This is a genomic window from Flavobacterium sp. W21_SRS_FM6 (assembly GCF_052119645.1).
Classification (GTDB): domain Bacteria; phylum Pseudomonadota; class Gammaproteobacteria; order Enterobacterales; family Alteromonadaceae; genus Paraglaciecola.
Genome location: NZ_JBGQOM010000013.1, coordinates 1 through 115,343, shown reverse-complemented (window position 1 = coordinate 115,343; position 115,343 = coordinate 1). Strand labels below are relative to the sequence as shown.

At 41.8% G+C, this 115,343-nt stretch carries 94 protein-coding genes and 1 pseudogene (1 of these 95 running past the window's edge); 19 read left to right on the top strand and 76 right to left on the bottom strand.

Features of this window, described 5'->3' with window-relative positions; all coding sequences use genetic code 11:
* From hflC to ACEN2L_RS18405, 17 genes are all read right to left on the bottom strand, one after another.
* A protein-coding gene (gene hflC / locus ACEN2L_RS18485) for a protease modulator HflC (protein ID WP_441745574.1) crosses the window boundary here: on the bottom strand, positions 1–509 show its 5' portion. Its footprint begins 451 nt before the window's first position; only the first 509 of its 960 coding nucleotides appear in the window; it begins with the start codon at positions 507–509; the stop codon falls past the left edge of the window.
* Positions 509–1,372, bottom strand: a complete 864-nt coding sequence (gene hflK, locus ACEN2L_RS18480; RefSeq protein WP_441745572.1) for an FtsH protease activity modulator HflK — start codon at positions 1,370–1,372, stop codon at positions 509–511. Before hflK ends, hflC begins: the two co-directional genes overlap by 1 nt.
* 384 nt (positions 1,373–1,756) lie before the next feature.
* A complete protein-coding gene (locus tag ACEN2L_RS18475) occupies positions 1,757–2,401 on the bottom strand; it encodes a methyltransferase family protein (protein WP_441745570.1) in 645 nt (214 codons plus the stop codon).
* Between the two features lies 1 nt (position 2,402).
* Positions 2,403–2,663, bottom strand: coding sequence for a hypothetical protein (locus ACEN2L_RS18470; RefSeq protein ID WP_441745569.1), 261 nt, complete (start codon positions 2,661–2,663; stop codon positions 2,403–2,405).
* On the bottom strand, positions 2,653–2,961 hold the full coding sequence (locus ACEN2L_RS18465; protein ID WP_441745567.1) for a hypothetical protein: 309 nt from the start codon (positions 2,959–2,961) through the stop codon (positions 2,653–2,655). Before ACEN2L_RS18465 ends, ACEN2L_RS18470 begins: the two co-directional genes overlap by 11 nt.
* A gap of 82 nt (positions 2,962–3,043) precedes the next feature.
* The gene (locus tag ACEN2L_RS18460; RefSeq protein WP_441745566.1) at positions 3,044–3,415 is read right to left on the bottom strand and encodes a hypothetical protein; all 372 of its coding nucleotides are present in this window, start codon (positions 3,413–3,415) and stop codon (positions 3,044–3,046) included.
* Between the two features lie 67 nt (positions 3,416–3,482).
* Positions 3,483–3,836: a cupredoxin domain-containing protein gene (locus ACEN2L_RS18455; RefSeq protein WP_441745564.1), complete on the bottom strand. Its 354-nt coding sequence runs from the start codon at positions 3,834–3,836 to the stop codon at positions 3,483–3,485.
* A gap of 12 nt (positions 3,837–3,848) precedes the next feature.
* Positions 3,849–6,209, bottom strand: a complete 2,361-nt coding sequence (locus tag ACEN2L_RS18450) for a heavy metal translocating P-type ATPase (RefSeq protein ID WP_441745562.1) — start codon at positions 6,207–6,209, stop codon at positions 3,849–3,851.
* Between the two features lie 22 nt (positions 6,210–6,231).
* Complete coding sequence (locus tag ACEN2L_RS18445; protein ID WP_441745560.1) at positions 6,232–6,645, bottom strand: MerR family transcriptional regulator; 414 nt, start codon at positions 6,643–6,645, stop codon at positions 6,232–6,234.
* A 366-nt stretch (positions 6,646–7,011) separates the two neighbouring features.
* A complete protein-coding gene (locus ACEN2L_RS18440) occupies positions 7,012–7,371 on the bottom strand; it encodes a hypothetical protein (protein ID WP_441745558.1) in 360 nt (119 codons plus the stop codon).
* 599 nt (positions 7,372–7,970) lie between these two features.
* Positions 7,971–8,456: a YybH family protein gene (locus ACEN2L_RS18435; RefSeq protein WP_441745557.1), complete on the bottom strand. Its 486-nt coding sequence runs from the start codon at positions 8,454–8,456 to the stop codon at positions 7,971–7,973.
* A gap of 55 nt (positions 8,457–8,511) precedes the next feature.
* Positions 8,512–9,072, bottom strand: coding sequence for a c-type cytochrome (locus ACEN2L_RS18430; RefSeq protein ID WP_441745555.1), 561 nt, complete (start codon positions 9,070–9,072; stop codon positions 8,512–8,514).
* Positions 9,073–9,141: 69 nt separating this feature from the next.
* Positions 9,142–9,498, bottom strand: a complete 357-nt coding sequence (locus tag ACEN2L_RS18425) for a hypothetical protein (RefSeq protein WP_441745553.1) — start codon at positions 9,496–9,498, stop codon at positions 9,142–9,144.
* 105 nt (positions 9,499–9,603) lie between these two features.
* On the bottom strand, positions 9,604–12,735 hold the full coding sequence (locus tag ACEN2L_RS18420; protein WP_441745551.1) for an efflux RND transporter permease subunit: 3,132 nt from the start codon (positions 12,733–12,735) through the stop codon (positions 9,604–9,606).
* Positions 12,735–14,285: an efflux RND transporter periplasmic adaptor subunit gene (locus tag ACEN2L_RS18415; protein WP_441745549.1), complete on the bottom strand. Its 1,551-nt coding sequence runs from the start codon at positions 14,283–14,285 to the stop codon at positions 12,735–12,737. Before ACEN2L_RS18415 ends, ACEN2L_RS18420 begins: the two co-directional genes overlap by 1 nt.
* Positions 14,278–15,714 carry a TolC family protein gene (locus ACEN2L_RS18410; RefSeq protein WP_441745547.1) on the bottom strand — a complete coding sequence of 479 codons (1,437 nt, stop codon included), beginning with the start codon at positions 15,712–15,714 and terminating at the stop codon, positions 14,278–14,280. Before ACEN2L_RS18410 ends, ACEN2L_RS18415 begins: the two co-directional genes overlap by 8 nt.
* Positions 15,714–16,232 (bottom strand): DUF411 domain-containing protein, encoded by a 519-nt coding sequence (locus tag ACEN2L_RS18405; RefSeq protein WP_441745545.1) that lies wholly within the window; start codon positions 16,230–16,232, stop codon positions 15,714–15,716. The genes ACEN2L_RS18410 and ACEN2L_RS18405 overlap by 1 nt, the downstream gene beginning before the upstream one ends.
* Before the next feature lie 753 nt (positions 16,233–16,985).
* Between ACEN2L_RS18405 and ACEN2L_RS18400 the strand changes: the two genes are divergently transcribed.
* From ACEN2L_RS18400 to ACEN2L_RS18390, 3 genes are all read left to right on the top strand, one after another.
* Positions 16,986–17,666 (top strand): heavy metal response regulator transcription factor, encoded by a 681-nt coding sequence (locus ACEN2L_RS18400; protein WP_441745543.1) that lies wholly within the window; start codon positions 16,986–16,988, stop codon positions 17,664–17,666.
* A 1-nt stretch (position 17,667) separates the two neighbouring features.
* Positions 17,668–19,107: a heavy metal sensor histidine kinase gene (locus tag ACEN2L_RS18395; RefSeq protein WP_441745542.1), complete on the top strand. Its 1,440-nt coding sequence runs from the start codon at positions 17,668–17,670 to the stop codon at positions 19,105–19,107.
* 522 nt (positions 19,108–19,629) lie between these two features.
* Entirely contained in the window at positions 19,630–19,830 is a 201-nt protein-coding gene (locus tag ACEN2L_RS18390; protein WP_441745541.1) for a heavy-metal-associated domain-containing protein, read from the top strand.
* Between the two features lie 769 nt (positions 19,831–20,599).
* Here the strand turns inward: ACEN2L_RS18390 and ACEN2L_RS18385 are convergent.
* The 4 genes from ACEN2L_RS18385 to ACEN2L_RS18370 all read right to left on the bottom strand — a co-directional run bounded on the left by ACEN2L_RS18385 (position 20,600) and on the right by ACEN2L_RS18370 (position 26,299).
* Positions 20,600–22,522 (bottom strand): cytochrome c/FTR1 family iron permease, encoded by a 1,923-nt coding sequence (locus ACEN2L_RS18385; protein WP_441745539.1) that lies wholly within the window; start codon positions 22,520–22,522, stop codon positions 20,600–20,602.
* 403 nt (positions 22,523–22,925) lie between these two features.
* Positions 22,926–23,066, bottom strand: coding sequence for a hypothetical protein (locus ACEN2L_RS18380; RefSeq protein ID WP_441745537.1), 141 nt, complete (start codon positions 23,064–23,066; stop codon positions 22,926–22,928).
* 186 nt (positions 23,067–23,252) lie between these two features.
* Positions 23,253–24,467 carry a copper resistance protein B gene (locus ACEN2L_RS18375; protein WP_441745535.1) on the bottom strand — a complete coding sequence of 405 codons (1,215 nt, stop codon included), beginning with the start codon at positions 24,465–24,467 and terminating at the stop codon, positions 23,253–23,255.
* Positions 24,464–26,299 (bottom strand): copper resistance system multicopper oxidase, encoded by a 1,836-nt coding sequence (locus ACEN2L_RS18370; protein ID WP_441745533.1) that lies wholly within the window; start codon positions 26,297–26,299, stop codon positions 24,464–24,466. The genes ACEN2L_RS18375 and ACEN2L_RS18370 overlap by 4 nt, the downstream gene beginning before the upstream one ends.
* Before the next feature lie 137 nt (positions 26,300–26,436).
* On the opposite strand from ACEN2L_RS18370, the gene ACEN2L_RS18365 reads away from it, so the two are divergent.
* Positions 26,437–26,658: a response regulator gene (locus tag ACEN2L_RS18365; protein ID WP_441745591.1), complete on the top strand. Its 222-nt coding sequence runs from the start codon at positions 26,437–26,439 to the stop codon at positions 26,656–26,658.
* A gap of 392 nt (positions 26,659–27,050) precedes the next feature.
* Positions 27,051–27,987: pseudogene (locus tag ACEN2L_RS18360) on the top strand (IS30 family transposase).
* A 605-nt stretch (positions 27,988–28,592) separates the two neighbouring features.
* On the opposite strand, the gene ACEN2L_RS18355 reads toward ACEN2L_RS18360, so the two are convergent.
* Positions 28,593–29,030: a hypothetical protein gene (locus ACEN2L_RS18355; protein WP_306023365.1), complete on the bottom strand. Its 438-nt coding sequence runs from the start codon at positions 29,028–29,030 to the stop codon at positions 28,593–28,595.
* A 45-nt stretch (positions 29,031–29,075) separates the two neighbouring features.
* Between ACEN2L_RS18355 and cls the strand changes: the two genes are divergently transcribed.
* From cls to ACEN2L_RS18340, 3 genes are all read left to right on the top strand, one after another.
* Entirely contained in the window at positions 29,076–30,530 is a 1,455-nt protein-coding gene (gene cls / locus ACEN2L_RS18350; RefSeq protein ID WP_441745531.1) for a cardiolipin synthase, read from the top strand.
* Between the two features lie 44 nt (positions 30,531–30,574).
* Positions 30,575–31,345 carry an endonuclease/exonuclease/phosphatase family protein gene (locus ACEN2L_RS18345; RefSeq protein ID WP_441745529.1) on the top strand — a complete coding sequence of 257 codons (771 nt, stop codon included), beginning with the start codon at positions 30,575–30,577 and terminating at the stop codon, positions 31,343–31,345.
* Positions 31,346–31,498: 153 nt separating this feature from the next.
* A complete protein-coding gene (locus ACEN2L_RS18340) occupies positions 31,499–31,969 on the top strand; it encodes an FKBP-type peptidyl-prolyl cis-trans isomerase (protein ID WP_441745527.1) in 471 nt (156 codons plus the stop codon).
* 135 nt (positions 31,970–32,104) lie between these two features.
* Here the strand turns inward: ACEN2L_RS18340 and ACEN2L_RS18335 are convergent, their stop codons facing one another.
* Positions 32,105–32,476 carry a VOC family protein gene (locus tag ACEN2L_RS18335; protein ID WP_441745525.1) on the bottom strand — a complete coding sequence of 124 codons (372 nt, stop codon included), beginning with the start codon at positions 32,474–32,476 and terminating at the stop codon, positions 32,105–32,107.
* Positions 32,477–32,672: 196 nt separating this feature from the next.
* On the opposite strand from ACEN2L_RS18335, the gene ACEN2L_RS18330 reads away from it, so the two are divergent.
* The 6 genes from ACEN2L_RS18330 to ACEN2L_RS18305 all read left to right on the top strand — a co-directional run bounded on the left by ACEN2L_RS18330 (position 32,673) and on the right by ACEN2L_RS18305 (position 38,977).
* Entirely contained in the window at positions 32,673–33,974 is a 1,302-nt protein-coding gene (locus ACEN2L_RS18330; RefSeq protein ID WP_441745523.1) for a serine hydrolase domain-containing protein, read from the top strand.
* Positions 33,975–34,049: 75 nt separating this feature from the next.
* Positions 34,050–34,691 carry a hypothetical protein gene (locus tag ACEN2L_RS18325; protein ID WP_441745521.1) on the top strand — a complete coding sequence of 214 codons (642 nt, stop codon included), beginning with the start codon at positions 34,050–34,052 and terminating at the stop codon, positions 34,689–34,691.
* A 151-nt stretch (positions 34,692–34,842) separates the two neighbouring features.
* The gene (locus tag ACEN2L_RS18320) at positions 34,843–36,267 is read left to right on the top strand and encodes a COG3014 family protein (protein ID WP_441745520.1); all 1,425 of its coding nucleotides are present in this window, start codon (positions 34,843–34,845) and stop codon (positions 36,265–36,267) included.
* Between the two features lie 135 nt (positions 36,268–36,402).
* The gene (gene lpoB / locus ACEN2L_RS18315) at positions 36,403–37,005 is read left to right on the top strand and encodes a penicillin-binding protein activator LpoB (protein ID WP_306023373.1); all 603 of its coding nucleotides are present in this window, start codon (positions 36,403–36,405) and stop codon (positions 37,003–37,005) included.
* A 39-nt stretch (positions 37,006–37,044) separates the two neighbouring features.
* Positions 37,045–37,512, top strand: coding sequence for a glycine zipper 2TM domain-containing protein (locus tag ACEN2L_RS18310; protein ID WP_441745517.1), 468 nt, complete (start codon positions 37,045–37,047; stop codon positions 37,510–37,512).
* A 199-nt stretch (positions 37,513–37,711) separates the two neighbouring features.
* A complete protein-coding gene (locus ACEN2L_RS18305) occupies positions 37,712–38,977 on the top strand; it encodes a diguanylate cyclase (RefSeq protein ID WP_441745515.1) in 1,266 nt (421 codons plus the stop codon).
* An 833-nt stretch (positions 38,978–39,810) separates the two neighbouring features.
* On the opposite strand, the gene ACEN2L_RS18300 is transcribed toward ACEN2L_RS18305, so the two are convergent.
* The 23 genes from ACEN2L_RS18300 to ACEN2L_RS18190 all read right to left on the bottom strand — a co-directional run bounded on the left by ACEN2L_RS18300 (position 39,811) and on the right by ACEN2L_RS18190 (position 73,832).
* The gene (locus tag ACEN2L_RS18300) at positions 39,811–40,224 is read right to left on the bottom strand and encodes a GNAT family N-acetyltransferase (RefSeq protein ID WP_441745513.1); all 414 of its coding nucleotides are present in this window, start codon (positions 40,222–40,224) and stop codon (positions 39,811–39,813) included.
* 277 nt (positions 40,225–40,501) lie between these two features.
* Positions 40,502–40,693: a CsbD family protein gene (locus ACEN2L_RS18295; protein ID WP_306020072.1), complete on the bottom strand. Its 192-nt coding sequence runs from the start codon at positions 40,691–40,693 to the stop codon at positions 40,502–40,504.
* A 261-nt stretch (positions 40,694–40,954) separates the two neighbouring features.
* Positions 40,955–41,653, bottom strand: a complete 699-nt coding sequence (locus ACEN2L_RS18290) for a dienelactone hydrolase family protein (protein WP_441745511.1) — start codon at positions 41,651–41,653, stop codon at positions 40,955–40,957.
* 24 nt (positions 41,654–41,677) lie between these two features.
* A complete protein-coding gene (locus ACEN2L_RS18285; RefSeq protein WP_441745509.1) occupies positions 41,678–42,796 on the bottom strand; it encodes a fatty acid desaturase family protein in 1,119 nt (372 codons plus the stop codon).
* Between the two features lie 10 nt (positions 42,797–42,806).
* On the bottom strand, positions 42,807–43,850 hold the full coding sequence (locus ACEN2L_RS18280) for a flavin reductase family protein (RefSeq protein ID WP_441745507.1): 1,044 nt from the start codon (positions 43,848–43,850) through the stop codon (positions 42,807–42,809).
* 422 nt (positions 43,851–44,272) lie between these two features.
* Positions 44,273–44,680: a DoxX family protein gene (locus ACEN2L_RS18275; RefSeq protein WP_306020066.1), complete on the bottom strand. Its 408-nt coding sequence runs from the start codon at positions 44,678–44,680 to the stop codon at positions 44,273–44,275.
* Positions 44,681–44,779: 99 nt separating this feature from the next.
* Positions 44,780–45,757 (bottom strand): alpha/beta hydrolase fold domain-containing protein, encoded by a 978-nt coding sequence (locus ACEN2L_RS18270; RefSeq protein ID WP_441745505.1) that lies wholly within the window; start codon positions 45,755–45,757, stop codon positions 44,780–44,782.
* A 68-nt stretch (positions 45,758–45,825) separates the two neighbouring features.
* On the bottom strand, positions 45,826–52,470 hold the full coding sequence (locus tag ACEN2L_RS18265; RefSeq protein WP_441745504.1) for a pectinesterase family protein: 6,645 nt from the start codon (positions 52,468–52,470) through the stop codon (positions 45,826–45,828).
* Between the two features lie 96 nt (positions 52,471–52,566).
* Positions 52,567–55,563 (bottom strand): TonB-dependent receptor, encoded by a 2,997-nt coding sequence (locus tag ACEN2L_RS18260; RefSeq protein ID WP_441745502.1) that lies wholly within the window; start codon positions 55,561–55,563, stop codon positions 52,567–52,569.
* A gap of 261 nt (positions 55,564–55,824) precedes the next feature.
* Complete coding sequence (locus ACEN2L_RS18255; protein ID WP_441745500.1) at positions 55,825–57,174, bottom strand: pectate lyase family protein; 1,350 nt, start codon at positions 57,172–57,174, stop codon at positions 55,825–55,827.
* Positions 57,171–58,109: a sugar kinase gene (locus tag ACEN2L_RS18250; protein ID WP_441745498.1), complete on the bottom strand. Its 939-nt coding sequence runs from the start codon at positions 58,107–58,109 to the stop codon at positions 57,171–57,173. The genes ACEN2L_RS18255 and ACEN2L_RS18250 overlap by 4 nt, the downstream gene beginning before the upstream one ends.
* A 69-nt stretch (positions 58,110–58,178) precedes the next feature.
* Positions 58,179–59,642: a mannitol dehydrogenase family protein gene (locus ACEN2L_RS18245; RefSeq protein ID WP_441745496.1), complete on the bottom strand. Its 1,464-nt coding sequence runs from the start codon at positions 59,640–59,642 to the stop codon at positions 58,179–58,181.
* 5 nt (positions 59,643–59,647) lie between these two features.
* A complete protein-coding gene (gene uxaC, locus ACEN2L_RS18240; protein WP_441745494.1) occupies positions 59,648–61,075 on the bottom strand; it encodes a glucuronate isomerase in 1,428 nt (475 codons plus the stop codon).
* Positions 61,076–61,097: 22 nt separating this feature from the next.
* A complete protein-coding gene (locus tag ACEN2L_RS18235; RefSeq protein WP_441745492.1) occupies positions 61,098–62,576 on the bottom strand; it encodes a UxaA family hydrolase in 1,479 nt (492 codons plus the stop codon).
* Positions 62,577–62,586: 10 nt separating this feature from the next.
* The gene (locus ACEN2L_RS18230; RefSeq protein WP_441745490.1) at positions 62,587–64,038 is read right to left on the bottom strand and encodes a glycosyl hydrolase family 28 protein; all 1,452 of its coding nucleotides are present in this window, start codon (positions 64,036–64,038) and stop codon (positions 62,587–62,589) included.
* 310 nt (positions 64,039–64,348) lie between these two features.
* A complete protein-coding gene (locus tag ACEN2L_RS18225; RefSeq protein WP_441745488.1) occupies positions 64,349–65,377 on the bottom strand; it encodes a LacI family DNA-binding transcriptional regulator in 1,029 nt (342 codons plus the stop codon).
* 174 nt (positions 65,378–65,551) lie between these two features.
* Positions 65,552–66,334, bottom strand: a complete 783-nt coding sequence (locus tag ACEN2L_RS18220) for an IclR family transcriptional regulator (RefSeq protein ID WP_441745486.1) — start codon at positions 66,332–66,334, stop codon at positions 65,552–65,554.
* A gap of 3 nt (positions 66,335–66,337) precedes the next feature.
* The gene (locus tag ACEN2L_RS18215; protein ID WP_441745484.1) at positions 66,338–67,627 is read right to left on the bottom strand and encodes a TRAP transporter large permease; all 1,290 of its coding nucleotides are present in this window, start codon (positions 67,625–67,627) and stop codon (positions 66,338–66,340) included.
* Positions 67,628–67,632: 5 nt separating this feature from the next.
* Positions 67,633–68,136, bottom strand: a complete 504-nt coding sequence (locus ACEN2L_RS18210; RefSeq protein ID WP_441745482.1) for a TRAP transporter small permease — start codon at positions 68,134–68,136, stop codon at positions 67,633–67,635.
* An 8-nt stretch (positions 68,137–68,144) separates the two neighbouring features.
* Positions 68,145–69,125, bottom strand: coding sequence for a TRAP transporter substrate-binding protein (locus ACEN2L_RS18205; protein WP_441745480.1), 981 nt, complete (start codon positions 69,123–69,125; stop codon positions 68,145–68,147).
* Positions 69,126–69,145: 20 nt separating this feature from the next.
* Positions 69,146–69,988 (bottom strand): 5-dehydro-4-deoxy-D-glucuronate isomerase, encoded by an 843-nt coding sequence (gene kduI, locus ACEN2L_RS18200; protein ID WP_306022298.1) that lies wholly within the window; start codon positions 69,986–69,988, stop codon positions 69,146–69,148.
* Between the two features lie 13 nt (positions 69,989–70,001).
* Complete coding sequence (gene kduD / locus ACEN2L_RS18195; protein ID WP_306022297.1) at positions 70,002–70,766, bottom strand: 2-dehydro-3-deoxy-D-gluconate 5-dehydrogenase KduD; 765 nt, start codon at positions 70,764–70,766, stop codon at positions 70,002–70,004.
* A 546-nt stretch (positions 70,767–71,312) separates the two neighbouring features.
* Entirely contained in the window at positions 71,313–73,832 is a 2,520-nt protein-coding gene (locus ACEN2L_RS18190; protein WP_441745477.1) for a glycoside hydrolase family 88 protein, read from the bottom strand.
* 690 nt (positions 73,833–74,522) lie between these two features.
* On the opposite strand from ACEN2L_RS18190, the gene ACEN2L_RS18185 reads away from it, so the two are divergent.
* Both ACEN2L_RS18185 and ACEN2L_RS18180 read left to right on the top strand, forming a co-directional pair.
* Positions 74,523–77,225, top strand: a complete 2,703-nt coding sequence (locus tag ACEN2L_RS18185; RefSeq protein WP_441745475.1) for a TonB-dependent receptor — start codon at positions 74,523–74,525, stop codon at positions 77,223–77,225.
* A 135-nt stretch (positions 77,226–77,360) separates the two neighbouring features.
* A complete protein-coding gene (locus ACEN2L_RS18180; RefSeq protein ID WP_441745474.1) occupies positions 77,361–77,915 on the top strand; it encodes a YgjV family protein in 555 nt (184 codons plus the stop codon).
* A 14-nt stretch (positions 77,916–77,929) separates the two neighbouring features.
* On the opposite strand, the gene ACEN2L_RS18175 is transcribed toward ACEN2L_RS18180, so the two are convergent.
* On the bottom strand, positions 77,930–78,652 hold the full coding sequence (locus tag ACEN2L_RS18175; RefSeq protein WP_441745473.1) for a DUF1624 domain-containing protein: 723 nt from the start codon (positions 78,650–78,652) through the stop codon (positions 77,930–77,932).
* Between the two features lies 1 nt (position 78,653).
* On the bottom strand, positions 78,654–78,902 hold the full coding sequence (locus ACEN2L_RS18170) for a hypothetical protein (protein ID WP_306022292.1): 249 nt from the start codon (positions 78,900–78,902) through the stop codon (positions 78,654–78,656).
* Between the two features lie 137 nt (positions 78,903–79,039).
* On the opposite strand from ACEN2L_RS18170, the gene fabA reads away from it, so the two are divergent.
* On the top strand, positions 79,040–79,558 hold the full coding sequence (gene fabA / locus ACEN2L_RS18165) for a 3-hydroxyacyl-[acyl-carrier-protein] dehydratase FabA (protein ID WP_306022291.1): 519 nt from the start codon (positions 79,040–79,042) through the stop codon (positions 79,556–79,558).
* A 41-nt stretch (positions 79,559–79,599) separates the two neighbouring features.
* Here the strand turns inward: fabA and rmf are convergent, their stop codons facing one another.
* The 24 genes from rmf to ACEN2L_RS18045 form a co-directional block, all read right to left on the bottom strand.
* Positions 79,600–79,776 carry a ribosome modulation factor gene (gene rmf / locus ACEN2L_RS18160; RefSeq protein WP_306022290.1) on the bottom strand — a complete coding sequence of 59 codons (177 nt, stop codon included), beginning with the start codon at positions 79,774–79,776 and terminating at the stop codon, positions 79,600–79,602.
* 267 nt (positions 79,777–80,043) lie between these two features.
* Complete coding sequence (locus ACEN2L_RS18155) at positions 80,044–81,717, bottom strand: DUF3466 family protein (protein WP_441745472.1); 1,674 nt, start codon at positions 81,715–81,717, stop codon at positions 80,044–80,046.
* Positions 81,718–81,744: 27 nt separating this feature from the next.
* A complete protein-coding gene (gene uup, locus ACEN2L_RS18150) occupies positions 81,745–83,664 on the bottom strand; it encodes an ATP-binding cassette ATPase Uup (RefSeq protein WP_306022288.1) in 1,920 nt (639 codons plus the stop codon).
* A complete protein-coding gene (locus ACEN2L_RS18145; RefSeq protein WP_306022287.1) occupies positions 83,661–83,894 on the bottom strand; it encodes a glutaredoxin family protein in 234 nt (77 codons plus the stop codon). Before ACEN2L_RS18145 ends, uup begins: the two co-directional genes overlap by 4 nt.
* A gap of 10 nt (positions 83,895–83,904) precedes the next feature.
* Positions 83,905–86,007 (bottom strand): bifunctional 23S rRNA (guanine(2069)-N(7))-methyltransferase RlmK/23S rRNA (guanine(2445)-N(2))-methyltransferase RlmL, encoded by a 2,103-nt coding sequence (gene rlmKL / locus ACEN2L_RS18140; protein ID WP_441745471.1) that lies wholly within the window; start codon positions 86,005–86,007, stop codon positions 83,905–83,907.
* 111 nt (positions 86,008–86,118) lie between these two features.
* Positions 86,119–86,646 (bottom strand): cell division protein ZapC domain-containing protein, encoded by a 528-nt coding sequence (locus ACEN2L_RS18135; RefSeq protein ID WP_441745470.1) that lies wholly within the window; start codon positions 86,644–86,646, stop codon positions 86,119–86,121.
* A gap of 120 nt (positions 86,647–86,766) precedes the next feature.
* Positions 86,767–87,774, bottom strand: a complete 1,008-nt coding sequence (pyrD, locus tag ACEN2L_RS18130) for a quinone-dependent dihydroorotate dehydrogenase (RefSeq protein ID WP_441745469.1) — start codon at positions 87,772–87,774, stop codon at positions 86,767–86,769.
* 62 nt (positions 87,775–87,836) lie between these two features.
* The gene (locus tag ACEN2L_RS18125) at positions 87,837–92,675 is read right to left on the bottom strand and encodes an NAD-glutamate dehydrogenase (RefSeq protein WP_441745468.1); all 4,839 of its coding nucleotides are present in this window, start codon (positions 92,673–92,675) and stop codon (positions 87,837–87,839) included.
* Between the two features lie 259 nt (positions 92,676–92,934).
* Complete coding sequence (locus ACEN2L_RS18120; protein ID WP_306022282.1) at positions 92,935–95,250, bottom strand: efflux RND transporter permease subunit; 2,316 nt, start codon at positions 95,248–95,250, stop codon at positions 92,935–92,937.
* 5 nt (positions 95,251–95,255) lie between these two features.
* Positions 95,256–96,248 carry a YCF48-related protein gene (locus ACEN2L_RS18115; RefSeq protein WP_306022281.1) on the bottom strand — a complete coding sequence of 331 codons (993 nt, stop codon included), beginning with the start codon at positions 96,246–96,248 and terminating at the stop codon, positions 95,256–95,258.
* Positions 96,249–96,307: 59 nt separating this feature from the next.
* Positions 96,308–97,675: a DUF1329 domain-containing protein gene (locus tag ACEN2L_RS18110; RefSeq protein ID WP_441745467.1), complete on the bottom strand. Its 1,368-nt coding sequence runs from the start codon at positions 97,673–97,675 to the stop codon at positions 96,308–96,310.
* An 11-nt stretch (positions 97,676–97,686) separates the two neighbouring features.
* Entirely contained in the window at positions 97,687–99,753 is a 2,067-nt protein-coding gene (locus ACEN2L_RS18105) for a DUF1302 domain-containing protein (RefSeq protein WP_441745466.1), read from the bottom strand.
* 188 nt (positions 99,754–99,941) lie between these two features.
* Complete coding sequence (locus ACEN2L_RS18100) at positions 99,942–100,163, bottom strand: DUF2835 domain-containing protein (RefSeq protein ID WP_306022278.1); 222 nt, start codon at positions 100,161–100,163, stop codon at positions 99,942–99,944.
* A 29-nt stretch (positions 100,164–100,192) separates the two neighbouring features.
* Complete coding sequence (pepN, locus tag ACEN2L_RS18095; RefSeq protein WP_441745465.1) at positions 100,193–102,823, bottom strand: aminopeptidase N; 2,631 nt, start codon at positions 102,821–102,823, stop codon at positions 100,193–100,195.
* A gap of 67 nt (positions 102,824–102,890) precedes the next feature.
* The gene (gene nhaC, locus ACEN2L_RS18090; protein WP_441745464.1) at positions 102,891–104,363 is read right to left on the bottom strand and encodes a Na+/H+ antiporter NhaC; all 1,473 of its coding nucleotides are present in this window, start codon (positions 104,361–104,363) and stop codon (positions 102,891–102,893) included.
* A 19-nt stretch (positions 104,364–104,382) separates the two neighbouring features.
* Positions 104,383–105,735, bottom strand: coding sequence for a sodium-dependent transporter (locus ACEN2L_RS18085; protein WP_441745463.1), 1,353 nt, complete (start codon positions 105,733–105,735; stop codon positions 104,383–104,385).
* Between the two features lie 86 nt (positions 105,736–105,821).
* A complete protein-coding gene (prc, locus tag ACEN2L_RS18080) occupies positions 105,822–107,861 on the bottom strand; it encodes a carboxy terminal-processing peptidase (RefSeq protein ID WP_441745462.1) in 2,040 nt (679 codons plus the stop codon).
* Between the two features lie 5 nt (positions 107,862–107,866).
* A complete protein-coding gene (gene proQ, locus ACEN2L_RS18075; protein ID WP_441745461.1) occupies positions 107,867–108,511 on the bottom strand; it encodes an RNA chaperone ProQ in 645 nt (214 codons plus the stop codon).
* 20 nt (positions 108,512–108,531) lie between these two features.
* On the bottom strand, positions 108,532–108,819 hold the full coding sequence (locus tag ACEN2L_RS18070; protein WP_306022272.1) for a hypothetical protein: 288 nt from the start codon (positions 108,817–108,819) through the stop codon (positions 108,532–108,534).
* Positions 108,816–109,280: a GAF domain-containing protein gene (locus tag ACEN2L_RS18065; protein ID WP_441745460.1), complete on the bottom strand. Its 465-nt coding sequence runs from the start codon at positions 109,278–109,280 to the stop codon at positions 108,816–108,818. The genes ACEN2L_RS18070 and ACEN2L_RS18065 overlap by 4 nt, the downstream gene beginning before the upstream one ends.
* Positions 109,281–109,300: 20 nt before the next feature.
* A complete protein-coding gene (locus ACEN2L_RS18060; protein ID WP_441745459.1) occupies positions 109,301–109,990 on the bottom strand; it encodes an SIMPL domain-containing protein in 690 nt (229 codons plus the stop codon).
* A 175-nt stretch (positions 109,991–110,165) separates the two neighbouring features.
* On the bottom strand, positions 110,166–110,582 hold the full coding sequence (locus ACEN2L_RS18055; RefSeq protein WP_441745458.1) for a GFA family protein: 417 nt from the start codon (positions 110,580–110,582) through the stop codon (positions 110,166–110,168).
* An 86-nt stretch (positions 110,583–110,668) separates the two neighbouring features.
* Entirely contained in the window at positions 110,669–111,034 is a 366-nt protein-coding gene (locus ACEN2L_RS18050; protein WP_441745457.1) for a hypothetical protein, read from the bottom strand.
* A 320-nt stretch (positions 111,035–111,354) separates the two neighbouring features.
* Positions 111,355–111,807 carry a DUF2306 domain-containing protein gene (locus ACEN2L_RS18045; RefSeq protein WP_441745456.1) on the bottom strand — a complete coding sequence of 151 codons (453 nt, stop codon included), beginning with the start codon at positions 111,805–111,807 and terminating at the stop codon, positions 111,355–111,357.
* Between the two features lie 568 nt (positions 111,808–112,375).
* On the opposite strand from ACEN2L_RS18045, the gene ACEN2L_RS18040 reads away from it, so the two are divergent.
* Together ACEN2L_RS18040 and ACEN2L_RS18035 are read left to right on the top strand one after the other, a co-directional pair.
* Entirely contained in the window at positions 112,376–112,621 is a 246-nt protein-coding gene (locus ACEN2L_RS18040) for a transposase (protein WP_441745455.1), read from the top strand.
* Positions 112,622–112,676: 55 nt separating this feature from the next.
* Positions 112,677–113,009 carry a hypothetical protein gene (locus ACEN2L_RS18035; protein WP_441745454.1) on the top strand — a complete coding sequence of 111 codons (333 nt, stop codon included), beginning with the start codon at positions 112,677–112,679 and terminating at the stop codon, positions 113,007–113,009.
* Positions 113,010–113,059: 50 nt separating this feature from the next.
* Here the strand turns inward: ACEN2L_RS18035 and ACEN2L_RS18030 are convergent, their stop codons facing one another.
* The 4 genes from ACEN2L_RS18030 to ACEN2L_RS18015 all read right to left on the bottom strand — a co-directional run bounded on the left by ACEN2L_RS18030 (position 113,060) and on the right by ACEN2L_RS18015 (position 115,207).
* The gene (locus ACEN2L_RS18030; protein WP_441745453.1) at positions 113,060–113,158 is read right to left on the bottom strand and encodes a hypothetical protein; all 99 of its coding nucleotides are present in this window, start codon (positions 113,156–113,158) and stop codon (positions 113,060–113,062) included.
* Positions 113,155–113,838 (bottom strand): transposase, encoded by a 684-nt coding sequence (locus ACEN2L_RS18025; protein WP_441745452.1) that lies wholly within the window; start codon positions 113,836–113,838, stop codon positions 113,155–113,157. The genes ACEN2L_RS18030 and ACEN2L_RS18025 overlap by 4 nt, the downstream gene beginning before the upstream one ends.
* Complete coding sequence (locus tag ACEN2L_RS18020) at positions 113,787–114,518, bottom strand: transposase (RefSeq protein ID WP_441745451.1); 732 nt, start codon at positions 114,516–114,518, stop codon at positions 113,787–113,789. Before ACEN2L_RS18020 ends, ACEN2L_RS18025 begins: the two co-directional genes overlap by 52 nt.
* A gap of 188 nt (positions 114,519–114,706) precedes the next feature.
* Complete coding sequence (locus ACEN2L_RS18015; protein ID WP_441745450.1) at positions 114,707–115,207, bottom strand: hypothetical protein; 501 nt, start codon at positions 115,205–115,207, stop codon at positions 114,707–114,709.
* Positions 115,208–115,343: the final 136 nt, after the last annotated feature.

The following is a 115,343-nucleotide window of genomic DNA, read 5'->3' as shown; positions in this document are numbered from 1 at the left end:
TGTTCGATTTGACGACGGCCTCGAGTAATTGGAAGAAGCGTACTGATGTTTGCATTTTCCAATAAAGGATCTACGGCTGGTTTTCGATCCTTTTTAGTGCGGATGATTTCGATTAGTTCGTGTTTGGCAATGGCGTTGCGAGTCTCACTGCCAAGAATATCTTCTAACCTAGATAGAGCACTACGCTCATCTCGAAGACGTAAAAAATATTGTAACGGATCTTTTATTCTCCATCGTCCGAATGTATCAACAGTAATATAGAGCTTATCTTTAGTCGGCATATCGTTGGCCGCTCCATCCCAAAGTAAGATGCGCTTTTCAATTCGATTGACGGTTTGAATAAACGGTACTTTTAGCTTTAACCCTGCATCTGAAATGACGTTGCCAATAGGCTTACCAAATTGTGTGATGATGACTTGTTCTGTTTCATCGATCTTGTAGAGGGATTGAACTAATACAATTATCCCTAGAAAAATTGACACTGCTAATGTGATCAGTAGCTTTTTCATTATTGGTTTCCTTGTTGACTATTTAGGTTTAGCAATGGCAGTACGTTTCCAGCTTTCACATCCAGAACGATTTTTTGTTCAACCTGTGGTAGCACTTCCGCCATCGTTTCTAAGTACAAGCGGCGTTCGGTCACTTCGGGGGCCTTAACATATTCGGTAAGCAAAGCATTAAATTTGGAAGCATCACCTTGTGCTTGATTCACTCTTTGAATGGCATAACCTTGTGCGGCTTGGATATTTTGATCCGCTTTACCTCTTGCCCGTGGCACGGCTTTGTTGTATTCCCCGTGGGCAACATTGATCATTCTCTCTCGTTCCTGTTGAGCCTCATTCACTTCATCGAAAGATGATTGAACAGGATCGGGGGGATTAACATTTTTAAGTTGCACTTGGTCAATGCGTAATCCCATTTCATATAAATTAACGACCTCCTGCATTTGAATTTGCGCATTCGTTTCTATTTCTTGGCGTCCAACGGTCAGTACTTCGTCCACTGTGCGATCCCCGACAACTTCGCGCATTACCGACTCCGAAATATCCCGTAGTGCTTCTCCTGGGTCTCGCACTTTAAATAAAAAGTCGAAGGCGTTCTCAATTCGAAACTGAATCACCCACTCCACTTGTGCAGTATTCAAATCGCCAGTGACAATCGTAGTTTCTAAATTCCATTGTTGCTTGGATGCCACTTGATTTACAAAGGTAGCTCCGGGTGTACCAAAACCAAACTCTTCTTTCAATTGACGCTTGATCGGCACTTGTATTACTGTGTCTACACCGAAAGGAATTTTCCAATGAAGTCCCGGGTCAACTATCTGGTGATAATGACCAAAACGCTGTAACACGCCAACTGATTCGGCAGACACGGTGTAGTAACTGCTTTACCCCATATAAAGTAGTATTGCGGTGGTAATCCCCAAAGTAATATTTTTAGTTGATACTTTAATATCCGGTAATTTTTGTAGTTCTTGTGCCATGAAAAATCTCCTTTAAATTGTTTCAGTCCTAATTTCAGCGACGTTGCCATTACTATGCCGACGCTCTGGCACAGCTAAATTGATGGGTGCAAGTCACCTGGATGGGCACACCCGTAAAATCGAATTTGCAGCCATTGTCAGCGTAAAATCGGCGACAAATTTTGATAGGTTGAATTTTTATATTACAAAGAAGCGGTCGTCCCCCCCGATAAAACATATCCACCAAAAGTGACTAGTGCTAGTTATATGGCAGTTCAACAACCACTATCGAATTTATCGCGATTGGGCGACAAAAGACTTCCATTGCAATACGCGAGGAATAAACATCGGTACTCGTTTTTGATATTCGATATATTCCTCACCAAATTCTTTTATTACCGCTAATTCCTCGCGTTTGGACAGTCGGTAATAGATAAAGATAATAACCGGTAGTAATCCGACAGAAAAAAGTGTTGGCCAATGCACCACGCCTTCACCAAACAACGCAATAAATAACCCAGTGTATTGTGGATGACGTGCCAAGGCATACAGTCCATCAGTCACCAATTTATTTTCTTGTCTGGCACGATGTACCTGACGCCAGCCTTGAAAAAAGATACCGATGCCAATGAATAGCAAAATGTAGCCCAAAATCATTGAGATCATCATCCCTGTTTCGCCCATTCCCATCAAAGAAGACCACAAATTGGCATTGAGGCCGGTTCGGTCGAGACCACCAAAACGCGCAAGTAAATAAATCGTTAATGGAAATCCATACATTTCTGCATATAGCGCAATTATAAAAGCTTGTACCACCCCTGCCCCTGCCCATTCATGCCAAGACGAAGGGGCCAAATATTTATACATATACCATGAGACAAGCACGATTATGATTAGCGCTATTACCCACATCCCTGAATGTGCTATTTGTTCGTTCATATTATTTCGCCTTACTTCCAAAGAAGTTATATAGAGGCACCCAAATAAGTGCAATAAACCAGCCGTATGCGTAACTTTCTAATGCGCCTAAGAAAAAGCTTTTCCAGCTTATCCATTCAAATCCAGGTAAGAGTGTTAACCAGACTTCATACATAGCTTGCTGAGGAAACAGCAGACCAAACCCGACACAGACACTGAAACTCATAAGTAAAAATAGGCTCGTTGCATGCCCAAAGGCGAAAAGTGATATTTTATGCTTCATGCTGGTGCCCTTCTTTTACTAGTAATGTGTTTGGTTTTTTACTCAATTCAGCTTTGTTTTCATCAAACTCTTCCAAACATGCTTTAGAGCAAAAACGAAACAATTTTTTGTCAACTAACTCTCCATACCCCTCGTCATCAGCGACTTGTTTTCCGCAAACAGGATCAATAAAAATTTCTTTATCTTTAGGTTTTCCATGCCCGTGATGGTGGCCATGGGTCAGATGTGCACCACAACCAAAGCGCATAAAAAGATAAAATAGTCCTGCGTAAAGCAATAGCGTAAATAAACCACCCATGAGTTCTTCCTTTAATTAATATCAATGTTGATTGAATATATTTTTCAATTGGATCTGACAGCTAGTGATGTCATATCCTCGTTTATTTATGTTTCGAGTGATTCACATGAGGGCTGGCATGGCAGCTCCAAGGCTTATGCTTAGCGTTATCTCTGATGTTTTCATCAACAAACTGGTAATAACCTTCTTTTAAGTTTGTCCACCAATCATGTGAAATATCAGCACCATTTATTTTTATTATGTTTTCGAGGCCGTCTAGCTCACAATGCGTGGCGTCATAACCTATGTGCAATGTTTGTTTGGCTTGTTCGAATGAAACCGCATCGACACCAAACGTTGCGTCAATATCTCGAACAATCGCACTAACCTTCGCTTCATCGGTGTTGCTAAGTTTTAGATGACGAAGTACCAAATTTGCCTCCGTCACCCCTACTCTGTGATCTAAATCGCTCATGTTCTTTCTCCAATCTTATGTTTGTATCATGTATAACATCGTTAGTTGAGTAGGCCTTGCGCCTGCATTATTCGACGATTAATTCACCTAAGTACATTTTCATTTGGCAGTGAAACTGATAACGACCAGGTAATGAGGCTGGTATGGTGACACTCACTTTTTTGTTTAACGGTAAGGTGGCAGTAATATCCAAATCAGGGATCAGCAATGTCTCAGAACAAGATGACGCATCTAATCTTGTAAAAGTGATCGCGGTGTCTTTATTAGCAGCTATTTTGATAATTGATGGTTGATATACTCCATCTTTAACGACTATTTCAATCGCTCCATCTTGCATAGCCACATTGGGCGATTTGTACATCCAAAACCACCAGACAATGAGTAATATTAATCCGAAACCCGCTAAGTTAATCCACATCATAATTTCAAACTCCTAATGTTCTTTGGCTTTAAAAAAACGTAAACGATTGGCATTGGTCACTACAGTAAGAGATGAAAAGGCCATTGCTGCACCTGCAATAACCGGACTCAGTAAAAGTCCAAAAAAGGGATACAGGACTCCCGCTGCAAAAGGAACGCCTGCAACGTTGTAAATAAACGCCCCAAACAGGTTTTGCTTAATATTGGTAAGAGTGGCTTTACTGACTGCGATTGCATCGGCTAAACCATGCAAAGAGCCTCGCATGAGCGTGATATCTGCGCTTTCAATGGCCACATCAGTGCCAGTTCCAATGGCAAAGCCTACATTGGCAAGAGCCAGCGCGGGGGCATCATTTATGCCGTCACCTGTCATGCCGACTATTTCGCCATTGGCTTGGTATTCAGCGACTTTCTTGGCTTTATCTTCTGGCATCACTTCAGCCACAAAATCGGTGATCCCTACCATGCTAGCAACCGCTTTGGCGGTCATCCGATTGTCACCGGTTAACATAACAACGCGGATCCCATTATTCTGAAGACGCTTAATGGCTTCAATCGAGTCCGATTTAATCGGATCTGCTACGGCAATGACAGCCGCTAACTCTGCATCAATGGCAAAATACATAGGCGTTTTTGCATCTGCTGCGAGTTGTTGGGCTTTGTCTAAGAACTTGTCTATAGCAATACCCTGTTGTTTCATCAGTTTTTCATTACCAAACAACAGCTTTTTGTTCTGCAACGTCGCTTGTACACCCATGCCCGATAGTGAGGCAAAGTCAGTGACTTTTTTAGGGGAAATACCCTTATCTGTCGCAGATTCAACAATTGCCATGGCCAGGGGATGTTCCGATCCTGCCTCCAGACTGGCAACTAACAGTAAAATGTCATCTTCAGTTTGCGAACCGGCAATAATAATGTCCGTTACCTTAGGTGCACCCTGTGTAATCGTGCCTGTCTTGTCGAGTACCATGGTAGTGATCTTTGACGCTGTTTGTAATGCCTCACCGTTACGGATTAAAACGCCCGCTTCAGCTGCTTTGCCTACACCGACCATCACCGACATCGGCGTAGCCAGTCCTAATGCGCATGGGCAAGCAATAATCAACACAGTCGTCGCCGATACTATGGCATAGGCGATGGCAGGTGAAGGCCCAAAATTCAACCACACCATGGCGCTCATCACCGCGACAATCATCACAACAGGTACAAAGTATGCGGATGTAACGTCAGCCAACCGACCAATTGGAGGTTTGGAATTTTGCGCACGCTTAACCATATTGATGATCTGCGCCAGTGCAGTATCTTTACCTATTCTAGTGGCCTTAAAAACTATAGAACCTGATTTATTGATAGTGCCTGCAACCACCTGCCCACCCTCAGTTTTTTCTACAGGCATCGGTTCACCGGTAAGCATAGATTCGTCGACTGAGGTATGCCCCTCAACCACATCACCATCGACAGATATTTTTTCACCAGGACGAACTCGAATTAGGTCGTTTAAAAGTACGTCTTCAATAGGAATGTCGATGTCTTTATCATCTCGGATAACTCTGGCCGTTTTTGCTTGGAGGCCAATTAAGCGTTTGATGGCCTCAGAGGTTTTTCCACGAGCCTTTACTTCAAGAGCCAGACCTAAATTAATCAAACCAATAATCATGGCAGTCGCTTCAAAATAGACATGGCGAGCCATTAAAGGAACAATTTCTGGAGCAAAAACCACCACCATGGAATATAACCATGCGGTACCGGTGCCTAATGCAATCAATGTGTCCATATTAGCGGAATGATTTTTAAGTGAATTCCAAGCTCCGATGTAAAAATGCTTACCCGCAAACACCATCACACCCAGTGTAAGTAAGCCAACTATCAGCCAGACTAACCTTTCTGTATCAGTATTTACTGTCATTTCACCGACAATCAAACTGTAAATCATTAAAGGCACACCAAGCGCCAAAGCAAGCGTCATATCTCGCATTAGTTTTTTATAATACTGCCAATCGGCTTGCTCTTTTTCATCTAACGCTTCCTCCTCGGACTCGCTAGTTGATACCTTGGCGTTATAGCCAGCCTTTTCTACCGCTTGAATTAATTTGGATACATCCACATTTGTTTTGACTTGCACTGTTCGCTGAGCGAAGTTCATCTCTGCTGAATGCACGCCAGACACTGACAGCAATGCTTTTTCAATTTTACTTACACAACTAGCACAACTGGCCCCGTCAATTATTAACTCATGTTCGATCATTTCGTTTCCGGTGGAACTCGCTTCCAAAGTTCCAGAGCGACTATTTGTTTTAACACTGCGCTGTTCTGATTCGATTTGGCAACATTTGTGGGGACTTCCCGCACCTTCTTTTTGGCTGTCAGTATTCATAAATCCTCATATTTAATAATATTCACTCTGGCGACTTGGTGAATTCATCTATCAAGTGGCAAATAACATTTCCACTTGGTTTTTTATCTGGTTTATCGCCCCAATTTTCGACTGCGGCGTGCATTTTTGCTCTGAGTCTCAATGTGTCTTGGAAACGTTGTTCAGTTTCATGCAGGCGGTTGTCTATCAAGCGCCTAACCGTTGGGCAAGGAGACTCACCCTCATCCGCTTTATGAAAAATCTGTTTAATGTCATCTACTGAAAAACCTAAATCCCTTGCACTCAAAATAAACCGAAGACGATTTTGCTCGTTTGAGCTATAAAATTTGTATCCATTTTCAATCGACTTTTTCGGAACCAACAAGCCAATTCTGGTGTAATACCGCACTGTATCAGGGCTTACACCGAGCATTTTCGCTAATTGTATGACTTGCATCAACTGGACCTCCTCACCTCTCGCTAAACATATAACCGGAGTAATCCTATGAATAAATCTTAGGTATTAACTCAACTTTAAACCTGTGAGTAGGACACAGGTCAAATGCTTTTTAATACTCACATTCATACACTATTAATTAAACCCATAGGCTGTTACGTAGACCAATGAGGACATTCCCTGACTGAGTGATCCGACTACTAGTATTTATTAAGCACTTTGCTTTTTTCAGCTGTGTACCCAATCATTTCCCCCATCATTTTTTTGTCGCTAGTAGGCGCAATTACTGACTAAATACTCTATAAAGTTTGTGATGGAACACCCTAGCCTTATTATTTATTCAAATCTCAAGTGTCTTTAATTTACTTAAATATGACGCTGAGGGGGGTGCACTAATAATGAGGAAATATGATTTTTGACGCTAGAAGTTAAACAGTAACTTTCATCTCCTTTTCTATGCTCAATTGAATATAAAATTAAGTTAGATAGCTCAATGAACAAGTCACTTGGGAATAAAGCGGCGCTACAACAATCACTGCAACTACCTTCTGAATTTTGGTCATGTTTAGAATGAGTAAATACCGGCTCCTCAAAGAAGGAAGTGATAACAGAAAGTGATGTCGCATAATCTTCTTGCAAACTATATTTTGTTGCAGGTTCATCTGCCCTCACTGAATTGTTCAGCAAAGCAATCATACAAAATAGTGCGATAGATGACTTTCTCACTTAAAACTAACCCGCTTCGTCTTGTGTAATTACATACTAGTTTTTTACCTCAAAAGTGTAATTGATCCAGATCAACTTTTCTCGGTAATTGGATTACAGTTTGATTACATTTTTGTAATGTAATCAATTATTTATATATATCGAAGGGACTTGATTTACTGAATGAAACAAGCTTATTTAGAACGTATGTTTTCCCTATTTTTTAATCAACTATGTCTATCAGTATGTTAGATCACACAAGCAGTATAACGTCTCCTTAAATGTTAAAATTCATTACGGGATTTTATGTACATAATTTGTCTATTGTTGAATACCAGCAAAAATATCGAGTTTTAACTGACTATATTTTTTGCAATAATAATGTACGAGTTATTCAAAATATGGACGACACTATAAAAACAGTTTTTTAGCGCTTCCAACTGGCTGACATTTTCCGCGTTAGAAAAACTGGTCAGTAGCTGATTTGCCTAAGTAGAAGCGACATCAACACTCAGGGATATAAGTCGTCCCAAGTTAATTTGGTAGGCATAATGTGTGTGGCAAGTTGTCACCCGCATTATCCATAAAAAAGCCGGTTCCTCGGGCGAGGGTGTATTGAATTAACGTGACCAATGAATATGTGTGATTATCCATTCTCCATTACTTAGGTTTAACACTATGGTCTCCAATCCTTCGTAATCCACTTCTTTATCTTTATAATTTCCTGTGGTTTTGCTGCGGGTGATGGACATAGCCATATTCCCGCTTATATTCACTTGATGCTCGAGGGTTTTTGTCTCTACATCAGCCAGATATTTCATATCGGCCAACATATGGTGGTTGGCGTATTGGTCTGCCGAGCGTTCAACGCCCCCTTCAAAAATTAGCACATCGTCGGCCAGTAATGAACGAGCTTTGGCTTTGTCTCCATTTTCCAATGCCAGATGAAATGCTCTTACTACCTTAGCCGGTGCAGTGTTGGTGTTCACAAAAAATGGTGAGGAATCGGAGTGTTTTGCTTCACCATGTGCCCAAGATAATGATGGAAAACACAGTCCAATTAAGGTAATAAATGCCAAAGTAAAACTATAAGATTTTATTTTCATGATTATTTCCAGTGTTTTAACCATTAAAAGTTGTTTTGGTCTTCAATTAGGCTCATTAATGAGACATTTCCTGATTGTCGCTGGGATCGAGCGCAGTCAATATTTGGTACTGTTCTGGTGTTAACTCGGGTAGTTTTTGTACAAAAGCCACCATTGCCCAAATCCGTTTATCATCATGAGTTTTGCCCCAAGCTGGCATACCAGACGCTTTGATACCATGTTTGATTACCCAAAAGTTTTCACGAGCTTTTTGTGCATCATCCCCATGTTCATGACCTTCATGGTTGTCAGAAGCAATGGTTAAATTGGGCGGTGATGGGTATAGACCCACACTCATATCACTTTCTTTTTGGCCCGGTTTTAAATGGCAGCTTGCACACATAAAGTTATAGTCAACACCCCCACTGAGAAGTAAATCAGGATCGACTAAATCTGGAACATTTATATCCTCTGCCGCCTTTTTTATGGACGTTTCTCTCGTTTCTTCTAAAAGCCAATAAACTAGGTCGCTATGAGGTTCATCGGCAGACACATTAACAATACCTGAGTAAACTACTGTTGCCATGGTTGCTATTCCTAACACTGCCAGTAGCACAAATAATTTAAGTAACTTCATCGCTTTTTCCTTCTTGAGTAAATAGATACGTAGCCCATGATTTTGGGCTACGAGTTATCTCACATTCGATTAGTGATTGTCGTGCTCTTCCTTTTTCACTTCTTTATCATTCATTTTACTGTGATCCATTTTTTCATTCATCATTTTGCTATGATCCATCTTTTCATTCATCATTTTGCTATGATCCATCTTTTCGTCCATTTTGTTACTCGAATCCTTTGTTTGTTTCATGCATTTTTTCATCATAGCCATTGCGACAGTATCGTTCATATCCATCTTACTGTGATCCATTTTGCTGCAATCAGCTTTCTCAGGCTTTTCTGCGTGTAATTTAGGATCATGTGCCGAAGCTGTCATGGATAAAGTAAGTGTTGGTATTAATACCAATGCAATTTTACTGATTGTTTTAATTAAGTCTCTTTTCATGGTTTATTCCTATAGTAGTGATTAAGGTTTTCTTGTTAAATTCGTCCAATGCAATATGTCTGCATCAAAGTTCTTCGTTTTTAAAAATTCAAATATTTGTGCTTTTTACGACCTACTTTTTATTGATGACGAACGCCATAAATAAAATAAGGCAGGTAACACGAGCAACGTCAGAATGACCGCACTTGACATTCCACCTACCATTGGGGCTGCAATTCGACTCATGACCTCAGATCCGGTGCCTTTACCATATAAAATAGGTAATAGGCCAACAATAATAGCTGCAGCTGTCATCATCACGGGACGAACACGCATACCCGCGCCGTGCAAAACTGCCTGGAGTACATCTTCTTTTGTTGTCGAAACATTATTTAATCGGTGTTCACTGAGCATTTCTTTGTAAGCTTGATTTAAATACACCAGCATAATGACGCCAATTTCTACAGCCACTCCTGCTAACGCGATAAAACCCACTCCAACCGCCACAGAGAAGTTATAACCTTCTAGATACATCAACCATATACTACCGACCATGGCTAGAGGCAAAGTACCCATGATCATCGCGACTTCAATCACATTACGAAAGTTAAGATAAAGTAATATAACGATGATAAATAAGGTTAATGGAACGACGTAGGTCAGTTTAGCTTTCGCACGCTGCATATATTCGTATTGCCCAGCCCAAGAGATAGAGTAACCAGCGGGTAAATCTAATTTATCAGCCACCACTTTCTGTGCAGCTTCAACATAGGTCCCTACATCAACGCCGTCGATATCCACAAATGCCCAACCATTTAGACGTGCATTTTCAGATTTAATACCCGGAGGTCCATCTTCTACTATGATGTTAGCAACATCTCCCAATGAAATTCGTTGCCCATTAGGAGTCACTATAGGCAGTAAAGATAGCTGTTCAGGAGAATCACGATAATCTTGTGGATAACGTAAATTCACAGGATAGCGCTCTAAACCTTCAACTGTTTGCGTAACATTCATGCCACCAATAGCGGTAGCCACCACTTGCTGTATTTCAGCGATATTCAATCCATAACGAGCCGCTTTTGCCCTTTGGATATCCACTTTTATGTATCGACCACCGGCAACACGCTCAGAGTAAACTGAGGAGGTGCCAGGAACATCGGCTAAAATTTCTTCTATTTGTTTACCTATTTCTTGAATAACGCCCAGTTTAGGACCGGCAATTTTTATTCCTACAGGCGTCTTAATTCCTGTTGCCAACATATCAATACGCGTTTTAATTGGCATAACCCAGGCGTTAGTTACCCCTGGAAGTTTGACTAATGCATCCAGTTCCTTTTTCAAGCTTTCTGTCGTTACCCCTTCTCGCCACTCATCATGAGGTTTTAACTGTATGAAGGTCTCTATCATTGTAAGCGGTGCTGGATCTGTTGCCGTTTCGGCACGACCGACTTTACCAAACACGGTTTTTACTTCTGGAACAGTTTTAATCAACTTGTCCGTTTGTTGCAGAAGTTGTCGAGCCTGACCTATAGAAATACCGGGGTAAGTCGTGGGCATATACATCAAATCACCCTCATCAAGGGGGGGGATGAACTCACTACCTATTTTATCCAGTGGATATATACCAATGGCAAGAACCGCTAATGCAGCTACTATCGTCACTTTCGGGAAACGTAAAACGGTTTTCAACGCTGGCATATAAATAAAGGTTAAAAATCTATTGACGGGATTTTTATGTTCAGTTAGTACTTTACCGCGAATAAAATACCCCATTAGTATTGGTACTAAGGTAATGGCCAATGCAGCAGAAGCAGCCATGGCATAAGTCTTAGTAAATGCGAGCGGAGCAAACATTCGACCTTCTTGGGCTTCTAAGGTAAAAACAGGAACAAAGCTCACCGTAATAATTAATAAACTAAAGAATAATGCCGGACCAACTTCACTCGCCGACTCAGTGACTATTTGCCAACGATTATCATTAGTTAAGGGCGTTTTTTCCATATGTTTATGCATGTTTTCTATCATAACGATAGCACCATCAATCATCGCGCCAATAGCTATAGCGATACCTCCTAGAGACATGATATTGGCGTTAAGTCCTTGTAAATGCATAATAATAAAAGCAGTTAAAATACCTACTGGCAAACTAATAATCGCGACCAAAGATGAACGTACGTGGAATAAGAAAATGATGCAAACTATCGCTACCACACCAAACTCTTCCAGCAGCTTGTAGGTCAAGTTATCGACTGCTCGTTCAATCAAGGCAGAACGGTCATAAACAGGCACTATCTCTACGCCATCCGGCAGTCCTTTCTTTAGTTTTTCAAGCTTTTCTTTGACATTTTTAATCACTTGTTGAGCGTTTTCGCCAAAACGCATTACGACTATGCCACCGACTGTTTCACCTTCGCCGTTAAGCTCAGCAATGCCACGACGCATCTGCGGGCCAGTTCCAATATCTGCGACATCTTTCAACAATAAAGGCGTACCATTTTCGTTAACTCCCAGAGGAATATTTTCTAAATCATCTACACCTTTAATGTAACCCGTCGCTCTGACCATGTACTCAGCTTCGGCCATCTCAACCACTGATGCGCCTATTTCCTGATTACCTTGTTTAATGGCCATTTGAATATGAGAAAGTGGAATGCCAAAAGCACGTAACTTATCAGGGTCAACTCTTACCTGATATTGCTTGACCATACCGCCAAGCGCAGATACCTCTGAAACGCCAGGTACAGTTTGCAACTCAAATTTTAAAAACCAATCTTGTATACTCCGTAATTGACTTAAATCATGTCGGCCTGTTTTATCTGTAAGTGCATACAAGTAAACCCAGCCAACGCCTGTTGCATCCGGACCCAATTGCGGCCGTGCATCAGCAGGTAGATTGGGAGCAACTTGACTTAAATACTCAAGAACCCGTGAACGTGCCCAATAAAGATCGGTATCTTCATCGAAAATAACGTAAACATAGGAATCGCCGAAGAATGAGTAACCTCGAACAGTAACGGCACCCGGCACCGACAACATGGCAGTGGTCATTGGGTAAGTGACCTGATCCTCGACAACTTGTGGTGCTTGCCCGGGGTAGCTTGTTTTAATAATCACTTGCACATCTGATAAGTCAGGAAGTGCATCAATCCGTGTTTTGTTGACGGAATATAATCCAACGCCAACCAATAAAAATGTCGCTAGTAATACGAAAAATCGATTGCTAACAGACCAATGAATAATCGACGTAATCATCATTATTCTCCTTTGTCGTTAGCAGCATCTTTCATAGCAGGCTCAGTTTTCGGCATATTCATTGCCATCGCGCTGACAATAATAAAATTACTATCTCTAATTTCGAAGGTGAACATCACATAAGCATCTTTAGAAAATAACGCCATATCAACATTTTCTTCGACAATAAAATCAACCCTGTCAGCCTCCCTTCCCCACTTTAAGATAGCTTCTCGGTCAATGGTGACCATTCTATGCTCAACCATTGCCGAAACCACAGTACCGTTCACTGTGGCTGAGGAAACGTTATCATTGCTATTACTCTTATCCTTTTGTGTTGACTCATCTTGGAAAAAATCATGATTCATACGTTTAAAATCAGATGATTTACTTGATTCTGAATCCAGTAAGAATTGCGCCGAACTGACGACTTCTTCCCCTTCGCTTAACCCTTGAAGTATTTCAACGCTTTCGCTGTCATAACGACCCACAGACACCTCAACAGACTTAAAACTACCTTCACCCAGTGCAATTACAACTCTATCTTGGTTACCTGTTCTAATGAGTGCCTCTTTGGGAATAAGTAGCGCTTGTTGATCACCTGTCGTATGAATGGCAATTTGTGCAAACATATTAGGCTTAAATTCACCCTCTTCATTATTAAAGCGCAATCGTACTTTAACAGTACGTGTTTTAGCATCGAGCGTTGGGTAGATATAATCCACTTGACCTTCCCATGTTTTACCGGGTAAATAATCGAGTGTCATAGTAACGGGTGTAGATTTTTTAACTTGGCCGGCCTGTCTTTCGAACACTTCTGCCTCAACCCACACATCTGATAGGTCACCTATAGCCATCAAGGTTGAACCAGGTTTGACGAAGAAGCCTTCTCGTATGTTAAGATTTTCAACAACACCATTTTGTGGAGAATAGAAAGTAATGGTTTGCTGAACTTTTTTGGTTTCTTTTAGTTTTTCAATAGCCGACTTAGGTAACTGTAGTGCTGATAACCTATTTTCAGAAGCCGTGATTAATCGACTGTTTTTTCTATCTAACGCCAATAATAATTCCTCTTGAGCATTAACTAACTCAGGAGAATATATCTCGTATAATGGCTGGTTTTTTTTAACAGGATCACCGGTAGCTTTAACATAGAGCTTCTCGATCCATCCTTGAACACGAGGGTGAATATGAACAAGTTTATCTTCATTGTAAGTCACATAACCTACAGTGCTTATTTGGGTATGTAATGGCTTGTAACGTGCTGTTGTTGTACGTACCCCTAAGTTATTCACTACATCAGGCGAGATACGAATTGTACCGGGACCTTCATCAGGTCCTTTTCCGTCATCGTCATAAACAGCTACTAAATCCATTCCCATTGGCGATTTACCTGGCTTATCTCTCTTATAATTTGCATCCATTGGTGCGACCCAATAAATCGGTTTCTTTTCCTCAGATGCTGCATTAGTGAGTGAGTTACTGTCTGAAGGAGCGATAATATAAGTCGCACCAAAGGTTAAAGTACCACCTAGGATCATGCCAATAATTATCGGTTTAATACTATTACTCATTATTTTTTTTTCCCGAAATAGCAGCATATTGACGGCTGTTAGATAAATTCATATGGGTTTTCATGGTTGAATTATCGAGACTGTCGATAAAAAGGTAATTAAGCTCTAGCCGTGTTTTCTGCTCTTCTACGTTGAGTGCTAGTTCGTCTATTTCGGCATTCAACACGGCAATACGTGAACGAACAACTTCTGAAAAATCGCCGTCATCATTGGTATAAGCAGTCAAAGAGGCTTCTGCTTGGTCATAACTTTGTGGTAATAATTTAGTTTTATATAAATTCTGCCTGTCGATTAGGCGCAATAATCTTCCTTTTGCGCTCGAATAGTTACTAAGAAGTTGCCTAAGTAAGAGTAACTTTTCGGTTTTAACCGCTTCTGTTTCAGATATCGCTGATTGAACCTCTTTATCTTGTCGGTTTTCAGTAAAAAGTGGTAAATCAAAGGTCACACCAAAAGAAAATAAATCAGCCCGGCTTGCACCCATAGGATCATCCCCGCGATAGCCATAACTTGCGTTTACAGCCCATTCAGGTTTGTACTGTTGCTGCGCCAATTTAATGCCTGCTTTAGAGGCGTTTACTTTTTTTTCTATAGCGACAACAGAGGGATGATTTGAAAAATATGGGACCAATTCATCTGGTTTATGCCAATTTTCTTTGTAAACTAAATCACTATTTAGCAACTCTATTTGAGGTAGCTCTTGGGTAAGAACGATATTATGTAAAGTAAAATCAGATTCTAATGGTGCATCATATTCAGTAGAAAATGTGGTAAGCCATTGCGCAAGCATGCCTTCGTAGCGGTTTTTGTGTTGCTCTAGTTGATCCAATCTATCTTCTAATCGAGTTAACTCTAGTTGTGCTCGAACAATATCTTGTTGACGAGTTTTACCTAAAGCTGATGAATAGCTTGCTTGAGCTATATCTGCTAGCTGTTCAAATAACGACCTATTACTTTCAATTAATGCGATACTTTGCTGAACTTGATAAACATCCAACCATAAGCTTCCTACCGTAACGGCCACTTTTGATTCCCTGTCTTTTCGTTGATATGGGAATGCTTCACTTTGAGTTTTTAACTGTTGGCTTTTAATATCTAAGGTATCGCCGCGAGGAAACATTTGTGAAACGCCCACTTTAGCCTGTGTCATGCCTTCCTGACCAAAATCGAAACCGTTAGTGGGCAAGTTTGCCAGACCAATCGTCACCTTAGGATCTGGTAATGTATTTACTGCTATACTCATCGATTCGATGGATCTTTGTTTATGAATATTCCCGCTTAACCAAGGGTCATTTATTTGGGCCACGCTGATAGCCTTTTCGAATGATAAAGGACTATAAGCGTTCATCAATGGCAACTCAGAGGCTCTAGCAGATAAAAGAGTTAAAGCTAAAATTCCTACACTGAATTTTGTGTTGAATTTATTCATTAGAATTGTTCCTCATAAGTCAACACTTCCTTATATACAGTCACAGTGCCGTCTGTGTTAAGAAGTAAGATGTTATAAGGAATAAATCGATCTCCAACCTCCATACCTGGCGTTCCAACTGGCATGCTAGGAACAGAAAGTCCAATTGAACCCTCTGGTATATTGGCTAAATACTGTTTAATAAATTTGGCAGGCACATGCCCTTCAAAAACGTATCCATCATTTGATTCAGCGGTATGGCAAGATCGATAGTTTGCTGGAATACCCTTGCTGTCTTTCAGGTTAGACAAAAACGTAATGTTATTTAATTTAGTATCAAAGCCTTGCTCCTCGACATGTGTTACCCACTTTTGACAGCATGTGCATGAACGACTTTTGTAAACAGTGAGTTCTATGGCCTCATTTATTTTTGGTTCTTCACCTGCTTTTGCATTGGGTTCTAATGTTGATGCATCAGAACAAGCAACAACAAACAAAACAGATAAAATGGACAGTGTTTTTACTGGAAATATATTCATTAATCTCATTTCAATATTCTCTTTCTTTTTTACATTGCGTAACACAACGTCGAAACAAATTGGCTCCAGCTAGTCTGGAAAGTTAAATTTCAAGCAGATCTATCCTGCTTTAAAAGGTGCTTTTTGGGGGGCGTTGCGGGAGAGCGAAGAATAAATTATGGATAGTAGAATGACCCACATTCAATTGAGATGTCTTGTAGTCTATTGGCCAATCTATACTGGGTTCACTTGGAACGGCAACAGACAATAAACCCATTGGACAAGAACAATTTTTTTGACAACAATCTTCATCAGGTGTCACGCTAGATTTATCCATAGGCAAAGAATGTTTAGAATGACCCAAATTATTATCGTTTATCACTATTTTTCCGTCATCGGCGCACGGCATAAATGAAAGAGCAAACGACTCCCCGATTTGAGCTGTGAGCATGATACATATCATAATCATTTTGATGACTTTGTTTGTCACTTGAAACCTTATATTTAAAAAACCAAGCTCAATAAAAAACGTTTAAAGCCTAACTTGGAGTCTGTTGAGTTAGAACACACGTTTATAATACTCACCTAACATGTCACGGCCATTACCCATTGATTACATTTTTGTAATCAATGGGTATTACACTGATTTATAATTTATATTGGTTGTGAGTAACCGATTATTAGGTAAATTGGTTATTATAAATAATGCAGTTAACGTTTCCTGCTTTGTTCAATTGATTATGGAATACCTTTCAATAACTAACGAGGTTAATAATGAAGATCCTTGTCGTAGAAGACGAAGCGAAAACCGGAGACTATATAAAGCAAGGCCTAGTCGAATCAGGCTTTGTAGTGGAATTAGTAAGAACTGGTCTTGATGGTCACCACAAGGCAATGACAGGCATTTTTGAACTAGTGATACTTGACGTAATGCTGCCGGATATTAATGGGTGGAGAATTTTAAGCTCTATGAGGGAGTTTGGTAATCAGACTCCAGTGTTGTTTTTAACTGCTAGAGATAGCGTAAAAGACAGAGTGAAAGGTCTTGAACTCGGAGCAGATGATTATCTAGTCAAACCATTCGCTTTTGCTGAATTACTTGCAAGAGTCAGAACACTGCTAAGAAGAGGCACATCCGTTCCGTCAAATACTATTAACATTGCTGATCTTGAATTAGATATTCCCTCTCGAGTAGCAACAAGGTCAGGCAAACCTATAAGCCTTACGACGAAGGAATTTATGCTACTTGAACTCATGGTTCGAAGACAGGGGGAAGTGTTACCTCGCTCGCTAATAGCATCACAAGTTTGGGACATGAACTTTGATAGTGATACCAATGTTATCGACGTGGCAATTAGGCGACTAAGAGCGAAAATAGACGATGCGTTTACACCAAAACTGATACAAACTGTCCGAGGCATGGGCTATAAGTTGGCTATAGATGAACGAGAGTAACGTGCGAAAGAAACCCAATTCGCTTGCATTTAGAGTCACAGTATTAGTTGGGGTTACAATTTTTATATGTCTAAGCATCATGAACTTGATTGTTATTGAATCCATTGATCAGCATTTTATAGAGCAAGATGCGGACGAGCTAAATGAAGTGTTTAACGCGGTTAAAATTAAGCTCGTTGAAGCCCATGAACAGAATGTTCTTCCATCTAGCATCCTCTTTCAAGCAGTATCTGGCCATCACGGCGTTTACTATCAAGTTGAAGATAAAAATGAGAATACGATATTCACCAGTCAAGATGCTGACCTATTTGCATTTCCGACAAAGTTTAAAGCGCAAAATAAAGTTATTCCCTCGACCTTAATTATATTTAACGATGGGAAGTATATGTTGAGGGGTACGAAAACAAACTTTGAATTGCCAACCAAGTTGGGACCTGAAATGTACACGGTAACCGTCGCGTCCAACATGGAATTCCACATGAATTACATGCAGAAACTCAAGAGAACACTGTGGGGAATTGTATTTTTAGCTGGTGTAATTACCGTGTTTGCGGCACGTTTTGCAGTATACCGCGGACACTCTCCATTAAGGCAATTGAGCAGAGAAATTGAGTCCATCACGGCTGATAAACTTGATATTAGGCTGGACCCTTTAAATGTACCAATCGAACTCACCACATTAGTGGATTCTTTTAATACCATGTTAAAGCGTCTCGAAGACGGCTTTGAAAGGCTTTCTCATTTTTCAGCAGATATCGCACACGAATTACGCACCCCAATAACAAATTTAACAACACAGACTCAAGTTGTGCTCAGTAATCTGAGAGATAGTGAAGCATACATTGAAATTCTATATTCGAATCTTGAAGAATATGAACGTATGACCAAAATGGTTAGTGACATGCTTTTACTTGCTCAAGCCGAACATGGCTTAATTAAACCAAATAAAGATAATGTTGTAGTAAATAAGGAAATAAAGGCTTTGTTTGATTATTTTGAATTGCTCGCTGATGAGAAAAAAATACAGCTTATATTAGAAGGTTCAAATGTAGAGTTAGTTTGTGATAAAACCATGTTGCGACAAGCGCTGAGCAATTTAATTTCTAACGCAATTCGTTACTCACCTAAAAATGACAAGATTATAATTAAAACAAAAGCCTCATCTGATTTAATCACAATTGCTATTATAAATCATGGCGAAATAATTCCTAAAGAGCATTTGACTCGTTTATTTGATCGCTTTTACAGAGCTGACTTCTCACGTAATCGGGATGGTCGCGGAGCTGGTCTCGGGTTGACGATTGCAAAATCTATAGTAAATATAAACGGAGGCGATATCTTTGCTGAATCCTCAGAAACAAATACCTGTTTTACCATTATATTCAAGAAAGACAAGGTATCTATGTTGTCAAACACAGGTTCAACCAAGGACATGAGGTGACTGCGATTTTTTGCCCTTTGGACGAACAACGCGTGTTTTAATCCAGACGGAATAGTTGGTCGCTAGTGTCTTGTCATCAACTAAAAACGATACTATCCGTCCATATCCTTTAAGTTTATAGGGTATAACAGGCTTTTATCACACCGCACGCTTGAAATTGCTATTTTGGCGTATTGACGATGTATTAGTGAGTATCCATCTCATCACGCAGCGTAATTATTGAACATAAAACTTTATAGAGTCATAGTAATAAAGCCATTATTCCTGTTAGGTATTTTGCTCCGTTCAGCGCCAGTGATGGTAATGTCAATAGCGGCTTTATACCGTTTAATCCTACAAGAGGTGGACACAACACTGGCCGTATTGGTAAAGGTTCGCGGTCGTAAGCACAACGACCTAGAATGAGCTATCACTATTAGCAACTGGAGTATACTGATGTACCGCGAAGTTATCCCGACCCACAGTGGTTAGTGTGCTCAACGGCATTTTACTTCATCTTCATTCCACCATCGAGGAGCTATCGTGCAAACTAAAATGATGAACGTAACCGGAATGACTTACGGCGGTTGTGTCAGCAAAATGACAGAAGCACAGACAGTGGTGCCGGCATTTGGACACGTGGATGTGTCTCTGCCCCACAAGGCCACCATCGACTTCGACAAAAAGTTGACTTCAATAGAGTACCTGCAATCGGCCGTAAAGGGAGCTAGCTACGGTGTCTGAAATAGCTCAGACGCAAAACAAAGACGTACCAAGGGCGGATGTTGGGCCCAACTCGGTTCAGGAAAAAAGGACGAAACCCTTGAATTTGTTTTTTTGTGACACTGGGCGGGTTGATGAATAAGGAGCTCACACAGACGGTTTCGATTCGGGAGCTACGACCTTGGCAGTCGTTGGCCTATCCGTTCTCGCCTTGCATCAATCCGACGCATGGATGTATGCTGGGATTAGTTTCACTGCGGTGGGCATCGGATTGGTCGTGCCGGTAATTGCGTACAGAAGTGCGGGTGCCTCGCGCGGCAGGCTCGGTAGCACAATGGGTGGCTTGGCCGCCGCTGCAGGCCTAGGACAGACGCTCGGAGCGGTAGCTGGAGGCTGGTTGTTCGGCGCGGCATCGCAAACTGGTTTCGCGTGGCTGGCTGCTACATTGTTCGCGACATTTGCGATCATCTTGGCTCGGCCAGCATGGGGGGCGACATTTCCCGATCGGTCCGGGTCTCGCGCTAACCCGCCACACTTTAAAAAATAATGACTGTCCGCGTCTGCTGTTCTTTGGACTGAGTGAATTAATCTTCTCTTTTTTTAAACTTTCGCTACCTGTTCTTAGTTTTCTCAATAGCGGTCAATATTGAATACTCTTGCAGAGTTAACTACAGTAATTTTTTCGAAAAAAAACTGCAGCTCACATAATCACCGTGGTCGCTTGTTGCATATTTTCTAAATCAAATTTACCTGGGAATCATCTTCTTTGGGTATTTAGTTAAATACTAAACTAGCTAGTAGTGCTTGTTTTTTTGTCTCTGCAGGCAAGCATGATAACAACAAAAATCATAATCACTCCCTGAGTTAACACACCTTGCCAAGTTGCTGATATGCCTAGCCACCTTACTGTGATATCGAAGGGGAAAGTCGCAATAGGTATCACCGCGGCTTCCTGCAAAGCAGACACCCCTTTCCCTGCTAATACAAAGGCTAAAGCTAGCATAAAGTATGAACTAATCGCAAAGAAGCGCCCAATAGGCAATTTCAAAGAGTATTTAAGCATGCCCCAAGTAATGAGCATTATTATGGCAACTGCTGCAACTAAGCCGTACCAGACGTAACTCGACTGGCTGCCATCTCCTACTGCTTGGGTCAGTAACGATTGATAAAATAAAATCGTTTCAAACACTTCTCGGTAAACAGAAATAAATGCCAGTCCGGTCAATCCCCATAGGGTCCCTGTGCTTAAATGCCTCTCGACGTTATTTTGAATATATTGTTGCCACTGGGTTGCTTTGGTTTTACTGTGCATCCAGTAACCGACGTAAAACAATATACCCGCAGCCAGTAAAGCAGCCCCACCTTCCATCAACTCGCGAGATGAACCACTGATATCAATAATGTTCTCTGCGGCCCACCAAGTAAAACCACCCGCCACTAGTGCGGATATCCAACCCACATGCACATAACGAATGGCATCTTGACGTTTAGTTTTGATAAGTACAGTTATCAGTGCCAAAACAACCAAGAGGGCTTCTAATCCCTCGCGTAGCAAAATAATTAATGACGCAGAAAACATGGCATTGTTAGACAACACCTCACCGGTTAGAGTGTTGTCTACAAGTTCCAACTGTTGCAGAATATGTTGTAACTCTTTAACTACCAGTGCGTCATTTGATGCTACATCAAGTACATTACGAAAATTCAATAATTGATTTTCTACCGATTTACGTAAAACACTATCTCTAGCATCCAAGTTGTTTTCTATCAGTTCAAAACCGTCTAAATAAGCACTAACAGCTAAGGTCTGTGCCTGCGATAAATTGCCATCACGATAAGCAGCTACTGCTGCGATTAAATTGGTTTTTGTGGTAGCTATGGGTGAATCGGCTTGACTAAAAAAAAACTCTGGAATGGCGCGCCACTGTGTTATTTGATCCAAAGTTAACTCACCGTGATCATTGGCAAGTTGCGCTGGGTTATTGTTGATCCAGCTTTGCAAAGCAATTTTAGGTACAGTTTTCTTATCTGTTTGTTTGTGCTGATTTGTGTCTTGAGAAAATGCCAAGCTACCGGCATAAAATGCTAAAGACCAACGTTGCTGATCATTCAGTTCGGTAAACGCACGCATTGCGGTATCCTCTAAACCCGCACTAATGGCATCATATAAACCCAGTAGTGAACGATTCAAAGCCCGTTTTGTTTCGGTAAAATTGGTAGGGCTCGGACTGAATGATTTGGCTAATGGACCATTCCCCTCACCTGTTGAACCGTGGCAAGCAGCACAATTATCTGCGAATAAAGTTTGTACTTGAGACTGCGCTAACAATTGGGTGGGTAACAAAAGCGCCGGTGACAGGGCCAATAATTGTTGGCGTATCTGTTGGGTTAAAACCTGAATTTTTTCAATTGTATATTTTTCTAAAATAGCCTGTTGTAAGGCTCTGGCATTGGCCACAACTGAGGTTTGGCGCAAATCAAAATCAGCTTTATTCGCTGTTTGCAATGTGGCGCTTTTTTGTAAGATCAAGCTGGCGAATTGCTGCATTTCAGCAAATTCATCTTCGTTTGCTATCTCGCCATTTGTTACTGCTTCGGAGTAATCGACCCCTATATACTCAGCCATTTGTAATATTTGGCGACTTTCTTTAACAACGTCGATGCTGCCAGATTGTTGAGCCAATATTGAGGTAGAAAAAAATATGCTAACCATGAGCAAAACACTAATCAAAGGTGTTTTTAACTTCATTGTGCCTTGAAATGACATAAAGGAAGTTAACAAAAATGGTATAAAAGTCATCTAAAATATTGCCTCAGAAGTAATATAGCTCCACAAAATAATTGTCTAATTTATTAAAGTAGAATGATAATGATTATCATTCTAGTTATTATGCGGAGCTTACTCAATATTTTTTGCGATTAAATCCAAATAAAAATATGTAGTAACAGAGAGGTTTTTGGCCTCCTTCCAATAAACGTGTTGCAAATATATCCTGACTTTGACTCTTTAACGCTCAGCATCATCCTTGTAAATTTTACGTACTGTCAATATTGGATACTATTCAGGTGTCAATTCAGGTAACTTTTGGAAAAAAAGAGACGCTAGCCCAACTACGTTAATCATCGTGGGATGGGCACCAATCAGGCATTCCAGAGACTTTCACCCCACGTTTAATGCTCCAAAATTCGCTACTCGTGAATTGCTCTACATCGCTATGTTCATTTTTGTCTACTTTAGCTTGGTTAATATCCTTCATGGACTCACAATTCAGTTTTTTTTCATTTTAATTTTCATTTGCATGCTATTTATGTGATGAACACAAGTATTGACGCTATAGTCTGATAAGGCTAGATATAGCTTTATTGGCTTTAATAGAGTTTCTTAAATTATATAAATGTTAAAAAAAAAAGTGCCAGATTCTAGTCACTGACACTTAGTTGTTTCATTGAAACCAAAGGCGTATGCCAGCAACCCACTGAGTTTGTGTGGTTGTACGTCCATCAAGTTGGCTAAAATCGGCGGTATTGCCATATTGGCCGGTCCACTCGACGCCCACATAAGGAGCAAACTGGCGGCTAAATTCATAACGTAAGCGTAGTCCTGCGGTGAGCGAAGACAAACCTTTACCTACACCATTTTCGGGATCATCTTTACCATAAACAGTCATCACAACGCGTGGCTGTAAAACTAAACGTTGAGTAATCAGTAGCTCATACTCGGCAGCTAAATCGACAACACTTCGTCCTTCTGCTCCGACCGATAAGCTGGCACTGACATCAAACCAATAGGGAGCAAGTCCTTGCAATCCAAAGCTTAACCACTGTCTTGATGGTCCTTCAGAGGTATCAAATCTGACACCAACTTGTGTTTCCCAGAAAGTGCTAATGGCATGCCCCCACAAAATTTGGTTTTCGCTACCTTCTAATTTGTTATCAACTATTTCACCTTCGCTTTTTACCACTAGTTGATCATAACTAGTGCCGTACCAGCCTTGCATATCATATTGAGTTGCATTGCCTAAACCACTAGACAGACCATCTGCATATTCAAGTCGGTCAAACAATATAGCTCCAAAAGCATGTTCGTCAGCCATTTTAAGTTGTCTAGGTCCGGGTAAGGCAAAAGCGCCACTATCCAAAGTTAAACCGTCGGAATAGGCATGTGGATCACGGGCATCAGATGGTGGAGTATTGCTTTGACTCGACATATCCATCCCTTGCATGGCCCCCATATCCCCCATCGAATCTTGTCCCATTGCACTGTTGTTCATTTTGCTATGATCCATAGCATTTTCATCCATTGGTACAGCAGGTTTATCAGCCTTTATAGTGGAATGGTCCATTTTTTCCATAGGTTCGAGCTCTTTAACCGCGTCATGGTTCATAGTACTGTGATCCATTTTGCTATGATCCATTGGCATGGCAGATTTTTCAGCCTGCATGGTAGAAAGGTCCATTGGTAACATATCTTTCATAGCGTCATGGCTCATAGCATTGGTATCCATTTTGCTATGATCCGTTAGCACTTCGTCTGCTTGTTTCGTGATAGTAGTTTGTTGTGTTTCATTACTTTGTTGCTGAGCCGCTACGTTGAGCGAAATCAGGCACACCAGCGCAGTGCTGCTAATCTTTTTGTTGAATATCAATTTATTTCTCATGAAATCACCACTTCGCGAAACATACCTGCATCCATATGGAACAATAAATGACAGTGCCAAGCCCAGCGACCTAATGCATCCGCATTGATCAAAAAGCTGATCCGTTGAGCAGGCTGAACCGGAATGGTGTGACGTCTTGCCAAAAATTCACCCTTATCATTTTCAAGTTCACTCCACACGCCGTGCATGTGCATGGGATGGGTCATCATGGTGTCATTTTGCAGGATCACCCGAACGCGCTCGCCATGGCGAAAATGTATTGGGGTAGATTGACCAAATTCAAGGCCGTCAAACGACCAAGTATACCGTTCCATATTACCGGTTAGATGCAGCTCAACTTCACGCTCAGGTAAACGTGGATCCAGCGGGCCTCCCACAGTACGCAGATCAGCTAAGGTTAATACTCGTCGACCATTGTTACGCAAACCTACGCCTGGATCGTCAAGGTTGGTTCGCGGCATATCTACTCTGGCGTCTACCGACGGGCCATATTCACTACTTGCGTGGTTAACGCTTTGAGAAGGCACAGCCAATGGATTTTTATGCATATTGTGCTGACTATGATCCATCGCCATTGCACCATGTCCCATTGAACTATGATCCATTTGCATACCTGACATATCAGCTGAATGATCCATATCCATACCTGCCATATTATCACCATTGGCCATATTGCCCATCATGTCTTTCATCGCTAACCATTCGGGTTCATCAACCGTGGGTACACGAGCAGCAAGTCCTTGTTTTACCGCCAGAGTCCCACGCGTATAACCAGACCTATCTATCGATTGGGCGAAAATGGTATGAGCATTGTCGGTAGGTTTAACAATAATGTCGTAGGTTTCACCAGGTCCGAATCTAAATTCATCCACACTGACTGGTTCTACATCTTGACCGTCGGCCGATACAACGGTGAGTTTTAAGCCGGGAATACGTACATCAAAAAAAGTATTACTAGAACCGTTAATAAAACGTAGACGTATGGTTTCACCGAGCTTAAAAACACCCGTCCAATTATCATTAGGTGTCTGACCGTTCATCAAAAAGGTAAAGCCATGTGCGGATACATCAGCCAAATCAGTGGGACTCATGCGCATCTCGTTCCACATTTTACGCATAGAGATGGCCTGCCCTAGGCCATAGCGAGACATATCGTCGAAAAAGTCCCGGGCGGTAGGTTGGTTGTAGTTATAGTAGTCGCTTTGTTGTTTTAAATGCGCAAACATCGACATGGGCATTTCGTCAGTCCAATCTGACAATTGCACTACCATATCTTGGTCTGTTCTTATCTTTTCGCCAGCTTTGGGCACAATGATGATACTGCCATACATACCGGTCATTTCCTGAAAACCAGTATGAGAGTGATACCAATACGTACCAGCTTGCTGCACTTCAAACTGGTAAGTAAAAGTCTCTCCGGGGGAGATACCTGTATAGCTGATGCCGGGAACACCATCCATTTGGTAGGGTAAAATTATGCCGTGCCAATGAATTGATGTGGGCACCGACAAATGATTAGTGACACGGATCGTTACCGTTTCCCCTTCTTGCCAAACTAAAGTAGGACCAGGAACACTACCGTTAATAACGGTAGCCATACGTTTTTCGCCAGTGAAATTTACTGGAACCTCTGTCACAGCAAGGTCAAATTCATTTCCAGTTAACCTATCTACCTTTGATTTAGAGATATATTCTTGTTTTTGAGCCGCACTTACCTGCCCAATACCCAACGCGATAGAACCAGCCATCGCACCTTTAACAAAATTTCGTCGAGGCTCGCTAATAGGCTTAGACTGCATGCCAACATTTTGATGCGCCATATTTTTTTGCATAGTCCCTCTCGTATTATTTAACACACTTGATAATTATATACAGTCTACATTACCGGTCCTGACAACAACATGACGGCTACATTACAATAATGTAATGTCAGATTAGAGCCACGTGTAGTGGCAATCAACGAAATTAACTGGATATTATCAAAGCTAACATCTGTTTATTAGTCGTAGAAGATGAACAGAAGGCGGGTGACTACCAGCAAAAAGGTTTGGAAGAAACAGGGTTTGTGATGGAACAGTCACGTAATGGCCTTGATGGTTATCACATGACGGTGTGTGAAGTAATTGACCTGCTGATTTTGGATGAAATGATTCCAGACATTGATGGGTGGCAAATTCTACAGACACTGTAGTTTGCTGGTTGGACTCATACTAGTACTTTCCTTTGTATTAATGGGCACGGCAATCGATCGCTATATCTAACATCACTTTGCCCAACAAGATTTAGGTGAACTGCACGTAGTCACAACATAAGTTAAAAAAAGGCTACAAACTTTGCTACACGACATGTAAATTAACAAAGTCCATACAGTATGAAATTAGCCGTATCAGGGGCATTAAAGGGTTTATTTATAATTATTGATATCTAAAACGACAAAGTCGCTCGGTAATTAGTCCGACACAATCCCTTGGTAATCACACCCGAATTCAGATAATAAGTGCACCACTCTTGATTAAACGGTGAGGAGAGATCAACTGCCTGTTGGTGGTACTCTGTAATCGCCAAAAAACAAGAGTAGTTACCATGAGTTACAAGCAGTTGATCGAGGGACAACGATACCAGATCGAAGCCTACCTACGCGAGGGTTTCAGTTATCGGGAGATTGGAAAGCGTCTGAGAGTGAGTCACAGCACTATCAGCCGGGAAGTAAATCGCAATCGAATTAGAGATAGCCATTACTTGCCGGAAGTGGCTCAGGCAAAGTCTGTAAAACGACGATGTCAGGCCGCAAAGTTTAGGATATCTGAACTGACGGTTACCTTTGTAGAGTTCGGCCTTAACGAAAAGTGGAGTCCTGAGCAAATTGCCGGTGTAGGTAAAATCATCGGTCATCACGTCAGTCACGAATGGATTTATGGCTACGTCCAGCGTGATAAATTAGGCGGTGGTAAATTGTATAAACAGCTACGTCAGAGCCACCGAAGGTACCGTAAAGGTAATCGCGCGAAGCGAGTCATTATACCGAATCGCGTTGGTATAGAGCATCGTCCAGCCATCGTGAACAAGAAGAAGCGGTTCGGCGACTGGGAAGTTGATACGGTTCTGGGCAAGCAAGGAACGGGCGCGATTGTTAGCCTGGTTGAGCGAAAAAGTAAGCTGTATCTGATTCGAAAAGTACCAGCAAAAAGTGCGGCTGATGTGGCCTATGCTGTGGAAATATCGAGGTCATGTTCGTACTATCACGGCGGACAACGGTACCGAATTCTGTGACCATGAGCTGGTCGCAGAGAAGCTGAAAACCGACATCTACTTCGCGAATCCGTATTCATCTTGGGAGCGTGGACTGAATGAAAACTTCAACGGTTTGCTACGTCAATACATACGTAAAGGCACCGATTTACGCACGGTGACAGACAAGCAGATTAGTGAGATTGAACAGGCATTAAATGCCAGGCCAAGAAAGTGCCTCGGCTTCAGGCAACCTGTAGTGGTATTCAATGAATTACGCAAGGCTGCCTAATTTAGCGAGTGGTGCACTTCGGACTTGAATTCGCGAATAAAGTCACATTCTGAATAAAATTCATTTTTGGATTGAAATCCCAAAATAACTAAGAACGAAATAATTTATAAGAAAATCTTTCAATTTTTGCATTCTTTAAAAACATCGTTAAAACGCATGCATTTTTTAAATAAAGAAATATCATGTAACGCTATGTTTTATATGAAATATATTTATATCCTACAAGCCAAATCAGCACTTTATTTAAGAAAACCCTTTATTCAGATATTCATTTAGTGATGGATAAACGTATTTAAACTCAGTGGTTTTAAGTAATTCACGTTGCTGAGTAATTAACTTAAATGAATCTGTGATGGGATGGTAATACATAAAGCCTTGCAAAGAAGATGTGGTGATAATGCAAATAATAAGCAGGCTGAAATATATTGTCAATTCGTAATAACAGTTATTATTACGAATTACATTATAGTAGTGGTATTGGTCTTAATCACCTGCATTTATGGCCTTCATTTGCATAACTAGGGTCATTTAAGCGCGCTGCTACGTAAAATCTGAGAAACTAAACCACTCATTGCCTTGTTTGGTTAAAGCTCGTGCGTGTTTTTTTAGTCAAATATAAAAGGTGCTTTTTTGGCTTTAACCCGGATCCAATTTAAGGACGTTCTGATAGATGGCCGCGCCAGTAAATATTGCTCAAATCTGTCTTTGCCTGGAAACGGTATCAAACTCAAACCCACTAAGATGGTCAATAAACCTTGGCCTGGTAAAACCAACATCAACACACCGCATAGTAATAAAACGATTCCAAATAGTGTTTTGGCTAGGTTGATCACATGGTGCCGTTTTGTTTTATTTGTTTGGGCATCCTTACTGGCGTGTATTCGCACAAAGTATCGCGAGTCCATTTGTGTAATGATGTAACTGAGCACCACAAAATACACCACGGAGACACTGGTGGTAATTAAGAAAATATAGAATATAAAGTGAGTGCCTAAGGTCTCTGTTAAATAATCAGTAATGTTGTTGTAATACGCTATAAGCACTGCTGTTATCCGTGATTGATTTGCTTCATTATATTTAAGGTTTTTATGCAAATATTGGAAATTTTACTTGAGTGGCTTTACACCCATTGGGTCACTATTGTTGTTGTACTGCATGTTAGCTTATCTGTTGTGACATCGTTACATGTACTTTTGTTTAAAGAAAATGAGCGAACATCGCTGGCATGGATTGGCCTAGTTATTCTATCACCGGTGATAGGAAGTTTGTTTTATTGGTTGTTTGGCATTAATCGCATCAAACGTTTGGCCCAAAAAGAGCACCCTCAAACCTTTAAACAAGACTTTCGGCAAGCTGAAAAAGCCATTCATTTTCATGCTCTACCGGCGCATTGGCACTCTTCTATTATTGCTGGATACAAAATCCATCCCATTAATTTACTGGCACAAAACCACGTTGAACCGTTAATAAATGGTGACGCGGCCTACCCGGCTATGATTGAGTCCATTCATCAGGCCCAGCGCTACATTGTGCTCTCTAGCTATATCTTTGATTACGATTCACTCGGCCATCAATTTGTCGACGCCCTAGCTAAAGCCCAGCAGCGCGGCGTAATCGTTAATGTGCTTCTTGACGGCATTGGTGTTGGCTATAGCTGGCATAAATCAGACCGTGTATTAAAAAAGTTAGGGGTGAAAACCGCGCGTTTTTTACCCGCTATTTCTTTAACCAGTATTCGTTTTATTAATCTGAGAAACCACCGAAAAATACTCTGTATTGACGGTACAGTCGCTTATATTGGCGGTATGAATCTTAGTGAAGACAATCTTGTTTGCACAGCAGCACATCCGATAGACGACATTCATTTTAAAGTAAGCGGACCGGTAATTGATCAAATCAGTCAGGTCTTTAGCGAGGATTGGTTTTTTGCCACTGGTGAGCTCATTCAATTTCCATCTTATCAAGCCAAAGCTTCCCAGCAGTGCAATAGTAGCTCGGTTGTAGCGCGTGTTATTCAAGATGGTCCAGATGAAGATCATAATAAAATACGCTGGACCTTAATAAACGCATTAGTATGCGCCCAAACCAGTGTGAAAATTATGACCCCCTACTTCATCCCTGACCAAACGTTAATGACCTCGCTTCATGCGGCTGCCTTACGGGGTGTAGCTATCGAAATTATTGTGCCAAAACGCAGTAATATTGCCTTTATAGACTGGGTATTAGAGGCGAATTTTTTACGGATTTTGGCTCACGGTATTAAGATTTATAAAAATAATCGGCCGTTTGATCACAGTAAAATTGTGCTGATAGATGACCTTTGGTCGTTTATTGGTTCAACTAATTGGGATGCAAGAAGTTTAGAATTCAATTTTGAGATTAATCTTGAATGCTTTGATGCACAGCTTAACGCAAAACTCAGTGCTTTCTTTGCAACGAAAAAACAGCAGTCGACCATGGTGACCGAACAAGAAATGAAGGAACTTGCCACCTACAAAAAGGTTCGAAACAACTTATTTCGTTTGTTCTCGCCCTATTTGTAATACTGGGCTGAATGCCTTCAAAACGATATCTAAAGGTTTCTATTATGTTTAAAAACCGCTACAGCGCAGTAGAATCAATCAAGATTATGGGCACAGCGTCAAAAGAAACCTTGAGCACTGACTTTAGTGTTTTATTGTGGAACGTATTTAAATGTCAAAAGAAAGGCTGGCAGGAAGATTTTAAAACACTTAGTAAAGATAAAGACTTAATTTTATTGCAAGAAGCGATTTTAAACTCCCCTTTTGATAATTATTTCAGTCAATCAACCCAGTATCAATGGATGATGGCACGGAGCTTTAAAAATCTCAAAACCCGTATTGAGACCGGTGTAAAAACCGGCTCAACCGTGCCAGCTAGTGACTATGTGTTTTCAGCTTCAGTGCCAAGCGAGCCGCTTTCACAAACAAAAAAGATGGTCTTGGCTTGTGAGTATCCTCTACCAGAATATGGTCAACGATTGCTGGTAGTCAATTGTCATCTCATCAACTTTGTGTCATTCACAAAATTCAGATCCCACCTTGAGCAAATTTTTCAAACCCTTGAACGTCATAAAGGACCCATTGTATTGGCAGGTGATTTTAATACCTGGAACAATAAAAGATTACGGTTTTTTAATCATCTTGCTAAGTCGTTTTTACTCAGTGAAGTAAAGATGCAACGTAAGCCAAAATTGATGCATTTATTTAAGCATCTTGATCATATTTACTGCCGGGGCATAACGGTGGTGCAAGCACAAGTACATACTGATATTCATTCTTCTGACCACTACCCTATTAGCTTAGCGTTGCGTGTGCAGGCTTCTGGTGAACCCTAACGTTCAGTCAGTAAATAGCGATAAATACTAAAGAAGCGCTTTTAACAGGATTTGTATCAGGCACTTGTCTCTCCCCTTTTTTCGCTATTAGACTGATTGTGTTAAAAAAGTAAGCGATGCTAGAATGCGCGCCACTCATTTATAGGACCCATCATGAAATTTATTGTTATCGGAATTATTATCGCGCTGGCGATATTTTACTTCACCAGAAGCGCCAATAATAAAAAGCTCGCGCTTGAAAATATAGCCATTGGTAACACCTTTTTAACGTCAAATAAGCGAAATGAAGGCGTGCAAGAAACAGCATCTGGATTGCAATATTTGGAACTCAAAAAAGGCGCAGGTAGTTCACACCCAACTGCAAAATCAACAGTCAAAGTGCATTACCACGGCACGTTGTTAGACGGCAGCGTTTTTGATAGCTCAGTTGAGCGAGATAAACCAATTAGTTTTCCGTTAAATCAAGTCATTAGTGGTTGGACTGAAGGACTGCAATTGATGGTGGTTGGTGATAAATTTAGATTTTATATCCCCGCTCATTTGGCCTACGGCAACCGTGCAACGGGCAGCATACAACCTGGATCTTTACTTATTTTTGAAGTCGAATTGTTAGAAATTCAGTAAGGATTTGAATTTTTCATTGTCATTAAGTGAAATAGACTTTTGCCTTAGATTACTACCAGAAGGCACATTGTCCGTCTCATTCTCTAAGCATACAAAACGCAATACAGCAACGAGGCTGTATTGCGTTTTAGCTTCTTAACCGAAATGGTTAAACGCTATTTTATTGCCGTCTACATCTCGGAAATAGGCACCGTAAAAAACGTTCGGGATACGCTGACCAGGCTTACCGTCACAGGTCGCACCTAGTGCAATGGCCTTGTTATATAGTTCATCACACTGCTCTTTTGAGCCAGGTGCAATAGCCACCATGTTGCCATTCCCACAATGCTGCGGCTGAGCATTATAAGGAATGCAAATAGCAAGCATAGGCTCTTGCATACTTTTACCAATAAAAATAATGCGATCCATTTTTATCAACGTTTTTGCGCCGATTGGGGCTAATAGTTCATTATAAAAAGCTTCTGATTTTTCTAAATCACTAACACCGATAGTTGCATAACTAAGCATATTTTTTCCCGTTTTGTATTGAAGCGATTAATAGTAGACAAGACCTAATCAAAGGTCTGTGACTCTTATACTCTACTATTACGTAAAGGTTCTGTGTATGTGCACATAATCTGTAAATACTTTTGAGCTTTGTCTAATTGGCAAGGCTGAATTGAACCGTTACACTGACCATCTCAGCCCACAATAAAAATATATTATGAAAAAAATCCTCTTAGTTGTAGCGAGTTTATCGCTGTCATCCTGTGTGGTATCTGTTAACGAAAGTGCCAGCCATAATCAAGCAACAAGCCACTCCCCTTCATCTATAAGTGATACAGCCCAAGGTTTTTCACAACAACGCTTGCAGCGAATCGACGCTAAAATGCAAGAGTATATCGACGAAGGCAAACTCGCTGGCATTATGACACTGGTGTCGCGCAATAATAAAACCGTACACGTAACGACTCAGGGGATGCAAGACATCGCTGCTGGCAAAGCAATGCAGCGTGACGCTATCTTTCGTATTTATTCAATGACTAAACCTATTACCACTGTCGCTGCACTCACTCTGTGGGAGCAAGGCAAGTTTCATATGAATGATCCTATTTGGTGGTATTTACCCGAACTAAAAGAACTGAAAGTGTATGTAAGAGGTAGCGGCGATAGCATGGTGTTAGAAGACACAAAATCGCCTGTTCGTATTATTGATTTGTTTACCCATACAGCTGGATTCAGCTACGGTTTTACTGGTAGTGAAGTTGACAAACTTTATCGTGCATCACCTATGATGCAAGGTAAAACAAAGCCAGAAGAGACCCTACGAGAGTTGGCAAAATTGCCGCTGAATCACCAACCCGGTACGCAATGGAACTACGGGGTCAATACTGATGTTATTGGCTATTTAGTTGAAAAGTTAAGCGGTATGAAATTGGGTGAATATGTAAAACAAAGTATCCTTGACCCGCTTGATATGCAGGACACCGGTTTTCATGTACCCGCTGAAAAAGCCCATCGCCTCGCTGCGGTGTACAACAGCGATAAAGAAGGCAACACCGTTGAGATGCAAAATGTGCCTTTGGGCGATTTTTTGACGGATCCGGCTATCCATAATGGCGGCGGTGGAATGGTTTCCACCATAGATGACTATCTGACATTTGCTCGCATGTTATTAAATGATGGTGAGGTCAACGGAGTGAGAATTTTGGGACGTAAAACTGTTGAGTATATGCGGGCTAATCATTTACCTGCTAATTTAGTGCCCTTTAGCTCATGGGCCGATGGCGAAGGATACGGATTAGCAATGTCTGTCACCACTGATACTGGTGCGCTCAAATTTATGGGCTCTGAAGGTAACTATGGCTGGGGCGGTATGGCATCGACGTATTTTAGAATCGATCCTGTCGAGAATTTGATCATTATTGGTATGGCGCAATTTATTCCAAGTGGTACTCATCGTTATGCCGATGATTTACGTAACCTAACTTATCAAGCATTGGTTGACGAAAGACCAGCTAAATAGACTGAGCAAAAGGTATCATAGCCAAGATGCCAAGGATGGCATTGTACCGAAGCGTTAATGAGCGATAGAAGCAGCATGACTGAAATGAAATACCCGCCTTGGCGCCAACGATTAGCCAGAAGTTTGCATATCAACCGTAGTCAAATGCAGGCGAAATACTACCAAGTCGCCAGTGTTGGCTCAGATGGTCGTGCAAAAAACAGGACAATGGTTTTCAGGGGATTTTTAAACGCTACCCATAGTTTGCTTTCAGTCACCGATTGTCGAAGTGACAAAATCCCTCAGTGGAACACCGCCTCAGCCCCCTACTTCGAAATTTGTTGGTATTTTAGCGGCTCGAGAGAGCAATTTCGAATTTCCGGCGACGTTGTATTGTTGTCGCCGTCTTTAGCGCTAAGTGTAAATGAATCGCTACTTGGGGGCAGTACAAAAGCAGACATCCTGAAACAACAGTGGTTGAATTTATCCCCAACCGCCAGACAAGCATTTTTTGCAGGCACGCCCAAAGCGCCTTATGATGAAAATAATCATGCTTGGGCAGGCAATACACCAGTAAAAGTCATTAGCCATGATACTCTGTCTACCATCAGCGAACATTTTTGCGTGGTACTTTTCATACCTGAAGCGGTTGATTATCTCAATCTGAAAGCTACCCCACAAGAGCGTTGTCTTTATTCTTTGCAAGAAAACTGGCAAGAAAAGCGCGTGAATGCCTGATGTGCTAAGGTGTAGAAACTTACTTTTTTAAAGACATTATTTTTTCAAGTAAGCGTATCAATATGACCAAATTATCTTTAGTCTAATAGCGAATTATTCAGAGCACTTATTGTCTGAATGTGGTCTGTTAGTTTTATGAATTAAGTCGTACATGCCCTCATTTGTTGTATCTTTTCGTCGATTAGCTCAAGGCTTGATTTTAGGCTGCTTAGTCATAAGTGTGTCAGCTTGCTCAAGTATGGGGTTCAATAATCTTTTCTCAGGTTACGCCGAGCAGTTAAAAACCGTAAGAATGGCCCAGTTAAATGGCGACTTTTCCAAAGCCGCTAATCTAGTCGAAGTGCCTAAAAACAAACAAACTAACTATTCTTTGAGCTTGCTTGAAAAAGCCCGTCTACATTATTTAGCCCAAGATTGGGCACAAAGCCGAGAAGAGTTTACCTTGGTGTCTACTGAACTTGAACAAGAACAAGCGAAAGCTAAACTGAGAGTCAGTGATGGTCTTGCCAACATGACCGCATTAGTGAGTAGCGACAATGCAATTGCCTACGATATTCCAGCGTACGAGCAAACGATGTTGCACAGTTATCAGGCCCTAAACTATGTGTTTTTAGGCCAGCTTGACGGTGCGTTAGTCGAGGTGCGCCGTGCAAACTTAGTGCAAGAAAACGCTTTGAAACAACATCAGCAAAGCATCGATAAAGCCGCTGAGAGTGTTGACAAAAACGCCCTGAAGCAAACTTATCCCTCAATGGCTGCGATGATTGGTGATATCAAAAATGGTTTTCAAAATGCCTACACTTTTTATTTATCTGGTGTTTTATATGAAGCCGCAAAACAGCCAAATGACGCTTATATCGATTACAAACGAGCCTTAGAAATTTACCCTAACAATGTATATCTGCAGCAGGATGTATTGCGTTTAGCCACCCAACTGCAAATGGTCGATGACCTAGCGCTATTCACACCAAAATACGGTGATTATCTCGGCGCTAATAAGACTGAACACGGCGAATTAGTTGTATTGTTAGAACGCGGGGTAATTAACGCCAAACAAGAAGTGGCAATTGATTTACCCCTCTTTACCAGTTCCTATAAAGCGCGGTTTTTTAGTTTTGCCTTACCTGTGTATCAAGGTTCATTGGCCCACTATCCTAAAGTGAGTATTACGGCACAGGAACAACGTTATGATGCTGAGCCGATTGCTCGTCTGCAATCGTTGGCATCCAAACAACTACAAGAACAACTGCCCGCTATTGTGACTCGACAAGCACTGCGAATAATTGCTAAAGAAAAGCTGCGAAGTACCATGAGTAAAGAAGGTGGGGATTTGGGTAATATTTTGGCAACCCTTTATAACATTACGTCTGAACAAGCCGACACCAGGAGTTGGTTAACCTTGCCTGATGAGATGCAAATTATGCGTTTGTCCTTACCCGCTGGGCAACAACAACTCAGTTTAAATATTGGAGGGAAGACCCAAGACATCAGCGTTGCTATTAAAGCGGGCAGAATAAGCTTAATGAACCTAACAACTATCGAAAACGTTACTAGTCAAAAAGTAACGCAATTATAAGCCTGTCGTTAATAAGGCTCTGAGTAAGTAACAAAGTAATGTGTAGCAAATAGGGTAGATGGCCGTGATGCCGATTAACAAAGCGCATACGGCCATTAAATAACAAATGTGTATTTGAATAGATAGGATAAACCAATGAAAAAATTACTCGTCATAAGTGCCATAAGCATGTCTTTAACAGTCGTGGCGGGCTGTGCAAACCAATCCGTAGTGCGGTATGGGGATGCCACAGCCGTTGAAACCACGGATGTCAATTTTGGCTCAACTGATTTACAGAAAATAGCCAATGAAATGACGGATTCACTTTTGCAGTCTCCAGTGGTTGGCACGATGACTATGAACAAACGCCCCATTGTTTTTGTGGATTCAGTGAAAAATAAAACCAGTGAGCATATTGATACTGAATCATTAACTGACTCTGTTTCAACGCAGTTATTAAAGTCTGGCAAATTTCGATTTGTTGATATGGGCAAAGTGAGTGCGGTACGTGAGCAGCTTAATTATCAAAATGAAGGCGGTTTAGTCGATCCTGTTAAAGCGGTGCAATTTGGCAAACAAGTGGGCGCGGAATACATGTTGTACGGAAATTTATCAAGTATTGTCAAAACCAATGCGGATAAGTCTGACGTGTATTACAAGTTCACCATGCGTTTAATGGACTTAGAAAGCGGCTTGGTTGAATGGGCAGATGAAACCGAAATCCGTAAAACACGTACCAAAGAATTGCTTGGCTGGTAATGCTCACCCACTTCAACAAGTCACTATGAGGATAAGTCCATGAAAGCACTGTTTGTTTGTGCCCTATTATTGGTCGGGTATCTCACCCCTGCCCTTGCTGACTATCAGCGCAACGAAGCAGTGCCGGTAGACAAGGTAATATTTGGCAAAGTGACATCTGTGAGAAATGTGACGCAAACTGAATTACTTGAAGATCGGAATCATGGTTGGAAAGTATTTGGTGGCGCACTTATTGGCGGCACTATCGGTAATCAGTTTGGTAGTGGTGGGGGGCGAGCCTTAAGCACCATACTTGGCGCTATGTTGGGTGGTTCTGTCGCCAATACCAACAATCAACGCGTCGAGCAAATCACCATACAGTTGGTTGAACTTATGATCACTATTGAAGACGGTAGTGAATACATGGTGGTACAAGACCGAGATCCTGCTATGATTTTTCAGCCAAGAGATAAAATACGTATGATATATTTGGCTGATGGTTCAGTTCGAATCGATAAACAAATGTAAGTTAACAAAGGCTTGACCAAAATTAGGCCAAGCCTCGGTTTATTAGCGTATATGAAATTTTGTCTGGTAGTGAATAGCCAATGTTTTACTATCATCTTATTCAGCTGCCGTAACTTGGTATTGCTCAATAACACTGTGTTTTTGCATTCAAAACTTGTTAGGAATGTCGAAGATTATTTTAGCTGAATAGAGAAACAGCATGGTTCAAGTTCTATCTTCGCCTTTATTTATTACCGCTAGTATCAGTTTGATTTTAAGCATTTTCTTTATACTGTTGTATTTTCGTCTCAAGTTTCGCTACGAAGAATCGGTTAGGTACTATCTGATTTTCGCGCTGGCAGCACTCACGAGTAGCATTTTTTTTAGCGCCTTTGCGGTGTTGGTAAATTCTGCTGACAACCTAAATTACCTAAATGTAGCAAATCGCCTGACCGTCATTAGTGCGATGTTTACCATTGTGCTGAGCCTGCATTTTTATATCGCATTTTTTCAATACAAAGCCCCGATATTGTTAAAATGGTGCTACGCCATTTGTGCATGTTTTTCAATCTTGGCGGTAGTACCCAATCAATACTTTCTTAGTAAAGCGTTTTACTCAACATCTCAATACTACACGGGCTTAATGTATGGTCCACTGTTTCAAATGTGGGGGGCCTGGATACTAATATTGGCGATGTATTGCATTTTCATTTTGGTAAACGTTTACGTTCGACAACGAAGAAGACACGAAAATGGAGCAACAAGCACGGTTCAGTTACTTTTGTTGGCTAATTTAGTTTGGATGATAACGGGCGTAAGTGATACCTTCACAGGTATTCAAGTTATTGATTTTCCACCTCTTACCTGGATTGGTTCATTTTTAGTCACTTGCAGTATTGCTTGGATATTGGTGCTTCATATCGACAAATTGTACGAAGAAAGACGTCAACTAAATAATCGGTTGATGTACGACCATTTAACTCAAGCATTTTCTCTCAGTTTTTTAGAAATTCGCTTAACAGACGTCATTAACTCAATTTCTCGTAATAAGTTGCATGGACTCTCTGTGTGCGTGTTCGACGTAGATAATTTCAAAAACATAAATGATCAATATGGCCATGCAAACGGCGATGAGTTATTGAGGCAAATAACAACGATAATTAAAGAAAATATCCGCCCATCTGATTGTATCGCACGTTTAGGGGGAGATGAATTTGTGATTTTATTGCCGGATAATCAACAAGAAAACAATGCAGTTATGATAATTGAGAGAATTCGCAAACATATATCTGAAAGCCTCTATGGTATTGGCGACCATAAATTCAATGCATCATGTTCATTTGGCATGGTCAGCGCAACAGCTGAACACTTACATTTCAATGATTTACCCCACCAACTCTTATCATGCGCCGATGAGGCACTGTATAGTGCGAAACACCAAGGTAAAAATGCTATTGGTGTCGCAACCTTAAGCGACTTATCTTAATAAATGGCTGAGCAAAAATAGAATAAATTAAGACAAAGCTGAGTTTAGGGCGTGTTGACATTTGGCTTGAACCCTTCGGGTCCGTAACGGATATTAAGCGTTTGTGCAGCTTCATCACTCGCTCATGTAGAATAACTACACCGCGCTCGTGCTTTATTGAATAACCACCGCACAACACGCTGTAAAAACACACATCAAAGGTCAACACGCCCTAATGTTTTAATCTGTTCCGTAATTGAAGGGGCTTCTGCTTGCATTGCTAATTTATCCAGTATGTTAAGAATTAGTGGGTCAAAGAAGCCAGCCGCAAAAGTCCATAATAAGGCTTTTGCCGCGGCTAAACTTTTTAAGGTTTGGTCATAAATACCGCATTTAAGTCAATGTAGTCGAGTATATTGCCGGTGAAATTGCGGCGCAGAGGCCCTTGCAACCTATCGGTTGAAAAGAAGGCATAAGATATCCACCCAAGCATATAACAATACCTTACGTAAAAATGAAAATGGGTTTTTCTTAAGCATGAGCAATTGCCCTAAAGACGGGTGTCTCATTGGTAGTCAGAGAACGAAGATTCGCGAGGAAAATCTTGAATCATCTTCACTTATCTTCACAAGATGATTCATGCTTTTTGTTGATGGGAAGTGCCTGCTAAGTCCATCAAATGTAAAACATTTACAAAATGTCAGCCTACCCGTTATTTTTTACCATCTTTGTTTTTGCTCATTATTATTGCAGCAATAAAGACAATTAAAATCACAAAACCAGCCTTTAGCGCGATATCGATAATAGTTTCCATCATATTTTCTCCTAGGGTTTTGGGTCAATAAAGCCAGTGATTAGCTCAGTTGTGAAATACTCCGCAGTATCCAGGCACTATCGTGTTGTTCAAAACCGATTTTAGGGTAGTAACCTTCTGCAAGTGGCGCAGCTAACAAGATTACGCTACACAAATCGTTAAGTTGCTCTTTAGTCAGTTTGATAAGATTACGGCCAATGCCTTGTGATTGAATGCCTTCGTGCACCGCTAAGTCTGACAAATAGCAGCAGTAATGAAAGTCAGTGACTGAACGAGCTAGCCCCAACAGTTTGCCTTGTTGCCAAGCGGTCACTACTAAATTTGCATTATCCAACATGCCCTGAATCAGGTCCTTGTTGTGAAGTGGACGCCTTGCACCTAATGACGTATTTGAAAGCAACTCGCAAAATTCCTCAACGCTAATGGGCTGATTGACTTTGTATTCAATTGTCATAGCTAATATCCAAGCTGATCACGAACCGTTCGTCATTAAATCACCTCAGTGAAACAGTAACAACCGTAAGCGCAAATTGAAACTCGCTACTCTATTGCCTTCCCTTCAGGCTGCTCGCGGAGCAAGCCATTTAAGTTCTGGTAGGTAGATAACAAGGGTAAGATAAATGCAGTGCTGTAATTGAACAGGTATGTACGTTCATGAATTTTTACACTGCAGGGTACATAAAAAAGGGCGCTAACATTAAGGGGTGGTTGCTGTTAACGCCCTATTGTGGCTAATTAAAGAATGAGTCGACTTCTTTTTCGGCTTCTTCTTTACTTTTGCCGTATTTTTGCTGAATTTTGCCAACTAATTCAGTACGGCTGCCATTGATTTTATCCATATCATCATTGGTCAATTCACCCCATTTCTTTTGGGTTTTACCTTTTAGCTCTTTCCAATTACCTTTAATTTGATCGCTATTCATTGTTATCTCCTTTATTAATTCAAATGAAGTGCTGTTTGCCAACTGAGATTTGCAACCACCAGGCCAAGTTAAAAAATCATTTAGATTCAATAGCTTATATTTTAAATATAAAAATTTAACTCTCTTATGCATGTTATTCCTACAGAGCCGTTCCGTAAAAATTACACAGCAAGATAAACAGAGGATTGAATTACGCAGAAAACGCATTATGAAGCTCTTTGGCTTACCAATGAGCTCGAACAAGATTGCTAGTTTGTGATGCTAAAGGTGTTCAGATAAAAACGTTAAGGTGCGCCCTAAGGCGAGCGCAGAGGCTTTTTGATTAAACATTGCTGGTCTTCCCCAACAATTAAAACCATGCTCAGTATCGGCATAATCGTAAAAAATGGCCTTGGCTTTGTCCTTAAATGCGGATTTTACTTTACTCACCGCTGCTTGACTAATGTGGCTATCATTTTTGGCATAGTGGAACATAATCGGCAGAGTAAGCTGCTCGCTTAATTCTAAACAGCGATCAATGCCTCCACCGTAATAACACACAGCAGCATCTACTTGACTACCCGCTGCGGTTCTATAAGCCAGTTGTCCACCCATACAATAGCCTACTACTCCCACCTTTGCTGTCACTGCAGGCAAAGAGCGCAGGGTCGCAACTGCATCTTTTATATGCAAAGCGGCATCGGCAAAGTCCATTTTGCTATAGTAATCGAAGGCTTGTTGATTACCTGCATCGTCATAATTGAGTGACACCCGATGCTCGAACTGCCAAAATATATCAGGGGCTAAAACGACGTATCCAGCTAGAGCATACTGGTCGGCTACCGCTTGGATATGTTCATTTACTCCCCATATTTCCTGAAGCAAAATTAAGCCGGGTCCCTTGCCACTTGGGGGTAAAGATAAATAACCAGAATACTCGTTATCACCTTGCTGTTTGATGGTTATCCAATTGCTGTGCATTTTTATCTCCGTGTTGAGTTTTTGCTATAGCATACTTTGAACGCGGTGCTTTGGATTAACTAATCGTGTAGTTTTTGCCCCACCAGGAAACGAATACCGAATTATGCGCCAAAACACGCTCACATACTGGCTAAAAAAGCTACCCGTGTTATAAGCAATACCATATTTAGCAGCAATAGCCTGCACATCAACAGCCATCGCGGGGTAATGGCGTGCGGGGATATCAGGAAATAAATGATGTTCAATTTGGCAGCTCAAATGGCCAGTTAGTATATGTAAATATGTGGGGCCAGTGAAATTTGATGAGCCCAACATTTGACGGTAATACCAATGACCACGGCTTTCATCACTACATTGACTCTCAGTAAAGGTATGAACATCTTTGGTAAAATGCCCGCAAAAAATTACTGTTGATGTCCATAAATTACGGATGAAATTCGCCAGTAAATTACCCGCTATGACCCACAACCACATTGGCCCCGCTACCAAAGGAAAGAATAGATAATCTTTCACTAATTGGCGCGTGCCCTTACTTAAAAATGCTTTTTTTAATGCTTGATCACTGACTTGAGAGTGGCGTCCGACCTTTTTCTTTTTGCTGAAAACTCGCTGACCAGCCAATTCGTGATAGGCAATACCCCACTGAAATAACATACTCAGTAAGAGGTAGGTACCGCCTTGCCATAAATTACGCACACGCCAACGTAAGTCATTGCTTAACCTTAGCAAACCATAGCCAAAGTCACGATCCTTGCCGATAATATTGGTGTAGGTATGGTGTTCATAATTATGGGTTCGCTGCCATGAGCCTGCGTCACACACGATATCCCACTCGTAACGCTTAGAATGTAACAAGGGATGATTCATCCAATCATATTGACCGTGTAATACATTGTGACCAATTTCCATATTGTCGAGAATTTTAGCTAGCGCCAGTAGCAAAACGCCTAAAAGCCAAAGCCAGGGGGTGATAAATCCCAGTACCATAAAAATACGACCACTAATGGCACTTAAACGTTGTACCAATAACACCCGTTTAATATAACGGGCGTCAGACTCGCCTACTTGTTCTTGAACTTTTTGTTTTAGGGCGTCCAAATCGACTTGTAAAGCGTCTAATTGTTGCGCATTAGGCATCATCATGTTCGGTTCCTTACAATTTTACTACTAATTCTGTCACGGGCTGGCTGACACAAAGTTGAATTTGTTCTTCGCCATGCCCACTCAATACACCCGTTCGCATATCTCGTACCTGACCAGTGACTTTTTGACACACACATTGAAAACATACGCCCATACGGCAAGCAAAACGGGGCGATAGACCACTATCCTCTGCCCCTTGCAGTAAACTCACCCCTTTGGCTATATGCGCAACCCTATTGGTACCTGCATGAAAAAAGGTCGCCAGGACGAGATCTTCAGCATTTTTTTCATCAACTCGTATTACACTTAATCCAAATTGCTCTTGAAAAATGCAATCGTCCTGAATGTTGAACATATTGAGTTGATGACGCACGATTTGCATAAACGCAGGTGGACCGCATAGGTAATACTGATCACTTTGAAAATGGGCCAAAGAATCAATAAAACGCTCAGCCGATTCAACGGCACTGTCGCTGATGAATAAAGAAAATTGCTTGTGTTGTTTGGCTAAGGCTTGCAGTTCAGGCAATAACGCAGCGTTTTCCGCCGTTTTTACCCGGTATATCAACGTTACCGGTGCGAGCCAATGTCGTTGACTCAGTAGCATGGCGGCAATGGGGGTAATGCCAGACCCCGCTGCAATAAACGTGGTGCTTTGTTGACTATTTGCCCAAACAAAATCCCCTCTTGCCTTGCTTACATTAAGTCGATCGTTAACAGTGAGACCGGCTAACAAAGGCGTAAAGCTACCATTGTGCTGCACTTTACAGCACAGGTGTATTTCACGGTGGCTTTGCCAACGAGAAACCGGTGAACACAGACTAAAAGTCCGCGTAACTATTCTGCCATTGTTAATTAAGAACAAATCAATATGCTGCCCCCCACTAAATCCAGGCCAACGTTTTGATACCTTGAGTTTAATATAGAGCATTCCCTGTGCTTTTTGCTCAAGGCTAATAACCTTGGCACTGAAAGCATTTGGTAAGTAGTCAGGCCACAACACGTTAATAAGGGGTAAAATGTAGAGTATAAAAGCAGGTTGATTGCCTAGCATAAGGCAAAATGAACACCATAAACGTCGAAAAAAAGCCATCATTACACAAGATTTTACTAAGCTGCCAAATTTGAGCGCACAGTTGTACACTAAACTTACTGGTTTGGCCAGTCATATGATTTAAATAAGTACTAAAATTCAAATAACTTTATGAATTTTATAAACTTAGTTTATTCTTAAAATTATGAAATTTATCGAGCTAAGCGAACAGCTGTTTATATTATGTAAAGAAAAAGAAGGTAAATTAAAACAAACTTAAGAAACTGGGCCTGTATTTATGCGCAGAAGTTGACGGTAGTTTGCCATGTTAAGGGAGGCATGTAGCATAGCGCATTTCAACTTATCACTTAGTGCACACTGCCGCCCTGTCTGCTTTTTTATATTGACTAACAGGGTCACAGTTAATGATTCGCTTGATTTGTTTATCGATGACGATTATCTAAACTAAATGGGCCCGTACCTCTGGCTGCCAGAACAAGTAAACCCGCCATAATGGCCATATTTTTAACAAAGTTCTGGGTTTCATGGGCAACATTTGCGCCTTCTGGTAGGTTCCAAAAGTTATGCATGTACACACTAATAACCAAGGTCAGTCCAGCCAAGATAAAAGCCGCGACTTTGCCCTTATAACCGACGATAATCGCAAAACCTGCACTTAACTGAATAATAATGGTTAAGATCAGCAAAGGGTTAATAAAAGGCACATCGTGTTTTGCCATGTACTGACTCATTCCCTCGAAACTGCTTATTTTTTGTATGCCCGGCAAGATAAAATACAAACCGAGTAATACGCGGCCAGCCATCAAACACAAGCTATCGAATAAATTCATACTGGTTTGCCTTTTACTTGTTCATTTAATGAAGCCTAGGATGCTACTGCCCTTTAATAAGCTTGTCAGCTTTGTTTTACCTAGTCACATGCAAATACCTCAAGGAAGGGCTTGTAAAAAGGTATCGATAGGCTCGACTATGTCACTAAGCCACGGCTCAAATAGCCAAAATGGATGCGGTGCATGCTCTAAAGTAACAAGGCGTGCACGTTTGCCATGTTGTAGTAATCGCCTTTCAACGTCTTTAAACCCTGCTCTAAAACGGCTTTGACCACTGCTAATAAATAATAAAGATGGCGATTGATTGGTAATATATTGTGGAATTGACACCTGTTGCCACAGGGCTGTTTTATCAGCAAAACGCCCTCCTAACCATCGGGCCAGCGCCGAATCTGAATTGCCGTTTTTATCTTCTGCGAGTAAGCCCTCTCCTGAAGCCACGTCAAGCACACCGTCTAGATTTACTACAGCATTAACCTGATAAGCGTTTGAGTTTGGAATAAACACATTATGCTCGGCGCTATAGGCCACCAACGAAGCTAAATGCCCACCTGATGAGCCTCCCAGAAGGCTAATTTGATTTTTATTAAAGTTAAAGGTACTTGACTGTGAACTAAGCCACCGGATCCCCTGGTAGATATCTTCAATCGCTGCAGGAAATGCTGCTTCGGGGGATAAACGATATTCTAAACAAGCACTTACATAGCCTCTTAAGGCCAGTGCTTTTGCAAGTTGATGCATATGAGTTTTATGGCCGGAGCCCCATCCTCCGCCATGAATAAGTAACACGGCGCGCCCATTGCGTTGAGTCGTGGGGCGCATGATGTCCATGGTGAGTTCACGACCTGAGGCATGGCTATAAACGTGATTAGCTGTGATGTGAACTTTATCCTCAACATGTATCTGGGCAATACGCAACTCAGGGTAGGTATTCTGGTACTTCATAAAACTGCTCTGTACTGAGTAGCGTAAATCTTGCGGATAACTCGTGTTGGCTGACAGCGCTTTGTCGCACATAAAACCAGCAAAAAGTAAAATGAATAAGGAGTGATAGTGCGTTGCCATAATTCTTTTCATACTGTTCCCTGAAAAAATAAAGGGTAGCCTCAGGCTACCCTTTACATTTAACTAGACCACACGTGCTATTAATCAGTATATTGAATTCGCAAATTATCCAATACTACTGTCGCGCCAGTTTCGGTTCTGATTTGTAAAAACGAATTGGCGTTTGCCACCAAGCCTGCTACTTCTAAGGTGCCAATAGTTAGGGTATTTGCATCTACTGCAAAAAACTTCGATGCTCCACCATGCTGAGATTGGCTACTACTGGAAGTATTATTGTTCACATAGATTTGAAAATCTTTGCTGGTGTCTGTGCCGCCTACACTGATGATATCCATCACCACTTTATAGGGTTTACTGAGGTCGAATACGCCCGTGCCGGTGGTATCATTTTCAGTTGTACTAACGCCCGGTGTAGTATTGCCAACAGTAAAGCGCGCACTTGCAAGACTGAGTTGCTCGTTCACGATTGACAAACCATCACCGCCACCTGTCACGTAATACATCGCACTGACACCATCACCCGCTAAACTTTTATAGTCTGCACTTAAAAAACGGGTGGCATCTGTGGCGGAAAAATCTTCATTTAAAAGGTCTGCTGCTGGCAGGTATTCAATCCGCAGGTTGTCTATTACCACGCTTGCGCCAGTCTCCGTTCTAAATTGTAAAAACGAATTTGCATTGGCAACTAATCCAGGTATTTCTAAGGTACCCACAGTCAACGTGCTCACATCGACACCATAGAATTTTGATGCACTGCCATGCATAGACTCGCCACTACTAGCGGTGTTGTTATCAACATAAACTTGAAAGTCTTTTGTGGTATCTGAGCCACCAACACTAATGATATCCATCACTACTTTGTAGGGTTTGCTTAAATCAAACACCCCCGAACTGGTGCTAGGCGTATCATTTGAACTTGTGGTGCTTGAAGGGGCGCTATTACCTAGGGTAAAACGGGCACTAATTAAGTGAAGCTGACCATCTATTAACTTGATATTACTGCCTCCCCCAGTTGCCTTATACAAGGCTGCACTACTATCACCGGGGATGTTTTTATAGTCAGCACTAAAGAAAGTAGCGACATCAGGGGCACTGAAGTTTTCACTGTAAGGTAAGCTTACATCAGTGTCGACTGGCGTTTGACCACTGTTATCAATCGCCGGGATATCAAGGTTACTTTGGTCAAGTTTACCTACACCAGAGAGGTTGATAACATTGATTTTTACTACATCAGCTTGCTCTAACTCATAATCATAAGGAACAACATAACTGCTGGTTGATTGACCATCTTGCGCACTAATTTCCCCACTGTCTGGTGTCGTCCATGTCACGCCGTCGCCAAGAATATTGCCAGACAAATTCCAATAGCCAACCACGTCAGTATAGAAAGAGACAATGGGGTTTTGGGTATTTTCAAACACGTTGTTTTCGATCAACAGTTCAGCACCGCGACGCGAATTAATAGCCGTTGAGTGAATATTGTTAAAATAGTTGTTATACAAATGCCCATAACCGTATCTGAATAGAGGCAAACGAGATTCAATATTTTCAAACCGATTGTGATGAAAGGTAATATTGCGTTCGGTATTACTACTTGCCGTGTCAGGCTCGGTATGGCCATGTAATGACGCTTTCCAATGATCATGTAAGTAGTTATATGAAATCGTAATATTTTTGGCACCACTTTTGGTATCAATTAAACCATCGTAGTAGTCTTTATCGACACTCATGGTGCTGTAAAGCTCATTGTGATCAATCCAGATGTTTTCGGTGGTTGAGCCGTCTGTATCACCTTCAATTGAAATTGCGTCTTTGCCACCCGTTAGCACATGATGAATTTTTAAGTTTTGAATAATGATGTTATTAGCGCGACGAATTTGAATACCAATACCGTCAAATTCACCACGGTCTGCGACACCAATAATAGACACGTTATCCATGTCTTTAATGTCGATTGAATTACCGCTTCCGCCGCTGTTGGCATCAGTGATGGTGCCATCAACGAAGATGGTAACAGGCACATTGGTGTTTTTCGCTTCGCTAAGTGCATTGATAAGCGCTACACCATTATCAACGGTTATGACGGTGCCGCCAGCGCCACCGGTGACATCAAAGTTATGACCAGCAAAGCCTTTATCCGCTAAGATTTGCCCCACTACCGCGGCGTTATCAGCCGCAGGATCCCAGCCTTGATTGCTGTTGTAACTAGCAAATATCGACACACGGTCACTTAGATTGGCAACATCACCTGCACTGAGTACATAGCCACCTACACGGGCACTTAAATCCAATAGATTGCCCGCCATGTCCATGCTGCCGTATTCTCTCCAACCACTGGTTGCGGTTGCGGTTGCAGGATTTGGCGCAGGCTGGCTATTAACCCCCAAGACTGCCCAACCAGAGCTCGCAATATGAGTATCAAATTTATTGTTAATCAAGGTAACGTTATCAAAATAAGACGAGTTGCCGCCGCTTCGAGCAATGTAAGTCGAGTTATCTAAGACATCATTACCAATTGGGCCAGGGCCATGGGTAAACTCACTGTTTAAAAATACAAAGCCAGGATCGCTTTCTACCGGCACGCGGGCTTGCAGGATATAACCACCTGAAGTATCCGTATTAGGATCGCCGTTTTTAGAGTCACCAATGGTCCTGATTTCGCTTTCTTCAAACAAGGCAGTTACTGGATAGCCCCAAATAAAGTCAACATTCCCTGCAACCAAGGTATCAAAAAACCAGCTATAGCCTTTTAACAACAAGGTGTCTTGTTCACTGATAAAGTTAGCTTCTTTGGCTATCAAACGATTATTACTATTGAAGTAAATCGTTTCAGCTTGATTTGAAAAGGCGCTGGAACGTATGTGGGCATTTTTTAGCGTGAGTTTAGTCAAGGTCAATAAGTCTGCACCTTCAACTAAAAAGACACTACGTCCACCGTTTGGTGCGCCTGTTCCAGGGGCTTCACTACCACCAGAGCCGGTATTTTTAGTATCGTAGTTAACGAATTGAATAAGCGTGTTGTCGCGACTTTCACCGCTAATTGTCAGATTATTCTTATTTCGTAAATATAAAGGCTCGTTGTACGTGCCATCTTTAACCATGATTGTGGCTGGTGTATCTGCTGTAAGATGCTGCATGGCGTAGTTTAATGCTGCCTGCACAGTTCTAAAGTCTGCAGTACCGTCATCATCTACCGTTACACTCGCAGCACTTGGTGCACTCGTCTTGGTGGTAAAATACCAATTGCTGTTTTCGCCTAAGCCAACGAAATCAACACCGTTTAGCTGAGTGCCACTGACCACACCATTACCTATCACTACATAATAAGTGGTGTTGTAGTCAAGCATGCTGTTGTGCGGTTTAATTATCAATTGATTACCATCAACCCACATCAATTCAGTATTTAAACGACGCACTCGGTCTTGACCCTGATAGCCTAATGAGTCGATTTCGCTACCAACGTTAATGGTATCGACTAAAGCGTCATTGCTGGCATCAAAGATTCTCACTTCGCCGATGCTACCAAGAGTGGGCACACTATCAAAAGTAAGGCTTAAGGTTCCGTCAATGTACTGTGAGGTGGCCGCAATGGCCGGAGATACTTTGCCTGATAAATCGCCATAGCTTTCTGTCGGCATCACAAAACCTGCGGCTACTGATACTCTGATTGTGCGAACAATAGACGGGTCAGAGCCTGATACCACCGTAATATCACTGGTACCTGCGCTAAGAGGCGTTAACGTCAGTTCATTACCAACTAACTCCGCTTTTACAACGTCTGAACTGGAAGAGGCAACCGTAAAGGTATCGACTGTTAGCCCGTCATTTTTCATTGCGGTGATATTGATCACTAAAGGATCAGAGGTGGTAGAGGTATCCCATGCTTGTTCTTTGTAGTCCAAAGTCAATTGAATGGGCTTAACGCGCGGATCCCCAATTTTAAGATCATCAAGCTCGAAAGAACGATTATTGGTAAAAATACCACTGAGGCCCTTTGTGCTAAATGTAGAATCCGACGCACTGCCCATTAATTCACCGTCAAGATAAACGCTGAGCTCGGTATCGATCATTTCAAAACGAACGCTGTACCATATGCCATCGCCTTCACCGTTTTTCTCACCTAAGTAAATTGGCGACTTTGTTTGAACCGGACGTGAAATAGATCCGTTAACACTCACGGCCACTTCTACTTGGGTACTACTAGGTGCATTTTGAACGTTTAAACCTCCACCATACCAGTTGCCCGCACTGTCATAACGGCCTAACAAATAAAGTTGTTTGTTAGCGGTGGTGCTATTTTGTCTTGGACGAATTTTCGCTTCAACAAAGTAGTTGGCATTTTCGGGAACATTGGCCATGGCAGCTTCGGTGAATAGCATTAATTCACCACCGGCACCTCCTGCGTTATAACGCAATACGGTATTACCCTGGTCCACGTAAGTGTCAAAGAAGCCGATGGCGCCTTCGGTATTGGTGTCTTGAGCCAATAAGTCATAGTTGCTGGTAACACCTTGAGTGAAATCATCACAAAAATATAAATCGGGCTCTGACGCGCAGCTAAAACCGGTTGAGAAATATTCAATACGAATATTATCAACCACTACCTTTGCCCCACCCTCTGTACGAATTTGTATAAATGAATTTTTCGTACCAACAGTGCCTGGAATGGTTAATGTGCCGACCGTTACATTGCCCGCTTCTTCGTTATAAATACGTGAGGCGCCGCCATGCACAGAATTGCTGCTGCCGCTGGTATTATTATCAATATAAACCTGTAGCTTTTTGGTCGCGTCGGTGAAGTCCACAGCCACTACATCCATAACAATGTTATAGGGACGACTTAGATCAAACACACCAGTACTTTGCAGATCGGCTGAGCTACTTGTATTGCCGGGTACTGCGTTTCCAATCGTAAAACGTCCGCCGTCAAGTTCAAGACCCGAATCAAGCACAGTAACCGAACCACCAGTTTTGGTGTAGAGCGCAACATCAAGATCATCTGCGTCTTTTACCGCAGCATAAGCTGAGCTAAAAATGTCGTCTGTAACACCTGCAAAACTACCATTAAATGGCAACGTTAAGACGGGGATGTTTTTTGGTGGTGCAGGCGGGCCTTCTGGCTCTTCTGGCTCTTCAATTGGCACGCTATCAGCCACGGTTTCAATTTTCAGATTATCAATGGTGATATTCCCGTTACTGTCGGTGCGCAATTGAAAAAAAGAGTTTTTAATCGCGGGATTTAATATGCGCGCAGCGGGATCACTCGGCTCAAGGCCTGTCACATCACTACCTGGTACATAGGTGTAGGTAAAGCGCTGGCCTACTGGTGTATTGGTTTCGTTGATGTCCATATCGTAGATTTTTGACGCCGCACCTTGCACAGAGTTAACCTGACTCGCGGTGTTGTTATCAACGTACATAGATAATTTGCCAGAGGCAGTATGCGCAATGACGTCAAAGCTAATAGTGAAGCCTTCGCTTAAATTAAAAATACCTGAACCTGCGGTATCATTGGGTGTGGTTGATGCGCTGGGGGTGACATTACCGATACTAAACCGTGTGGCGGCGAGGACTAAATGTCCATTAGTTTCATCAAGAGTGGTACTGCCGCCTGTTTTGGCATACATGCCTACTGATGGATCATAATCTAATAAGGTTTTATATCCACTGCTAAAAAAATCATTGGTTGTCACATTAAAGTCTTCGTCTAATGCTGCAGCGATGGAATTGGCTTGTTCTTCAAGCTTGATTAATTCAGCATCTGCTTGCTCTTGTGATAATGCCAATAAATTGTTTTTTTTGTCTTCTTTTGCATCACAACTGGCCACGGCAGTGGCAACACCGTCAACACCATTTACCGTGCAGAGGCTATAAACTTGGTCGACCGTATTAAAAGATTTGGCAATGATAAACGTCGTTTCTGTTTCGGTGCTGAGTTTGATGGCTCTGCGACCAAAGGTAAATTCATAGCTACCAGTGGTAGCGCTTTCACCCTCTGATATAACAAACGTGCCTTTTGTCGCATCTTCACCTGGGGTAAAAGTAATGGTCTCAAGATTGGTGGTTTTACCAGATAAAAACGGATTATATAAGGTGCCATTAAACTGATTAATATCAAATGTACTACCAATTAAGGTCCCAAATTCGCTCTCTAAATAATTGACAAAATGCGCAAGGGAGCTATCAAATGGGGCTAAGGTTGTCATTGCCCCCCCTGCAGCAGCGAGCCATGGTTCAACATCTGCGGCAAATTCAGAAGCGGGCCGATTGAAAAACTGTTCTACCGTTTGGTCTTGTGCTAACAACATGCTTGCGGCACTTGCTGCACTCGGGCTGATTTCAATACCGTTACTCGGGTCGCCATCTACATCTAAGGCTTGTAACAACCTTAATGTGTTTGCGACTGATTGCTGAAATGGTGTATCGGCACCGAACACTCTAAGTGGGGTAATAATGCTCGACGCCGCCACTGCCGGAAATTCAAATTCACCGATGTGAAATGTGATCACCTCACCGCGAAAGTAGTTGAATTGCCCATCGGCATTAGTGACGCCACTGGGTACCGACTCTGAACGGTACCCTAAACCACTCACGGGGCTATCCACAAACACGCCGGTAAGCGCCGGATCGGGCGCTTCTTTTACGTTAACGGTACTTTCCGCACCACATCCTGCCAATACAATTGCGCTCAATACGCTCATGGCTATTTTATTTTTTAACATCATGATCACCCTCCTAAGGATGAGATATCGTTTACTGTTTGCGCTGTACTTTCTTGAAGCTAACGCGCAAACCCGATGGTTTAACTTGCTGTGAACGAATTAATAAAACTTATAGTTAAGTCCAAGTTGATACGTGCGGCCGTATTCTTCTTTTTGATACAGAATGTTGCCGCCGCTTTTGGTATTACCTTCGAAGTAACGCAAATCAGCTTCGTTGGTCAGATTGATCGCATCGAAATAGATTTGAATTTGTTTGTTCACGTTGTAAATAGCTTTGAAATCTAGACTTTTGATTGCGTCTTGATAACGGTCTGACCACACTTTACATTCGTATGAGTCACTGGTATTTGCTGTCGCTGGGCATGAGCCCACTTCTTCAAGAATTTTTGAGCGATGATTACCGATTAAGCGCACAGAATAGCTATCGCTCTCCCATCCCACCGTTAAGTTAAAGGTGGTATCGGCTTGGTCAGGTAAGGGGACTTTGTCAGCGCGAATAGACTTATCAAGCTGTGCTTCACTGGTGAGCAAGGTCAAATTACTTTGAATAAAGAAACCACTTTCAAAGTATTGGTTATAGCTAAGCTCGGTGCCCATTACCGTGGCTTTATCACCATTGAGGGTAATATTCACATCATTAAGAATAAGATTTTGCGGGATCACAAATTCAGTAATTTGATTAACAGGCAAGGTTAAAGGCAAATCAGGTAAGGACATCGTGATGCCGTTCACATCTACGATAAAATTATCGATATCCTTGTAAAACAGTGAAGCTTCCATAAACAAATCTTTACTTGGATACCAACCAATTGACGCATCGTAGTTAATGGACGTCATGGCCACTAGGTTGGGGTTACCTACATCAAGTGTATTGTTAGAGCCTAAGATATAGTCTTGTAACTGCTGCACATTTGCACCGCCTTGTGCGTCATCACAGTCGTCACTTTGCGGCGGACACAACTCAATGTCTTCGTCAAATTTGGCAAAGGCACGTGCTTGTTTAAATGATGGGCGAGTAAAACTGGTCCAGATTGCACCACGAATAAGTATGTCTTCGTGCGGCTCATAACGCAGATGGACACTGGGGAAATACTCGCTGTACTTAATGGATGCTTCGGGCAGCGGTACGGCAATATCTAGGCTACCTTGGCCAGCACCATTAAACTGAAAATCATCATTTTCTAATGATAAAAAGCCTGTTGAAGAGAATTCTGTTTCAACAAAACGTACGCCACCTGACATAATTAAATCATCGGTAATGGGCAACTCGGCCATGATATACAGGGCTTTGGTGTCTTCCGTTAAGGTGTAATCTTCTTTAGTACTGTCAATAGACACCTCACCGTTGGTGGCTACGTCTCGCGTGATTTTCGATTTATCAACGATGTAATCCACTTGTCCTTGCTCGACAAAGGGGTAAGTGAAGTGATTGCCTGGAGGGATGGAACTGGGATAATCAGTATGCACAGAGTTCACCACTGTGATACAAGTTTCATCGCCACCGCAATCAGCGGCACTTGGGTCATAACTGGAACGGTTTTTATCTCTGATGTATTCGCGCTCAGAAAACGCTGCCCCTACTTTTATATAACTAAGGTGCTTGTAGTAGAAATCTTTAGTCAGGTTGATTTTGCCGCTTTTTATACTGTCATCACGAGTACCATCTTCTAAAAAGAGATTATCAAAATCCCAATTGGCTAGATTACTGGCATCACCTGATTCAGAGGTGCCAAAAGTATCAACACTCAAACCACTGATTTGGGCAGCTTCTTCTGGGCTTAATGCTCGGCCTAAAATATTGTCTTTGCTACCTTGACCATAAACAATATTGTCACGCTCACGAAATTGCACACGCCTGTCATTGTTGGATTCTTCATAAGAGCTTGACGCAGCTAACTCATAATCTAAGGTCCAACTTTCGCCAATTTGATTTTCACCGCCAATGCTAAAAGACTTGGTGGTATTGTCACCGCCTTGGATAAAATATTGGTGAAAAATATCAATGTCACTCGCAATAAATTCTTTTGTGAGATCATTAACATAGAGAATTTCACCACTGCCTATATTGCCCGCATCTTGAAAATCAAAAAACTCTCGAAGCGCCACATCAGAATCAGTGAATTTAGTCAGGTTGCCTCGCACGTAATAATAACTGGTATCCGTTGGTTTAAATTCCACATTCAATGACGCTGCTTTACGCGTGCGACCCGCAATTTCACGGCGTTTTTCTAACTGGCTTGGCCCAAGTATTTCTGGTCCAGAGGCTATTTGCTCTTTCGCTGTTGTAATGACCTCACCTTGATCATCTGTGATGTCACTAAAGCCTTTGTCAGCCTGGTAATAACGCATTTCTGTGGAGCTATGATGCCGAGTTTCATCCACTTGTGATTTACGGTTTTCTTGAGAAACGGCAAAACCAATACCTATGGTTTTATCTAAGAAAAATTGGGTGCCATCAAGGCTAAATTTAGGTGAATGTTCTTCGCGTTTATCGCTGTAAGCATCTTGAACTTTTAATTTAAGGGTATCTTTACCGCGCTCAAACGCTGAAATGGCATTGACGTTGACCGTCCCCCCAATAGAATTAAGATCTTGATCGGGTGTCAGGGTTTTTAATACTTCGATGGAGCCAAGAATGTCACCTGGAATGGCATCTAATCCGACTTTCCGGTCATCACCCACGCCAGACATTTCAGAGCCGTTTATGTTAACCGATACAAAACCCGGTCCAAGGCCACGAACGCTTACAAACTTGCCCTCACCTTCAGAACGTTGCAGGGTAACACCTGGTAAGCGTCTTAGTGATTCTGCAACGTTTTGGTCGACAAAATTACCTAGGTCATCGGTTGCAATAATAGAACTAAAGCTTTTATTTAAGCGTTCTAAATCCCTTGCTTTGATATCGGCTTGCCGTACTCCTGTGACTTCAACAACTTCTATTTCATCGTTAGTGTTTTGTGAGTTATTTGCAGCAGCGTCGCTGTTTTTTTCTACTGCATCTTTTGTTTGTTGAACAACAGGCTGTGCTTGCTGGGCATAAGCAGGAATGGCCATAGACATGGCGATTACTAAAGCCTTCAGTTGAAAACGTTTCATTTCGGATATTCTCCTAAGGTTCCATCATTATTAATTGGGGCGCCAACGCGAGACTGCCACCGGTGGCAAAACAAAGATAAAAAAATTTCTTCTCTGCCACCGGTGGCATGTTACTAATATAAAAATACCCATGTCAACAAAATGTTAAAAAATAAGTGGCTTTGTTAAATATATGAATTTACAGCAGAAGGTAACGATGAGCTAAACGCTATGAGCTCGATAACAGGGCTGTTAACGAGCTAAACAAAACTAAACCAGTGATTAAAATTGACCTAGTTTATCTATCCAGAGCTGGGTTGTATTTGGATCTGTTTCAGGTAACTCTTGAAGTGGCTTTGTGGATTTAAATTCCTTGGCGTAATTTTGCCAATTCCCAATGACTTGCAACTCTGAGTCAATAATACCATTTTGATACGTTGCGCTGCCCTGCTCTACCTCAGTCAAGATTCGCTGGTCAACCGAATCTTGAAAATAGCCTTCTCTAATACGGTTTGCCCCTACTTCTTTATCAATAATAAGTTGTTGGTAACTGTGTGTCGCAGGTACGTTGGGATCATTCAATATAAAAGATTTATCCGTAAATGGCCTGTTCACTAAGATTTCAGATTTTAATTGAATGATCTGCGTTTTTGTCATCGATTTGTCATTTTTAAACTCAACGCCCAAGGTGTTGTCAGTGCTTTTCGCTTGCTCAGAAGGCATCAGGTTGTTGGCAATAAACATCTGTCCCAGATCACTTGAACCATCAGGAAAATTGATTTGAAAGAAACGACTTTCGCCTTTTGCTGGCCCGACTTTATAGGTGTTGTTGACTAAGTTTACTCGCCCGCCCTCATTACCGTAGGTGCTGTTACTCGACCAGTTATAGATAACGTTATTTCGAATTTCCACTAACTCAGCACCAGGCTCATAATTGGGTTTTAGCCGGTAGCCATTGATACGAGGGTTGCGACTAGTATGATGAGCCATTACATTTGCAATAAAACTGGCTCGTTGCCCACCCCAAATCCCACCGTAACCGTGGTCACCTTTTTTGTGTCCTGCGTTATTAAGACTTTCACTGATAATACTGTACTGCAAAGTAAAATTTGTATTGTTATAAAAAGAAGCGACTTCATCGTTGGCCCAACTCATGGAGCAATGGTCAATAATGATGTCACTGCGGCGTTTGCCTGTCACAGCGTCCCCTTGATGGTTAGCTGAGCCCGGGCGAAAGCGCAAATAACGTATAATGACTTGGTCAGCATCTATTTGGGTTTCGGATCCGGAAACCACAATTCCTCGTGGTGAGGTTTGGCCAGCTATGGTGATAAAGTCCTCTTTAATTTCCAGAGGTTTTACTAAATCAATCACACCAGAAACATTGAAAACAACAATGCGTGGGCCTTTTGCTTTGACTGCATAACGCAAGGTACCCGGTTTGGCTTTTTCAGAATCTTCTAAAGAATCAACAACGATGACCCGACCACCTCGCCCACCCACAGTATATTTACCGTAGCCTAATGCTTCAGGAAAGGCTAATTGCGCTTCCCTGCTTGGCGTGGTGGCACTAACACAGGCACTCGCTAACACCAGCAAGACTGCAAATGCACGTCCCTTAATGGCATTCATGAAAAAATGTTCGCAGTAATAAAGCGAGTCATTTGTGCTTTATCAACAATGGCTCCCTTGTGACCGATGACAAAAGCAGCAACTTTTGCGCCAAAACCCGCCGCAAGCTGTTCGCTTTTACCTGCAAGTCGCGCAGCTAAATAGCCTCCATTGAAGGCATCGCCTGCTGCAGTGGTATCAATAACAACATCCACTTGATGTGCAGGCACGATACTGTGTTGCCCATGTGAAAAAATTTGGATGCCATGTTCACCGTTTTTAATGATCATCTCTGCCACGCCCAATTTTTCAACATGCTGGTGCACGGTTTCAATGTTTTGATGGCCATATAAGGAACGATGATCATCACAACCCGGGAACGCAATATCAGCAAGTGCATAGGCTTTATCTGTCCATTCTTGGGCTTCTTGCACTGAGGACCAGAGTTTTGGTCGATAATTAGGGTCAAAGATAATGGTCGTACCGCTGGCTTTTAGTTGCCTTACATATGCTAAAAAATCCGCTCTATCTTGTGCAGGTAAAATAGCTAAACTGATGCCTGAGAAAAACAAGCTGCCTACTTTGCTCAGGTCTGAATGAGCATTGGCTTCACTAAAGAGTGAAAAATACCCTTTAGCTGCGGAGTCACTGCGCCAATAGGCAAAACTGCGCTCGCCCTTGTCATCAGTATCAATCATGTATAAACCGAGAGTTTTTAGGCTCGTACTAAATACCAATGAAGTATCGATATCTTCGGTTTGCAGCTTTTCAATAAACTGTTCGCTGACCTTATCTTGACCAACTGCAGTCCAATAGCTAATGGTTTGTTCTGGGTTACAGCGTTTTAAATACACAGCGGTATTGTATGTATCACCAGCAAAGGTTTGGTAGTAGGTGTTTTCGCCACGGTTAGACATTTCAACCATGCATTCACCTACGATAATATGTTGTGTCATGTGACCCTATTCTCTTAGCATAAACAGAGCAACTGATCGTTATTGCCGTGTTATAAAAGTTGAAAAGGCCTAGTACAAGGCCTTAATTTGTTCGTCGATGTTAGCAGAGTTAAGCGTAGATAGACTCAGATAAGCCTCAGTAACTGACTGACTAAAGACAGAATTATTCACAAGTGAAACCGCAAAGACCTGTTCTATGTTTAGCAGTCGCGTAACATCTTCTTTTTCGTGGCCTGAGCATTGCAACCCTACGCTGATGAGTCGTTCTGCGAGTGGATCGACAATCTTAAATTGCTTGTGGGCTGCACTGACAATAAAGTGCAACCAAGCCGCTACTCCTACACATAATAAGGAGATAGGTTGACCTTGGCTTAGATTGTCTTGAATGCTGCCGAGCAATCTAAAAGGCAGTTTTTGCGAGCCGTCCCACGCAATTTGTGAGAGTAGATGTCGGATATGTTGGTTACTGTATCGCTTTAATATGGCGTCAATGTAGGCATCTACGTCTAATTCAGCAGGCGCAGAAAATGACAGCGCAACTTGTTCTTTTAGTAAAGTATTAATAAGAGTAAAAAGCGCTGGGTGACTGATGGCTTGATTGACCGTTTCAAAGCCACAACGTAGTCCAAGATACGCCAATGTAGAATGACTGCCATTTAACAAACGTAATTTTGCTTTCTCGTAACCACTCACATCTTGCGTAAAGGTCACACCAACTTTATCCCATGCAGGACGCGGTCCACTGAAATTATCTTCGATAACCCACTGAGTAAACGCCTCTCGCTGAATCGGCCAATTGTCTTGTAACTTAATCGCATTGGCTACGCGAGCACGTAATTCGTCATTACTGGCAGGCGTAATACTGTCAACCATGGTGTTTGGAAAACACACATGGTGTGTGATCCATTGGGCCAACTGCATATCAATATTTTCAGCAAAACGGATGATTGCTCGGCCCAGTTTGCTGCCATTATCCGCTAGGTTGTCACAACTCATAATCGTCAAATCAGCAGTGTTATTTTGCATTCTTTGCTGCAAAGCCAAGGTTAATAAACCAATAGCACTGATGGGGCATGTGGGATTTTTTAGGTCGTGCACAACATCATTATTGCCAACATCAAGTTCACCTTCACCGTTTAGGCAATAGCCTTTTTCGGTCACGGTTAAACTGACTATATGAGTACTCGGAGCAACAAGTCGCTGCATGACTTGTTCACGCTGCTCACCTAATACTAACACTTCTTTGATGGCACTGATAACTTGATAGCTTGGCTGCTCATCAATAATTGCCAGCGTATAAATATTATCCTGCTCGGCTAATTCATCTCTTACGCCAGTGCTGCGCATCGATACCGCACAAATTCCCCAATCACCGCCAAACTCCATGGCGTTATCGGTATAAACGGCTTGATGAGCGCGATGAAAGGCGCCAGGCCCTAAATGCACAATACCAATCTGACGTTCAAGGGCGGCTTGATTGAACCGCACTTCTGCTGATAAGTGACCTAAACTGCCTTTGTTTAATTGCTGCATAGGGCTTATTTATCCAACTTGTAGGCTTTTTTAGCCAGGTTGTACGTTAAATCGAAGGCAAGCTCTACACCTTCATCTTCATTAATACGATGTTGTGAAATTAACTCTGCTAAAAAGCGGCAATCGATTCGCCGTGCTACATCATGACGTGCGGGGATGGATAAAAACGCGCGAGTATCGTCGTTAAAACCCACTGTATTATAAAAACCGGCGGTTTCTGTCACTTGATGACGAAAACGCAACATCCCTTCTGGACTATCATGAAACCACCAAGCGGGCCCAAGCTTCAAACAGGGATAATGACCCGCTAAAGGCGCTAATTCACGGGCATAAGTGGTTTCATCCAAGGTAAACAAAATCACGCTTAAACGCGGATCATTACCATATTTATCTAACATGGGCTTAAGTGCCTGCACATATTCGGTTTGTGATGGAATATCTGCCCCTTTATCACGGCCAAAATGGTCAAAAATAATAGGGTTATGGTTTCTAAATGCTCCGGGATGTATTTGCATTACCATGCCATCTTCAGCGCTCATCCCCGCAAGTTCAGTTAGCATTTGCGCTCTAAAAAGCTCTTGTTGTGCTTCGTTAGAGTGGCCACTTAAACACGTAGCAAACAAGCTTTCACACTGACTTACCGACAAATTAGCGGTACGCGCAGTAGGATGGCCATGGTCGGTGGCTGTTGCGCCTAATTTTCTGAAATACTCACGACGTAGTCGAATGGCTTGTAAGTAACCCTGCCAAGATTGAGTATCTTGGCCAGTTAGCGCTGCTAATTTTTTTACGTTGGCAATAAAGTCTTCACGAGAAGCATCTACCACATCATCAGGCCTAAAACTGGTGATCACGCGATGTTGCATCACGCTGCCCTGCATCGCTTGGTGATGCGGCAAAGTATCAAGGGCACCTTCTGTGGTGCAAATAAGCTCAATATTGAAACGGTCCATCAAGGCGCGAGGTCTAAATGCCGCGGAGCTTAATTTTTCAGTGATCTCATCGTAATATTTATCAGCGGTCTTAGCGCTTAATAATTCGCGCATGCCAAATACATCGTGAAAAACGGTGTCTAGCCACATGCGTGAGGGCGTACCGCGAAACAAGTAATAATGTTTGGCCAATATGTGCCAAATTTTTCGAGGATCTTGTTCGACCGCAGCACCATCTTGACGACGAATACCTAAAGATTCTAGTGAGATCCCTTGGCTGTACAACATCCGAAAAACGTAATGGTCAGGACGGATTAATAATTCAGTGGCGTTACCAAAGGCTTCATCTTGGGCAAACCATCGCGGATCAGTATGACCATGGGGACTGATGATGGGCAAATCTTTTATCTGAGCATACAGATTGCGTGCAATCGCTCTGACTTTTTCATCCGCTGGAAATAAGCGGTCAGGATGAAGATGTAATGTTGTTGAGTTAACCATTGAAGGCTCCTTATTAATTTGATTAGAGCGTAACGCCACGCTTCCAGATTGCGATTTCACGACAATCGTTTACTTCATTTTTGGTTGTTTGACCTGAGGCAAACTTGAGAATTTGAGCAAAGAATTGCTCAGCGCAATCATCCATACTCACGCCATCGAGTACGATGCCGGCATTGAAATCAATCCAATGGGGTTTGTGTTGGGCTAGTTCACTGTTTGAGGAAATTTTCACCGTGGGAACCGGAAAACCAAGTGGCGTGCCGCGGCCAGTAGTAAATAACACAAAATGTGCACCACTAGCAGCCAACGCGGTAGATGACACCGCATCGTTACCGGGTGCCTGCAATAAAACTAAGCCTTTACTGCTGGCGGCTTGACCGTAATCAAGCACTTGATTAACAATGGCTTGCCCGCCTTTTTGAATAGCGCCAAGTGATTTTTCTTCCAGTGTAGTAAGGCCCCCGGCTTTATTACCAGGCGATGGGTTTTCATAGATGGGCTGGTTATGATCAATAAAGTACTGCTTGAACTCATTGACTAAATCAACAATTTGCCCAAACACCGCGCTGTTAGTAGCCCGATTCATTAGTATTTGTTCAGCTCCAAACATTTCAGGTGTTTCAGTGAGGATTGCTGTGCCACCTATTTCGGTAATTTTGTCTGCCATGCGGCCAACCAATGGGTTGGCGGTAATGCCACTAAATGCATCTGAACCACCGCACTTCATACCCAGTACCAACTCGCTAGCGGGACAAGGCACCCTTTTGTCTTGTGCTAATAAAGGCAACATTTCTGCAATAGCATTAATACCCTCTTCGATTTCATCACCTACTTGCTGCGAATTATAGAAACGCAGTCGTGCAGGATCGTACTCACCAGCTTGTTCTAACAAAGCCGCCATTTGATTGTTTTCACATCCTAAACCAACTACCAACACTGCACCTGCATTCGGGTGTGTTAACAAAGAGGCTAAAATGGCACGGGTATCTTTTAAATCATCCCCTAATTGCGAACACCCGAAGGGATGAGTAAAGGCAACAAAAGCATCAGCCTGACCAAAAAAACGCTGGCTGCACAATTGTGCAATACGTTGTGCCGTACGATTTACACAGCCTACTGTATTGATGATCCATACTTCATTACGAATACCCACTTTCCCGTTACTACGCCGAAAACCATTAAAGGTATATTGACAATCGTCAATTGAGGGCTGAATTTCGATCGGATTGTATTGATACTGAGTACCATCTTTTAAATTGGTTTTGAGGTTATGACTGTGAACATGGCTTCCCGCTTTGGCGGTTTCAGTCATCCCCCCAATTTCGAAACCGTACTTAATGACTTTGTCATTTACGGCCAAATCGACCAAGGCCACTTTGTGCCCGCGGGGAATATCATTAATTAAATGTAAATTAAATTCTGCAAAGGCCTCGCCTTTACTTAGGTCTCGTGTTGCTACTGCAACATTATCGTTACCATGAATTTTTAATAAGGGCTTCATTTTATCTACCTTAAGCGGTCACTAAATCTTTGGCTAATAGCGGCATATCACCGATGAATACCTCATCTAAAGTGAAGTGTTTGACATGCTCAACTATGTTGGGCAATTTCACATTTTTAAAATGGCAGTCCGAAAGATGGATACCCACAATAGGGGCGCGCTCAAACCCCTTAATAAAAAAGGCATGGGCCGCATTTTCTACAGTAAGTTTATTTATATGAATATTGCGAACTTGTGGGTCAAATTGTCCGGCGTCCCCTTCTTCGTAATAAAAATTAATCACAATGGCATCCCTTACTTCACCAATTTGCACATTATTGATGTAGATATTTTCGATGAGTCCGCCACGCACTGAATTTGTTTTAATACGGATAGCTCTTTCAAGTTCTGGACTACTCATCTCACAATCGTGCATAAAGATATTACGCGCACCTCCAGAGATTTCACTTCCTATTACCATACCGCCGTGACCGTCCTTCATCTTACAATTTCTGACTAACACATTCTGAATGGGTAAATTTAGGCGGCGGCCATCGGCATTGCGCCCTGACTTAAGGGCAATACAGTCATCACCCGTGTCAAAGGTACATCCTTCAATTAATACCCTGTTACACGACTCGGGGTCACAGCCATCATTATTGGGCCCGTGGCTACGACACGTGACATTTCTGACGGTTACATCTTCACACATCACAGGATTGATAAGCCAAAAAGGCGATTGGGTTAAGGTTACCCCCTCTATTAACACTTTTTTGCATGCATAGGTTTGAATCATGGGGGGACGTAAATACGCACCTTGGGCATACATACGCTTTTCAACGGGGACACCGTTTTCGGCATCCTCGAACAATTGATCGCGCCCTGCTTTTTGATGTTTATTGTCTTTTACCGCGCTCCAATGAGACTCTTTATGGGGGCCCTTCCATGGCCACCATGTGTCGTTGTCAGCACCACCATGGATTAAACCGTTGCCAGTTATGGCGATATTCTCTTGTTGGTATGCATAGATAAGTGGCGAATAACCCATTAACTCAACCCCCTCCCAACGCGTCAGCACTGCTGGCAAATAACGCTCTGGCTCTGGTATAAAAAACAAAGTGGAGTTATCCGCTAAGTGCAAATTAACATTGGATTTTAAATGGATTGGACCGGTTAAGTAATCACCAGCGGGCACAACAACGCGACCACCACCGGCAACAAAGCAGGCTTCAATGGCATTCGCAAAGGCTAACGTATTGTCGTGTTGTTTGTCACCCAATGCACCAAAAGCTTGCACATTGAAATCTTTATCTGGAAAAGAGGTTTGAGCGACACTATCCAATACGGCATTACTTAAGGTTTCAAACTGCTGTTGGCTGAATCGTGCTGCTGCAAATGACTTATTCGATTGACTGACACAGCCAGGTAACGCGGCAAGCACACACAGGCTTAGGGTTGATTTCAGAAATTGTCGTCTTAGCATCAGGCTCTACTTCCTCTTGTTTTCAATAAATGTAGCGTCAATTAATCGAATAAAACTTGCATTGTTTACATACATAAATGGCTTATTGTCTCTCTTGCTTGCCACCGGTGGCATTTTATTGTGTTAAAATTCTGTTGTCAATTAACTAATATGAGCAACCCACGAATACTGATAAACCAGCAAAATCAGTCATTTCCCTTGTGTGAAGGGCTCCAATACCAGGTGCAAATTAGCCTAGGCTGAATATTGATATTTAGTTAAATGTTAAATTTAGGTTAGCGGTTTAAGCCCACTCTCCTACTTGTGATTCTTACGCTTTTACTGCGCTCGTAGACTCTCGTATTATTAAATGGGGTTTAACCAAAAAGTCACTTTCTGGGCCTTGATTTTTCACTTTCTCAATAGATTGAATAATTTTATGCGCTGCCAACGAGGCCATTGCGCCCACAGGTCTTTGAATTGTGGTTAAAGAAGGAATAATGCGAGAGGCCAACAAGTTGTCATCAAAGCCGGCTATGGATAATTCTTCTGGTACCTTTATACCTAACTGTACCGCAGCCTTTAATACTCCTGCTGCCATCTCATCGTTATTTGCAAATATGGCAGTGGGACGACGCGGGTGTTGCAACAAGGTCATAGCACAATCGATACCACTTTGGTAGGAGTTTTCACCCTCAATGACAAGTTCATCATTTAAAGCCAGTGTTAACTGGGCAAGAGAGTCACGAAAACCTTCTAGTCGTTCAATGGATGAGTAGTAATGTAAGGGGCCCGTAATAAAACCAATATCTCTGTGACCTAAAGAGTGCATGTAGCGCGCCATTTCACTCATGGCCGCCCGTTCATCTGATACCACGATATTAGTATGGTCGTCTAAATCAACGGAGGCCATACGCACATAACACAAGCCAGCTTCTCGTAAAGCGGCAGCCAAATCTTTAGATTCAGAAACGGGCGGTAGCACGATGACGCCATCAATACTTGAACGGCGGATGAAATTGAGACAATTTTGCACTAAATCAGCACTGTGATATTTACAAGGATGAACAACTAATTCGTAGCCTTTTTTTGAACAAATATCCAACACTCCTCGTTGAACTTGGTCGATATACAACGCATCAGGGTTATCGTAAATCAAGCCTAATAAATAGGAGCGACTCGACGCTAAGCCCCTCGCCTGCTTATCGGGCGAATAGTCTAAGCGTTTTATAACGGCTTGGATGATCTCTAAGGTTTTGGCGCCAACGTTTGTTGAACCATTGATAACACGGGAAACGGTACGTTTCGATACCCCTGCTTCTCTGGCTACGTCATTAATAGTTGGCTTTTTTTCACTCATTAGTGTTCCTTGATTCATGCCAGCACCTTATTGACCCTCAATAGCACAAGCAACTAAAACGCAAAATTTACTTATTGTGAAATAACTTGACACCTTTAAGCAAATTTTTCTTTAAAAACAGACGTTTAATTAAGCATATCCATAATAATTAACTTAAAACGTCTCATTAAATCCTTACCCTGTTTTACTTCTTTGTTCCGCTTCTAGCTGATAAGCATCTTTATATATGGCATTGGCAGCTTCCTTAACCTGCGCAGCAAAATGGGGTATCTGCGCTTTGGTAAACGAGCTAGCGGGTGCAGTAATACCGATTGCGGCGACAACTACTCCACGGTTGTCGCGCACAGGAGCAGCAACACAACGCACGTCGGGATGGTACTCTTGATCATCTACTGCGTAACCCAGAGCCATGACTTTCTGCAACTCTTTGCGTAATCCTTCTACTTCTGTAATGGTATTCGCAGTACATTTCTCCATGGGCTTGTCGGCAAATATTAAGTCCAGATTGTCATAATACAAAAAGGCTAAAAATATTTTACCGGTTGAAGAGCAATGCATGAGTGCGCGCATACCGGGTCGACTCGCCACTTTTAAAGGATGTGGGCTGTCAAATACTTCAACGATCAAAGCACTACCATGATGAGGAACGGCTAAGTGAGCAGTATGGCCCGTTTTTAACGCGAGCCGCTGTACATGAGGGATCGCTATTTGATGTAAACGATCGGCACTTATTACCTGCAAACCAATGTTCATCAAATCAGCACCACAGAAATATTTCTTTTCTTTTTTCTCTAGCATTTGTTGGGCACACAATGTACGTAACAAACGAAACACCGTGGTACGAGGCAAGCCTAAAGCCGTTTCAATTTGTTGAGATGTCATGCCTTTGTCGTGTTTTGCTAATAACCGCATAACTTCACACGCATGTACAACACCAGGTATTAAATAACGTTCCATAAATTACAATCCTAACCAACGAGGAAAAGCTTCACTTACCCATGGTACATAAGTTACCAACATCAAAACAACAAACATGGCAAAGTACAGGGGAATAAGCGGTTTTATAATATTTTCTAATTTAGTTTTAGCGATAGCACAGGTAACAAATAGCACCGCACCTACTGGCGGCGAGCAAAGCCCAATCGATAAATTGAGGACCATCATGATACCAAACTGCAGAGGTGACATGCCTAATTCCATTGCCACCGGTAAAAAGATGGGGGTAAAAATAAGCACGGCCGGCGTCATATCCAAAAACGCACCCACCACAATCAACACTAAATTAATAATGAGTAAAATGATGATGGGGTTGTCGCTAAGTTCGAGTAAAAACTGGCTAAAGGTTTGCGGAATATTTTCAAAAGACAATAACCACGACATCGCTGTCGAAGCACCGATGAGCAATAATACGATGGCAGTGGTTTCCGCTGACTTTAATAACAAGGCCGGAAACTCACTCATTTTTACTTCACGGTAAACGCCCATTGATAGCAACATTGAATACAACACCGCAATGGCACCTGCCTCAGTAGCCGTAAACACTCCACCGATAATGCCCCCAATAACTATAAAGATTAAAAATAAACTGGGTACTGCGGCTAAGGTTTTCTTTACCACGATTGCCATTGGTAGACGGTCGCCCGTGGGGTAACCTTTACGTTTTGCATATATAACGCACACTATCATCAACGCTAAGCCCACTAATATGCCGGGTAAATACCCCGCCATAAATAGAGCCGCAATGGAAACACCTCCACTGGCAATGGCGTAAATAATAAGGATATTGCTGGGTGGAATTAGCATACCAGTGGTTGCAGCGGCAGCAGTGACAGCTGCACTGAAATTGGGGTCGTAGCCTTTTTTCTTCATTTCAGGCAACATAAAACTGCCAATGGCGGATGTTGCAGCAACCGCAGAGCCAGAAATGGCGCCAAATAACATACACGACACCACATTCACTAGGGCTAAGCCGCCAGGTAGAGCGCCGATGAGGGCCATCGCGCATTCGATGAGTCTTTTAGCAATACCGCCGCGGCCCATTATCATGCCAGAGAGCACAAAAAAGGGAATGGCAAGTAAGGCAAAACTGTTCAAGCCCCCTGCCATCCTCTGGGCCATTGTTGTGACCGCAGGCGTAAGGTCCATGCTCATTAGCATGGTCACCAACGTGGCAATCCCAATACTGAAAGAAATCGGCACCGATAAAATCAATAATACAAAAAACACCAAAAGTAGAACAAACGCTGTCATGCCCATTACACAGTATCCTTAGTATTAATTTCGATAATTTTACCCTTGTACAAATCCACTAAATTAGCCAGTGAATAGATAATTAACAGACAGCCTGAGATAGGGACAATAGCGTACACCACCCCCATATTGACGCTTAATGCTGCAGAAATTTGGTTAAGCTCCATAGTCAGTTCAACCAGTTCGCTACCACCAAATACCAATACTAAGGCCGAAAATACAATGACCAAAAGTTGTATGAGAATGAGAGTGAGTTTTTTGGGCTTGTCAGCCATTTTGTCTAATACAATGTTAAGTCCAAGGTGACTGTTGGTGCGATAAGCGTAGACCGCGCCTAATAGACCCACCCATATCAATAAAAAGCGCGCCAATTCTTCGGTCACTGAACTGGGATCTTTTAGCAGGTAACGGGACACAACTTGCCAACTTACTGCCAACAAAATACACAGCATGACCCCAATCAGTGCCCCTGCGAGTGTTTTATCTAAATATTTGAGTATGGAATTCATCACTTAGCCTACATTTTTTCAATTTGTTGCATAATGTCGCCCACAGGGGTGCCAGCAAATGATTGATGAAAATCAACCACCGCATCTCTAAACAGCTGTTTGTTTGGGTAGATGACTTCAACCCCTGCCGCTTTTACTGCCGCAAGTGCTTCATCAGACGCCTCTTGCCACAACTGTTTTTGATACTCAACTGAGTCGGCCATCGCTAGGCTTAACCATTGTTGTTGCTCAGGCGTTAAGCTATTCCAAACGGCTAAACTGGCCAGCATGACATCCGGCACCGAGGTGTGTTCGTCTAAGGTGTAGTAACGCGAAATTTCATAATGACGGGACAAAAAGTAACTGGGAGGATTATTCTCAGCGCCATCTACCACACCTTGTTGCAGTGCGGTATAAAGCTCACCCCATGATACCGGCGTGGCGGCCCCACCTAAGGCTTGCACCGTTTTTACCGCAGTGGGGCTATTTAGCACCCGAATTTTTTTGCCTTTTAAATCGGCTGGGGTATGCACTGGTGTGTCGGTGGTATAAAAGCTTCGACTGCCAGCATCGTAATACCCTAAACCTTTTAATCTAACTTTCTCGGAGCCTTGTAACAGAGACTTACCTAACTCACTGTTTAAGACCGTCCAAAAATGTTGCCGATCCCGAAAAACATAAGGAATGCTAAACAACTGCATTTCGGGCACAAAACCTTCTAACGGGCTAGCTGACACTTTGGTCATGGCTAAACTACCGATTTGTAGTAGTTCAACCATTTCTCGCTCTGAGCCCAGTTGACTGCTGGGATAGATAATCACTTTCATTTTACCTTCTGAGTAAAAATCCAGCCTTTGACCTAAATACACCATGGCTTTGTGCACTGTGTGCTGCGTATCTAGCGAGTGCCCTAGACGTAAAATGACGGTATCGTCGGTTTTACTGCATGCACTTAACATAGAAATTAAGACCACTAGCGCAGTACATGCACCCAGCCTGAAGTACCTCATTTTATTCTCTCCAGTAAATATTAACGTAATTGATCGGCTTGGTATTTATCCATGTCATCGTAATCGAGATTTTCACCCGCCATCCCCCAAATAAAGGCATAGTTTCCTGTTCCTACCCCGCAATGAATTGACCATGGAGGTGATATCACCGCGTTTTCATTGGCCACCCAAATATGACGAGTTTCTTTGGGCTCCCCCATAAAATGGCACACCGCTTGGTGTTCGGCTAAATCAAAATAAAAATACACTTCGTTGCGTCTATCATGTTGATGAGCTGGCATGGTATTCCACACACTGCCCTGTGCCAGTCGGGTTAAGCCCATTTGCAATTGACAGGTTTCAACTACGGTATTAATCAGAAGCTGATTGATATCTCTTTCGTTACAGGTTGCTTGGCTACCTAGATGCAACACATTGGCATCCGATTTACCCACTTTTTTATGAGGAAAAGCGTGATGAGCCGGGGTTGAATTAAGGTAAAAACGGGCTGGATTTTTTGCATCGACCGAGCTAAAACTGACTGACTCTGTGGTTTGCCCAACGTACAAGGCTTCTTCTTTGGCCAACTCAAACGATTCATCGCCCACTTTAATCACACCGGCACCGCCGATATTGATAATGCCCAACTCGCGCCGGGCAAGAAAGTGAGCGGATTTAAGTGGGTCGATTGTTTCTAATACTAGCACTTGCGTAACAGGAACCGCGCCGCCCACCATAAAGCGCTCATAATGACTGTATACCCAATTAATATGATCTGACTGCATACAGTTATCGACTAAGAACTCTTGTCTTAGCTGTTCGGTGTCATACGCTTTAACTTCTCTTTGACCCACTGCATAACGCACTTGATATTGTGTTGTCATTTTCACTAACTCCTTATCTGGCCAACCAACCACCATCAACCGCCATAATATGGCCATTGAGGTAATCACTTGCGCGACTGGCTAAAAATACGGCTGCGCCATTCAAATCTGTTGGTTCACCCCAACGACCAGCAGGAATTCGCTGTGTAATTTCTTTATTACGCACTTCATTATTTTGTAAGGCCGTGGTGTTGTCAGTTTTAAAGTATCCAGGCGCAATAGCATTAACCTGAATATTGAACTGCCCCCATTCGTTGGCTAAGGCTTTTGTTAAACCAGCAATAGCGTGTTTACTTGCCGTGTAAGCAGGTACTGTCATGCCTCCGCTGTAAGACAACATTGAGGCGATATTAATGATTTTGCCGTGCTTTTTCTCAATCATATCTTTACCGACTAACTGGCTTAATATAAAGGCAGAATCAAGGTTTACTTGCATCACACGGCGCCATTCTGCCATGGGATAATCAACAGCGGCTTGGCGAAATATCGTACCGCCGTTATTAATTAAGATATCAATACCGCCGGACAAGGCTTTTGCATCATCGGCTAATTGACGCACCGCTGTTTCATTACTTAAATCTGCCGCAAGTCCCATCGCGGTGCCGCCTGCGCTTTTTATCATCGAAATCGTTTCGTCACAGCCATTCGCCTGCGAGCTGGCACAGATCACTTTGGCCCCTGCTTCTGCAAGCCCGACTGCTATGGCTTGGCCTAAACCTCGACTAGCACCGGTGACTAAAGCCCATTTATGTTCTAAAGAAAAAGCTGACAAATTCATTTATAGATTCCTGTAACTAAAATTGAGCCCATAGTATGTCCTCAACTCAATTCCTTTGGCGACAATTTAGTTCATATACAAATATTAATGTTCAAATGTGAACATAATTTTTCTAATTAACCACAAACCGCTAAGCTATCGATTGCATCACTTTAATTTAACAACTCAATTACAATGAGCGTCATTTTTTGCCACCGGTGGCAATTTGTCAACCACTTTTTTATTTTTGTTTAGAAAGTCTGTCTGCCCAATAGTGACGCAGCCAATAAAAACGTCAGTTAAAAAGCTCTGTTAGAATTTTGGCGGATAAACGCAAGAGTGAAAGTGTTTCATACATATAATTAACAAATTTTGTGTATGAAACGTGACGAAAAAATTGCTGATTTGGGTGTTGCTGATGAGGTCTTATCTGACTAGATTACGAAAACAGATATATCAGATAAGTGGGGCTTGCCTGCTGAGGCTTCGGAAAACCTCAGCAAACCAATACTAAAATAACAGCAAATAACCATTCAATATGGGGGGTATTGATCCGCCGTACACCACTTATTGATTAAGCATTTTAGCTATCTCTATGCCTGTTAAAATAAACACAAAATTACCTTTTAAGTCATTATTGACCATTGGCTCACTCATGTAATAGTCATAGCTACCGTCTCGACCAAAACCCAGGCCTGCAACATAACATTGGTTAGTCATACTCACGCTGCCGTCAGCATGTACCAGTATAAATTCATTGAGTAGGCCTTGATAGGCGTGTTTGGCAACGTCGTTGTATCGTTTGGGTAAATATCCGTTTGAGGTAGCTTTTGCAAAAAAATAGGTAAACATCGCTGAAGCCGACGATTCCCGGTAATTGCCTGGTGCATGGGGCTTATCCATAACCTGCCACCAGGTATACGTTTCCTTATCTTGGTATTCAAGCAGTGTCTCGGCCAATTCGCTGATCATATCCAGTAACACTTGTCTGTGTTCGAGGTTTTCTGCGGGGATATAGTCCAACACGTCGACAAGAGCCAGCGCTAACCAACCTACTCCTCTCCCCCAAAAATTGGGTGACAAGCCATTTTCAGGATTCGCCCACGACTGTTGTTTTGATTCATCCCAACCGTGGTAATACAGGCCAGTATTCGGATCACGCAAATATTTACGAGTAAGTTTGAATTCATTCACTACTTCATCAAAGCTGCTACCGTTTTCAAATAAGGCAGAATATTCTGCTAAAAAAGGCATTCCCATATAAACGCCATCAAGCCATAACTGATTCTCATAGATTTTTTTATGCCAAAACGCCCCCTCAGATGTTTTGGGCTGTAGTTCGAGTTGATGGCGCAATATGTCAGCCGCTTTTTTGTATTTTTCTTCACCCGTTGTTTGATAAAGGCGCAAAACAGCTCTGCCTGGTGCAACAGAATCAATATTAAAATTCTCTAATTTGTATTGATGAATGTTTCCATCTTCCTGAATATAAGAAGCGGTAACCTGGTGCAGAACATCACCATAACGAGGCGCGTTTAATGCAAGCGACAATTCGTCGTAAGCAAGGGGGGTTAAGCCAACAATATCATATTCAAATTTAGGTTTTCGCTGGCGATTAACATCCCAGCCATCGTAGTGGTAACTCAAGGTTTTACGCTCTAATTCTGAATCAGCTAAACGCTGACTCCACACTAACGCTTGCTGCGCGGTCAATTCTACTTTTTGTTCCACAGTGCTCAACTTAGTCTTTAGGCGCTGCCTTTGAGGTAAGGTAAGCTTTTCTGCCTCTTGGATTAGATATTGTTCAAAACTTTGAATATCATCGATTCCACTTTCTGGTGCCCATACTGCAGCAAAATAATAATTTAATTCATGTGCTTGGTTGTTTGCTGCGACGGGCTTGCCTTTTGGATGTAACACCGCAATGTAGTTTTTATCATCTTCGGTAGTCTTGTCTAAATCTTCTTTTCTGAAAAATACCGCCATACCGAGATTTGAATCATCAAGGCTTTGTTTTCCCCAGCTTGCTATGTAGGTATAGGCCTTACCGGTTATATCCATATCTCCTGTAATCAACGTTGTATTGGGATGTTTTACAAGGCCTACAGCAAAGGTTTTAACCGGTTTGGTAAAATCCAGTTGAACATCGGCCAATCGGCTGCCAGCAACCATTGAAAAAGCAGCATTAAAGTCTTGTTTACCGATATCGCTTTGCCAACCGTTATAATGAATTTTAAAGGCGGAGCGCAAGTCACCATTTTCAAGAATTTCAGCACTTAAGCTATCCGTTTTTTGAATCAATGAAATCTGCTCGTTGTGCCATAGTCCAAATCCACCTGCACCAAGCGAGTTCCCAACCTTCAGGATATCCATTCCCCAGTTTTGCTTGTGATGATAAGCTTCATAGTCTTCAGTTCCAACTTGTTGCAATACCGGCTCAGGTATCAACTTTCCGAATATATCAAAGCCATTGCGCCAATCTAAATAGATGCGATAACCCACTTTATTTGACTCAATCCCAGGCCCTTCATAACGGATCCAATTTGAATGGTCCGTGTATTGCGATGGTGGAGTCACCGACTGAACATTTTGAAACGTCCCGCCAACATATTCCTGAAAGTCGCTATCAGGTTGTTTTGAGTGAGCAACCCACTCCCCGCCTGTTTTAATCGATATTTCGGCTTGCGTTAATTTGGTTTGGCCAACAGACATACTTGGGCTACCCAAAGATACGTCATAGCTTTTAACGGCTGTTGCTTCTAAATCTGTCAAAAACAATATGCCATCTGTCGTACCATCTAAATCCCAATCTACTTGCTGAGTGCTCACAGGTTTGCCAGCGTCACTAACAAATAAGCCCGTTTCAGCTTGTTTATCGCTAAGCCCAAGATCGTAATAACTCACATAATTGGCGTGTTGTTCACGGTTAAATTCTGAGGGATTCTGTAGTTCAATGTTGGCGACCACAACCGCCTTATCATTCGCCTCAGCTTGGGTAGCTTGACCCTGAGTAGTGGGTTTGCCGCATGCCGTCAGCGCAAGACATGCTAAGGTTACAGCTGACAATTTTATTTGCCTTTGACTCATCACAAATGTGTCTCCTAAGGGGTAGCTCATTTTGAATACCATAGGTATTAACGTTAATTTTTTAAACCGCCAAGACACATTTTCGGAAGACTATTCTTTCTTGTGTATAAAATGCGCTTGCCACCGGTAGCACATGAAATTATCACTGGGCTATTTCCACTGTCAATCAATACTCGTTTTTTTGTTAAATTTATTAACATAGGAATTAGCAAGCTTGTCACGGTGGTAACTTTCACGAATATAGCAGAACAAATCGCTAAATTGAGTTTTCCACTAAGTCAAACACTGTGTTTACTTGACACAGCGATTCAAATATGAACATTTTGTTAATAAAAATCAGCAAATATAAATCTTAAGATCATCATCCTGTAACAATTATCATCCTTAAAACATCGAAAAACCTTCAATAACCTGCTGTTTTATATCACTTAGTTGCTTTGAGAAAGCGATGTATATCGTGAATTTAAAAAATAATTGCCACCGGTAGCAGGTGGTAGTAGCATCATTAACGCAATATGTGTGCTTTGTTAACAAGTTGCCAACAAACCAAGAAAATAGACTAATTTTTTATTTCTCATGTTGGTTTACCGACTTGATACCTTTGCAGGTAGGGCAAGCATATATTTGCAGTGAATAATGGATCTCAGATTCAGATGAAGACACATTGACTACACACAACAGGACACGAATATGACCACGAACAAATATTTTGCTAAAAGGCCCCTCGCTATCGCCATGAGCAGTCTATTAATGGGGCTAACAACCTTAAGTTTACACGCTCAAGAAACACCAGCGCCGATTGATGAAACAGAAGTCATTGAAGTTAAGGGCTTCAGAGGTTCATTAAACAAATCACTGTTAACAAAAAGAGCAGCTGTTAATAGTGTTGAATCAATTGCTGCTGAGGATATTGGCAAATTTCCAGATCTCAATATTGCAGAATCTATTCAACGTGTACCTGGTGTTGCTATTTCGAGAGAAGGTGGTGAAGGTCGCCAAATTACGTTACGAGGACTGGGCCCGTCTTTTACACGTACAACATTAAATGGCATGGAAGTCCCCTCAAGTACTGACGGCACCGATTCCGGTGGCGGGGTAAACGGAAGCCGTGCTTTTGACTTTAACGTATTTGCTTCAGAATTGTTTAATAGAGTTGATATTCAAAAAAACCCAACAGCGTCAATGGAAGAAGGCGGAATCGCGGGTACGGTTGACTTATATACCGCAAGACCATTCGATAGCCCTGGACTACATTTAACTGCTACCGCACAAGGTGGTTACAATGATGTCACCACTAAAACCGACCCTCGTTTAGCATTTATGGTAAGCAATACATTTGCCGACGATACAGTGGGTGTATTATTTTCAGTAGCACGTTCCGATAGAACGGTCCGTCAAGAAGGTTTTGGTACCGTGCGTTGGACAACGCCAGCACTTGATGGTGGTGGTATATTCGCAGATACATCTAATACTGTGGTTACCGGCACACCTGATGTGGGTGATTGCCAGTCTGGTGGAGAATCAGTCGATCCTGTCAATTGTTTGTGGACACCTCGCCTGCCCCGTCCGGATTTTTTTGGTAACAAACAAGAACGTCTTGGTTTCACAGGTTCATTTCAATACGCACCAAATGATGACCTTTTAATATCGTTTGATACTCTGCATTCAACTCTTGAAAACACACGCACGATGTACAACTTCTTCGAGATGTTTAGAAGTACATTTGATGAAATTACGCCTACAGCGATAACCGTTCACCCCAATGGCCAACAGGTATTAGCAGGCGCATACAGTGGCGTAAAATCACGTATAGAGAGTCGTTTGCAAGCATCCGAAACTGACTTTAGCCAATATGTATTGACCGGTGAATATCAATTAAATGATAGTTTAACAATCAACGCAATGCTGGGTACTGCTGAGTCAGATGCGCGGTCTGAACAATATCGTTATAACATGACGAATTCTACCGCACATACTTTTAGTTTCGATTTTACAGAGAATGAAAATGCTCCGGTAGTCAATTATGGCTACGACGTAAATGATGCTAGTTTCTACGATTTAAGCGATGGCCGGCTCAGAGCAACAGACGTGCTAAGACAAAATGACACCGCTAAAATCGATGTTATTTACGAGGGTGACGAAGTCACTTTAAAAACCGGTTATGCCTATAACGATCGGACCGTGACATACAGTGAAGAACAAATAAATGGCTTCCCTGATCAAAGCTCTGCGGTAGGTTTTAGTGAACCTATGCCTTTTGACGATTTTGGCAGTGGATTTGACGGTCCTCTTTCGAGCTTTATTGTTGCAGATTTTGATGCCATCGATGCTCAATTACTGAATAAAACATGGACCCCGCGCGGCGCTCAAAGCTGGGAAGTTGAAGAACAAACGGATGCTTTCTACTTAGAGCTAAACTCAGTGTACGATCTTGCCGATATGACGCTGCGCACGAACTTTGGTTTCCGTTACGTAGAGACGCAAACCACCTCCAGTGGCTTTATTCAAAATGACGCTATCACCATTGAAAATGAATACAAAAACTTTTTACCTGCAATGAATTTAGCATTAGAGGTTACTAGAGAACTGACCACTCGCTTGAGTGTGACAAAATCGATGACTCGTCCAAGTTTAGGCTCACTTAACCCCGGCAATCCAAGCTTCTCTTATATAAATGGTACAGTTAGTAGCGGTAACCCTTTCCTTGACCCGTTTACTGCCAACAACGTTGACTTCAGTTTAGAATGGTATTTCAATGAAGAATCTCTATTAGCAGCAACGGTTTTCTACAAAGATATTGAGACCTTTATTATTTCCTCCAGTGAAGAAAAGTTAGTTGATACTGCCTATTTGCCATTTATTGATGCTGATCCACAATACGACCCTCTCATCGCCTTAGATCCTCGCACGGTTGAATATACCCACAATACGCCCATAAATGGTGAAGGCACCTCGGTTCACGGATTTGAATTGATATATCAACAACCTTTTAGTTTCTTACCTGAACCCTTTGATGGTTTTGGTACCGTTGCTAACTATACAAGAGTGTCATCTGGTGAAATCACGGGCTTGTCTAAAAACTCGTACAACTTGACCTTTTATTATGAAAAAGACAACTATGGCGCACGGATTTCTGCAAACAAACGTGATGACTATATCACCAGCTACAGTGGCGGAAATGGCAATGCAGAGGAAGGCACTACTGGGCCAACTCATGTTGATTTATCAGCGTTCTATAACTTTAATGACAACTTAACGTTCACCTTCGAAGTTGTTAATTTAACCGATGAGTATGAGCGTTTATATACAACTGGAGATGGTACTTTAAACTTAATGCGTGAATACAATCATACAGGAACGCAATATTTCTTAGGTGCACGTTACACCCTGTAAAAAACTAGGTTAGTATATTACCTAAACAAAAAGTGCCAGATGCAGAACGTCTGGCACTTTTTTTTGTAGTATTTAGCATCAGATTATTTCTATTAAACGTAAATACCATTTGGTACAACAAATACTGAGAAAACATTGCACAGCCCCACAGTTATTTTTGAAAACCTCTATTTATTATTTTTAAGTCATCCTTTGGCACAAACCATTGGGTTGGTGGCCTTGGTTGTTGGTTTGAGTGCCTTTTTGCAAAAAAGCGATTTTTTATTAAAACGCAATCTCACGATTTATACCCTATTAATGGGCATTCAATTTGTAATGCTGGATTTATGGGCCAGTGCCCTAGCCGCTTGGCTTGGGACGTTTAGAACCTATGTATCGATGCGCTCACGCAACACTGCGGTGATGTGGAGTCTTATCGCTATGGTATTACTATTTGCCCTTCCTACTGTAAGAAGTGTGACAGAGGTTCTGCCTATCATAGGCAACATTCTTGGTACATGGGCGATGTTTAAAGAACAAGGTTTGCGCATGAGAGCACTTATGTTTGTTGGCACACTGTGTTGGGTCAGTCACAACTATTTAGTAGGCTCTATAGGCGGTACCGTTATCGAAGCATTGTTCTTAATAGTCAACGCCAACACAATGTACGGCCTAATTCGGCAAGAAATAAAGGCTTCAAATGATGAGTAATCCCAAGCCCGAGACTATTTGAGTATTTCCACCAAGTAAAACCCAGCGAATAAGAGGGGTTGGTGAATCACATAAATAAGCAAGGAATGGCGCCCTAAAAATGCGATTTTTCGGGTGACATCATTCAAGCTAAGCTCAGGGACTAACTTGAAGTGCATGACAACTGTTCCTAGTAGTACTAGGGCAAACCACGGGGTAAAACTGACTAAATCCACTGTATGTTTTGGAATTCCAAGGTGTACTACACTCCATTGCCAAATAACTTGCATGCTTAGCCAATCGCAAAAATAGCCAACTAGCATCATTACGGCAATAAACACAGATAATACCGGACGACCCAGAAACAAAATGGAAAACGGTAGTGCCAAGGCAATAAAGTGAATAATGCCAAAATACACCCAATGTTTGGGATACATAAAATAGCTGCTCAAAGAAATAAGCAATGCAACTATTAATAATTTACTAAACCCCAATAACAGCTTGCGGATATTGACCCCACCTGCGTACGCTAAAAAACTGCTCATCCCCACAGCTAACAAAAAACAACTGACAATAAGGGCTCTAAAAATGCGCCATTCGAGATCGGTATTAGTGTTGTAGTTAGCATAAGCAAATACGGTCAGGTCATAAGCAAAGTGAAAGATTATCATCAAGATAATGGCTATTCCGCGTAATACATCAACAAAAACACTGCGTTGTGATGGGGCACTAATATGGATGTTGCTTAGCTTCTGCATACTACTTGCTATTGTCTTTTAACCATTCATTGAGCAGTTTGATTTGCCCACACTTATAGGCTGCGTAAGTTATGCGTAACGCATTAGATAGCACTTCACTATCGGTCCAGCCCGTTTTCGCACTGATTTCTTGATAACATTCCATGGCTAAAGGGGTGACATAGCCGCGTACTTGTTTTTTACCTAATTCTTTTTGTTTTAAACGAAATCGCTTTTGTTTTTCTGCATTGGCAGTTAATTTTTTATTCATTTTTTAACCTAAAAATACTTAATTTTCAAAATCTTGTTAATTTATCGTAAAAAAACAAAATATATCACTGTTCAGAGTTGTTTAGCTTACAAGTGTTCGCTAAATTACGCGCTGAATTTATTAAGGCAGTTTATACAATGACAATACAACAAAACAGTTTTACTCGTGACGATCTTTTAAGCTGTAGTCGTGGGGAGTTATTTGGCCCTGGCAATAGTCAACTCCCCGCCCCCAATATGTTAATGATGGATCGTATCACCGAGATATATGAAACCGGTGGTGAGCATGACAAAGGCTACATCGTTGCTGAACTGGATATCAGTGAAGACTTGTGGTTTTTTGATTGTCATTTTCCTGGTGACCCTGTCATGCCTGGATGCTTAGGTCTTGATGCCATGTGGCAATTGGTAGGATTTTTTCTAGGTTGGTGCGGTGGCCCCGGTAAAGGTCGTGCCCTAGGCGTGGGTGAAGTGAAATTCACAGGCCAAATATTACCGACAGCGAAAAAAGTAACGTACCGTATAGACATGAAACGCGTTATTAAACGCAAGTTATTTATGGGTATGGCAGATGGTACTGTTGCGGTTGATGGCCGCGTAATATATCAAGCTAAAGACTTAAAAGTCGGTTTATTCCAAGATACCAGTAATTTTTAAGGTAAAACCGCACAAAATAAAGCCCCTTTACGGGGCTTAACTCAACGAATAATCATTCCAAAACTTCGGTCACCAATGGCCTCTCGCCATCCTCCTAACCACTCAGAGCGCGCTACCGACGCCTGAAAAGGGCATATTTCTTTAGACCGACCTGCAATACCTGCTTGATACCCTTTGGCGTGCGCTCTAGAAAGTTTATCGCGTTTTTGTCTCTTCATTGAGTTTCCTCTCTTCATGTTAGATAGGGTGTGATCGAAAAGACCACGGTATACAGATAGAGTAAGAAGAGGCTAGGTTCAATGGACAAAGAGACTCGAAGCGATTGACAAATATTAACTGCTTGAAAAAAGTCTGGATTTTTACATAAACTAATTTCTTATAAAAATAACTTAATTGAGCTATTTTGGAATAAAACTGCAATAAAAAACCCTAGGGTCTTGAGAGCCTAGGGTTAATCACACAAGCTTGGTCTAGTGCGGTGTAATCTACGATTTAAATTTGAATCTACGCAAACCAAAACCGAATATACCTAATAGCAATAACCAAGCTGAGCCTGCGCCTTGCCTTGGCTTATTAAAATCGTCTACTACTTCACATTGTTCCACGCTGCCTCCATCAATGGGGATTAGCTTCACGGCTACCACAACATCGGTTTCTATTTCAGCACCATCGCTATCAAGCACAACTTCACCTTTAATATTGGTGCGCTTGCCTTTTTTAAGTGCTGTAGCCACAATCTCATTATCGTCGTTGATACCGTTAGCAGCCTGAATTAGATACGCCGAATCACAGGCGAGTAAACTACCGATATCCATGAAGGTATCGTTGTTAGTGTCATATAAAAATGCTTCATTACGTCTAGAATTAATTGACGATTCAATCTCACCATAACCGACTACAAGCCCATTATTATTAATGCTCATAGGGACAGTTGATGAGCCTAAAAAGAAACCAGTAGGATAAGAAGTCACATCAGTATTGATATCATGTACAAACATTTTTCTACGAAATACGCCGTTAATTTGCTTTTGCACAAAACCAACCGCGATATCGTCATTATTAATACCAGTGGCTGTACTACTATAATTATCACTGTCGCTATTAATTGTAAGTATCTGATCATCAATATAAAAAGCAGCTTTTGGGTTTAAATAGGTTCTACCCTTAAAAACCGTGTCGGTAGATACTTCACCAACGGCAATACCATTATCGTTAATTGCTACGGCACTCCCACTAAAGGTGCGAACGTCATCATCTGCTGGCGTATCCAACAAACCTAATGTTTTAGTACTAACAACATTGCCTTGTGCATCCAATTGCCAAATTAAACCTCTACGCTGAGCAAATGAGCCAGGATTGGCGGACAATGAAATACTCAAGGCACGCAAACATGATTCAGCTGGTATATCACCTCGCTCATCATCGTCTAAACAATTATCGACACTTGTTTGAAAGGTTGTTGAACTGATTGCTGTAGTGCCTGTTCCGACAACTTGATTGTTATTGTTAATGTCAAAGGCTTCACTTAAGCCTCCAGCAGTAACATCGGGTGGTAACAACGCCACGACATTATCGTTAACTTGTCCAAATGCTCTTCTGTAAAAGTCATTTAGTACGTAGGTTCTTTCACTCTCATCTTCAAAGGTAAAGGGTAATTGATAAAAACCACCTTGCCCTGCTCCAACAGTATAACCAAAGTCATTAATGGCACGCACAATAGTCGTTGTCGCCCCATCATATTCATCATCTGTAATAGTTTTTAAATCAAATGCAGGTAGCAAAGTTGCTTCGCTATCGGAGCTCACATAGCTTTTACGTTGCGCTATTTGTTGAAAGGTTTGATTCTCACGATTTGCTGTAACAAAGGTATATAACAGCAGATAATCTTCGTCATTTAATTGTCCAGCTTTTGCCGCTTCAATATCCGTTAAATTATCAATCAAAGACTGCAGTTCAAAATTGATCAAAGAAACATCAATAACCGGATTGAAGTTATTCTGTACGTTAACGGTGGCATTACCACTGTTGTTAATATCAGTAGGGAATGTACTTTGCCCTAAGCTACTTGTGGGTAACTCAACCACTTTATATTGAGCACTTTGCGCGGCTAGAGTCATCAATGTGCATGACAATAAGACTGCCAGTCTAGTTTTTTTCATTTAAAATCCTGCTTACTGCTAGTTTTATTATTTGAGCATACTCTCTAACTCATCCCACCTTTCAAAACACTGGTTCAAGTCATCTTCAACTTGCGTCAGTTGGGCTAGGGTCTGAGCTGAACTTGCTGCTTCTTGTTTAAAAAATTCGGGGTCATTGACCGTTAGTTGCAAGGTCGCAAGTTGCTTTTCAAGTGAATCAATTTTTGCGGGTAAAGATTCTAATTCAAGTTGCAACTTGTACGACAGCTTTTTGCCGTTAGAATTTGCTTTAGTCGTTTTAGGACTATCACTGTTGTTATTAGTTGCACTTTGCGCCACTTTTTTTACTGACTTTTGGGTTTGGCTTGCTTGCTGTGCATACCATTGATAAATGTCAGTGCAACCGCCTACAAAATCTCTTATCTCGCCATTACCTTCGAAAAACAGGCTACTGGTTGCAACATTATCAACAAATTCCCTATCGTGGCTAACTAAAATAACCGTGCCAGGATAGCTTGATAGTGTATCTTCCAATAACTCCAATGTCTCAACATCTAAATCATTGGTTGGCTCATCCAGTATTAACAGGTTACTGGGTTTGAGCATTAATTTAGCCAATAACAAGCGGTTTTTTTCACCGCCTGACAAAGACTTTACCGGTGAGTTAACCCGTTCAGGAATAAATAAATAATCTTGTAAATAGCTCATCACGTGTTTAGTGCGGCCATTTACCGTCACTTCTCGTTTACCATCAGCAATTGCATCGATAACACGCTGTTCGCCATCAAGTTGCTCACGGTGCTGATCAAAATAAGCAACCTCAATATTAGCCCCTCGTTTCACCTCGCCACTACCGGCGTGCAAGCTGCCAAGCAGTAACTTAATTAAGGTACTTTTACCACACCCATTAGGGCCAACAAGCGCTAACTTTTCACCGCGTAATACAGTGGTGGTTAATGACTTAACAATAAGCTTATCTTCGATTTGATAAAACAATTCATCAGTCTCAAATACAATTTTGCCAGAGCTTTTAGATTCGCTCACACTCACAACCGCTTTACCCTGGCGGTTAGCGCGCTGGGAACGTTCTTCACGTAGAGCCTTTAGCGCCCTTACTCTACCCTCGTTGCGGGTACGTCTGGCCTTAACGCCTTGCCGTATCCAGGTTTCTTCAATACTCAGCTTTTTATCAAACAGCGCATTTTGGCTTTCTTCAACTTCAAGATCATTGGCTTTTTGCACCAGGTAGGCATCATAATCACCAGGATAACTCACTAAACTGCCACGATCTAAATCAATAATACGTGTGGCTACTTTACGGATAAATGCCCTATCGTGACTGACAAAAACCACAGCGCCATTATAACTTTTGACGGCTTCTTCTAACCATTGGATCATAGTAATATCCAAATGGTTAGTAGGTTCGTCTAATAACAAAATATCTGGATCACAGGCCATCGCTTTAGCAAGGGCTGCCTTACGTCGCCAACCACCCGATAAACTGCTTAGCTGCATTGTAGGGTCTAGTTTAAGGCTGGTTAGCACTTGTTGAATACGCTGCTCAAGTTGCCAGGCATTGTGGTGATCTAACTCGTGTTGCAGACGCTCTAACTTGTTTAAATTTGCTTCACTTGGATCGTCGGTAACGACTTCAATTTGATGAAAATACGCTTTTAAATATTCCCCTGCTTCAGCTAAGCCCTCTGCCACATAATCAAACAAACTGCATTCTACACTTTGCGGGGGATCTTGTGGCAAACGAGAGATTTTTACATCTGAATTAACCATACGCTGGCCGTCATCCAATGTAACTTCACCGGCGATGACTTTTAGTAAGGTTGATTTACCGCTGCCGTTGCGGCCCACTAAACATAAGCGCTCACCAGGTTGAATAACTAATTCAATACCATTTAATAAAGGGGGATGGCCAAGAATAATACTGGCATTTTTTAACTGTAATAAACTCAAGATACAAACTCTGTTAATTGTGATAATTCAAAAGGCCATGCTAATTCTTGCTGTGTCGTTGTATCGACTAAAACCGGAATTCTTGCGCCATACAAATGATAAATGTGTGGATCTGATTTAACGTCAATTTTCTTAATTTGGCTGCTTTCGACGTTCGTTTGAGCTAATAAAGCCTGCGCGTCGTCACACAAGCAACATTGCTGCCCAGAATACAATATAAATTTTGCCATAAATCTTTGCTTAACTTTCCTTGGTAAACAACCAGCAATGGTGGATTTTAGGATTACGTTGAAAATCTTCAGGGATCGTTTGCTTAGTGATATCACTCACTTTTAAGCCCAGCGCACTAACAGCCTCTTCGTCCAATTTAAATTGTCGCAGATTATTCGAAAAGAAAATGTTACCGTTTGTATTCAAACAAGTCACCGCATCCTTAATTAAATTCAAGTAATCCCGTTGCACATCCCAAGTGCTTTCCATGCGTTTAGAATTAGAAAACGAAGGTGGGTCAATAAAAATAAGGTCATACTTTTGTTTATGTTGGCTCAACCATGTTAGGCAATCGGCCTGCTCAAATTGGTAGGCTCCTTTTAATTTATTTAGTTGAAAGTTTTCTTTGGCCCACTCAATGTAAGTGTTAGACATATCAACGGTAGTTACCGACTTTGCTCCACCCAGCGCAGCGTGTACAGATACGCTACCCGTATAAGCAAATAAATTAAGTACATCCTTGCCTTTCGACTTTTGTTGCACCAACTGGCGGGTAATACGGTGATCTAAAAACAATCCGGTATCTAAGTAATCTTTTAAGTTGACCTTAAATTGTGCGCCATTTTCATATACATCGATGGTTTGACGAGTTTGCGCGACTTTTTGATATTGATTTTTGCCTTTTTGCTGTTCTCTTACCTTCAACATAATATGGTCAGGCTTTATTTGAGTAACCTGTGGTAGAGCTGCGACGATCTCATGTAAACGGCGTTTAGCCACATGTTCTGGTACATTTTTAGGTGCAGCATACTCTTGCACCACAAGCCAATCTGCGTAGCAATCAATCGCCACATTATATTCTGGTAAGTCGGCATCATATAAACGATAACAATTGGTATTTTGTGACTTAAGCCACTTTTTAGACCGTGCTAAGTTTTTGCCTAGTCGATTAACAAAATCATTTTGAATCAACTTAACTTCGCGCTCTTGGCAATTCTGCTCGTCTAATACATAGTTAACTAATTGGCATTCTAATTTGCCATTCATCAACTGGTATTCTTTTTTAGCGTTGAGCTTCATTTGACGCAATAAATCACGATTCGAAGTGAGCAGTGACATTTGCCAATTCAGGAAATGTGCTTTTAACCATGCGCCCCACTGCTGAAATAAGGGAAACAATTGTGCCGTGTCACCTAAACGCTCGCCGTAAGGTGGATTACTTACAATATAGCCTGGCGCTGCATCCGTTATTTTAAAATGTCTCACGTCTTGATGGCTAAATTGAATAAAATCATATACCTGCGCATTGTGAGCATTTTCTTTTGCTAAGGCCAGCACACCCATATCTATATCGTTTGCATAAATCATATGAGCAGGTGCAATTACCGCTTGCTCTGCAGATATTAACAATGCTTGCCAAATCGACGCTTGGTGTTGTTTCCAATGAGTGAAACCCCACACTTCTCGTTTCAATCCTGGGGCGATGTTAGCCGCCATTAATGCCGCTTCAATGACGATTGTGCCTGCACCGCACATAGGGTCAATCAGCGGAACTTGTTGATTTTTAGTCCATCCACTGCGGATAAGCATGGCACAAGCAATGTGCTCTTTCACAGGGGCAAGGCCTGTTTTGCTGCGGTAATGTCGTTGGTGCAAACTGCGACCAGATAAATCTAAATAAACGGTTAATTTATCTCGCCATAAGCGTGCATGGATACGAATATCAGGTGCAATCTTACTGACCGAAGGACGTTCATCGAAAAAGGTAGCAAACTGATCAACGATAGCGTCTTTAATTTTTAAAGCACCAAATTGGGTATTATTGATTTGCTGATTGGTACCATTAAAGTCAACCACAAAGGTATTGTTAGTCGAAAATTGAGTTGGCCAGTTAACTTGATCGGCTATCTGGTAAAGATCGTCCGCTTGTTTCACGTCACCTTCACTCAACTTAAGCAATACACGATTAGCTAAACGCGACCATAAACAGACTTTGTAAGCGTCTTCGATACCCGCAAACATAAGCACCTGCCCTGGCTTAGATTTTAACTGGCTGTCTGGACAAATCGCTGACAACTCTTCCAATAAAAGCTCATCAAGCCCTTTCGCTGCGGTTATTAAAAACTCAAACATTAATGCTACCTAAGAAATAAATCGGGCGAGATTATACGGTAATTGACGGCTTAACGCATATTTAATAGTAGATAAAAATCGTTTATTTTTGAAAACACAGTGGTTTACTGCTTACGCAGATTGGGAAAAGTGTTTAGTTTGCTCGATATAAGGAATTAACCTATTTTTCATGACTTTAATTAACTCAAATTGCCTAAGTTGTTTATTTGCATGCAACATCAAATGCGGTGATACCACCATGCAAGTGGCTACCTCAAGAGTTTGTTCGAGTATTAATACGGTTCCCTTGCCTGCGTCATTTTCTAAGCTAGCTAACTGACGAATAGAGCCAGCGTTATTCTGATGTGCAAAATACCAACTGCGTAAGGTAATGGGTTTATGAAACGCCAAGGCAGCAGTGGCATTTATTAATATCTGAGTAAGTTGTGCGCCGTTGACTTTAAGATGACTACTTTGTAACTGCTCAGCTAGGCGTACATATCGCTCTGTATCAATCAAGCTAAAGCCTTGCTTGCAATTGGGTGTATTCAACAAGCAGCGCAGGTTAAACGCAGTTTTAAATTGCAAGTTTTTATGCAAAGACAGCATCAAGTGTTGATTGTCACAGTACCAATACCATCGAGTTGTGGGCTGTAACATCAGAGATAAGCTCGCTAAGTTAAAGAAAAGGGATGGCTCAAGCTACCATAGCCGGCATCTTAAAATAACATCCCTGTTAATAATAATTTCGTCTATTTTAATTTGATCTTTTGTCGATCATTATAAGCTATCTACGATCTCTTTGATCACCTTGGGCCCTTGATAGATCAGTGATGAATAAAGTTGGATCAAAGACGATCCGCAGGCTAATCTGGCCTGCGCAGACCTCGCATCATGAATCCCCCCCACACCTATCATTGGAATAGCACCAGCTAATGCGCGGGCTAATTTAGCCGCTACGTCTTGGCTTTTACTGCATAGTACTGCACCACTGAGACCACCTGCTTGTTCAGCATGCTCTTGTCCTGCAACCTCATCTCTATCTAAAGTAGTATTGGTGGCAATGACGCCATCGATCCCTGCGCTGATCAGCGCCTTAGCCATATTCTCAATTTCAGCGTCACTGAGATCGGGTGCGATCTTAACCAGGATCGGGGTGTACTTATTATGCTTTTCTTTTAAGTTATTTTGCTCGGTTTTTAAGCCGCTTAATAAATCATTTAGCGCACTGCCATGTTGCAAGTTACGCAGACCTGGAGTGTTAGGTGAAGAAATATTTATCGTGACATAACTGGCGATGTCATAAACCTTTTGTAAACAATGCACATAATCGCTTAATGCATCTTCTTCAGGCGTATCTTTATTCTTACCTATATTGATACCCAGCACACCGGTGTAACGAGAGGCCTGCACATTCGCCACGAGGTTATCAACCCCTTTATTATTAAAGCCCATACGATTAATGATGGCCTGCCCTTTTGGTAAACGAAACATACGAGGTTTTTCGTTGCCCGCTTGGGCTCTTGGTGTAACCGTACCAATTTCTATATAACCAAAACCCATAGCGGCAAAGGCGTCAATACATTCACCATTCTTATCTAAACCAGCTGCAAGACCTACTGGATTCTTAAAATGTAAACCCAAAAGCTCAACTGGTTTATCTTGAATCTGCTGGCTATAGACTTTTGATAATACGGTATTTTGACTGCGCTTGAGCCACTGAATGGTAAAATCGTGACTCCATTCTGCGTCTTGGGTAAATAAAACCTTTTGAATAAATGAATACATTACTTTCTCTTTACGTAAAAAAAAGCCCCGGCATGACCAGGGCTTTACTTGCTATGTGTAGTTTAACCGTTAGCGTTAATACTGAGCAACATTAGCTCGCGTAAGGCGACGGAAAACTTCGCAAATTCATGGGTGCTACTGGTTTTGAATTCAGACATCATATGATACCAACGATCCAATAATGTTTGATTGTTTTCCATCCATTTTTCCAGAATTTCTTCTGCATTACTGCTAGTCGGTGAAGAATTAAGCAAAACAGTGGTCAAAGCCCGTTGTTGCCAGTCTAGTTCTTCACGATAAGAAGCGCGTGCTAAAGCTTGCCAATGGTTGTTCACTGGCTGATTGTTAATTTGCTCTAAGAACCAATGTACTTCTAATTTTGAACCCAATTTAAAATACAGATTAGCCACTAGTTGAATATCGCGTTTTTCTGCTTCAGCTACCTGCGCAATATCTAAACAAGGGAACATATTACTTAAGCTAGCGACCCGATACGCGATTTTTTCAGGAACACCTGCTTTGCCATAGACTAATAGCGTATTTTCCAGTTGTTTATATTCATCTACCACCAAATAATTTTGAATATTGGCAAACAAGTCTTGGTAAGTCGCTTCATAGCATTTAATTGCCTCTTCGATGCTGAGTGACTTATTACCGTGGCGTAAATACCAGCGAGCCGCTCGGCGTAACGTCCGGCGCATTCCCTCAAGCATAGTGAGCTGTATTTGCGCATCAATACTGGCATCAAGAGTTTCGATGTCTCTCCATAAATTGTCTAAACCAAATATGCCTTTAACGATCACATAAGCATTAGCTATTTCATCAACACTGGCACCGGTTTCTTCTTGAATTCTGAAAACAAAATTCATCCCCATGTCATTAATGATGTTGTTGGTTAACTTAGTGGCAATGATTTCTGCACGCAGCGGATGCTGTTCCATCTGCGATGCAAATTTTTCTTGTAGCACTTTTGGGAAGGCTTCGATAAGTAGCTTACCGTGATACGGATTGTCGGTAATCGACGGGATGTTGAATTTCTCCTTCAACACCATTTTTCCATAAGCTAACATAACTGATAACTCAGGTCGGGTTAATCCCATTGACTTCGCTAAACGGTCAGAGATCTCATCGTCAGAAGGAATAAATTCAAGCTCTCTGTTTAAATAACCTTCTCTCTCTAAGCCATGAATAAAGCGCAATTGTTCTTTTAATTGACTGACTCCACCCAAATGTGAAATTGAAATAGATTGCGTTTGGCGGTAACAGTCTTGAATGACTAATTCGCCCACATCGTCAGTCATTGAGTACAGTAAATTATTGCGTTGCTTGTGAGTTAAATCGCCAGCATTAACTAGGGCGTTTAATAAAATTTTGATGTTAACTTCATTATCAGAGCAATCCACACCACCCACGTTATCTATAAAGTCAGTATTCACGCGCCCACCGTGCATGGCGTACTCGATACGACCTAACTGGGTCATACCTAAATTACCCCCTTCACCGATAATCTTCGCTTTTACATCTTTACCGTTAACACGTAAGTCGTCGTTTGCTCTATCTCCCACATCCGAGCTGGTTTCTTTTGTGCTCTTAACGTAAGTGCCAATTCCACCATTCCAAATTAAATCCACCGGCATTTTGAGAACATTGTGAATGAGCTCATTTGGTGTCATGGTGAGTTGTTTGGTGCCCAACCATTTACGCATTTCAACACTAAGTTTGATTGATTTACTTGAGCGAGAAAACACATCGCCGCCCTTTGAGATAATTGAACGGTCGTAGTCATCCCAACTCAAAGACGGGTTTTCAAATAATCGTTGGCGTTCTTGATAGCTGGCCGCAACATTAGGCTCAGGATCAAAAAAGATATGGAGATGGTTAAACGCACATATCAGTCTGGTGTGTTTGGATAACAACATACCATTACCGAATACGTCACCGGCCATATCACCTATTCCAACTGCACTAAATTCAGTAGTTTGACAATCTACCCCAGTTTCACGGAAGTGACGTTTAACAGATTCCCATGCACCTTTGGCAGTTATACCCATTTTTTTGTGGTCATAGCCAATACTGCCACCAGAGGCAAACGCATCACCTAACCAAAAACCAAATTCTTGCGATATGCCGTTGGCGATATCTGAAAATGTAGCGGTGCCTTTATCGGCGGCCACAACTAAGTAGGGGTCATCTTCATCCAGACGCACGACATCTTTTGGATGCACTACTTTTCCATCAACGATATTGTCAGTGATGTCTAATAAACTGCGGATAAAAATCTTATAACAAGCTTGTCCTTCAGCAATAAATGCAGCGCGGCCTTGATTAACAGGTAGGTTTTTACATACAAAACCCCCTTTAGCGCCAACAGGCACAATAACGGTGTTTTTTACTTGCTGAGCTTTAACTAAGCCCAGTATTTCTGTACGAAAATCTTCTTGTCTGTCAGACCAGCGCAAACCACCCCGCGCAACTTTACCACCGCGTAAATGCACCCCTTCTATACGAGGCGAATAAACAAATATTTCAAACTTAGGACGCGGTAAGGGCATTTCAGGAATGAGGTCTGGTAGCATCTTGATTGATACATAAGACTTTTCTTGACCGTGCTCATCATATTGGTAAAAGTTGGTACGCAAAGTTGCCAAAATTAAATCTAAATAGCGACGAATGATTCTGTCATCATCCAGGTTTGATACCGTATCTATTTGTTCTTTTAAAACCACTAACAACGCATCAACTTTTTTTGCCGATTGTTTGGTTTTAGGGTTGTAGCGCAAGTCAAATAACTTGACCAATTGCTTAGCGATTTCAGGATAATTGGCTAAGGTATTGGCAATATAATCACGACTAAACGAACTACCGATTTGACGCATGTATTTAGCATAGGCGCGCAAAATGGTCACATTTCTGCCAGTGAGGCCAGCACCAAGCACTAAACGGTTAAAGGGATCATCTTCTAACTTTGCATACCACACTTGCGAAAACGCATCTTGAAACAAACTCTGTGCTTGCTCGAGATCCATGTCGTTACTGGTATTGTGCAACATGGAAAAATCCATGATCCAGTTAATTTCACCGTTACCGCAATCCACTTTAAAGGGACTTTCATCAATAACGCGCAAACCGAAATTTTCTAACATCGGCAGTACTGCTGAAAGATGAATGGGTTCGTTTTTATGAAAGAGTTTTAACTTAACGATTTTGCTATCGGGGCCTTCTTCTTGTGGCCGATAAAATAGCATGTCTAAAGTTTGTTCAGCGTTTAACTGCTCTAACTTATCCATATCAACCAAAGCTGCGCTCGGTAAATTGTATTCTTTATAGCTTCTTGAAAACGCATTAACGTATTTTTTCTCTAGCGCTTTGCCTTGTGCTTCACCATGTTTATTGCGAATGGTGGTGAGTAAGCGATCTTCCCAACTCTTTGTCAGCTCAATGATATTTTTTTCAATCTCTTTCACATTAAACTCCGAGTTATTGTTTTTAACACGCGCAATATAGTGGGTACGAGCATAAACCGATTCAGAGAAATACGTGGTAAATTCAACCTCTTCGTGGCTTCCAAATGACTTTTTCAATAACTCTTGGGTATCTTTGCGCAGCTGTGTGTTGTAGCGCTCGCGCGGCACATACACCATACACGAGACAAAACGACCGAACTGATCTTTGCGGATAAACAAGCGAGAAATACCTCGCTCTTGCATTTGAAAAATACCCAAAGCAATTTGTGCCAGCTCTTCAACCGTACCCTGAATCAATTCATCTCTTGGGTAGGTTTCAATGATATTTAAAAAAGCTTTTTGCCCATGAGAACCAGGCTCGAAGCCCGATAAGGTGCATATAGCATTAATTTTTTCCTGTAAAACAGGTAATTGAGTCGCACTACTGTTATAAAACGCCGCCGAATACAAACCGATAAAACGGTCTTCACCGACGACATTACCTTGCTCATCAAACTGTTTAATACCGATGTAATCCATGTATGCAGGTCTGTGTACCCTTGAACGTGAATTGGTTTTAGTTAGCATTAATGGATTTTTACTCAAGGCTTCGGTTCGGGCCGAGTCTGGAATATTTGACAATACGCGTTCACGTTCGCTCTTAGAGTTTTTCATCAACCCAAGGCTAGAATCGTTATCTGCCACCCAGCGGTGGTCGCCTTTAATGGGTTTTGCATTGTAATGACGATAGCCCATTAAGGTAAAATTATGATCGTACAACCAGTTTAAAAACTTGATGGTTTGTGTTTTTGCTTTGTCATCTTGCGGAAAAGGACGACTTGGAAACTCACTAATTATCGCCGCTAAACGATCACGCATGGCCTGCCAATCGTGCACCGCTATAGAGACTTCATCGACCACAGATAATAATTCAGCGTTCACTTTTTCCAGTTCTTTTTTACTGGTTTGGCGGTCAACTTCAATCAGGAAAACCGTTTGTTTGACTAAGCCTTCTTTGCTGCCTTGTGCATTATCAAAGGATACAAATTTGTGCTGACTATCTCGGATGACTTTAATGGGCGTATGCAACAACAAGTGTGCCGTAATGCCCATACGGTTTAAGGCCATTCTGACAGAATCAACTAAAAAAGGACTATCAGGCACAATAATTTCAATAATCGTATGGGTAGATTGCCACCCGTGTTTTGCTATCTCGGGGTTAAAAACGCGGATAAAAGGCTTATTAGCAGCGTAGTCGTAAAATTCATTCCACAAGCTCAAGGTTGCGCCGTACAAATCGCTATCGCTGCGATTTTCAAGATCGTCTTTTGATATATTTTTAAACAGGATTTTAGAAAATTGAACGACACGTTCTACTTGGGATTCATCGAGTTTTTTTTGGATAAGTTTGTATACATTTTCGAGTAAAACGGAATGCTGGTTATTAGTAACCGTCATGTGCTTACCTTTTCGTTAGCTGGCTATTCATGTTGTAGGGTAAATTCGTCAAATATGAATGTTATATTTGACTCTTTTAGACTAGACAAAAGACTGAGAAATATACAGTTTTTTGAATTTATACACTATTTTCGCTAAATTAATTGCGTATTAAAAGCTTTAAATTTACGAAAAATTAACATTCAACATAAGCATGCAATTAAGACACATAAAAAAAGGCCAAACGGCCTTTTTTTATAATAACTATGCAAAAATAATTTTATCGTTGCTTGCGCCAGAACAATGCAGCTAGAGCAGGAAGCACAATAATCGCGCCCATCATATTTACGATAAACATAAAGGTCAGTAAAATGCCCATATCCATTTGAAACTTCAATGATGAGAATACCCAGGTACTCACCCCAACCGCCAAAGTCGCACCAGTAAATAGTACTGCACTGCCCCGCTCTTTTAACGCCTCGAAATAGGCCTGTCTAACAGCCATCCCCGCTTTTAACTTCGCACTCATTATCGACAAAATATAAATACCATAGTCAACGCCTATACCCACACCTAAGGCAATAACGGGCAAGGTTGAAACAGTCAGGCCTATTTGCAAATAAGTCATTAGCGCCTGAGCAAGCACTGAAACGACATATAAGGGGATCACCACCGCTAAAGTCGCACGCAATGATTTAAAGCTAAGTAAACACAAGATGATAACAGCGCCAAATACATAAGCCATCATAGGGTTCTGCGCAGCACTAACTGCCTCGTTTTGAGCCGCCATCACACCCACCGGACCCGAAGCCAATTGGAATTTCAAGGTATCGGTTTCATACTCTTGGCGTACTTCTTTGATAGCATCAACAACTGCCGTAATCGTTTCTGCTTTATGATCTTGCATAAATAAGATGATCGGCATCACTGAACAGTTACCGTTTAACAAACCAGAAGAGGTAGGTACCAACGAAATATCTTGTACCAACGTCGCCTGATTTCTAGGCAGTACTCGCCATTTTGGATTACCTTCGTTATATCCAGCGTTAACAATTTTCGCCACTGAGGCCAGACTCACGGCAGATTGCACGCCTGGCACATTGGATACTTTCCATTGCAAGCTATCAATGGCCGACATCACTTCGTAGGACGAGCAAGAGTCTGCTTCGGTTTCAACCAAAATAGACAAATAATCCACACTTATAGCAAATTTATCGGTGATTAAAAAAGTATCTTGGTTATAGCGAGAGTCTTCATGTAAGGCTGGCGCACCAGCATGTAAATCCCCTATCTTCATCTTAAGAGATTCGACCCAGCCAAAGGCAAATAGCACTGCCGTCACAACTAAAATGACTGCAGCTACCTTGGGACTAGAACAAGCGGCAATAGTGTCCCAAAACTTATCAGAACGCGCCTCTTTTCCAGCAAATTTCTGTTTGTATTTGTCATCCAGCTTCAAAAATGACATCAAGACAGGTAACAAAATCAGGTTCGTTAAGATGATAACCGCAACACCCATACTCGCAGTGATAGCAAGTTCTCTAATGATACCTATATCGATAACCAACAGAGTCATAAAGCCAATCGTGTCAGACAACAAGGCAATACCGCCTGGCAATAACAAAGATCGAAACGCCTTTTGTGCCGCTAGCTTGACGCTTGAGCCCGCCACGACTTCTTTGCCTAAGGAGTTAATCATTTGTACGCCATGGCTGATCCCAATGGCAAAAACTAAAAACGGTACCAATATCGACATGGGGTCAAGGCCGAAGCCAAGCAAGGTCAAAAGCCCCATCTGCCAAATTACCGCTACAACTGAACAAAGCAAGGGTAGCAAGGTAAGCATTACAGACTTACAAAAGAAGAATACTAAGATTGCAGTGATGGCTATCGCGATAGCAAAAAACAATACAACATCCTTTGCACCATCTGCTACATCGCCAATCATTTTCGAGAAACCAATTATATGAATACTTATATTTTCATTTTCAAAGGGTTGGCGAATTTGATTTTCGAGCTCTTCAGCAAAAGCTAAAGTACTGAGCTTTTCTCCAGTATTAGGATCAAGTTCTAGTAATTGTCCAGACACCATGGCGCACTTAAAATCGCCCGATACTAAGCCGCCGACAATGCCTGCTTTTTCGATATTACTGGCAACTTTTTCAAGTGCATCAGGATTAGCTGAATTGAAATCAGCTGGTATCACTGGACCACCGGCGAAGCCCCCTTCCACTATCTCGGTAAAACGGGTCGAAGAAGAAAAAATAGATTTAACGAGCGCGCGGTTTACCCCGTTAATAAAAAATAATTGGTCATGGACATTTTTTAGAGTATCAAAGAAATCTTGATTATAAATCGTTTGATTTTTGTCGCACACAGCGACTAACACACTATTAGCGCCGCCAAAATCATTGCTATGCTTCATATAATTCTGCATATATTCATGATTTAGGGGAATATTTTTAGTGAAACCGGCGTCTAATTTAAGTTGTGATGCTTGGAAAGCTAAAAATAAAGTGGCCAATAAAAACAAGCCAACAACCGTTAAACGGTAGCGAAAAACAACGCTTTCAATAGATTTAATTATGTTAGTCATGCTCACTAGTCCTTAATAACCCAATTCTTGATACCGACTTCGGACACTGCAAGCAGCTTGTTGTTTTGCACCTCTGCGTTAATCAGAGATTTCCCTTCATCTGTTTGGCTAAAGCGTAGACCATTGTCATCGATAGTGAGTACCGCACCATTGTTACCCAAGATGATAGAACGTCGCTTATCGACTGACACGATGGAATTAAGCGTAAAAGTGGTTGGTGATGCTAACGGGATCCACTCTTGCTCGTTGAATTCATATACATTGCCGCGCAAGCCCGCCGCGAATAAGCGACCAGATTGAGTACGCTTAATGTCAAAAAATGAACCTGAATAATCAATATCCATACGTTGCCAAGAGGTACCCATATCATTGCTAAAAGCTAACAAGCCGGCTTCTCCCGCCATGTACAACGTCGTGCCATCGATAGAAACACGGTTGATATTCGGTAAAATTGACAACAGCTCTTCTTGATAAAAAGTTTCGTCTTCTTGTTTCAGCTCATCCATGTATTCTTTGTCATCGGGATTGAGCAGTTCAGCGTGTAACTCAGACACCCAATTTTCACCCCCATCAGAGGTACGTAAAAATAAACCATAAGCGCCTACAGCGATGCCATGTTTTTCATTAAAAAACAGTACATCTAGTAAGGGCTTTTCTAGCTCAGGATTGCGATATTGCACAGTCCAATTTTGGCCGCTGTCAGTACTTTTTAAAATCGTCGCATCATGTCCTACCGCCCAGACATGCTGATCTAAAGCTTGCACCGCTGTTAAAGTTGATAAAGTCGGCACCTGAACTTGTTGCCAATGATCACCATCGGCAGAACGCAATATATGACCCCTTTCACCAACCACAATGAAGGTATCGGAATTGCGCGTGATATCTAACAAAAGCGATTCAACCGCAAGAGGCGCGATAAAGGCCTGATTATTGGCCTCAGCAGAGGCCAAACTAGGTAATAAAAACAGGAGGGTAAAACTTAACTTTTTTAGCAGCATAAGGTACTCATTGCGAAGTTAAAAAAATGGTTGGCAGCGCCAACCATTTTTTTACTAATTTAGCGCTTTCCTTTTCGTCTCAAAGCTTGAGGAGTGAAATCGCCATCGTCTAATTTAACATCAAACTCATACATTCTTTCTTCGTTATCTAAGCCAAGAGCTAAATAACGGCGAGAGTTTAAATCATAATAAACATCAAGCGTTGACCATTGGGTTGGTACTTCATAATAGTTTACGCCATGGGCAACAGCAACACGATATAACTCATTGCGGTTATCATACATGTCAGATACCTGTACTTGCCAGCTATCCTCATCAATGTAGAACACACGTTTTTGATAGACATGACGATATTCAGGTTTCAAGTTTGCTTCAACTACCCACACACGGTGTTTTTCAAAACGCGTCAATTCAGGGTTAATATGACCAGGCTGAAGAATGTCTTCGTATTTCACTTTATCACTGTGCAACTTGTAGTTATTGTAGGCCACATACATCTCTTTGCGCCCTTTTAACTCCCAGTTATAACGGTCAGGTGCACCATTAAACATGTCAAAGTCATCCGTGGTACGTAAGCCATCAGCTGCGGTGCCTGGTGCATCATAAGCAATATTGGGCGCGGCAAGTACTTTTCTTTGGCCGGTATTATAGGTCCATGCTTTACGTGGCTCTCTAACCTGATCCATCGTCTCATGCACAAGTAAAACTGTGCCAGCTAAACGTGCTGGTGAAGTCACTTCCTGCATAAATTTAGAAATGACATTTTCTTCTAGCAGCTTTTCACGGGTAGCATCTTTAGCTGAGTACTTTTGCAACAACAAATCATCAAAACCAATTACGTTAAAATCACCTGAAGCCGTTGGAGCAGCTTGACCACCAAAACGACGCACGGTTTCACCGCGATAACGTAAAATATGATTCCATATGGCTTCAATACCTGATTGAGGGATTGGGAAAGGAATACCAATCGCGGCATTCTTCACACCATTACCACCTTGGATTAACTCGGCCATTAATGCATTCTTTTTAGTTTCGTCATACACAAACTGAGGAGACGAAGCTGAACGTTGGCTCGGGTAAACAGGCATTTTGAAGGTGTCAGGATAGGTCTCAAACATCTTCTGCTGACCATCACTCAAAAACTCAGCATACTGCTTGTAATTTTGCGCGGTGATCTCGAATAAGACTTTATCATCTTTAAACGGGTCAGGATGAAAATCGCCCGGTTTGTAACCTGCTGGAGGCGTTGTAATACCGCCAGTCCATGCGGGAATGCTGCCATCAGCATTACCTGCTTGAATACCACCAAGAGGAGTTAATTCACTTCCCAGCTTATTTGCTTCTGCTTCTGCAACTTTTGCATTGACCATACTTGAACCGAGGGACAATGAAATAACAGAGCTGATTAATATAAGTTTTTTAAACATAAATTGACTCTCTAAATTGAATACTTAACGTTAAAAGACATAAAGTCGCGGTCTGACAAGGCATTCGTTGTACCGACTCCACCCCAGTAGCTGTTGTAACCTATAGACGCTGACCATTTACTTAAATAGTCGAAGGTTAATGTAGCACTTGCCGACTTACGCTCTTCAATAAATAAAAATAATGGATCAGGCGTAATACCATTTACATCATGCGCAAAGGTGAATCTTGCTTGCATGTTAACGCCAGAAAACACGTTGTTATATGAGGCGTTTGCTAACAAACGGTAACCCCACGCGGTCTTAGTTGGAAATGGATTTTGCTCAGGCCCATCAGACAATCCAATGTGTAAACCAGTACGCGGATTGCCATCAGCGGTAGGCTGCAATGACGGCGTTCTGACCGAACCAGGACCATTTAAACGAATAACATTGGGATCAGGAAAATCCATAATATTCACATAACCCACTTCTCCCAACACAACCAAATTGTCCGTTCCTAACATCGGTCCAAAAATATGAGTTGCTGTTGCTTGGATTTGCATGGTGTCTGAGTTTAAGTAACCTTGTGCTGTTTCACCAGGTCCTACCGTTCTACCAAGGTAGCCATCTAATTGTGAAATCCCTTCAAAATCGGGACGAATACCTGCAATAGCGAGCTGTTGTGGCATTGCGGCATACAACAACTCTACGTCGTCAATTTGCAAAGGTTCGTCAACACGATAAGAAATCTCACCCGCTAAGGCCGTTTCACCTACGTTCGTATTAAAGCTAAAACCGTACAATTTAATATCTTCGGGGTATTCAAATTCAATCTTGGTAAAAGCCTGCAAGTCAGTGATGTTATCCTTAGTAATCACTTTTTGCGCCAAATAGGCTAAGTCAGCCCCAATACCCGCAGCAGTAAAGTTAGAGGTCGTGCCCGTAATTAAAGGACGCTGCGAATGATAATTGATCATGTACAAGCTCAATTCACTGTCATTCAACTCTGACGCAAAATAAGTCAGTTTGATTCCATACTGACCTTGATCACTGGCATCTTTATGAGCGTCATCACTAAAACCACGCACCGCTACTTTGGTAGGATAGGCTAAATACGCGCTACCAATTTGTGCAGGATCTGCACCTGCTTTCAGCGCATTACCTAATTGATTGAGTCCAGCCATCAAAAAGTCTAAGTCAATGTCTGGGTTACCACTAAAACCCAGTTGAACGTTTTGCGCTTGACCGCCTTCGCCAGCAAAATCATTGGTCGCAAAGTAGCTACCTGCCTGAGGTAACAAACTGCGCTCCCATTCATATTGATAGTAGGCAGACACACTGAAAGATTCGGTTAAATCAATGGACGCGAAGACCGTACCAACCGGTATAAATACTTCTTTAAGTTCTGCACCCGGTGCTTGAGCACGAGTAACGTCAACTGGATTAATGGTATTAATACCGTGCTGAATAAAAGTACCTTCACCCCAACTGATCACTTGTTGACCAATACGCAAACTCATTGGCATATCAGCAACGCTAAAGTCAGCATAAAAGAATGCGTCTAATAAACGAATATCTGAACACAATTCTTCGCTGGATTTACCAGTAGCACACGGGTCTTGTTTTTGCCCAGTAATAGGATTAGTCCACGCTCTAGAACCATCTTTCATTTCAAAATCGTAAAAATACATACCACGCATAAAGATACCCATATCTTTATAGCGAATATCTAATTCATGCACACCTTTGAACAAGGTCGAGAACGCTTTATTTTTATCGTAATTTAAATTACCCAGATCACCATTGGTAGAATAGGCTGCATTTGTTAAAGCCCATACATCAGAGGAGGTGTAAATAGGATTAGTTGCTGGGTTGTAACCTGACCAATCTAGGTTTAATTGATTACTGTTGCCGACTGTTGAAAAATCAATATCTTCAACCCGAACACTGGTACCAAATGAAAAGTTTGAGTCAAAACTCACTGACCAATCGCCACTGTCCCAATTTGCGGCATTAGCCGTCATAGAACAACCACCCAAAACGCTGGTGATCCCAAGTGCGATTGTTGTTTTTTTGAATATGGAAGAACCATAAATCATATATTTTTACTCCCCAGTTAGCCGACTTAAACAGTACAGACTAGCGACCTAGACAAATGAACTTTAAATTAACAAAATCATTACATCATTTTGCGCTGATAGCAAGAACTAATCGTACCAGTTGATTAACAAATAGTAACTATATTTCAACAACTTGTGTTTATATTTTAACCAAGGGCCCTAAAAACTTACGCCATTTTCTCGAAACTGACGAGCTTATTCGCACCACTTACTTGTAATCTGAAACGCCCCCGTATGCCAGTTGGACTGACAAAGGGGCGAAGGTTTTTGATTGGAATTTGAATCTTGGTGCCTTGTTCATCAATAATCACCACAGCATTATTGCCAGGCTGATACAATTTTAAGCACTCGTCATAACTCGCTTTTATAGAAAAGTAATAGGTATGCATTGTGTTAAACGATATGACCCCTAACCTTCCTATTTAAAATGTAAACTTTTACTGATTTTTTCGAACAAGTCTTTACTCAATTGTGGAATATCACTGATTCGCATTAATTGATGCTGCATCAAGGCTTGACGCTTAGCATCCACCTTTTGCCATTGAGTCAAAGGAGTAATAAGTCGAGCAGCAATTTGCGGGTTAAGCGTATTGAGTTTAATTAAGTAGTCAGCTAAAAACTTATAGCCACTGCCATCAACAGCATGAAAACCAGGTACGTTATAATAAGCAAAACTGCCCACAAGCGATCTAACTCGATTTGGATTTGAGATACTGTACTGAGCATGACCGGCAAGAATATCCAGACGAGTCAAAATATCAGCCCTGGGCGTATTTGCATGCAGGGCAAACCACTTATCTAGCACCAATGCATCATCGCTCCAGCGCTGTTCAAAACATGACATCAATTCATCAAATAAACTCAGATCACCCAATTGCGCAGCCGCTAAAGCGCCTAACGAATCAGTCATATTATTGGCATCGTGAAACTGCTGACGAATAATGCTTTCAACGCCCTGCTCGCCACTTAGCTGCAAGTACTTCAAACTTAAATTATTGAGTTTGCGTTGTTCAACTTGATTTTGCTCGTAAGCGTAAGGCTGATGGCTACTTGCTTTATACATTTGCTGCCAATAAGGCAAAAAGGCTTTGGCCATAGTTTGCATAAGCGATTTTCGTGCAGCATAGAGTTTGTCGATATCAATTTTATCCCGTTGTTGCAATAAGGTTTCAAAACTAGGCAAACTCAGCATCTCAGCTTTAAATGCCTGGGATAAATCTTGATGAGCAGCAATAGGTTCCAGTGCAGTTAATAAGCCATCAAGCAAACTGTTGTTTTTATCCCCTTCATCGCTTGCCATTTGATGTATGCAATCACTGTAAATTTTTTGGCTAGCGTCCCAGCGGGCAAAGTCATCAGGACTATGCAACAGCACATGAGCCAACTGTTCATGAGAATAAGCATAGTTAAGACGAACTGGCGCAGAAAAGTTATGCAACAAAGAGGGGGTGGGTTTTTCTGAATAACCAAAAAAGTTAAGCTGTAGATTATCTTCTTTAAGCTCTGCAACAAATTCAGTCGAGCCTTTATCATCCAACGCTAAGGTCTTACCGTCTTTATCTAATAGGCTTAAGGCCAGTGGAATATGCAAAGGCATCTTATCTTTTTGGTCTGCCGTCGCTTTAGTCGTCTGGCTTATATTTAAGCGATATGTGCCAGTTTGACGATCATAGAAGTCAGTAATATTTATCGTTGGTGTACCAGATTGACTGTACCAGCGTTTAAAAATACTCAAATCTTTATTGCTCGCATCTTGCAATGCTTGCACAAAATCGTCGCACGTCACCGCTTGTCCATCAAAACGAGCAAAATACAAGTCCATCCCTTGCCTAAAGCCTTCTGCACCCAACAAGGTATGCATCATCCGGATCACTTCAGCTCCTTTATCGTAGACCGTTACGGTATAAAAGTTATTCATCTCGATAACTTCATCGGGGCGAATAGGATGCGACATCGCACTGGCATCTTCGGCAAATTGGTTTTCGCGGATCACCTTAACGTTTTTAATACGATTAACTAATGGAGAGCCCATATCAGCGCTAAATTGTTGGTCGCGAAAAACCGTGAGTCCCTCTTTTAGGCTCAATTGAAACCAATCACGGCAAGTCACTCGATTGCCTGTCCAATTATGGAAATACTCGTGAGCAATGACCGATTCGATATTGAAAAAATCATCATCCGTAGCAGATTCGGGATTGGCCAACACAAACTTACTGTTAAAAACATTCAGTCCCTTGTTTTCCATTGCGCCCATATTGAAAAAATCAACGGCCACAATCATATAAATATCAAGGTCATACTCTAATCCGAAGACCTGTTCATCCCATAGCATTGACTTTTTAAGCGAATCTAAGGCATGTTGACCTTTGCCTAACTTACCCTTATCGACAAACAGTTCAAGGGCGACTTTACGGCCGGAACCGGTGGTATAACTGTCTTGCAATAAATCAAAGTCACCGGCTACTAAGGCAAATAAATAACAAGGCTTTTTGAAAGGATCCGACCAACTAACAAAATGACGGCCATTATCTAATTCGCCCGAATCCACTTTATTTCCGTTTGACAACAAAAATGGATAGCGTTGTTTATCTGCACAGACCCTTACATCGTAGGTTGCAAGCACATCAGGCCTATCCAAAAAGTAAGTTATCTTGCGAAATCCTTCTGCTTCACACTGAGTACAAAAAGAGTCAGCTGCAAAATACAGCCCTTCTAGACTGGTGTTCAATTTTGGGTGAACAACCGTGGTTATGGATAATTCAAACGCAGCAAGTTCAATCCTTATAATTAACGCGTTTTCCTCCACTTCATAATCTAACCAGGGTTCGCCATTAACTAGCAACGATTGCAAAGTTAACCCTTCACCATCTAACACTAAAGCTTGTTTATGTTGGCCATTACGGACAATGTTAGTTATGCAAGAGACGACGGTAGACTCGGCGTCGAGATCAAAATTAAGCCTAACGTGTTCGATGAAAAATTCAGGCGGTAAATAATCTGATCGTCTTTTTACAGTAGGCGCAGTGAGCGGTGATAAATTATTGGTCATAAGGATCTCAGATAATAAATAGGGTATAAGTGAGTACCGAATTACACGTTACTCACTTTAAAATAATTTAGCCTTGTGCAGACACGCTTTTTGGCACTGGAATACGAAGAATTTTTATACCCAAATAAGCATAAATAATAGAAAGCACAGGGTTAATCAAATTAAAAAACGCATAGAAAATGTAATCTAATGGGCTCACTGCCAAAACCCCTTGCATATACACACCACAGGTATTCCAAGGAATTAATGGGGACGTAAGTGTGCCACCATCCTCTAAACTACGAGACAAATTTAATTGATTTAAACCGCGTTTCTCAAACTCTTCTTTGTACATTCTGCCTGGCATTACAATCGCCATATATTGATCAGCAGTAATGATATTAGTGCCAATGCACGTCAAAATTGTGCGGGTAACCATATCGCCGGCCGTGGTAGCGCCTTTTAAAAACGCGCTCACTGCTCGCTTAAGCAAACCCACTTTTTCGAGTACTGCGCCAAACGTCATGGCACACATAATCAACCAAATAGTATTTAACATACTTGACATACCGCCACGGCTCAACAAGCTGTTAAGTGTTTCGCTGCTGGTAGCAAATTGCACGCCATCAAATAAAGCTGTCCACACAACAACAACGGTACCTTGGATATTATCCATACCCTCTGCAGACAATTTACTAATAACTTCGGGCTGAAATAATGCCGCCCAAATACCGCCCATAATGGCCCCCATAGCCACGGCTGGAAAAGCGGGCACTTTACGTATTGCCATCGCTAGCAAAACAAATAAAGGGATCAACATATGAAAGCCAAGATTGAATTCTTGATTTAGCAACAATTGCATTTCTTCAATTCGGCTTGATGACTCTGGTATATCTGAACCAAACCCAATAACAGTGAAAAGAATAAGAGCAAGTATGAAACTAGGCACCGTCGTCCATAACATGTATTGAATGTGTTCGAACAGATTAGTCCCAGCGATAGCGGGCGCTAGATTAGTGGTTTCAGACAGGGGTGAGATTTTATCACCAAAATACGCCCCCGAAATGATTGCCCCGGCTGTAATGGGTGCTGACATGTCCATACCAATAGACACGCCCATCAGTGCCACACCCACTGTTGCCGCGGTAGTCCAAGAACTTCCAATACTCAGAGCAACAATGCCACAAATTAAACAACTTGCCGCATAAAACATAGAAGGATTAAGTAAGTCTAAACCATAGTAAATCAGGGTCGGTACAGTGCCCGATAACATCCAGGTACCAATTAAAGATCCAACGGCCAACAAAATCAAAATAGCGCCCAAAGAGCGAGCAATTCCTTTAACGATGCCTTTCTCGATATCATCCCATTTATAACCGTTTTTAATACCGATAATGGCAGCGATACCCATTGCCAATAACAGCGCAATTTGATTGGGACCAAAAGAGGAGTTTTCACCAAAAAGGTAAACTGAAGTGCCCAATAAGCCCACTAAAATAACTATCGGCACAATCGCATCGAGTAATGAAGCTTCTTTAATATGTTTGTTATTATTTTCCATTAACACTAACTACCCTTTATTAACCAATTACCGAACGATAAAACATCACTACAATGACCACCGGGCAAACAAATCGAACATACCAAGGCCAAATTTTCCAAAATAATCCTTGCTCAGCAGAAGGATCACCTTCTTTAAGTTCTGCTAATATTTGGTCTCTCTTCCACACCCAACCCGTAAATATACACAATACCAAACCTAATAAAGGCTGACTGTACTCTGTTGTAATCGCAATCACTAAGCCAAATAACGCATTAAAGTTAGTGGCAATAATACAACTGAGAGCATAAATACCTAGGGCTAAAAACCATACTGAGCGTTTACGCCCTAGGCCTTTACTTTCAACCACGTAGGCCACTGGCACTTCTAACATAGAGATAGACGACGTCACGGCCGCAATGATCATCAAAGCAAAAAAAGCAAAAGCCACTACATTGCCGATCATACCCATGGTTTCAAAAAAAGCCGGTAATACCGCAAAAATAAGTCCTGGTCCGGCAATGTATTCCCCATTCTCACCAAAAATTTGTACACCGCTATGCAATGCAACATACATCGCTGGAATAATTAATAATCCCGCAAGTACCGCAACGCCAATATCAACAAATGCCACGGCCGCCCCAAGGTTAGGTAATTTTTCTTGCTTTGAAATATAAGAACCATATACCAACATCGTCCCTACACCCAAAGACATAGAGAAGAACGCTTGCCCCATGGCGCTGATCAATAAGTCAGGACTGAGTATTTTTGAAAAATCAGGTAATACATAGTGACGCAAGCCTTCCATCGCACCATCTAGAGTAAGTACATAGACAATCAGTAAAGTAATGATGATGAACAAAGCTGGCATTAGTCTAACAGACCAACGCTCTATTCCATCTTTAACGCCACCAGATACGATGCTGGCAGTTAGGGCTAAAAATAAGCCACAAAAAAGTACATTGCGCCCGATGGCATCTTCAGAAGACAAATCAGCCGTTAACCAAGCGGTTGCACTGTTTAAGCCTAATAACTCAGCTAAGGGGGCAAGACAAAAAGAAATCATCACACCAGCAACCAGCGCATAAAACGCAAGAATGAGTGATACGGTAATAAAGCCCCATACACCAGCTAGTCGCCCTACTTTGCTACCCGTGATTTGTCCTAGAGCATCAACCATATTTGACCGCGTTGCACGACCAATTATTAGTTCTGCCATTAACACAGGATACGCCAGTACAAAGGCAAGAATAATATAAACCAAAACAAAAGCGGCGCCACCATTACTGGCAACTTGGGTTGGAAAACCCCAAATATTGCCTAATCCAACCGCCGAGCCTGCTGCCGCCAGTATAAATCCAATTCTGGATGAAAATTCACCACGTGCACTCATCTGTCACCTATTGTTATTATTTTTTTGTTGTTTTAAATAAAGTAAAAAAGGGCTATTGGAAATAGCCCTTTTTCTGCTCAGTATCATTATTTTTGATTAATTGCGTACTTTCCTGTGGTCAGTAGGTCGTAAGTAATACTTGCGGCTTCGTCAAGAAATGGATCGATTTCAGGTAGATCTTCCGGTAAATCATCAAGGGATTTGACTGGTTCAAGCCCTTGACGTTTTAAACGCTCATTTGCGCGGGTCAGGTTACGCGCCTCTGCTTCATTTTTCTCTTTCAAACGCTCGGATTCAACCAATGAAATGGTCTTGTCAGACTTTTTTACTTTGTAGCGTTCGATGTCTTCAAAAATATAAGCAAACTCCGGGTCTTGCTTAACTCGCACATCATGTTTTTGCGCAAGTTGTTGGGCTACGGTTTTCGTTTCACCAACCGTAGTATAGTTTGCTCTGGCGATACTATCCCAAGGTAAGGCTGTTTCTTCTTGGCTTTCACCCCAATCTTTAGGATCAATAGGCGAAGGAAACAACACATCAGGGATCACACCCATGTGCTGTGTGCTACCGCCATCAATGCGGTAGAACTTAGCAATAGTGAATTGCACACTACCCAACGGATTCTCATACAGGTCGTATATTCGGCCTAAACCACGGTGCTGCTGTACAGTCCCTTTACCGTAGGTTTGTTCACCTAAGATAAGCGCACGGTTATAGTCTTGTAGCGCAGCAGCAAAAATTTCAGAAGCTGAGGCACTGTATCTATCAACTAACACAGTTAATGGGCCATCATAAAACACCTTACCGTCAACATCTTCTTCAATGCGGATACGACCCGCACCGTCGCGAATTTGGACTACAGGACCTTTGTCAATAAACAGCCCCGTGAGTAAGGTAGCTTCAGTTAACGAACCACCGCCGTTGCCGCGAAGATCAACAATGATGCCATTGACCTGCTCTGCGTTAAGTTTTTCTATTTCTTTTTGTACATCTGCATGCAGATTATTGTAAAAAGATGGGATCGTAATCACGCCTAATTTTTCGCCTTTATGTGGACCTGTTTCCGGCACATAAACGTCTGATTTAGCCGCTTTATCTTCTAATTTGATTTTGTCACGCATCAAAGCGACAACGTCTGGGGTAGTGTTTTCGCCTGAGCCTTTAACAATTTGCAAGCGCACTACACTGCCCTTTGGACCTTTGATTAACTCAACAACTTCATCCAAGCGCCAGCCAATCACATCAACAAATTCATCGTCGTCTTGGGCAACACCCACAATTTTATCTTCGGGTTTAATTTTTTGAGATTTGTCGGCAGGTCCACCCGGCACCACGCTACGAATAACGGTGTAATCGTCTTCACTGAGTAAAACTGCACCAATACCCTCAAAGGATAAATTCATTTCCATTTGAAAACGTTCGGCATTGCGAGGTGACAAATAACTGGTGTGGGCTTCAATTGCACGAGCAAAAGAATTCATCACAATTTGAAAAACGTCTTCGCTACTGGTTTGCGTTAAACGTTTTATTGCTCTTTCATAACGTTTGTTTAGTAATTCTTGAATTTTAGGCCAATCTTTGCCCGCTAACTTCAGATTTAAGGCATCGTATTTGACACGCTGACGCCACAATTCGTTTAGCTCTGCTTCATCTTTAGGCCACGGTGCATCTTCACGGTCAAACAAAAATGCATCATTAGCCACTTCATAATCGAATTCTTTATCTAACAGCGTTAAAGCGTATTCAAAACGTTTTTCGCGCTTTTCCATGTTGAGCTGATATATTTCATAAGCAATGGATAAATCGCCTACTTCAATCGCATCATCAAACTGGGTTGAATACTTTTCGAATTTTTTAATATCAGCTTCGGTAAAAACATTACGATTAAAATCAATCGAACGAAGATAACGGCTAAAAATGACCTGTGATAAAGAGTCGTCCAAATCAATTGGTTTGTAATGCGCCCGTAAAAACTGAGAAGAAATGCGTTTTGCAGAAACGGAGTGCTGAGACTCTTGTTCAAGATGTGGCAAACCTTTAACACTTTCACTGTTTTCAATAGCTACTGCATTTGTCCCCATTAACACTAATGCGGAAATAACAGACAAACGAATCGATTTCATCATACTTACTACCTCTTGGCGCGTGCCAACCTAAGATTATCAACCTGGACTTTGACCACCATTCCTGTATCAAGTTGCACCTGCACACCATCTTTGTTCACGTCAGTGATAGAAGCAGGCATCGGCGTTTTACCAATTTTTACGGTGACTAAGGTGCCAACGACTAAATGTTCTGCGCTGAGTTTTTCTGCGGGGGGCAACTTAATAGCAGGTTCAGGCTTTTTCACCGGTTTTTCTACCGATTTAGGCTTAGCTTGCTCTATATTTTTGTAACTTTTCTTTGCAGGCGGCTTTTTGGCTTGTTGTTCTTTGCGTTTTTCAGCAACCAATGCGCGGCTTTCGTCTAATTGCTTTTTGGCATGTTCAGCGTGATCTTTTTCAATAACGGCAACGTCATTACCATCTAAATCAACCCGTTGCTGCCCTTCAACAATTGACTGCAAATAACGCCAGCTATTGGTGTAATGGCGTAATGAAGAACGCAACAATGTTTTACTGACTCTTTCTTCATCATCTAGCCTTTGCGCTAAATCTTGGAAAATACCAATTTTGAGAGGCTTTGCTTGACCTTGAATGCTAAAACAGGCCGGGAATGTCTCAGCTAAAAAAGCGAGCACTTCTTTGCTATTTGAAAATTTCTGTGGAGTATCCATTAATTCTTCTAGTGTGTAAGTTATCGAGGTTCTTGTAGCTCATCATCCCAAGTTGCCAATAGTTGGTCAACCCAGTCGTGCAAATCATCTTCATCTATATCAAGTAAATGGCTATCTTGTCGCCAATTTTCCCAAATATATTGGATCATATTCTCTAAAGACTCTGAATCAATGTCTTCATCGGCATGATCATACAGCAAATGTAACATAGAATTAAGCTTGTCAGTGGCTTCTTCAGCCTGCTCTTCCCAATAATCCATGTCCTCAACGGTAGCTAATGCAACATGGATATCAACAAAGTGCTTCACAACATACTCGCTTCTAAACTGTTTACAATTCGCTGTAAACCTTCTACGTCGGCCAGATCAAAGCGACCAATTAAGGGGCTATCAATATCAAGCACTGCAACCACAGCCCCGTTTCTATAAACTGGCAACACAACTTCTGAGTTTGAAGCCGCATCGCAGGCAATATGCCCTGAAAACTCATGTACATCATGCACTAACTGCACTTTTTTCTCAGACACAGCCGTGCCGCATACGCCTTTACCAATGGGAATGCGAATACAAGCAGGTTTACCATGAAAAGGGCCAAGCACTAATTGCTCGTCTTTCATTAGATAAAAACCCGCCCAATTAACGTCATCCAAGGCCCAATATAATAAAGCGCTAATATTAGCCATATTAGCAATCATATCAGACTCATCGGCCACTAAAGATGCTGCCTGTTGGGCAAGTTCAGCATACTGTTGTTGTTTGGTTTGACTCATTCACTCTCTCATTAATGTCACTAATCAATTAATTCAAAAACCACTGACACTTGCGCCGTGGTATTCATCTCGCCCGGTAATGAGCTAGATTCTGCCATAGAGCGCAGTCTCATGGTGTTTTTGGCTTGCATCGCCTGACCTTGCGATTGCTCAGACACGGTTATGGCGCTTCCTAATTCTAAATCTAACACCTCAGCCATGTGTTCAGCACGTTGCTGCGCGTCTTGCAAGGCCTGCGCTATCGCACTCTGGTAATGTTCGTAAGCTTTGCTGTTTGAGTAGCTAAAGCCTTCAATACGCGTAATCTTGAGTTTCAATACACTATCAATGGCTTTGTCGTACAAAGACAATTTATCCAGGGTGATATCAATACGACGACTGAGTATAAAGCCCTTTTGCTCTTGGGTTTGGCCATTATATTCTACCCAAGGATTAAACTGCACCTGTAAGCTTTGAATATTTTTTTCTTTTACATCTAGCTTTTTTAACTGCTCGATGACTTGATTGGTTTTTTCATTAACTATGCGATTTAGGTCGCTAGCTGTTTCACCTCGTTCTTCAATGACCACAGTGAAGTTGAACTGGTCTGGCACACTCACCGCGCTGCCCACGCCAGTTACCGTAATTTGCCGCTGCTGCGCTGGGTGATGAGGTGGTGTAGGACCACAGGCAGTCAATAACAACACACTTGATAGCAATAACTTTTTCATAACTCTCCTTATTACCCTGATAAAAAACCTAAAATTAGCAGTACCAGCTATCATAACCGCAATCTTACTGCCAAGCTCACAAATTCATTTAGACACGTCTACGTGCCCTAAATAACAACGCGCTGGATATTGGCCCATAATGCAAAAATACAAGCTTCAGTCGCCATTGCCAAGCTCACTCTTTAGCAAAATACGCCACAATTTCTGCTTCTGTCATTTCTTGTGTTTGATTTGAAAAGCAGTAATAGCTTGGCCTTTTATCAGTGAAATACTGCATATCCATTTTAAGGCCATCAAGCCCAGTAAACAGACCTAAGGGAATGTTGTATTCACCGGTTTGATCAAACCGGTAGTACAAATGCGTACCGCACTGCTGACAAAACCCTCGAGTCGCCCAAGCAGAAGAAGCAAATTCTTGTATATGCTTGCTCCCTTCAACCGCCACATCTTTACCACATTTTACAGCAAAAAAAGGCCCTCCTCCCCACACCCGACATTTTTCACAATGACATACTGTAAAACTTGGATTGATATTGTCGGCACTAATATTAACCGCCCCACACAAGCATCCTGTTTTGCTACGTAAATTCATTTACTTCTCCTTGTAGGTTGAGCTCCCAATCATAAGGTTAAAAAGACTACCATCACGTAACAATTTGAACGTTTTGTTCTCTATTATCAATACTCTGTTAGCCACACTCTTATTAATCTAAAGCTGATAATCAGTAAGGTTGTGCTAAGCACGAAAAACACGATACCGAGTACAAAAAAGCATAAGCGATTAAAAAATACTTTTATTCGCACAACCACCCGTTCGGCTTTATCAGCTTTAGGCGATACAGCAGGGAACCACGTAATTAAACCAAACAACAAACCAGACCATAAAAAGCTCATCAAGCTTGGGATCAATAATTTATCATCGGCACTGTCAATAACCTTGAACAAGCAAGCAACAAACAGCCCAAAAGACGCAAGGGCCAATACAGCTATAAATGGTTTGGTCCAGCGAAGCTTTATGGATACTACTTGAAGCTTCTCAATCATGAGCCCGCCCTAAGGTTGCCTACGAGGCTTTTTTTGCAAATGTGCACAGCGAATGAAGTTGGCCTTTTAAATATCTGCTTAACCCGCAGTCGGTAGTTAACCAGTGAAGCACTGGTGTTCAAGTAACTTAGCTTTTGAGTATTATTAACTGAAAGGCACGAATACGATGAATCCGATAGCGCATAACAGTGTAAGCCGTTCTGAGATTTTGCAAAGTCAGCAGACGGCATCGTAACTAAGCGCCCTGTGCGAAGCCCCAAACATAACGTAGTTACCAGAGTATTGTGGGGGCTGGAAGTGAGATATCTTCGGTTTCCCGATTAGGTTTTGCGTACATATACACTTTGCTTGCGAGGTAAAAAATAAAAGCCAAAACCAATTAAACACACCATCAGCAGCGTATCTATATGAGCGACGTTATCTAATAAAGCGGTAGCAACAGGAACGTGAACAAATATTTCGCTAATGGTCGCGCACAAAAGTCCAATGTATGACCAGCACATAAAGTAATAATGGGCAGTAATATTTTTGTAACGTATTGCAATGTAACCCGCGACTATAGGTATTAAACTAGCGACAGCCATCCAGTGGAAAAACCCCCAACCATCAAATAGTTTGTAAATACCAAAGGAGGTCAAATTTAACCCCAACATGGATAAAAAATAAACTCTCCCAACTAGCTTATGCTTTTTATTGCCTTTTTGTGTAAGTACGATAAAGAGCCCGCTTAATAGCGAAGAAAATCCTAATATAATATGAAAAATTTCAATCATCACCTATCCCCTTAAGCAGTAGCGTACGCACCGTTAATGGGCGAGCGTTGTTTACTAGCCTGTTTGTTAAACAGCTTATTGAACGAAGCCGCTAAGGGGCAGAGATCAGGATCGTCTGCACTTCTTATGCCCTTCAGTTCTGGAGGTAAATTAATCAGTAGTGTGACGAACATCAGCGATCAAACCCGTTTTAATCAGCGGTATTTAAGCATATCTAATTGGATACACCTTGCAAGGTAAAAGTCTTAAAACCGTATGCGATTTATCCCGTGCTCGTGAATACGCCCAAAAGAGGGTTAAAAGAGGCCAAGTAACCAGTGGAAATCTAGGGTGTCATGGAAATCTAGGGAATCTAGGGGGTCAGAGCCGTTGATTGCAACAAAATCTAGGGGGTCAGAGCCGTTGATTGTAAATATTAATAGAGTTTTGACAGTGGTTTGGTAATTTAGCTTCGAATTACTATGCTTTAGTTAAAGTTTTCAAGGATGAAATTTATGGCTAGACTTCCTCGTATAAATATTCCTAATGTCCCACAACACGTCGTTTAACGCGGTAACAATAGACAGGTTTGCTTTTTTCTGAACAAGATTATGCCGTTTATTTAGACAAACTCGGACATTATGCCAATAAACATGCAGTCCGTATCCATGCATTCACTTTAATGACAAATCATGTTCATATGCTGATGACACCTTCAACAGAACATGGGGTAAGCAAGTTGATGCAATCGTTAGGTCGTTATTACTTATGTATATTAATAAAACCTATCATCGCAGTGGTACGTTATGAGAAGGACGATATAAGTCAACATTAGTTGATAGTGAACATTATTTCTTAACCGTCAGTCGCTATATTGAAATAAACCCAACATGGTCAACCATCCAGCCGAATATCCATGGACCAGCTATCATCACAATGCCTTGGATAAGAACATTGAGCTTATCACGCCTCACCCTTGTTATATGGCTTTGGGTAAATCACTAAAGGAACAAAAAAAACCGTATAAAAGCCTATTCGAACACGATATATCAGATTTAACTATTGAGGAAATTCGCACAGCGACTAACAAAGCATGGGTGTTGGGTGAAGATCGCTTTAAACAACAAATCGAACAAATTACTGGTCGCAGAGCCAGCCCTTTGCCCCAAGGTGGAGACAGAAAATCTAACTCATTTCGAGAAAAGGGAAATCAACGGCTCTGACCCTGCAGATTCTAAGAAAAGGGAAATCAACGGCTCTGACCCTGCAGATTCTACCCTGCAGATTCTATGTTGCCAAATACAGGTTCAACCACGGACATGCGGTGACTGTAAATTTGTTTGCCCTTTGGACTATCGACTCGCCGTTTCATCCAGTCCGTATAGTTGGTGGTCGACTGCTGTCGAGTCTAAACGACACTTGTCTGCCTGCGCCTTTACGATGGTCTGCGGCGCTGGGGTTATGCATACACTGATGCTTTTTATCGCAGTTGCGGCATTGTAATAATTTGCCCTCGAAGAATGCTGTTTTTATGCCTAGCTCATTCTCTCGTATACCTCTAAAACTGATAGTTTCACCCGCTGGACAAATACAGCGGTTATTCACCGGGTCGAAGCTAAATTCACTCGCAGGGATAACGGATGTTTTGCGTACCTTGTTTTCTTGATGACGTTTACCGTATTTTTGCTTTTGCTCATTTAACTTGGGGTCGCGGCTTCTGAATTGGTTGTCAGGAATGTAGGCATTAATGTCATTGTCATGCAGATATGCATTGTTCGCTTCGTTGGCAAAGCCCGTGTCGGCAGTGATGATGGTTTGCGCTTTTAAAATATCGTCACTGATGGCTAAACGCTTAAACCGCGCTTGAATGCTTTCAAGTACGGGCTGCAAAGTATGATGCTCTTGACCGCTACCAAACACTTGAGCATCAACGATAACTTGGTGCTTTTTATCGACGGCTGCCACCCCATTATAGCCTTGGATTGTGCCTTTACTGGTGGTCATCTTAGCCGATTCATTATCAGTAATATTTGATTCACTTCCTGTGGCCATTTACCTGTCCCCATCCGTGGGACGGCGTCAGACTTCTTTAGAAAGGCGTCTATCTTGTCGTGTGCTTTATTCAAGGTATCGATAGTTTGCGCGGTGCGCTGTTTACGCACTTCATCCGCAGACTCACACTTATCCAGCTTCTCATGTTCGTCCATCTGATAGCGGATTTGACGTTTAAGCTTATTGCGCTTTTCTTCCAACTCTTTAAACGTACCCGACCATTCCTTGGCCGCATTCGATGACATCTTACAGCCATCAATAGCAAACAATTCATTGCCCAATAAACCTTGGGTATGGCATATCAACAGCACTTGCTCAAAGACGCTCTCTATCTCCGTTCTGCGACCACTGACAAAGCCTGCGATGGTTGTAAAGTGCGGCACCAAATCACACGATAAGGCTTTAAAAATCACATTGGTTTCACAGCACCACTGGATTTCGCGGCTTGAAGTAATTCCCTTTGAGTAGGCAAATAAAATGATTTTTAACAATGCGGCGGGATCATACGCTGGACGCCCTGTCGCATCATTTTGGTACTTCGGATAAAACACCGATATGTCTAACCTATTATCAATCAAATGATGAATAGCATGTTCGAACGTACCTGATTGAAGTTGGTCTAGAAAGTTGTTCACAACCATGGAATTTTGTTGATAATTGAGTGGGATAAATCGCGGCATCACCAAGGCTCCTGTGCCTAATTGATAATACCTATTGGATCACAAACGACGATCTGTGGGAAGCAAATAGTGGTGGCTTTTTGAACTATTTTAGGGTTTTTCTACAGCCTCAACGCTCCGTTAACAGGCGAGCGTTTTTTGCGAGTCCGTGCCAGCGTTGTTTGCTGACGTTTTCGTTAAACGGTTTGTTAGGCATTTTTATACCGTGCTTTAATTACTGATATAGCCTTACCAAAAGTAACTGCCCCAATTAACCCATATATAAAATATGTAATAAATTGCTCAATAACGCTAATCCAACCCCACAGGGTCCGCTCACTATCAACTACCATTTCTCGATAGGTACCATAGTAATTCTGACCTGACGAATACGTACCGTTTCCTCCATAGGATGCAGCCAACATAATAAAGAAAAATATTACTACAGGGATTATGGCACCTACAAGAGCAAGATTAGACTGAGACGATTTACCTTTATAGTCGAGAACAAAATATGTTGGAAGCCCGACAACCAACATAGTAATTCCCGTTACCAACGCAGCAAAAAAAGCATAGAAAAGGGCTTGATTTATGAGATATCCAGCCGGATTATGCATAACCGAAGGCGCAAACACCCAAACCGTAGAGATTAGCGTAATTTCTATTACAACAATCAGTGTCACTGCTATAAATATTGATACTTGCTTCATTGCCAATTCGTATGCCTAACAGTTAAATGATGCGGACCCAAAGAACCGCATATTAATTTTTAGTTGCCATTTGCAATTTTCAACCATTCTTGGTTTACATTTTGCTCGCCAATATCTAAATATTGAACAACATCCA

What these genes read in the sequence shown, in the direction of transcription:
- ACEN2L_RS18475 (WP_441745570.1), bottom strand. Translation starts at nt 2,401, where the DNA reads ATGAACGAACAAATAGCACATTCAGGGATGTGGGTAATAGCGCTAATC.
- ACEN2L_RS18470 (WP_441745569.1), bottom strand. Translation starts at nt 2,663, where the DNA reads ATGAAGCATAAAATATCACTTTTCGCCTTTGGGCATGCAACGAGCCTA.
- ACEN2L_RS18465 (WP_441745567.1), bottom strand. Translation starts at nt 2,961, where the DNA reads ATGGGTGGTTTATTTACGCTATTGCTTTACGCAGGACTATTTTATCTT.
- ACEN2L_RS18460 (WP_441745566.1), bottom strand. Translation starts at nt 3,415, where the DNA reads ATGAGCGATTTAGATCACAGAGTAGGGGTGACGGAGGCAAATTTGGTA.
- ACEN2L_RS18455 (WP_441745564.1), bottom strand. Translation starts at nt 3,836, where the DNA reads ATGATGTGGATTAACTTAGCGGGTTTCGGATTAATATTACTCATTGTC.
- ACEN2L_RS18450 (WP_441745562.1), bottom strand. Translation starts at nt 6,209, where the DNA reads ATGAATACTGACAGCCAAAAAGAAGGTGCGGGAAGTCCCCACAAATGT.
- ACEN2L_RS18445 (WP_441745560.1), bottom strand. Translation starts at nt 6,645, where the DNA reads ATGCAAGTCATACAATTAGCGAAAATGCTCGGTGTAAGCCCTGATACA.
- ACEN2L_RS18435 (WP_441745557.1), bottom strand. Translation starts at nt 8,456, where the DNA reads ATGAAAATAAAATCTTATAGTTTTACTTTGGCATTTATTACCTTAATT.
- ACEN2L_RS18430 (WP_441745555.1), bottom strand. Translation starts at nt 9,072, where the DNA reads ATGAAGTTACTTAAATTATTTGTGCTACTGGCAGTGTTAGGAATAGCA.
- ACEN2L_RS18425 (WP_441745553.1), bottom strand. Translation starts at nt 9,498, where the DNA reads ATGAAAAGAGACTTAATTAAAACAATCAGTAAAATTGCATTGGTATTA.
- ACEN2L_RS18420 (WP_441745551.1), bottom strand. Translation starts at nt 12,735, where the DNA reads ATGATGATTACGTCGATTATTCATTGGTCTGTTAGCAATCGATTTTTC.
- ACEN2L_RS18415 (WP_441745549.1), bottom strand. Translation starts at nt 14,285, where the DNA reads ATGAGTAATAGTATTAAACCGATAATTATTGGCATGATCCTAGGTGGT.
- ACEN2L_RS18410 (WP_441745547.1), bottom strand. Translation starts at nt 15,714, where the DNA reads ATGAATAAATTCAACACAAAATTCAGTGTAGGAATTTTAGCTTTAACT.
- ACEN2L_RS18405 (WP_441745545.1), bottom strand. Translation starts at nt 16,232, where the DNA reads ATGAATATATTTCCAGTAAAAACACTGTCCATTTTATCTGTTTTGTTT.
- ACEN2L_RS18400 (WP_441745543.1), top strand. Translation starts at nt 16,986, where the DNA reads ATGAAGATCCTTGTCGTAGAAGACGAAGCGAAAACCGGAGACTATATA.
- ACEN2L_RS18385 (WP_441745539.1), bottom strand. Translation starts at nt 22,522, where the DNA reads ATGGTTAGCATATTTTTTTCTACCTCAATATTGGCTCAACAATCTGGC.
- ACEN2L_RS18380 (WP_441745537.1), bottom strand. Translation starts at nt 23,066, where the DNA reads ATGAAGGATATTAACCAAGCTAAAGTAGACAAAAATGAACATAGCGAT.
- ACEN2L_RS18375 (WP_441745535.1), bottom strand. Translation starts at nt 24,467, where the DNA reads ATGAGAAATAAATTGATATTCAACAAAAAGATTAGCAGCACTGCGCTG.
- ACEN2L_RS18370 (WP_441745533.1), bottom strand. Translation starts at nt 26,299, where the DNA reads ATGCAAAAAAATATGGCGCATCAAAATGTTGGCATGCAGTCTAAGCCT.
- cls (WP_441745531.1), top strand. Translation starts at nt 29,076, where the DNA reads ATGCAAATATTGGAAATTTTACTTGAGTGGCTTTACACCCATTGGGTC.
- ACEN2L_RS18345 (WP_441745529.1), top strand. Translation starts at nt 30,575, where the DNA reads ATGTTTAAAAACCGCTACAGCGCAGTAGAATCAATCAAGATTATGGGC.
- ACEN2L_RS18340 (WP_441745527.1), top strand. Translation starts at nt 31,499, where the DNA reads ATGAAATTTATTGTTATCGGAATTATTATCGCGCTGGCGATATTTTAC.
- ACEN2L_RS18335 (WP_441745525.1), bottom strand. Translation starts at nt 32,476, where the DNA reads ATGCTTAGTTATGCAACTATCGGTGTTAGTGATTTAGAAAAATCAGAA.
- ACEN2L_RS18330 (WP_441745523.1), top strand. Translation starts at nt 32,673, where the DNA reads ATGAAAAAAATCCTCTTAGTTGTAGCGAGTTTATCGCTGTCATCCTGT.
- ACEN2L_RS18325 (WP_441745521.1), top strand. Translation starts at nt 34,050, where the DNA reads ATGACTGAAATGAAATACCCGCCTTGGCGCCAACGATTAGCCAGAAGT.
- ACEN2L_RS18320 (WP_441745520.1), top strand. Translation starts at nt 34,843, where the DNA reads ATGCCCTCATTTGTTGTATCTTTTCGTCGATTAGCTCAAGGCTTGATT.
- lpoB (WP_306023373.1), top strand. Translation starts at nt 36,403, where the DNA reads ATGAAAAAATTACTCGTCATAAGTGCCATAAGCATGTCTTTAACAGTC.
- ACEN2L_RS18310 (WP_441745517.1), top strand. Translation starts at nt 37,045, where the DNA reads ATGAAAGCACTGTTTGTTTGTGCCCTATTATTGGTCGGGTATCTCACC.
- ACEN2L_RS18305 (WP_441745515.1), top strand. Translation starts at nt 37,712, where the DNA reads ATGGTTCAAGTTCTATCTTCGCCTTTATTTATTACCGCTAGTATCAGT.
- ACEN2L_RS18300 (WP_441745513.1), bottom strand. Translation starts at nt 40,224, where the DNA reads ATGACAATTGAATACAAAGTCAATCAGCCCATTAGCGTTGAGGAATTT.
- ACEN2L_RS18295 (WP_306020072.1), bottom strand. Translation starts at nt 40,693, where the DNA reads ATGAATAGCGATCAAATTAAAGGTAATTGGAAAGAGCTAAAAGGTAAA.
- ACEN2L_RS18290 (WP_441745511.1), bottom strand. Translation starts at nt 41,653, where the DNA reads ATGCACAGCAATTGGATAACCATCAAACAGCAAGGTGATAACGAGTAT.
- ACEN2L_RS18285 (WP_441745509.1), bottom strand. Translation starts at nt 42,796, where the DNA reads ATGATGATGCCTAATGCGCAACAATTAGACGCTTTACAAGTCGATTTG.
- ACEN2L_RS18280 (WP_441745507.1), bottom strand. Translation starts at nt 43,850, where the DNA reads ATGCTAGGCAATCAACCTGCTTTTATACTCTACATTTTACCCCTTATT.
- ACEN2L_RS18275 (WP_306020066.1), bottom strand. Translation starts at nt 44,680, where the DNA reads ATGAATTTATTCGATAGCTTGTGTTTGATGGCTGGCCGCGTATTACTC.
- ACEN2L_RS18270 (WP_441745505.1), bottom strand. Translation starts at nt 45,757, where the DNA reads ATGAAAAGAATTATGGCAACGCACTATCACTCCTTATTCATTTTACTT.
- ACEN2L_RS18265 (WP_441745504.1), bottom strand. Translation starts at nt 52,470, where the DNA reads ATGATGTTAAAAAATAAAATAGCCATGAGCGTATTGAGCGCAATTGTA.
- ACEN2L_RS18260 (WP_441745502.1), bottom strand. Translation starts at nt 55,563, where the DNA reads ATGAAACGTTTTCAACTGAAGGCTTTAGTAATCGCCATGTCTATGGCC.
- ACEN2L_RS18255 (WP_441745500.1), bottom strand. Translation starts at nt 57,174, where the DNA reads ATGAATGCCATTAAGGGACGTGCATTTGCAGTCTTGCTGGTGTTAGCG.
- ACEN2L_RS18250 (WP_441745498.1), bottom strand. Translation starts at nt 58,109, where the DNA reads ATGACACAACATATTATCGTAGGTGAATGCATGGTTGAAATGTCTAAC.
- ACEN2L_RS18245 (WP_441745496.1), bottom strand. Translation starts at nt 59,642, where the DNA reads ATGCAGCAATTAAACAAAGGCAGTTTAGGTCACTTATCAGCAGAAGTG.
- uxaC (WP_441745494.1), bottom strand. Translation starts at nt 61,075, where the DNA reads ATGGTTAACTCAACAACATTACATCTTCATCCTGACCGCTTATTTCCA.
- ACEN2L_RS18235 (WP_441745492.1), bottom strand. Translation starts at nt 62,576, where the DNA reads ATGAAGCCCTTATTAAAAATTCATGGTAACGATAATGTTGCAGTAGCA.
- ACEN2L_RS18230 (WP_441745490.1), bottom strand. Translation starts at nt 64,038, where the DNA reads ATGCTAAGACGACAATTTCTGAAATCAACCCTAAGCCTGTGTGTGCTT.
- ACEN2L_RS18225 (WP_441745488.1), bottom strand. Translation starts at nt 65,377, where the DNA reads ATGAGTGAAAAAAAGCCAACTATTAATGACGTAGCCAGAGAAGCAGGG.
- ACEN2L_RS18220 (WP_441745486.1), bottom strand. Translation starts at nt 66,334, where the DNA reads ATGGAACGTTATTTAATACCTGGTGTTGTACATGCGTGTGAAGTTATG.
- ACEN2L_RS18215 (WP_441745484.1), bottom strand. Translation starts at nt 67,627, where the DNA reads ATGACAGCGTTTGTTCTACTTTTGGTGTTTTTTGTATTATTGATTTTA.
- ACEN2L_RS18210 (WP_441745482.1), bottom strand. Translation starts at nt 68,136, where the DNA reads ATGAATTCCATACTCAAATATTTAGATAAAACACTCGCAGGGGCACTG.
- ACEN2L_RS18205 (WP_441745480.1), bottom strand. Translation starts at nt 69,125, where the DNA reads ATGAGGTACTTCAGGCTGGGTGCATGTACTGCGCTAGTGGTCTTAATT.
- kduI (WP_306022298.1), bottom strand. Translation starts at nt 69,988, where the DNA reads ATGACAACACAATATCAAGTGCGTTATGCAGTGGGTCAAAGAGAAGTT.
- kduD (WP_306022297.1), bottom strand. Translation starts at nt 70,766, where the DNA reads ATGAATTTGTCAGCTTTTTCTTTAGAACATAAATGGGCTTTAGTCACC.
- ACEN2L_RS18190 (WP_441745477.1), bottom strand. Translation starts at nt 73,832, where the DNA reads ATGAGTCAAAGGCAAATAAAATTGTCAGCTGTAACCTTAGCATGTCTT.
- ACEN2L_RS18185 (WP_441745475.1), top strand. Translation starts at nt 74,523, where the DNA reads ATGACCACGAACAAATATTTTGCTAAAAGGCCCCTCGCTATCGCCATG.
- ACEN2L_RS18175 (WP_441745473.1), bottom strand. Translation starts at nt 78,652, where the DNA reads ATGCAGAAGCTAAGCAACATCCATATTAGTGCCCCATCACAACGCAGT.
- ACEN2L_RS18170 (WP_306022292.1), bottom strand. Translation starts at nt 78,902, where the DNA reads ATGAATAAAAAATTAACTGCCAATGCAGAAAAACAAAAGCGATTTCGT.
- fabA (WP_306022291.1), top strand. Translation starts at nt 79,040, where the DNA reads ATGACAATACAACAAAACAGTTTTACTCGTGACGATCTTTTAAGCTGT.
- rmf (WP_306022290.1), bottom strand. Translation starts at nt 79,776, where the DNA reads ATGAAGAGACAAAAACGCGATAAACTTTCTAGAGCGCACGCCAAAGGG.
- ACEN2L_RS18155 (WP_441745472.1), bottom strand. Translation starts at nt 81,717, where the DNA reads ATGAAAAAAACTAGACTGGCAGTCTTATTGTCATGCACATTGATGACT.
- ACEN2L_RS18145 (WP_306022287.1), bottom strand. Translation starts at nt 83,894, where the DNA reads ATGGCAAAATTTATATTGTATTCTGGGCAGCAATGTTGCTTGTGTGAC.
- rlmKL (WP_441745471.1), bottom strand. Translation starts at nt 86,007, where the DNA reads ATGTTTGAGTTTTTAATAACCGCAGCGAAAGGGCTTGATGAGCTTTTA.
- ACEN2L_RS18135 (WP_441745470.1), bottom strand. Translation starts at nt 86,646, where the DNA reads ATGTTACAGCCCACAACTCGATGGTATTGGTACTGTGACAATCAACAC.
- pyrD (WP_441745469.1), bottom strand. Translation starts at nt 87,774, where the DNA reads ATGTATTCATTTATTCAAAAGGTTTTATTTACCCAAGACGCAGAATGG.
- ACEN2L_RS18125 (WP_441745468.1), bottom strand. Translation starts at nt 92,675, where the DNA reads ATGACGGTTACTAATAACCAGCATTCCGTTTTACTCGAAAATGTATAC.
- ACEN2L_RS18120 (WP_306022282.1), bottom strand. Translation starts at nt 95,250, where the DNA reads ATGACTAACATAATTAAATCTATTGAAAGCGTTGTTTTTCGCTACCGT.
- ACEN2L_RS18115 (WP_306022281.1), bottom strand. Translation starts at nt 96,248, where the DNA reads ATGCTGCTAAAAAAGTTAAGTTTTACCCTCCTGTTTTTATTACCTAGT.
- ACEN2L_RS18110 (WP_441745467.1), bottom strand. Translation starts at nt 97,675, where the DNA reads ATGTTTAAAAAACTTATATTAATCAGCTCTGTTATTTCATTGTCCCTC.
- ACEN2L_RS18105 (WP_441745466.1), bottom strand. Translation starts at nt 99,753, where the DNA reads ATGATTTATGGTTCTTCCATATTCAAAAAAACAACAATCGCACTTGGG.
- ACEN2L_RS18100 (WP_306022278.1), bottom strand. Translation starts at nt 100,163, where the DNA reads ATGCATACCTATTACTTTTCTATAAAAGCGAGTTATGACGAGTGCTTA.
- pepN (WP_441745465.1), bottom strand. Translation starts at nt 102,823, where the DNA reads ATGACCAATAATTTATCACCGCTCACTGCGCCTACTGTAAAAAGACGA.
- nhaC (WP_441745464.1), bottom strand. Translation starts at nt 104,363, where the DNA reads ATGGAAAATAATAACAAACATATTAAAGAAGCTTCATTACTCGATGCG.
- ACEN2L_RS18085 (WP_441745463.1), bottom strand. Translation starts at nt 105,735, where the DNA reads ATGAGTGCACGTGGTGAATTTTCATCCAGAATTGGATTTATACTGGCG.
- prc (WP_441745462.1), bottom strand. Translation starts at nt 107,861, where the DNA reads ATGATGAAATCGATTCGTTTGTCTGTTATTTCCGCATTAGTGTTAATG.
- proQ (WP_441745461.1), bottom strand. Translation starts at nt 108,511, where the DNA reads ATGGATACTCCACAGAAATTTTCAAATAGCAAAGAAGTGCTCGCTTTT.
- ACEN2L_RS18065 (WP_441745460.1), bottom strand. Translation starts at nt 109,280, where the DNA reads ATGAGTCAAACCAAACAACAACAGTATGCTGAACTTGCCCAACAGGCA.
- ACEN2L_RS18060 (WP_441745459.1), bottom strand. Translation starts at nt 109,990, where the DNA reads ATGAAAAAGTTATTGCTATCAAGTGTGTTGTTATTGACTGCCTGTGGT.
- ACEN2L_RS18055 (WP_441745458.1), bottom strand. Translation starts at nt 110,582, where the DNA reads ATGAATTTACGTAGCAAAACAGGATGCTTGTGTGGGGCGGTTAATATT.
- ACEN2L_RS18050 (WP_441745457.1), bottom strand. Translation starts at nt 111,034, where the DNA reads ATGATTGAGAAGCTTCAAGTAGTATCCATAAAGCTTCGCTGGACCAAA.
- ACEN2L_RS18045 (WP_441745456.1), bottom strand. Translation starts at nt 111,807, where the DNA reads ATGATTGAAATTTTTCATATTATATTAGGATTTTCTTCGCTATTAAGC.
- ACEN2L_RS18035 (WP_441745454.1), top strand. Translation starts at nt 112,677, where the DNA reads ATGGTCAACCATCCAGCCGAATATCCATGGACCAGCTATCATCACAAT.
- ACEN2L_RS18030 (WP_441745453.1), bottom strand. Translation starts at nt 113,158, where the DNA reads ATGAAACGGCGAGTCGATAGTCCAAAGGGCAAACAAATTTACAGTCAC.
- ACEN2L_RS18025 (WP_441745452.1), bottom strand. Translation starts at nt 113,838, where the DNA reads ATGGCCACAGGAAGTGAATCAAATATTACTGATAATGAATCGGCTAAG.
- ACEN2L_RS18020 (WP_441745451.1), bottom strand. Translation starts at nt 114,518, where the DNA reads ATGCCGCGATTTATCCCACTCAATTATCAACAAAATTCCATGGTTGTG.
- ACEN2L_RS18015 (WP_441745450.1), bottom strand. Translation starts at nt 115,207, where the DNA reads ATGAAGCAAGTATCAATATTTATAGCAGTGACACTGATTGTTGTAATA.